Here is a 115343-nt window from a genome sequence, read left to right on the forward strand (position 1 = left end):
GAATCCTCTGACTCTTATCTATATCCCAATATCAAAATAGAGAACCCAACAATATCATGTTCTCTATTGACTAATGGTAGAAAAAAAGGAATCATACCATTAAAGTATGATTCCTCAATTATTTTCATATTTGATGTACTAATTACATCATACCGCCCATTCCGGCAGCTGGGTTACCAGCGGCTGGAGCAGCAGGTGCAGCATTCTTATCAGGTTTGTCAGCAACAACAGCTTCAGTTGTCAACAATAGTGATGCAACACTAGCAGCATTTTGTAGAGCTGAACGTGTTACCTTAGTTGGATCAATGATTCCGGCATCAACCATGTTTTCCCACTTGTCAGTAGCAGCATTGAAACCAATTTCGTTATCTTGATTCTTAATGTGTTCAACGATAACTGAACCTTCGTAACCAGCATTTTCAGCGATTTGACGTAGAGGTTCTTCAAGAGCACGAGCAACGATATTAATACCTGTTTGGACGTCTCCTTCTTCTTTAAGAGCAGTAACCTTGCCAAGTACATTCATCAAAGCAGTACCGCCACCAGCAACGTAGCCTTCTTCAACAGCGGCACGTGTAGCATTTAGGGCATCTTCAATTCTGTATTTACGTTCTTTCAATTCAGTTTCAGTAGCAGCACCAACTTTAACAACAGCAACACCACCAGCAAGTTTTGCTAGACGTTCTTGAAGCTTTTCTTTGTCAAAGTCAGATGTTGATTCACTGATTTGCTTCTTGATTGTTTCAACACGTTCGTTAATAGCATCCTTGTTACCTGAGCCTTCAACGATTGTTGTGTTATCTTTTGTAACAGTAACCTTACCAGCTTGACCTAATTGATCCATTGTTGTGTCTTTTAGTTCAAGTCCAAGGTCAGAAGTAATAACTGTACCACCAGTTAATGTAGCGATATCTTCAAGTTGTGCCTTACGACGGTCACCAAAACCAGGAGCCTTAACAGCAACAACGTTGAATGTACCACGAATCTTGTTCAAAACAAGTGTTGGTAGAGCTTCACCATCAATATCATCAGCAACGATCAATAGTGACTTACCTTGTTGAACGATCTTTTGTAATAATGGCAAGATATCTTGAATATTTGAGATCTTCTTGTCTGTGATCAAAATGTAAGGATTATCAAGATCTGCTTCCATCTTGTCGTTATCTGTAACCATGTATTGTGAAATGTATCCACGATCAAATTGCATACCTTCAACAACATCTAGAGTTGTATCGATACCCTTTGATTCTTCAATTGTGATAACACCGTCGTTACCAACTTTTTCCATGGCATCAGCGATTAATTTACCAGTTTCTTCACTAGCTGATGAAACTGAAGCTACTTGAGCAATATCATTCTTGCCTGAAACTTTATGTGAAATGTTGTGAAGTTCTTCAACAGCTGCGTTTGTAGCCTTTTCGATACCAGTTCTGATACCAACAGGGTTAGCTCCGGCTGTAACGTTCTTCATACCTTCTTTAACGATTGCTTGTGTCAAAACAGTAGCAGTAGTAGTACCATCACCAGCAATGTCATTTGTCTTTGAAGCAACTTCAGAAACAAGTTTTGCACCCATGTTTTCGAAGTGATCTTCTAGTTCAATACTCTTAGCGATTGTAACACCATCATTTGTGATCTCTGGTGAACCATAACTCTTTTCAAGAACAACATTTCTACCCTTAGGACCAATTGTTGTCTTAACTGTATCAGCTAGTTTATTAACACCGTTCATCATCTTTGAACGTGCATCTTCTGAAAATTTAATTTCTTTAGCCATTAATTTTCACACTCCATAATCTAAAATATTTTTCTCTTGTTTATCTTTTTCTATTTTTAATTAGTCAACGATTGCCATGATATCTTTTTCATGAAGGATTAAATATTCATTGTCTTCATACTTAACTGTTGAGCCTGCATACTTGTCAAAAAGAACCTTGTCACCCTTCTTAACGTTCATAGGTAATTTCTTACCATCATCAGCAACTAAACCATCACCGACGGCAACAACTTCAGCTGTTTGTGGCTTTTCTTTAGCGTTGTTTGCCAAAACAATGCCACCGACTGTCTTTTCTTCTTCTTTATCGACTGTTACAATGACTCTATCTCCAAGTGGTTTTAACAATTTAAATACCTCCAATATTATTACTTCTACGTTTTTTTAACTCTTTTAGCACTCAAACATCTCTTGTGCTAATCACAAGTTTTATATTAACATTATATTGTGAAGTTGCAAGTATTTACCTTTAAAAAATTTCGGAGGAAATCATGTCTTACCAAAAAAATCAATTTTTCACACTGTTAACCTACATCTTGCTCTTATCTTTAGGGACAATCTTATCTACACTATCCATCACCGGTTCAGTTTATTTTCTAACTATTACTCTTGGTGCTATGGTCGCAACTGGAGTAATGATCTATTTGGTCAAACAAAGTGGTCCTAATGAATTTGAAGAGAAAACTTCTTTGAATCATGATTTACAGTGGATCATCTTGGGAACAATTGGAGCCATTGCTCTTCAATACGCAATTGGTTTCTTGGATCAGCTTCTATTTCATGTCAGCACTACTTCGCAGAATACTTTAGGATTATTACTTATGGTTAGAGAATATCCATATTACTTTATCTATGTAATGATTGCTGCACCGATCATGGAAGAAATTATTTTTAGACGTGTCTTCTTTGCCAATCTGATCAAGCCTACGAACGTTTATATCGCAGCTATAATATCAGCAGCCTTGTTTGCTATTATGCATCAGGACACCAGATTTTTGGTTTATGTGGCAATGGGACTTTGGTTCTCATTTGTTTACTACAAATCAAAGAATATTTACGTCAGTGCCGGAAGTCATTTAATTATGAATGCCATTGTTTTAACAATATCTTTAGGATAGAAAATACCCATGTAGCAGCCATTATTGGTCACTACATGGGTATTTTTTTGTTACTGGGAATTGAACAATGTTCGATTCCGTTTTGTGTGTTTAAATCGTTTTTATACTACGAGGAGTGCTTATTAGTCTCCACGTTTGTAGCTAGCAACGTACTTCTTTCGTTTATCCTCATCAAATTCATGTTCACTTTTAGCAATAATAACTGTTGCTAGTGAATTACCGACAACGTTAACAGCAGTACGTCCCATATCTACCAGACGGTCAATCCCGGCAATGAAGGTCAAACCTTGCATTGGCACACCGATAGTTGAAACTGTGGCTAGTAGCACAACGAACGATGCTCCGGGTACTCCGGCCATCCCCTTAGATGTTAACATCAATACAACAACAAGGGTAATTTGTTGTCCTAGGGTTAAATGAATATTGTAAGCTTGTGCCAAGAATAAGGCAGCTAATGATTGATAAATAGCAGATCCATCAAGATTAAACGTATATCCAGTTGGAATAACAAAGGAGACAATACCTTTAGATGATCCATAGTTTTGCATTTTTTCCATCATTTTTGGCAAAGCAGCTTCAGAGCTAGCTGTTGTAAAGGCCAAAGTTACTTCGTTTTCAATAATTCTAAACATTTCATAAAATCTAACATGGAACAAATGTCCTACAGCTGCCATCACAACGAAAACAAAGAATGCCATGGTTGCGTAGGCAATTATAATAAATAAAGCTAACGGTTTAAGTGAATTAAAGCCCATTTCACCAACAGTAACACCGATCAAAGCACAGACACCAATTGGTGCTAAACGCATAACCCAGTTAGTTACTTTGAACATAACATTGGCAACGGCATTTAAAGTATCAACAATAATTTTGCCTTGTTTACCAATCGAAGCAGTTCCTAAACCAAATAGAACCGAGAAGAAAATAATTGGTAACATATCGCCCTTACCAAGTGAGGCAAAAATATTAGTTGGGATAATACTCATTAGAATTGACCAAATACCCGAATGTTTGGCTGTCTTAGCAGTTGCTGTATATTGACTAATATCCGAACCTTTTAGACTGTGAATATCAATATATGTACCGGGATGAGTAACATTAGCCACGATAATACCAATAATAATCGCTAATGTAGTCATGATTTCAAAATAAATTAAAGTCTTTAATCCAATTCGACCTAACTTCTTGATATCACCCATATTGGCAATACCAACGGTCAAACAAGATATAACAATTGGTAATACGATCATTTGGATCATGGAAATAAACATGGTACCAATATTCTGCATTACTTGAATAGCAGCCTTATTCTGATAGAATACCTGCCCCAAAACAATACCTAGGATCAAACCAATAATGATTTGCCATCCTAGACTGACTCGAAAAAATCGTTGTCTTTGCAATTTTAAGTCCCCTTTGAATTAACTTATCTCCAATTATAGAAGATTTTTCATCAAATTGGAAAATGATAGCGGTTGCAAATTAAAATATTTTTCATTTTATTAATTAAGACGAACATTTTTAATGTATAACGAAATTGTTGTTCTACTTTTGCTTGGATTTTGAATAAAAAAATACAGAATATACGGATTTATTTTTCCGACATTCTGTATTTTAGAATTATATTTAAGAATTTGATTAGAATTTCTTGTTTAATTTAAAGAGTTTCTCACCAAGATCTTGGCTTATTCTTCTCCAGATTCTGAAGCAATAATATCCAAATCTCCTGACAAGGTCCATTCATTAACTGTTGCTGGAACAATCAAATGAACCCCTTTCTTCAAATCATAATCTTTTCCATCAACAGTGATCTTACCTTCACCATTAAGAACTGAGATCAAAGTATACTTACCAATTTGGTGTTGTAGTTGAACGGGTTCTTTAATTTCCCAATGATAAACTGAGAAGAATGGTGAAACTGGTGGTTGAACGAAGGTTGTAAATTTATTCTTGCCAACTTGTTTTGATTCAATATTTAATTTTGGATCTTTATGAGGAACTGTAATTGTATCTTCTGATTGTTTAATGTGAAGATCACGTTTCTTACCAGTTGTCTTATCAACACGGTCGTAATCATATAAACGATAAGTTGTATCACTACTTTGTTGTGTTTCCAAAGCCATGATTCCCTTATTCAAGGCATGAACTGTACCACTTGGTACGTAATAGAAATCACCAGTCTTAACGGGAACCTTTCTCAAAAGATGTTCCCAGTCGCCAGATTCGATCATCTTATCCAATTCAGCCTTATTTTTAGCATTGTGACCATAGATCAAGTATGAACCTGGTTCAGCGTCAATAATATACCAGCATTCTGTTTTACCTAATTCGTGTTCATGTTCTGCAGCGTAAGCATTATCAGGATGTACTTGAACTGATAGGCTAGCTTCAGCGTCCAAAATTTTTGTTAAAAGTGGGAAGACTTTGCCCTTAGGATTACCGAATAGTTCACTATGGTTCTTCCATAGATCATCAACATATTGTCCAGCAAATTCACCATTTTCAACTTCTGATCTACCATGTGGATGTCCTGAAATGGCCCAACATTCACCAATACTACCCTCAGGAATGTCATAACCAAATTTGGTTTCTAGTTTTCTGCCGCCCCAGATTTTTTCGTGGAAGACTGGCTTTAGAAATAATGGTTCACTCATAAAAATTTTCCCCCAAAAATTAATTATTTTCTTCTGTCATTGACTTATCGCGGTCTAAAAAGAAGATCAAAGTTTGCAATTCATTTGCCAAATCGACATAGTGAACGCGAATACTACTTGGAACATTGATAATAACCGGTGTAAAGTTTAAGATTCCACGTACGCCAGCATCAGCCAACTTGTCAGCTGTTGTCTGTGCAGCATTTGAAGAAACTGTCAAAATGCAGACATCAATCTGTTGTAGATTAAGCTGTTCCTTTAGTTCACTAATATCATAAACCGGAACCCCACTCTTAACTGTCCCAACAATTTCTTTATTAATATCAAAAGCTGCCGCAATTCGAACATTATTTGTTCGAGAAAAGTTATAATTTAGTAAGGCGTTACCTAAATTACCGACACCAACTAAAGCTACATTGGTACGCTTATCTTGATTCAATAGTTTCTTAAAGAATGCTACTAAATCGTTTACATCATAGCCATAACCACGTTTTCCAAGTGCTCCTAAATACGAGAAGTCACGTCTAATTGTAGCACTATCTATTTTGACCCCTTCTGACAATTCACCAGAAGAGATTTTTTTTGTGCCCTCGTCTTTTAGAAACTGGAAGTAGCGATAATAAATTGGTAAACGCTTTATTGTTGCGTTTGGAACTGTTGTTTTTGTCATAATTTACCACCATATGTGTGTCTTTTCACTAACATTCATAGTAAATAAAAATCACCAAAAACGCAATACGTTAATTCCTATAAAGGCATAAATTATTAATTAATGATAAAATTGTGAATAAGATAAAGGAGTTATTAACTTGATTTTATTACAAGCACAAAATATTACGAAAAACTTTGGAACAAAAAAACTTTTTTCCAATGTGAGCTTCGAAGTCCAAGACAATAGCCGTATTGGTTTGGTCGGTCGAAACGGAGTTGGAAAATCAACTCTACTCAAAATCATCTCTGATCAAGAGAGTTATAACGATGGCAATATTGCCCTCAAAAAAGATACTAATATTGGTTATTTGGCTCAGGATTCTGGTCTAAATAGCGACAGTGAAATTTTTTCTGAAATGGAACACGTTTTTGACTATCTTAAAGAACAAGAAAAACGTATGCACTCTTTAGAAGAAAAAATCGCTGATCCTAGTACTGCCGACTATGACAATATTTTGAAACAATATGACCAATTGCAAAATACTTTCCGTCAAGAAAATGGCTACGGCTACCAATCTGAAATTCGTAGTGTCCTCAAGGGATTTGGCTTTGACGAAAATGTTTGGCACAACAAGATCTCTACTCTTTCTGGTGGTGAGAGATCTCGTTTGGCAATGGCAAAAATGCTACTAGAACATCACGATATTCTTTTACTTGATGAACCTACTAACCATTTGGATATCAATACTGTTGAATGGTTGGAAAGTTATCTTAAAGGTTACCGTGGTGCTTTAGTTATTGTTTCCCATGACCAATATTTCCTTGACAAAGTTGTTACTGAAATTGTCGAGATTAATCAACATTCTTCAACACATTACTCTGGCAACTATACTTTCTATCTTCAAGAAAAGAAACGTAATCAAGAAGTAGCTTGGAAACATTATGAAGAACAACAAGCCGAGATCAAGAAGACTGAGGAATACATTCAAAAGAATATTGTTCGAGCTTCCACGACTAAAATGGCTCAAAGTCGTCGTAAAAAATTAGAACACATGGACGTCTTGGACCGACCAGGAAGTGATCAGGATTCAGTCCATTTCTCATTTGATATCGACAAGGAAAGTGGCAACGATGTTTTACTAGTTAAAAATGCAGCCATTGGATACGACGATCAAATTATGTCAGAGCCAATTAACTTAGACGTAAAAAAAGGTGAACGTGTTGGTATTATTGGTCCTAACGGTATTGGTAAATCAACCTTCCTCAAATCTATCTTAGGAAAAATTCCAATGATTAAAGGAACTTCCCAATTTGGTGCCAACGTTCAAGTGGGATACTACGATCAGAACCTAAAGGGACTTGATCCTAAAAAAGACGTTCTTCATGAAATTTGGGATATTTATCCCCGTTTAGATGAACAAATCATCCGTAAAAGATTGGGTGCTTTCTTGTTCAGTGGTGACGATGTTCTTAAACCAGTAGCAGGATTATCTGGTGGCGAAAAGGCTCGGTTAACTTTGACTAAATTGTCTATGGAAAATGACAACTTCTTAGTAATGGATGAGCCTACTAATCACTTGGATATTGATAGTAAAGAAGTTTTAGAAGATGCCTTGAAGAACTTTGCTGGTACAGTTCTCTTCGTTTCCCATGATCGTTACTTATTGAATACCTTAGCCGATCGAATCGTTGATATTGGTAAACACGGCAGTAAAATTTATCTCGGTGATTACGACTATTACGTTGAAAAAACTACTGATAAACCTACTGAAACTGAAGCTGAGCAAAACGTTTCTAATGTCAGTGAGAAGAAAATGCAGTATCAACAATCTAAGGAACAACAGAAACAAGAGCGTAAATTACGCCGTCAAGTTGAAGACTTAGAAGCTCAGATAGCTGAACTAGAAACTAAGAATGCCGCTATTCAAAAAGAAATGGTTAAAGATGAAAACCTTACTTCTTACAGTAAACTAGCTGACCTTCAAAAAGAACTTGATGAAAACAAAGCTCAACAAGACAAAATTGAAGAAGCATGGACTGAAAAATCAATCGAATTAGAAGATTTCAATAATTAGTGGACTTTATAGGTCCACTATTTTTTTATCTCATTACTCAAATTCGGGTACACCTAATACCTACTAGGTTGATTAAAGGATGCCGTCGTCCGTAAAATCTCTGTGGACGTTGGAACGTGGTGGACACAACTTGGAGCCAATGAAGTTCACATTGTCTTCAAGATTGGTCTTGTTCTAAGTGGGTTCCCCACTAAGAACAATTTCACCACTGAACATCCACAGAGATTTCACTCCCGACTAGTTTTTGATTTCTAATTACTAGCAATTAGATTTACAGTATTGGAATTATTCCGTTCCATATAACCAAATAGAGACACCAATATTCTAACCAAAAGGACAATCAATGCCTATTAAAAATTCTAATATTATCTTGAATACTCAATAATACATTGCCCTTACTTTTATTATTGAGAGCCAAAAAAATGATACACGAGTCCGGAGCAACAAAGAAAATGGGCTCAGTAGTGAAATTCTACTTAGTGGTTTACCACTTAGTAGAAGGCCGAGATTTGAAACAATTACGAACTTCAATTGGTTCAAATTCGTGCCCACTACGTTCCAGCCCAGTTTTCTTTGTTGCGGAGGACGGCAAGTTTGTATGAGATTCGTTCTGTTTTTTTGTTTTTATTGCCTAAAAACATTTAATTTGTTAACTTGAATTAAAAGACTTTTAATGAGGGTTCTATGAAAACAAAACAAGATAATTTTTTAGTCAGATTTATCAAAGGGATGGTCATTGCTTTAGGTTTCATTCTCCCCGGAGTTTCTGGTGGCGTTCTAGCTGCCATTTTAGGAATCTATGAACGAATGCTTAGCTTCATGGCTCATATTAGAAAAAATTTCAAACGCGATTTTCTATATTTTCTACCCGTAGGAATCGGTGGAATAGTTGGAATTGGTGTTTTATCAAAACCACTAGAGTATTTGCTAGCAAATTATCAAATGATCGTTCTTTGGGGATTCGCTGGTACAATCATTGGAACTCTCCCCACTCTGCTGTATGAATCAACTTCTCAAACAAAAAGGGATCGCATTGACATAGCTTGGTTCTTGGGAATTTTAATCGGCGGTGGATTATTTCTCTTCTTCATGAGTGAAATTTTTGGAACTATTCCGGCTAACTTCTTCGGTTTCATTATCGCCGGGATCTTAATTGCTTTAGGAGTTTTAGTCCCCGGTCTTAGTCCTTCAAATCTATTGATTATTTTGGGACTTTACACACCAATGCTAAAGGGATTTAAGAATTTCGATCCTATGATTTTTATTCCTATTGCTATCGGTGGAATCATTTCAATGCTGACTTTCTCCAAAGCGATGGAAAAATTAATTCAGTATCATCATTCGCGTGTTTATCACTTTATCTTAGGTATTGTTTTAGCTAGTACCATTTTGATTTTGATACCAAGTCCTTATTCAGCTGAAAGTATCACTTACCAAAATGCTACGATGATTGATTGGTCATTAAGTATTATCTTCTTCCTCATTGGTCTTATTCTTGCCTTCTGGATGAGTAAACTGGAAGATCGTTATAAGTAAAAGAGCAGCATCTCCTAAGAGATACTGCCCTTTTTATTTCTTCAAATATTCATTTTTTATTTTATAAGATGTCGCGATTTGATTATCCTTAATTGGCTGAATGGAATCGGAATATTGGCTTTCAAATGTAGCGTTGTCTCCAGCTTTCAAAGCTTCGATTCCTAAGAGATCTTGGTAATGGAATACTTGCTTCATCGTAAACTTATTACCTGACATTAACCCCAAAATCGGAAAATCTTTAGTCTGTTCAGAAATAAAATGCATTACATTAGAAAAATTAATTTCGGGATTATTCTTAGTATTTATTGCATAATCTGCCACTGCTGGATTTTCAAATTCAAAATCAATCGGATCACTTAAACCACTGTCCCATGATAAATTCCAAATTTGTTTTTCCTGATTAAACTTAATACGATACCACGATTCAAAATTCATTGACGAGAATCCATCTTTGGCGGATTCAAAGACTACTGCTATGTAATTATAAATCTGGGCTCCATTTTCAGAAAATACATTGATAAATGGAATAAAAATATGATTTTCATCAATTACTGTATCAAAATCCAATAGTTTTTCTTTAACGTAATTCTTGATATCCGCAAAAGTCGAATCTCGTTTTTGAACATATTCCGAGGTAGGTATCTCGTAAACGTGGTTTCCGTTATTTAAAGTTTTAGTATAAATATTATCTGTTTGATCATCATACTTTAAAATAACGTATGAAATTTTTGTTTTGCTTTTCATTAATACACCTCACATACTTTGTACCACAAATTCCTCAAATGTATAACAGGTTTTCTAAAAGAATTGCCTTCTAATTGGATTATAATTCTTTGCAACAAAAAATACCGATATTTCTATCGATATTATAGTTTTAATTTTTAAATGAATGAATTGGTGCTGGAATACGACCACCACGATGAATAAATGCGGCAGGACTATTAGTGTTGACTGCCATTACTGGAGCTCTTCCAAACAATCCCCCAAATTCAACCTCATCTCCAACTTTTTTGCCAGTAGCGGGAATGATTCTAACAGCAGTTGTCTTATTGTTGATAACTCCGATAGCAGCCTCATCAGCAATCATACCACTGATAGTTTCAGCCGTAGTGTCACCAGGAATCGCAATCATATCTAATCCAACTGAACAAACAGCTGTCATGGCTTCAAGTTTTTCGATGTTCAAGTTGCCTGCTGTAACTGCTCGAATCATTTCAGCATCTTCTGACACCGGAATAAAAGCTCCTGACAAACCACCAACGTGCTCACATGCCATGACGCCACCTTTTTTAACCGCGTCATTTAGCAAAGCCAAGGCCGCCGTTGTCCCGGGAGCACCGACACTTTCCAACCCAATTTCTTCCAAGATCTCAGCCACAGAATCCCCTTCGTTAGGCGTTGGAGCCAATGAAAGATCAACGATACCAAACGGTACTCCTAGAGCCTTAGAAGCAATATTTCCAACGAATTGACCCATTCTAGTTACTTTGAAGGTCGTCTTCTTGATTGTTTCTGAAACCACATCAATTGGTTGTCCTTTAACTTTTTCTAAAGCATTCTTTACTACTCCTGGACCACTGATTCCTACGTTGATTACACAATCAGCCTCACCAACACCATGAAATGCTCCCGCCATAAAAGGATTGTCCTCAACCGCATTAGCGAAGATAACCAAACTCATACAGTTAACTGGATCGACTTTTGCCAAATCTTTAACGACCGTTCCCATTTTTTGAACTGCATCTAAATTGATACCTGAACGAGTTGAACCAACGTTAACTGAACCACAAACACGACTAGTCTCAGTTAATGCTTGAGGAATAGAATTGATCAGCTTAGTATCTCCAGATTGATAACCCTTCTGTACCAAAGCTGAAAAACCACCAATTAAATCAACACCCAATTCAGCAGCAGCCTTATCCATTGTCCTAGCGTAAGCAACATAATCCTTATCATCAGAAGCCGCTGCCACCAAAGATATCGGTGTTACCGAAATACGCTTGTTAACGATAGGAATACCATATTCTGATTGAATCTGATTTGCTACTTTAACCAAGTCCTTAGCCTTAGTCATTAATTTGTTATAAATCTTTTGACGAGCCTTTTTTCCATCGCTATCAATACAATCTAACAAGGAAATACCCATTGTTATTGTCCGAATATCCAGATTTTCCTCTGAAACCATCTGGATTGTTTCTAAAATTGAATTAGTTTCCATGACAGCCTCCTAAAGTTTTTGAATCGCATCAAAAATTTCTTCACGTTGAATCCGAATATTCAAACCAGTCGTTTTACTCAAATCACTAAGACTATTTTGAACAACTTCAAATTTAGTGGCATCGTCCCATGTCACCATCATCATCATCGTAAAGTTATCATGCATTAAAGTTTGAGAAATATCGATAATATTAACATTTAATTCAGCCAATCTCGTAGAAACCTTAGCTACGATACCAACTTGGTCATGACCTAACACTGTCAGAATTGCTTTCATAGTGAGCCCTCTTCTTTCAAAAGTATTGTGATAATCATATACGATGATTTTTGTTTGGGCAATAGGTTGTTGGTTATATTTGGAGATAAAAATAACCCTAGATTGTTTTATCTAGGGTTAAAAATATTTCATTATTTTAAATGAGTTACACAAACCAATTTCTTGGTTTATTCCGCTCTCTATTCCATATCAAAGTCTAAACTAGGATCAGCATTCAAATCCAACTCAGCAAAGTCACCTTTATCATATTGAATTTGAGCCATTGCACCGATCATAGCGGCATTATCACCACAAAGACGTAATGGAGGGAAAACCAATTCCATATCCAAATTACGTTGCTTGATTTCGGCAGCCAAGCGTGTACGCAATCCCTGGTTAGCAGAAACTCCACCACCAACAATCAATTGCTTAACTGGATGTTGTTTTAAAGCACGGAAAGTCTTGTTACTCAAGATATCCAAAACTGCTCCTTGGAAACTAGCAGCTAAATCATCCTTATTTAATTCTTCATGAACTTGATCAGCATGATGAACAGTATTGATAAAGGCACTCTTCAAACCACTAAAACTGAAGTCTAAGTTGTCTTCTTGAACCATTGCCCTTGGGAAATTAAATGTATCCTTTCCAACAGCGGCCATTTGATCGACTTTTTTACCAGCTGGATAGTTGATACCTAAGACTCGTCCTATCTTGTCATAGGCCTCACCAACAGCATCATCACGTGTATCTCCCAGAGTATGGAAAACTCCTGGAGCAGTAACTAAAACAAGTTCAGTATGCCCTCCAGAAACTAGTAAAGCCATAAATGGATATTGCAATTCAGTCACAAAATTTGCGGAGTAAATGTGTCCTGCCAAATGATTAACTTTGATCAATGGCAAATTGTGAGCAAAAGCAACTGTTTTAGCGGCCATGATACCAATCAACAATGAGCCAACCAAACCGGGACCATAAGTCACAGCAACAGCGTTCAAATCATTATAACTAACTTTAGCTTCATCCAAAGCTAAATTAATACACTTAGTGATTTCTTCAACGTGATGACGACTAGCTACTTCTGGCACTACTCCTCCAAAACGTTGATGGCTTTTTATTTGTGTTGCAATGATATTAGACAAGATTTCCTTACCATTCTTAATAACTGCAACAGACGTTTCATCACAACTACTTTCAAATGACAATATTAATGTATCTTTTTTCAAAATATTCTCCTCACAAGTCAACCATCATTTCTAATGCATCGTGATGATTTCTAAAATAATACTTTTTATGTACTGTTTTAACTTTGAATCCAAAAGCATCGTAAAGAGCTATTGCCGGCTCATTAGCTACGTCTACTTCCAAAGACATTTTTTTATAATCTCGGGCACGACAATAATCAAACGCCTGGTTCAATAAAAGATGACCAATTCCCATACGGTGATAATCCTCATGTACAGCCAAATTAGTTATATGTGATTCCTCTTTGTCACTCAACGAAATACCGATAAAAGCAATCACTTGATCTGTATCAACTAACGATAAATAAAGAGCCTTTTTGTTAGCTATCTCCATTTGAACAACATCAATAGGCCAAGGTACTGGTATCGGATAAATTGTTTCTTGAATCTTCATATACTCAACAGCATCTTTTTGAACAGCTTTTCTTAAAGTAAATTTCTGATCTTCAATCGTTACTAATTTCTCTTCAAAATCAAATTTCGCAGTCCCTTTAGAAAATAACTGCTTAAACTTCTTCAACATAGGAAACATTGCCGTCGTCCTTATGTCCCTTGGCATACCAATCATGTTCTGCTTGTGTTAAACGCAAATACGTTGGTATAAAGTCATCAATATCTGACACGGGCTTATTAGTTTCAGCTAATTGAGCTAACTTAGCTGCATCTGGCAATGAATTTTCACTAGTGATAATTTTGGAATTTGGAAATTGATTTTGAATTAATTCTTGCAACCTAGGTGTGGCATTAATGAATTCCAATTGATCTTCGTTATATTCCTTCAATGATTCAAACAACTTTTCCATTGAAGTATGGTGATCACCAATAATGCTGACAAACTTATCACGTGAATTTTGATAAACTCCCGCAAAGGCATTATCATTTCTAGCATCCATTAAAGGTACTAGAATATGTGCTTTATCGCCATTAGCCGCTAGTAGTTCCAAACTAGAAACTCCAACTAGTTTCTTGGAAAGAGTGTCAGCTAAAACTTTGGCAACTGTAACAGCGATTCTCACGCCAGTATACGAACCAGGACCTTTAGCTACAGCAATCAAATCAATATCATTTATATCCAAATCAGATTGTTCTAACGCCTTTTTTATATCTGGTAGAATCGTTACACTATGGGTTCTTTTTTCGGTCGATTCAAGATGTGCTAAAACCTTGCCGTCGACTACAACAGCAACGGATAGCGGTTTATTCGATGTATCAAACGCTAATATTTTCATACTTATCCCTCATTCTTAATAGAACCTATTCTAACACAGAATTTTAAACAAAAAAAAACCGACCTATCGGCCGATTTTATTAAACTTCGAATTGTCAATCCATTTAAGGACGATATATAAAAGACCAGTTTGGTAAACCAAGCTGAATGCCTCTTTTGTAAGTCTTGGTATTAACAAAGCAACATATGGAACGTTAGTCATCATGTGAATCCACAAAGTGTTCAACCCTGTATTAACTATCACCGTGATCAACAAAACCGTCAAGAAACTTCTCAAGATAGTTACCTTATGGTTGTGCAACATATAACCATAAATAACTCCGGCTATTAAAGCCGAGAAAGTAAATCCTAAGAAGAATCCACCACCTGATGGCATCACTACGTTACTAATAACGTCAGCAATGACATTAGCGATAGCTGCTTTGAAAGGTCCAAAATAATAACCCAATAATCCTATCGCCAGAAAACTAAATCCGACTTTCATGATATTGCTACCAATTGATAGTTTAGATAAAACCATCTGCATGGCGATCAACAATGACATCCAAGTTACTTCTTGAACGCTTATTACTGTACTTTTACTACTGTTCATAATCGACATCTCCTCAAAGGAGCTGCCACCAGATATAGGCAAAGAAACATATATAAAGTGGCGAATGCGGAAACAAGATCGCGAGTAAAGCTCTTTGTCCGATGTTCACATTCCGTTCCATCAGCACTTAACGCCTTGAATCCTACCCCAAATTTTTTAAGTACTCGTCTATAATAGCACTATTTTTTCTTTGTACAAGTAAATTGTCTGCAAATTATTTATCTTCCCAGTCAAATTGAGCGATAACGTTCAGAACGTCACCATTCTTTATCCAATGAATAGATTTATTATTCGTATTATCCAATTTGGCAAATGAAGTCGGTTCACTATGTGTATTTAATTCTTTTTCATATTTAATATCCATACTCTTAATACGATGATTAGCAATATAATCCATTTCTAACGTATCAACCATCCAATCGAAATAATATGAATTATTAACATGTTTATTAACATCAATATTGTAATAACCAATATGTTGTAACTGTTGAAAATCAAAAGTATCGGGAACTTTTAAACGATTAAAACGTTTCAATTTGCTTGTTTCTTCGGCTCCAAATTTGTTTTCCAATCTATCACTAGCACTAACGATCTTACGTGCTTTGATATCAATAAGGACAAAGGCACTTTGAGCTGTAACCATTCGATTACCATTTTCATCGTCGATCCAAAAATCACGATAAAAGAAATACTTATTATAACTAGTTGCTTGTGTTGTTACTTTTAATTTTTGACCCAATCTAGGCATTTGGTCAATATCCATATGATACTGTACAACGACCCAGCCTAAGCCATTGTTTTTTACCATTTCAGTACTATCAGCATCTGCTTGATGCAATTGCTTTTCAGAAGTTAATAACATCATATCCACTAAAGCAGATAAACGAATATCACCAGTGAAATTAACAAAATAGTAAGGTACTTCCATCTCCATGGAATAAGTTTTCTTCTCTGTCACTATTATTCCTCTCCGATTCCGTGATAAAGATTGTAGACTTCTTGTTTTTTAAGTCCATTTTGTGCCGCAACTTCTTTAATTGCCTTGTTAGGTTTTTGACCTTGAGCAATTAATTTATCCACTGTTGCGATTAAATCATCATCTGATTCGACCTGGGTAGTTTCTTCTGGTTTACCAGCAATAATCAAAACATACTCACCTTTAGGGTCGTTTTCTTCATAATACTCAGTTACTTGTTTCAAAGTACCACGCAAAAAGGCTTCATGGATCTTAGTCAACTCACGAGCTAAAGTAATCTGACGATCTTCACCAAAGTTTTCCATTAAATCTTGAATCGTTTTTTTAACTCGATAGGGTGACTCATATACAATAGTCGTTTCAGCACGATCAGCCAGATTATTCAAAGCCTCAGTCCGTTCTTTACCCTTTCTTGGTAAGAAACCATAGAAAGAAAATGGCTGTGGCGCAATACCAGAAGCAATCAAAGCTGTTACTGACGCAGTAGCACCTGGCAATGGAACCACTGGAATATCTTCCTTGATGGCCGCCTTAACTAACTCTTTACCTGGATCACTAATTGAAGGCGCTCCAGCATCACTAACTTGAGCAATCTTCATCCCTGCATTCATTTTTTCTATTAATTCTGGAATACGTTGAGCAGTATTATGTTCATGAAAACTTATTAATTCTGTTGGTATTTCAAAATGATTCAATAAATTCTTAGTATTACGAGTATCTTCAGCCGCAACCAAATCTGCCTCTTTTAAGGTGTTAACAGCTCGAAAAGTCATGTCCTCTAAATTACCAATTGGTGTTGGCACTAAAAAAAGGCAGCCCTTCGAATTATCAACAAAACTCCTTTGTTCTTTCATTCAAATAGCTCCCCTTATCTAATTAATCTTAACTTTTTTCTTTTTACCTTTATCTTTGCCGCCATAAAGGACGTTCGTACAAAAGATACATTCTTCTTTGTCTTTACGACGAGTGCCGTAGAATTGTTGACAAACATGGAATCCTTTGAGATATAATTTTTCCAAATTTAATCTTGAATAAGATAATTCATTTCCTTTGAAATCCTTATCCTCATAACCCATCTTTTCTAAATGCTTGCGAAGATTTTGATTCTCTATCTTCAACTCTTCTTTTTCTTCCAAAGTCTTAGATAGCTCTTCTTTAAGCAAAGAAACTTTTTTACTTATATCATTTAGTTGATTTGTGATTGTCTCAAATTCATCATATAAATCTTTCTCTGCCATGATTTCACCTACTAATCCACAAATTTTAATGACAAATCCTCTAATATAGCTTGGAACGATACATTACTTTTCCACATTTGTTCGGCTGTGAATAAGTCATCAGACATCTTAATAAGCCGTTTGATACTTTTATTTTCCAAGATATCCACAGACGTTAATGTTGATTTTTCTAAATTGTACCTAATTGATAATATATCACTAAAAATTTGATTCAACATGTCGAAAACCAAATGTTGTTGATCTTTATTCTCAATTAAAGGCATGATATCAGTCTGTACGTCGACAAAACAATTTATTTTTTGTTTATTAACTTCTTTCAACCAATTAATAATTGCACTAGTTAAAGATTGGTATTTATCACCAGAAATATTAACCAAATATTTAATATCAGTCAGTTGTAAAGCTTTTTGAGCCTGCTCGGCTTTGAAACCTTCCTTGACTAAACTGGCAATTTCATCCTCATTGCTCTTATTAGATAAATGGAAAATTTGAACTCGGGATTGAATAGTAGGTAAAAGTTGTTTAGCAGAATCGGCCAGTAGAATAATCATCAAATTACCCTCTGGTTCTTCAATAGTTTTCAACAAGTTGTTCGCTGCTTGAACTGTCATTTTCTCTGCTTCATCAATGATCAAAATTCTTCTCTTACCCTGAGTCGCAGCCATATTGGCTTCTTTTTTGAAAAATTTAATATCATCAACACCAATGCTCTGTTTCTCGGTCTTAATTTCTAAAACATCTGGGTTATCCCCCAAAGCAATTGTCTGACACTTTTGACAAGTCTGATCTGGAGCACCATCTTGCAAATTTTCGCAAAATTGACTTTGAGCCAACCAGATTGCCATTTGTTGTCTAATCTTAGATGAAGCATTATCGATCAAATAAGCATGCGACAACATGTTGGAAGAAATAATTTTTTGAAATTCATGAACAATTCTAGGTTGCTCTTTGAGTAAACTTTCCATTTTTAAAATCTCACGAATTTATCAACTGGCAAAATAAAGCAAGTAGCACCGCCAACTTGAACTTCAACAGGATCACTCAAACTTGAAGCGGCCTCTGGTAAAAGAAATGTTGGGGTTACGTATTGGGATCTTGTGTGACAAGTCTTTTTGATAACTTTCAAAGCGTCATCAACCTTTTCTTCTTCAACACCAATTAAGAACGTACAGTTACCTGCTTTCAAAAAACCACCTGTTGATGGCAATTGTGTAGCTCTGAATCCATCCTTGACGAGTTGTGTTTGTAATTGTTGACTATCTTTATCTTGAATAATGGCTACAATAAGTTTCATGATTTATTCTCCTTTGTTAAAAATATTGGGAAAACGATTAGTAATAACTTCCAACGCATCTTGAACTACTTTATCAGGAGTCTGTTCTGCGTTAATTTTTTTAATTCTAGTTGGATTTTGAGCAACTATTTCTTCATATGATTCATAAACACGGTCATGGAAACTAATAGCTTCTTTCTCCAAACGATCCATCGCACCCTCATGATCCTTTTTGATTCGTGACAGACCAATTGACGGTGAAACGTCAAAGTAAATTGTTAAGTCCGGTAAATGACCATCAATAGCAAAATCATTGATCTCGGCTACTTCTTTTGTTCCAATTTGTCGGCCACCGCCCTGATAAGCAATAGAGCTATCAACAAAACGATCACTCAACATAATCTTATTAGCTTCCAAAGTAGGCAAAATAACATCGATCAAATGTTGACGTCTAGCTGCAGCATACAATAAAGCTTCCGTTCTTGGATCCATTTCTTCATCATGAATATCCAAAATGATTTTTCTGATTTTCTCAGAAATGGGACTACCACCGGGTTCTCTGGAAAGAACGATCTCTTGATCAGTCTTTTTTTGCAATAGTGGCATTAGTTTATTAAGAGCCGTAGTTTTACCAGCTCCGTCTGGTCCTTCAAACGATATAAATATTCCTGACATGTATAATCTCTCCTAAATGATTACTACTATTTTACTTGAAATCTCGAAGAAATGAAACTTTACGTCTTGGGTTATTGAAGGATTCCGTCCTCCGCAACAAAGAAAATTGGGCTGGAACGTAGTGGACCGACTTGGAGCCTTTCGGCTTCGCCAACAGTCTTCAAGCTCGGTCTTCTACTAACCTCACTACGTGAGCTAAGTAGAATTTCACTACTGAGCCCATTTTCTTTGTTGCTCCGGACTAGTATATTACTTTGCTAATTAGTTATTTTTTAACTTAGAGATTAAAAATATTCAGAGTCTTCATTATAATTCAATTGAATTATTATACAGAAAAAGCACCCACCTTAGAGTTGATAATCCACACATTCCTGCGTATCAAAAACTCCAGATAGATGCCATTTTTAATTTTATATATCTAATCAAGCCAACAGATACACTAGTTCGGAACAACAAGCTCGATGGGCTCAGTAGTGAAATTGTCCTTAGTGGGTTTCCCAATTAGGACAAGGCCAGTATTTGAGATAATGCGAACTCCATTAGCTCAAATCTGTGCCCACTACGTTCCAGCCCAATCGAGCTTGTTGTGGAGAACGGCATCCTTTAATTACCAGTGCTTTTCAGCACGACTTGGTTGTTTCAAGAAAGTATCTTCATCACCAAAGATAATATTGGTTGTTGCTTTAGCCTTGGCCTTTCGGCGTCTTGCTTCTAAATATAAAAATTGATACTTCAATTGATCTAATTTGAGATGAATTCTTGTTGTATCATCCACATCAACTGAATTATTGATCATTCTCTGAGTATTACCGATTCTTTGTTGAATCTGGTGGATATTGTCTAAGAGGCGATCATCTTCCATTTTTTGGACGGAAACTTTTTTTCTACCAAACATGTTAAATCTCCCTGCGACCTAGAACGGCACTCTTCAACGTCATTTCGTCTGCATATTCAATATCAGATCCAACGGCCAATCCATGCGCTAGTCTAGTTACTTTTATTCCTGCTGGCTTAACTAATTTGGCCAAATATTGAGCAGTTGCTTCTCCTTCAGGAGTTGCGTTTGTGGCAATAATCAACTCTTTTACCTTTTGATTTTCCTTCAAACGATTCAACAACAACTTAATATTCAAATCCTCTGGGCCAACCCCATCAACTGGCGATAAGACCCCCCCTAGCACATGATACAAGCCATTATAGCCATTCATATCATCTAATGACATAATGTCTTTGGCTTGTTCAACCACTAAAATGATTGATTGATCACGACTCTTATCACTACAAATTGGACATATCTCATCAGTTGTTATATTTCCACAAATCTTACAAGTTTTGAGATCTGTCTTTGCAGAAATTAAATTTTCGGCAAACTCTTGCACTTGGTCTTTGTCCATTCCTAGTGTAAAGAAAGCCATTCTTGTAGCGGTCTTACGACCGATACCTGGTAGCATCATATAGCTATCGATCAATTTTGATATTGGTTCTGGATATTTCATTACATCAACCCGTTTGTGTATTTACCTAATTTAGATTGTTTGTCTTTGTCTACTTCTTCAAAAGCATTGTTTAAAGCATCGATCAACATATCTTGCAATGTATCAGGATCATCTGGATCAATGATTTTTTCACTGATTGTCATATCAGCAATCTTCTTTTCACCAGTAACTTTAACTGTGACAAAGTCATCAACTGACTTACCAGTATACTCTTTTTTATTTAATTCTTCTGTTGTTGCTTGAACTTCTTTTTGCATCTTTTGGGCTTGACGCATGATATTGGCCATGTTGCCACCCATTCCACCCATATTTGGCATACCTTTACTCATAATAATTCCTCCTTAGTCTTCTTTAATATCAACTATATCTTCACCAAATAATTTTACTGCTTCATCAACGGTGGGATCAGTTTTTTTAGTTTCTTTATTAGATTTTACCTTGTCTTTGTTATCTGAATCAATATTATTGTCAATATATTCTTTACGAATCTTTGGCCAATCGGCTTTAGGAACAAGAACTATCTGACAATCTTTCTTCATCAAACGACTGACGTTATCAGTCAACTCTCTCAAGAACTCACTATCATCTTGAACTTGTTCGAACCACATTGCATAATCAAAAGCTACCACAATTCCCTCAGGAGAAGCAGCTACTGGTTGTGCAACTCTCATCATAGCACGTTGCGATATTTCTAACATACTCATTAAATCAGGCCAAATGTCTTTAGCATTATTCAAATCACCCTTAGTGGCACTGCCCAAAACCTTGTAAATAGCCGTTTTATTCAAACGTGTATTGTTATTAGCTCGGTGATGCCCTTTAGGTTTAGCAGAAACTTGCTGTACTGGTGTTGCACCATTGGATAAATCTTTAACTTCACTCTGCAAATGAGAGATCTGATCACGTAACTTATCAATCTCAATATTTTCAACCTTATCATCATTACCAGTTGTAGTTTCTTCAGTTGTACTTGGAGTGACTTTAGGTTCACTGATCTTAACTGTTAAAATTTCCATATAAATATCTGTTTGATTGGAGTTCTTAAGATTCTTTTGTGTTGCACTAACTTGATCAACGATATAAAAGAGTCTCGAATTATCAAATTTATCAGCAATATCCAACAATTCTTGAGTCATCACTGAATTATCCATTTGTTTTGATAAATCAGAATTAGAATTATACAAAATCAAATTTCGACAAACTCGAATGATCATTTCTGTAAATCTTAGAGCTGAACGACCACTAGCTAATATCTGATACAAACTGGTCAAGGCCTCGGCAGGTTTATTGTCAGCAATAGCCGTCATATAGGAAACAATTTGTTCATTGCTTAAAGCTCCAGTAACTTCTTGAGCATTTTTCAATGTTAATTCATCATCGCCATATGATAAAGCCTGATCCAAGATACTTAAAGCATCACGCATTCCACCTTCAGCTGAAGCAGCAATGATATTCAAAGCTTCTTCATCATATTGGATATTCTTATCCTTTAAAATAAAGGTCATACGTTCCAAAATATCTTGACGAGATATTCTTCGGAAATTAAAACTTTGAGTTCTGGAAATGATTGTAGCTGGAATCTTTTGTGGTTCAGTTGTCGCCAAAATAAACATAACGTTTGCAGGTGGTTCTTCAAGTGTTTTTAGTAAAGCATTGAAGGCACCTTGAGAAAGCATATGAACTTCATCAATAATATAAACTTTGAACTTGGCTTCTGTTGGTGCATATTTAACTTTGTCTCGAATATCACGGATCTCTTCAACACCATTGTTAGATGCAGCATCAATTTCGATTACATCATTCAAACGATTCTCATTAGCAGCCAAACAAATTTCGCATTCATTACATGGTTCACCATCATGCGGATTAAGACAATTGACTGCCTTGGCTAGAATTTTAGCACAGGATGTTTTACCAGTCCCACGTGGGCCACTGAACAAATAAGCATGACTGGTCATATGACTAGCTACCGCATTGCGTAAAGTCTGGGTAATGACATCCTGGCCGATTACATCAGAAAAAGTTTGGGGACGCCAAACTCGATAAAGTGCTTGATATGCCATTTTTTCTCCTTCAAAAAAACTAATATGTAAATTTTAACACAAAAAAACTCCCAACCTTAATCAGATTGAGAGGTTAATAGACATAACAAAAGGCACATGACACACCTTACTTAGTGCTGCTTCCTTCCGGATCTGACACGATTTGTAAGAGCACCATTGCCTTATGGCCTTACGGCAATAACTATCATACTATAAATTAAATACTTTTGCTACTTTTTGCGGCGAATTTCTCGGAAAAAGTTCCTTAGCAAGTCCGCCGACTCCTCAGCTTTGACATTACTCAAAACACTTGGTTGGTGATTATAACGCGTTTCGGCCAAAAGATTATTAATAGAGCCAACTGATCCAGCTTTAGGGTCACTGGCACCAAAAATAACTTCTTCAATTCGACTATTAATTATCGCACCAGCACACATGGGACATGGTTCTAAAGTTACAAATAAGCTTGTATGTTCTAAACGCCAGCTACCAACTTTGGCACAAGCCGCTTCGATTGCAATAATTTCAGCATGCTTGATAGCATTTTGAGTTTCTTCTCGTTCATTTGAACCTCGAGCAATAACCTCTCCTGTCGTATTGTCCACAATAATACAACCAATAGGAACTTCTCTTCTGGTTTCAGCCTTTTTAGCTTCATCTAAGGCCAGATCCATATATTCATTTATTTTATCTTCTGAAAATATCATTTTAACTAATTAAGTTGGTTACTTTCTTCTCTAAGTATTTTGGAAAAACAGGAGCTTTTAATTTAAGTTGATCCTGTTTCTTTTTCAGTGTTTCTAAAATATCGATTAATTCTTTCACCTGGTCATCCGTCAAGGTCTCAACGAATTCCATAAGTTTTTCATTGCCATGTAAATATTTTTCAACATATGATTCTAATTCTTTTCGATCTTGTCGAATCGCTTTTTTCTTCAAAAGCTTAATCACAGAAGATACCGTAAAAATAGTTCCCGCTGTTAGAGCAGACAAAATTAAACCAATCATGATTTTTTTCTTCATAAGAAAACGCCTCCAAGATGAATATACCATATTCCGAAAATTTTTAAATTAATTTACTTTTCAAAATATAATATCCTTTATCACGAGTAACAACTTCAACATTGCCAAAGGTTTGTTCCATCAATTTTTTAGCTGACGGTGCACCTTGCTTCTTTTGCAATACGATCCATAATTCACCATTAGGTACCAAATAATCTTTAGAATCGGCCAATATTGACGTTACAACCTGCTTACCTGCTCGAACAGGAGGATTAGAAACAATCAAGGCATATTTACCAGTAACGCTCTTATAAGTATCAGACTCAAAAATATCTACGTTTTTAATTTGATTAGCTTGAGCATTCTTCTTTGCCAAATCAAGTGCTCGTAAATTAACATCGACCATTGTTACTTTACGATTAGTTTGATCTTTAGCTAAAGCCAAGCCGATAGGTCCATAGCCACAACCTACATCCAAAATATCTCCGTTAGGAATATTTTGAAAATCAATTGCTCCAATTAACACTCTTGAACCATAATCAACTGTTTGGCGTGAAAAAACTCCACTGTCAGACATAAAATCCAAATTGTGATCACGTAAAGTAAAATTAAAATTTTTAATTTCATGTTCTAAACTAGGATCATTCTCAAAATATTGATTAGCCATAATTTTCACCTTTCTATTTGAGGGTAAAAAAAAATCCTCTTACGAGGATTAATTTTATCATTAAAGTGAATTACTTCAATGTAACTGTTGCACCAACAGCTTCTAGTTTAGCCTTCATGTCATCAGCGTCAGCCTTAGCAACGCCTTCCTTGATAACCTTAGGAGCACCATCAACAAGGTCCTTTGAGTCCTTCAAGCCAAGTCCTGTGATACCACGAACTTCCTTGATAACCTTAACCTTTTCTTGACCTGCTTCTGTAAGTTCAACGTCAAATGAGTCCTTTTCTGCAGCAGCGTCGCCACCAGCAGCACCGGCAGCAGCAACTGGAGCAGCAGCCTTAACGTCAAATTCTTCTTCGATAGCCTTAACAAGGTCGTTTAGTTCAAGAATTGAAGCATCTTTTAAATCATCGATAATCTTTTGTGTATCTAAAGCCATTATTGTATCCTCCAAATATTATGAGTTTTTTTAAATTAATTAAGCTTCTTGTCCGTCTTCTTTATCTGCAACGGCCTTAACAACCATAGCAAAGTCGCGAACTGGAGCTTGTAATACAGATACCAACATTGATAGCAAGCCATCTCTGTCTGGTAATGTAGCTAATTCTTGAATTTCTTCAAGAGATGCAGCTTTACCTTCGATAATTCCACCCTTGATTTCAACGGCTTCAACATCTTTGGCAAATTTAGCGGCTACTTTAGCAGGTCCAACAGGATCTTCTTCTGAATAAGCAATAGCTGTTGGTCCAACGAAGAACTTCTCTAGACCTTCAACACCAGCTTTTTCAGCTGCACGTCTCAAGATTGTATTCTTGATAACTTGCATTGTAGCACCTTGTTCACGTAATTCAGCACGCATTTCTGTTGCTTGTTCAACAGTTAGACCTAAGTAATCAACAACGATTACTGATTTTGCGCCTGTTAGTTGTTTAGCAATTTCATCAACTTGTGCTTGTTTTTGTGCTAATACATCTTGCTTCATTATTACGTTTCACCTCCACAATTTTTTAGTTAATTTTCTACAAATACGGCTTAAAAAAATAAAATCTCTGTGCCCAAAGGACACAGAGATTAAGTGAAATAATCTTCTGGCCTCGGCAGGATATTAAGACTTTCATCACCTGAGTCTACGGTAGAAATCAACTATATTAATCTATCATTATTTTGGTTGTTAGTCAACACTAATTAAGCATTGATTTTAAGACCAGGGCCAAATGTAGATGTCATGTTAACACTAACTACATAATTACCCTTCAATGATGCAGGACGAGCCTTGGCAATTGCGCCAAAGAATGCGTTGAAGTTTTCAACGATCTTGTCTGTATCAAATGAGATCTTACCAATAGGTGCGTGGATAAGACCGTTTGAGTCAACACGGTATGTAACTTGTCCGGCTTTAATATCATTAACAGCCTTTGTTACATCCATAGTAACTGTACCGGTCTTAGGATTAGGCATCAAACCTTTAGGTCCAAGAACTCGACCTAAACGACCTACTTTAGCCATCATTGGTGGTGTTGCAACAGCAACGTCAAAGTCTAGCCAACCGTCTTGAATTTTTTCAACAAGGTCATCTGAACCAACAATATCAGCACCGGCTGCTTCTGCATCCTTAGCTTGTTGTCCTTCAGCGAAGACGATAACCTTTTGAGTCTTACCAGTACCATTAGGTAGAACGATGGCACCACGAATTTGTTGATCAGCTTGTTTAGGATCTACGTCCAAGTTAACAGCAACTTCAACAGTTGCGTCGAATTTAGCGAAGTCAACCTTCTTTAATAATTCAACAGCTTCTTCAGCAGTGTAAGTTTTGTTTTTATCTACTTGTTTTAGTGCTTCTGTATATTTTTTTCCATGCTTAGCCATGCTAAGTTCCTCCTTGCTTTGTGGTCTTTCGGAGAATTAAATTTTCTCCTCCCACTTGTTAAGAATGTTTTCACATTCCTGTAAACTGCTTAAATCTAGTCTTTTACTTTACTTCAAAGCCCATACTTCTTGCAGTACCAGCAACCATACGCATTGCAGATTCAACATTTGCAGCGTTTAGGTCTTTCATCTTGGTTTCAGCAATTTCGCGAACTTGGTCTTCAGTAACAGTGGCAACCTTATTTGTGTTAGGTTCGCCAGAGCCCTTTTCAACGCCAGCAGCTTTCTTCAATAGAACAGCAGCTGGTGGTGTCTTAGTAACGAAATCGAATGAACGGTCTTCATATACTGAGATAACAACAGGGATAATCATACCCTTTTGATCTTGTGTACGTGCATTGAAGTCCTTTGTAAAGGCAACAATGTTAATACCAGCTTGTCCTAAAGCAGGACCAACTGGAGGAGCTGGAGTAGCCTGTCCAGCAGGGATTTGTAATTTTACTACGTTAGCAACTTTTTTAGCCACGGTGCATACCTCCTTGTTCCGTGATGTGGTCATGATGAGAATCAAAATTTTCTCTCCCACATGTATGTCTCAAAAACATACCGTTATATAATAGCACGGCCTACTAAGATTGACAATGCTTATTTTTGTTTTTCAACAGAAGTGAAGTCTACTTCGGCAGATGTCATACGACCAAACATATCAACATCAACTTTAAGTTTTCTATGTTCATCATCAATTTCTGTGATCTTACCTGACATGTCTGAAAAGGCACCATCAGTGATCTTAACTGTTTCACCTACTTCAAAGTCAGAAGGTTTTTGTGAATCCATTCCGAATTGACTAAGAATATTATCAATTTCTTCAGGTAATAATGGTGCAGGTTTACTACCAGAACCGTGACTGCCGACAAAACCGGTAACACCTGGTGTATTACGAACGATAAACCATGATTCATCACTCATAACCATTTCAACTAGAACATATCCAGGGAAAGTTTTTTCCATTTCTTTCTTTTCTTTACCGTTTTTAACTTTTGTTTCTTCTTCTTCAGGAACAACTGCACGGAAAATGTAATCTTCCATACCCATTGATTGGGCACGTGATTCGAGATTTTCCTTAACTTTATTTTCATATCCTGAATAAGTATGTAATACATACCATTGTTTTTCGCCAGCTTCAGCCATAATTTCCTCCAAAAATTCAAAATAAAAAAACTCCGAACCAAGTCGAAGTTTTTTCCATTAGTTACATAATAGCAAATTTCTTACGTACTTACAATCTATTTAGCCATTACAAAATGTTGTAACAACGCTACCAAGCCCCAATCTACTAAGGCAAAGAAGATTGCGTACATTAATGATGTAGCGATAACAGTCCATGTATCACGTCTGTTTTCTTTAAATGTAGGCCAAACAACTAATTTCATTTCTTTATTGACGCTACCAAAAAATTTAAATAGTTTCATTTGTTCCTCCAAGGTTATCTTGTTTCTTTATGTAATGTATGTTTGCCACAGTGCTTACAGAACTTCTTTACTTCAAGACGTTCAGTTCTATTTGGGTTCTCAGTAATTGTATAGTTACGTGAACCGCAAACTTCACAAGCAAGGGCGACTTTTCTTAATCCCATGTCTATCTCCAAAATCTAATCTTAATCTTATTAATTGTAAACTCTGGGAGTTGTTTTGTCCATTGCAATATCATGACAAATCTAATTCCCGAGCTTTTTTGATTTTACGATGACAGCTATAAACTGCTTGACGAATCTGCCTCTCATCAGTTTGGGCCTGCTCACAAGCCTGTCTTAATGAAAGATGACCCATGGCGTATCTCAAAGCCACAATTTCGGTCTTAGTCATCTTCTTAGCTAGATAATTCAAAGTATCAAATAACTCAATTTGATTACGATGACTGGGAATAGTTAAGCGCTTTGTATCAATTTTTTCGAGTGGTTCAGCAATATTATTAAGTTTTCTTTTTTGAGAATTTTCTTTACGAATTATATCAATAACACGATGTTTAAATTTCATTTTAAAAAAGCTACCAAATTTGGAACCAGTTGTTCCATCAAATAAATTACAGGTTTGGTAACAGATCCAAAATGCTTCTTGATACCAGTCGTTACGATCCAAACTTTTAATATAGTAATGGGCACGCATATTGTCGATCATTGGGCGATACTTATTAATTAAACAACTTAGTGCATTGGAATCATGATTACTTCTTACTTGTTCAATCCATATTGCTTCTTCTTCGTTGTACATCGGCAATGTTGTTACAGACAATTATTTTATAATTCTACAATAACATGAATTCCAATCCCATTTTAAGCGAACTCTTGTTTACAAAAAAAACGAATGAAATTTAATCATCCGTTTAATAATTATTAAGCATTACGTGAAGCAAAAGCTTGATATAACAAGATACCAGTTGCAACTGAAGCGTTCAAACTTTGAACATGTCCAACCATCGGAATATTCAATGTTTGATCGGCTTGTTTAAGAACTAATGGTGAGATACCTTTACCTTCATTACCAATAATTAAAGCAACTGCACCCTTAGCATTCCAATTACGATAGTTGTCACCTTCCATAGCTGTACCAAAGACCCAAACGTTACGCTTCTTTAAGTCTTTAATAGTATTAACTAAGTTAGTAACTCGTACAACAGGAACATGTTCAATCGCACCAGTTGAAGTCTTCGCAACAGTTGAAGTCAATCCAGTTGAACGATGCTTTGGAACAATAATTCCATCTACACCGACAGCATCAGCAGTACGCATAATTGAACCTAAATTATGAGGATCTTCAATTTTGTCAAGAATCAAAATAAAAGGATCAGTACCCTTCTTTTCAGCACTCTTAAAGATATCGTCCATTTCTGCGTATTGGTATGGAGCAACATAAGCTGCCATACCTTGGTGATTACCACCATCACTGACATCATCTAATTTATTCTTAGGTACTTCTTGAACGATTAAACGATCACGTTTAGCTAACTTGATAGCCTCAGCAATATGTTCACTTGAAAGTCCCTTTTGAACTAAAACCTTATTTACACGTTGATTAGCTGTTGCTGACTTCAATAATTCAATTACTGAATGTACACCATAAACTAATTCATTTTCCTCTAAATTACTACTATTGTTATGTCTATTCGAATTGTCTGCCATCTGCTTCTCCTGTTTCCACTTCATTGATGCACCATTGTGCTAATTCTTTCACACGTTCTTTGTCGCCAGTAATATCTAAATAACCAAAAACAGCTTCAAATCCAGTGGACATATGATATGTGACAACACTCGTATTCTTTGCTTTTGTTTGCTTTTTCGCATTGCGACCGTTCTTATAAATCCGAATTTCTTTTTCAGATAAAACATCTTTATCAAGCATCAAAGTAATTAAAGATGCCTGAGCCTTCGCTGAAACGTAGTGCTTTGCTTGGTGCTGTAGTTCGTTAACTTTAACGATATTTTTAGAGAGTAAATGTTCACGAATGAATACTTCATAAACTGCATCCCCTAAATAAGCCAAAGTCACGCCATTAAATTTTTTAACATCAGTCATTAATATGCCACCGTGTTCCCTGTGGTGTATCTTCTAGAATTACACCCATGTCTTTTAATTGGTCACGTAATTTATCACTTGTAGCAAAATCTTTGTCTGCACGAGCTTGATCACGTTGATCGACCATTTGTTGAATCTCTTCAGAAAGATCCTTTTGATCATCTAATTTAACACCTAAGATACTTGTCAAATTGACCATAGCTTCTAGAATAACATTTACGTTATTTTTCGCAACTATATCCTGAGCCGCATAATTGTTTGCTAAACTAACCAAGTTAAATATTTCGGTTAAACCATTTTGAACATTAAAATCATCATTCATAGCTTCTTTAAAGGCATCAACGATTGTTGCAACTTGCGTGAACATATCACTATCATCATCGTCTTTTTCAGCATTATCTAATCTGAATTTCAAATTATTGTAAGCTGTTTTGATTTTACTCAAATTATCGGCTGCCTTTTGTAAATTAGATTGTGAGTATTCAAGTGGACGACGATAATGTGTTGAAGATAAGAAGAAACGTAAAACTTGTGGATCTGTTGTCTTAACAAGATCATGAACTGTGACAAAGTTTCCTAGTGACTTACTCATCTTTTCATTGTTCTCGACTGTAACGAAACCATTGTGCATCCAATAGTTAACGAATTTCTTACCTGTTTTAGCTTCGCTTTGGGCAATTTCATTTTCATGATGTGGGAACTCAAGATCTTGACCACCACCATGAATGTCAAAAGTATCACCTAAATATTTAGTCGACATGACTGAACATTCAATATGCCAACCTGGACGACCTTCACCCCATGGAGAATCCCATTTGATCTCATTAGGTTTAGCTTTCTTCCAGAGTGCAAAATCGATTGGATCTTGTTTCTTATCGAATTCATCATCGCCAATATGTTCACTGGCACCTTCAACTAATTGATCGATATTTTGACCAGATAGTTCACCATAATTCTTAAATTTTCTAGCTCGATAAAAGACATCGCCTTGTGATTCGTAAGCGTAACCTTTTTCAATCAAATCAGAGATAAAATCGATGATCTCTTGAATATTGTCAGATGCTCGAGGATTAATTGTGGCCTTTTGAACGTTGATAGCAGCAATATCTTCATAGAATGCTTTAATGTAACGGTCCGCCACTTCGGGTACAGTAATACCTTCTTTGTTGGCCTCTTTGATCATCTTGTCATCGACATCGGTAAAGTTAGAAACAAATTTCACTTTGTATCCAAGAAATTCCAAATAACGTCGAATTGTGTCAAACGCAACGATAGAACGAGCATTACCAATATGAATATAATTGTAGACGGTTGGTCCACAGACATACATATTCACTTCGTTAGGCGTTAATGGTTTAAATTCTTCTTTTTGGCGTGTCAATGTGTTCAATATTTTTAACATTTTATTCCACCCTATAAAAAAAAGAGGTTGAGGCAAACTAAGTTTTCCTTCAACCTCTTTTTGGTTTCTTGTTTATTTGAAACGAGTGAAATGAGAGTAACTCTCCCATACCACTCTCTGATTATTTCATTTCTGAAAGTGTCTTGTCAATATTAGCAAGAGCTTTGTCGCGACCAAACAATTCGATAGTTTCAGCAATAGCTGGACCATGCATTGTTCTTGTAGCGGCAATTCTAGCTGGCATGTAAAGTTTTCTACCCTTAACTCCAGTATCAGCTCTAACTGATTGAATAGCACTCATAATTTGAGTAGCAGTGAAACGGTCAAGTTTTTCTAACTTACCTTTCAAGTCTTCAATAGCAGTCTTAGCATCGTCATCAGCAAGTTCTTTTTGTTCGTCATCTGTTAGATGTTCTGGTTGGTTAAAGAAGACATCTGACAAGTCAACGATTTGTTGTGTGTATGACATTTGTGGCATGTAAAGTTCTGTCAAATGTCTTACCCATTGAATTTCGTCTGTACTTGGGTTAGCTTCGATACGTTTTGCTTCAATTAAGTTAGCAAGTACTAAGTCAGTGATTTCACTGAGATCAGCATTCTTAACATATTGGTTGTTGACCCATTCAAGTTTCTTTTGATCAAACTTAGCAGGTGATTTACTTAAACGATGTTCATCGAAGATCTTGATAAATTGTTTACGTGTAAATAATTCATCTTCACCAACTGGTGACCAACCTAATAGGGCAATAAAGTTAAACATTGCTTCTGGCAAGTAACCTAACTCACGATATTGTTCGATAAATTGGAGAATTGATTCATCACGTTTACTTAATTTCTTACCTGTTTCAGTATTGATGATCAATGTCATATGACCAAACTTAGGTGCTTCCCAGCCTAGTGCTTCATAAATCATCAATTGTTTTGGTGTATTGGCAACATGATCGTCACCACGAAGAACATGACTGATTTCCATCAAATGGTCATCAATAACAACGGCAAAGTTGTATGTAGGCATACCATCACGCTTTTGGATAACCCAATCGCCACCAATAGTATCAGAACCGATTGAAACTTTACCTTTTACGATATCGTCCCATTCATAGTTCTTACCAACTGGTACGTGGAAACGAACAACTGGTTGTAAACCAGCATCTTCAGCTTCCTTGATCTTAGCAGCCTTTTCATCTTCAGACATACCTTCGAATTCGTATTCGTAGTGAGGCATTTGACCATGAGCTTCTTGATCTTCACGCATTTGTTGTAGTTGTTCTTCAGTCAGATATGATTTGTAAGCCAAGCCCTTTTCAAGTAATTCATCAATATATTTTTGATAAATTTCTTTTCTTTCTGATTGACGGTAAGGACCATAATCTCCACCGACATCTGGACCTTCATCCCAATCAACGCCAAGCCATTTAAGGTTTTCTAGTTGACTCTTTGTACCACCTTCAACGTTACGCTTTGTATCAGTATCTTCGATACGGATAACGAAAGTTCCCTTGTGACTACGTGCGAACAAGTAGTTAAAGATAGCTGTTCTAGCGTTCCCAATGTGCAAGTGACCTGTTGGACTTGGTGCATATCTTACACGAATTTTGTTATCTGACTTTTTTGCCATTTCTGTGTTCTCCCCTTTTATTTCTCGAGCCGTTTTTATTTGAATTCCGATTGCCATTGTTGTTACGGTTGCGATTGTTGCCACCGTTCTTACTTTGGTTATTGGTATTCTCCTTGGCACTGCTCTTTTCCTGGATACCATGCATTGAATGCTTAGGCTTTGCAAATATCATTTTACCAGCATCGGTTTGCAACGCACTAGTTACAACGACATCGACATCTTTGTTGATGAAATATTTACCTTCTTCAACAACAACCATCGTACCGTCTTCTAGGTATGCGACACCTTGCTCTCTTTCAGTACCCTCTTTTATAACTTTAACAGTCATCGTTTCTCCTGGCAAAACCATAGGTTTCAAAACTTTGGCTAATTCGTTAATGTTAAGTACTTGAACATTTTGAAATTCACTTACCTTACTTAAATTATAATCATTTGTGATGACAGCACCACCGATTTCTTTAGCTAATTTAAGTAATTTCATATCCACTTCTGGAATATTATCATAATCACGTGTTGTTGTTTCGTAATTTATTGTTTGATCCATCTTAATTTCATTCAAAATGTCCAAACCACGACGACCACGTTCACGTTTTTGATTATCACTAGAATCAGAGATCAATTGTAATTCATGTACAACGAAATCAGGAATCATCAACTTACCTTCCAAAAATCCCGTTTGAGCCAACTGATGAATTCTTCCATCAATAACAACTGAAGTATCTAAAATCTTATATGGATAAAAGTCCTTCTTAGCCGAACGACGTGTTACTTCACCCTCTGAAGCTAAAGCACTACCCTTATCAACCTTATTTTCTGCATTGTTACTACGTTTAGAGATAGAGAAATTACTCCAGTCACTACGACGGCTTGTTCCCATTCTAAATCCGATCCAGCCAAAGACGATCATTAAGATCACTGGAATCACATTTGAAAACATATTGTGCATCAAATAGAACGGAATTGAAATGATATTAGCTAAAACTAAACCACCAATTAGAAAAGCTGAACCGTAAATGATCCAACCAGGGGATCTAGAATTTAAATATTTTTCAATTCTTTGATTCAAATTCAAAATTGGTTTAACAAACAAGAACGACAAGAAATAAAATATAATACATCCAATAAGTCCGTCAAAATAGCCGTTATTGATAAAAGCAACTTCTGCTAAGCCTGATACTTCCCACAAACTAGGTAAGACAGTAATACCAACTGCAATACCTAATAGTGCAAAAATTATATTTACTACAATCTTTCGCATAGAAACCTCCTCATTTAAAAAATCTTGTTCATTGCATCTGATACTGTACTGACACCGATTATTTTAATCTTGTTATTTTTAGACCAGTCACCCAAATTGTTTTTAGGAATAAAAATACGTTTAAATCCTAATTTCTCTGCCTCATTAACTCGTTGATCAATGCGGTTGACTCGACGAACCTCACCCGTCAAACCAACTTCACCGACGAAACAATCAGTCCCAGGAATACCAATATTCTTATAACTGGATGCAATTGACATTGCCAAAGCTAAATCAATCGCTGGCTCATCTAATTTTACTCCTCCAGTTGATTTTAAATAAGCATCTTGGTTTTGAAGCATTAGATTTCCACGTTTTTCCAGAACCGCCATAATAACAGAAACACGATTATGATCTAAACCAGTTGCTGTTCGTTTGGCATTTCCAAAAATAGTTGGAGTAATCAACGATTGAATTTCAACTAAAATTGGTCTGGTACCTTCCATAGAAACCACAACCGCGGAACCATTGGCATCAGCTAAACGTTCCTCTAAGAAGATCTCCGAAGGATTGGCCACTTCTACCAATCCTTTAGTCTGCATCTCAAAAATACCAATCTCGTTAGTTGAGCCAAAACGATTCTTAACCGATCTCAAGATTCGATAGCTATGATGGGTGTCCCCTTCAAAGTATAGAACAGTATCCACCATATGTTCCAAAATCTTTGGACCAGCAATAGCTCCACCTTTGGTAACATGTCCCACAACAAAAACGGTTACATTCTGTTGTTTAGCAATATTCATCAATTCTGCTGTAACTTCTCGAATCTGTGAAATACTACCAACGGCTGATGTTATTTCAGGTTCATCCATTGTTTGAACAGAATCAATGATTAAGTAATCTGGATGCATATCATCAATTGTTTGACGAATGTAACTCATATCAGTTTGTGGATAAAGATATAAATTATCACCTGTTATTCCTAAACGATCAGCTCTCATTTTGATTTGCGAGGCACTTTCCTCACCAGATACATATAAAACTTTGCCGCCATCTTTGGCCAATTGACCGGAAACTTGTGTTAGTAAGGTTGATTTTCCAATTCCAGGATCTCCACCAATTAAAATCAAAGAACCTGGCACGATTCCACCACCAAGTACTCGATTCAACTCACCTAATTCAGTTTTAACTCTTGGTTCTTTTTCAAAAGAAACTTGAGCAAGCTTAACTGGCTTAGACTCTAAATCACTAACACGACGACTGGGCGTTGCACTAGCTTTAACAGATTCTGGATGATCGACTTCTTCAACCATTTGATTCCAAACACCGCAATTAGGACAACGTCCTAAGTACTTTGGTGAAACATAACCACAATTTTGACAGACAAATTTTGTTTTAGCTTTAGCCAATAAAATAATTCCCTTCTTATTATATTCCTGAAGAACCAAATCCTCCATGACGTTTCGTTAATCCACCTTCATCATCATCCGTTGTTAGATAATTGATAAAGATACCTTGTGCTAAGCGTTCGCCCTTTTTAACTTTGTAATCAACTGGGAAGAAATTGATCAATTGAACAAACAATTCTCCCTCATTACTTTCATTATTATAATAATCGGCATCAACTACTCCAATACCATTAGGAATTGCCAAGCCACGTTTTAATGGATTGCTGGAACGACTAGCAATAATCAACACTTCATCATCTTGCATATATGCTTTAACCCCAGTTGGTACTAAGACTGGTTTGATTGACTTCTGAACATCTGCAATTTTATTCTCATCCATTTTTCCTTTGTTAAGAATGAACTTCAAAACGTTCAAAACTCCAAATTTCCAGATTGAAGGCACAACGAAATCCTCGGCACTTTCTATATCGTACCCAGCAGCATTTTTAGTTTGACGAATTGGCAAATTGATTCCTTTACCCTCGTATTTTTTCACAATTTCAAATCCACGTTTTTTTGTCAAATTGAAAACTCCTTCAGCATTAGATAACTAAAATAATAGCATTTTAGACGCCATAAAACTATTCATAGCCCTGACTTTCTTCTTATAATAGAGTAGTATAAAATTAAATTAATCAAGCAGGAGGTAATTTTATGGAAATGAAGCACGAAGATGGTCGTTTCTACTTGGAAGACAATGACAAAATGATTGGTGAAATAACTTATTCCTCTGTTGAAGATGGTGTTATTTCATTAGATCATACTTATGTTGATGACGATTATCGTGGTCAAGGATTAGCTGGTAAACTTTTGAATGCTGCATTGGATTTTGCTGACTTAAAGAGTTTAAAAATTGTTCCCGTTTGTGAATATGCTAAAGCATCTTTCAAAAAGAAACCCGAGATCCGCTTTTTATTAACCGATAATTACCAAAAACTGCTAAAGGGGGAAAATTAGTTGGATCAAAATGAATTAAAGAAAGCTGTTGGTACAAAATCCGTCGACTATATTCAAAGCAATACAGTCGTAGGTCTTGGTACTGGCTCAACAGTTTATTACATGATTGAAGAATTAGGCAAAAGATATCAGGCCGGTGAAATTCAAAATATTGTTGCTGTAACTACTTCATCACGCTCCGAAAAACAAGCTAAATCTCTTGGTATCCCAACCAAAGATCTTAACGACGTTGACCACATTGATTTAACGATTGACGGTGCTGATCAAATTGATAAGAATTATCAAGGTATCAAAGGTGGCGGAGCTGCTCATCTTCTTGAAAAGATGGTCGCAACTAATTCTACTAAGAATATCTGGATCGTCGATCAATCAAAAATGGCTGATACTTTAGGTAGTTTCCCATTACCTTTGGAAGTTATTCCTTTTGGTTGTGAAAAAACCTTTGCTGATTTGAAGAAGGAAAATCTTAAACCAGAATTTCGTTTGGATGATAAAGGCAATCGTATTTTGACACATAACAAAAATTACGTAATCGATCTTAAAATGGGTGAAATTAAGCATCCCCACTTATTGGCTGATTGGTTAGATCATCAAGTTGGAATAGTTGCACATGGACTATTTCTTGATATAGTTAATACTATTATCGTCGGTTATGAGAACGGACCTAAAGTAATCGATAATATCAGATAGAGGAGAATATTGTATGACTAAAGAAATCACATCATCAGAATTAGATAAATTTCAAACTGCATTCGAAAACACACCTGGTTCTTCAGCAATTAAAAATGCTGTTGCTAACAACGGTTTGTACAAATCAAGTGAAACAATTGCTTCCAAAGTAGCTATGGACCCAACTTTCTCAGTTGAACTCGATACTGGTAAAGTTGCTGATCAAAAACAATCTGGACTTTGCTGGGTCTTTGCCGCTTTGAACACTATGAGACACCCTCTTCAAGACAACTTCAAGATCAAAGGCTTTGAATTATCACAAGGCTATATGCTTTTCTGGGACAAACTAGAAAAATCTAACTACTTCTTAGAAAATGTTATCAATACCGCTGCTTTACCTACTGGTGATCGTAAAGTTGACTTCTTGATGGCAACACCTCAACAAGATGGTGGTCAATGGGATATGGTTATGGCACTAGTTCAAAAATATGGTGTCGTTCCAAAGGCTGTAATGCCAGATACATTCAGTCGTACAAATTCTTCTGAATTAAACTCAGTTCTTAATAAGAAATTACGTAAAGATGCTATTATCTTGCGTAACTTAGTTAATGACAACAAATCTGATGAAGATATCGAACGTAAAAAGAACGAAATGCTAAGTGAAATCTACAAGATTTTGGTTTATACAGTCGGTGTTCCACCTACTAAGTTCGATTGGGCATATCGTGATGATGACAAGAACTACCACAAAGAAACTGGCATCACACCACAAGAATTCTTCAAAAAGTATGTTGGTTGGGATTTAGATAGTTATATTTCAACTATTAATGCCCCTACATCTGACAAACCTTACAACCACGTTTATACAGTTGAAATGTTGGGTAACGTTATTGGCGGTCGTCAAGTTCGTCATTTGAATCTTGAAATTAACGACTTCAAAAAACTTGCTATTAAACAACTTCAAGCTGGCGAAACAGTTTGGTTCGGTAGTGACGTTGGTCAAAGTTCTGATCGTAAAATTGGTATTATGGACACAAACATCTATGATCTTGAAGGACTATTAAACACTGATCTCAAAATGACTAAAGCTCAACGTCTTGATTACATCGAAAGTATGATGACTCATGCCATGGTTATTACTGGTGTTGATCTAGATGAAAATGGCAACCCATTGAAGTGGAAAGTCGAAAACTCATGGGGTGAAAAGGTTGGTAACAAAGGTTACTTTGTTATGAGCGACTCATGGTTTGATCAATTCGTTTATCAATTAGTTATCAATAAGAAATACTTACCAGAAGATCTTAAAAAGACCTTCGAAACAGAATCTAAGGAACCTAAGGTACTTGCTCCATGGGACCCAATGGGTGCCTTAGCCTAATTTTTCACTAAATAAAACTCAGCATAATGACCATCAAAATATGGTTTGCGTGCTGAGCTTTTTTTATAACTAGGTAAATACTTTCCGACTGTCTTATAATGAAATTAATATCTAAAAAGGAGTTGTCAATATGAAAAATAACCAATTTGCTATTCGTCCAACAGACTTTAAAGATCAATTAATAGAACTTAAAAATATCGGTTTTCTAGACAAGGATAATGAATCAGAAACAGATACTATCAAGCTTTGGAAAAGTTTCCTAAGTAAGAGTTTTTTAGAATCTAAAACCTCTTCCACCTTTGAAGAAGAATTAAAAACTTATATGGCAACGAAAGATCAGAATCTTAATGAATATTTGGATTCAGCTACCCGCTTATCTGTTGCAGCTTTTTATAATGTTGCTTTGCAACTATTGAAGTTTAATCCAGATGTTGATTTTTCGTTTGAAGAACCTTTAGAAGCAATGAAAAAAATTCAATTAATGATTGCGGATCATAACACCAACTTCTTCACTACCGACGAACTTAAATCTGCTTGGTATTGGCTTTTGGCAACTCACAATAAAACTGGTCAAACTTACCTCGATTCATTAGCAGCTAAAGGATTCTTTGTGCCATTCTATGGAAAAGTAACCAAGCCTTTACTTTTCAACGGCAAAACTCTTCCAGTCTTTGATCCTCATAAACTAATTCGAGAAGTAGTTTATGTCGAATCTCCCCAAGATAGCGATCATGACGGTAAGCGTGACTTGCTAAAGGCAGAGATATTACGTCCTCAAGAAACTGAACAAGGTTTAAAAGTACCAGTTCTTTATACGGCTAGTCCTTATAACCAAGGTACGAACGATGAAACTGGCGAAAAATTGACTCACAATGTCAACGTTTCCTTAAAACACAAAATACCTAATAATTTGCAATATCAAGATATTGAATATAAAACTCCTGAATTCACAATTCCCGCTCCTCGTGAGATCAATGGTCAAACTAAAAAAGCTGAACAAGATTTTGCTAGAGAAAATTCTTATACTTTGAATGATTACTTCTTAGCACGTGGCTTTGCTGTCGTTTATATGGCTGGAATTGGGACTAAAGATTCTGACGGTTTCCGAACTACTGGTGACCCAGAAGAAACTACTTCAACTGTTTCTATTATCAAATGGCTGACTGGTGAATTGCCCGCCTTCACAAATCGAACTGACAACATTGAAATTAAAGCATGGTGGTCCAATAAAAAAATTGCAATGACAGGACGTTCTTACTTAGGTACTCTTGCTACAGCCGCCGCCACAACCGGTGTTTATGGTCTAAAGACAGTTATTAGTGAGGCTGCCATTTCAAGTTGGTACGACTACTACCGTGATGGTGGCTTAGTAATTGCCCCAGATGGCTTTCCCGGTGAAGACGCTGATGTACTAGCAGAGGAAACTTTCAGTCGTCGTTTGCAACCTGGTGATTTTCACAATATCAAGGATAAATGGAATGAACAAATTACTAAGATCCAAAAAGGTGAAGATCGAATCACAGGCGACTATAATACGTTTTGGGATGCTAGAAACTATCACAAAAACTTTTCGAATATAACTGCTGACGTCTTTATGGTCCATGGTTTAAATGATTGGAATGTAAAGCCACGCAATGTTGAAAGATTATGGAACGGGATTAAGCATAACGGCGTTACACAAAAGATCATTCTCCATCAAGGACAACATATTTACATCAATGCCTTCAGATCAATTGACTATAACGATATTATCAATCTCTGGCTAACGCATGAATTATTAGGAATTGACAATCAAGCTAAAGAAATAATTCCTAATGTTATCATTCAGGATAATACTAAAGCAGAAACTTGGAACAGTTATCAAGACTGGTCTAATGCAAAAAATGATAAGATTAACTATCACTTATCAGATGATAAATTACTCACTAAAGACGTTGCTGGGTCCATTCAATCCTTCAGTGATAAACTCGATGAAAAGACTTTTGATTATTACAGTAAGCATAACGCCGATTGGGAAAAAGATTTATTATCTACCGATAAAAAACTAATCAATAATCAACTAACTTATAAAACTGAGCCTCTAAATGAGCCTTTAATTATCGATGGAAAAGTTAAACTTCACTTAACTGTATCTTCAAGTCAAGACTTGGGGCTTTTGAGTTTCCAATTAGTCGACTATAAGAACAGCAAACGTTTAACTGTTTCTCCTACTCTATTATCAAAAAACAGCTTGGCAGAAACTTATGATTGGCGTGAAGATGATCTTCGTGAATTTACTTTGGCTAAAGCTACTCCATTTAAAATGATTACTAAGGGTCACTTAAATTTACAAAATCGTGAAAATAACTATAAAACTAATGAACTAAATCCTAACGTTTTCTATAATATTGATGTAGAATTGCAACCTACTTTTTACAAGCTTCTTAAGGGCCATCAATTAGGTCTAGTCATTTATGCAACTGATTATGGCATGACCGTTCGTGGCAACCAAGATATTAAGTATTCAATTCAAACGAATGATGCCTCATTAATCGTTCCAAGATACACCAAATAATATCAACAGCGGTTAAATACTTTGATATATATTGAAAATCACTAGACGAAAATTAAGTGGTTTCATAGTATCAATTCTAATGTTATAATCGCCGTTGAACTGTTTATTTTTGGAGATTATTTATATGGAAAAGACACAACTAAATTCATTAAAAAATAACCCCCATTCAAAGATGAGTGTTGCGGGATTCCTAATTGCTTTGGGAATCGTTTATGGGGACATTGGTACTTCTCCTCTATACGTTATGCATTCTTTGATGGTTGGGAACGGTGGACTTGAAAAGATGTCCACCAATTTTATTCTAGGCAGTGTATCCTTGATTTTTTGGACACTGACTTTGGTTACGACAATCAAATATGTTTTGATTGCTTTACGTGCCGATAACCGTGGTGAGGGTGGTATCTTTGCCCTCTATACTCTGGTTAGAAAACGTGCTAAATGGCTGATCATTCCAGCTATGATCGGTGGGGCTACCTTCCTAGCTGATGGTATGATGACGCCAGCGGTTACTGTTACCGCTGCGATTGAAGGTCTAAAAGGTATTGCTATCAATAATACGGTTCTGATCAGTACTCAGAATCAAGTTATTATTGTTACTCTAATCATTTTATCTACCCTATTCTTTATTCAAAGATTTGGTACTCAATTGATTGGTCGTGCTTTTGGTCCTATCATGCTGATTTGGTTTGCCTTTCTGGGATTCATTGGAATTTTAAATCTATCTTCTGATTGGACTATTATTCGCGCCTTAAATCCATACTACGCAATCGAATTACTGAGAAGTCCTATTAATATTCGTGGAGTTTTCATTCTTGGTAGTATTTTCCTAGCTACGACTGGTGCTGAAGCATTGTATTCTGATATGGGACATGTTGGTCGTCCTAATATTTACACCAGTTGGCCATTTGTTAAGATCTGTTTATTGCTAAGTTATTTAGGTCAAGCTACTTGGATCTTAGGTGTAAAAGATAATCACACGCTTCAACAAATGGGTTCAGCTATGAATCCTTTCTATCAATCAATTCCTTCTGACTTTAGACTATTTGGGATTTTTCTTTCAGCCATGGCCGCTATCATTGCTTCTCAAGCTTTGATTTCTGGATCATATACTTTGGTATCTGAAGCAACTAAGTTAAGAATCTTCCCAAGATTAAAGACTTATTATCCTACTAACTTTAAAGGTCAATTGTATATTCCTACAGTTAACTCAATTATCTGGGTTGTCTGCTTGTTCATTGTTTTCTATTTCAAAACTTCAGAAAACATGTCTAATGCTTACGGTCTAGAAATTACTATCACTATGTTGATGACAACTATTCTGCTACATCAGTGGTTATTGATGAAACGTGCTAACCGCTTCTTTACAACGATTATTATCAGTTTCTTCTTTATTATTGAAAGTATTTTCTTCGTAACTAATAGTAGTAAATTCATTCATGGTGCTTATATCACAATGTTTATTGCCGCTTTACTTATCGCCGTTATGTTCATCTGGAGATACGGTGAAAGACTTAAAGATGACAACACTTATCGGAGCCACTTTGTTTCACTACTAGCTTTTAAGCATCAATTAAATGATTTGAGAAAAGATCCAAGCTATCCACTTTATACAACTAATTTGGTTTATCTAACAAAGATCCACGATGGTTATCGAATCAAAAAGAATATTCTCTACTCTATTCTTGATAAACGTCCAAAGCGTGCTCAAGTTTACTGGTTCGTTACTGTTAATGTTACCGATGAACCTTACACTGCTGCTTATAGTGTCGAAACATTCGATACTGACTATATGGTCAGCGTACAACTTTACTTAGGATTCAGAGTTGACCAAAAGGTCAACGTTTATCTACGTCAGGTTGTCAATGACATGATGTCAAATGGTGAAATCAAGCCGCAGCCACAGAAATACACTACGATTCCTGATCGTGAAGTTGGTGACTTCTCCTTTGTTATTATTAAAGAGGTACTTTCACCAGATACTAAGATCAGCAGTCTTAAAAAGAGTGTTATTCACATGCGCTTGGTTCTTCAAAAATTCATTTCACCAGCTAACTGGTTTGGACTTTCATACAGTGATGTTGTAGAAGAACGTGTTCCACTTGTTCTTGGAAAAGTTTCACTCAATCGTTTACGTCTTGTTAGAAAAGACCGTTCGGCCTTAAAAGATATTAAAATTGACGGTGAAATTGATGACGATGATGATGAATAATTAGAATATCGTTCAATCTCAGAACAATAAAATACCCGTATGGTTACCATCAAATGGTTGCCACACGGGTATTTTTGTACGATTTATTTATTTTAGCCTTGTAACACTTCAACCGTCTTTTGATGAAGCTTTGAGGTAATAAAATCTACTACCCACTCAACATCTTTTTCAGGTGCACCTGACTTTAACAAGTTCCAAGACAAATCTAAGGCTACATCGTGTCCATCATCAAGACGAAGAATAATGTAGTGTGGTAGCCACTGATCAGATTTTTTACTAACAACGATGGCATACGAAAGAATATTCTCAAACGATACTGAAGCTTGCTTCTTAACTACCGGCATAAAAATGGCTTTGATTCTTTTCGACCAAGTATTGTAATCATAGAAATAAATCTTTCCATCAGTTATTTTCCAGTATCCATAAAGACTTGGCAAAATTCTTGGATAGACGACCATACTTTGTACCAAAAAAGTCAAAATCCCCAGAACAATACCAATAATCAAATTATGATCTAGAAGAATATAGATAAAGGTTCCAATAGCTGCTCCTAAAATTAAACTATTAAGCAATGGTTTCCAATTTAATTTTCTTGCAAAATCCTTTTCCATCTTCATCGCCTACTTTTATAAAAAATTATTTTAATAAAAAATAGCTTTTTTAATAAATTAAAGCAAAAATTTGGCTTAATATTGTACATCTTGTCATGGTTGGGACTCTTAAATTCACTTTCTCAATTTTCTAAATATAATTCACAGTAGTCAATGATATTAAAAGTTCGGTATCATTGATAATTAATTTAATAGAAAGAAAGTGATTATCATGTTTACTTACATTCAAATTATCGACAAAGACTCTGAAGTCTTTAAGGGATATGTGTATTTTAAATTTGATGAAGATAAGCTTTCCATGACGATGAGCAGAGGCATGAAAGCTTTGCATCGTATTACCATTCCAATTTCTAAAATCATCGATCTAACCGTCGAAAACTTTTATGGCGTTGATCGTATCAGTTTCTTTTATGGTGGCAAAAAATACACCTTTATCAATACTGGTTACGGTGAAGCAAAATATTTAAAAGACCACATTCTTAAAATTGCTAAAGTTTAAAAATATATAATTTCTAACATAAAAAAATGGCATCCATTAAGTAATTACGACAATTCTTAATGAATGCTATTTTAATATTGTTAATTTAATCAATGGTTCTTCACTGATTCAATTTATAAAGCCTCTCATAGATTTTCTTTAAAAAACAATTAATTACCTATAATTACTTCAAAAATCTCTGACAATCAATTATTTTCATGTTTATGGCTATTGATTAGGTTTTAAATATTCTTTTATACCAAAAGCAACGCCATCATGATTATTATCTTTAGTAATATGTTTGCCATAATCTTTTACTCCAGGCAAAGCATTATCCATAACAATCGGCGTCCCAACCGTTTCAAACATCGACAGATCATTATATCCATCTCCAAAGGCGGCCATCTCTAGTTTCTCTAAATTCTCTAACTTTTGAATATAACGGATTCCTCGAGACTTTTGTGCCAAGGGACTAGTAATCTCTAAATATTCGGCACTTGATTGGTTAACACTCATATCGCCTTTATTCAACTGTTCCATTCTTTCAACTAACGTTTTCATTTCGTCTTTATCAAAACAAATCAGCATTATTTTATATATCTTAGTTGATTCTTGTTTTAGTAAAGAAACAAAATTAGTCAAATTAGGCGTCTGTCCACCTAGTTCGGCCTCATATTTAACTCCACGATCAATCTTTTCGACATACCATTTATCCAAATCATAAAAACTACAGCTTACTTTTGGAAAAGAATCTTTAACTTCAGCCAATATTTTCTTAACACTGGCATTTTCAATAGCGTCTTCTTTAATAATCTTTAAATCATTCTCTATTTTTTGAAAAATCAAACCACCATTAAAAGCAATCTGAGGTTCAGTCAGTTCCAATTTATCAATAACATCCGTCATCTCCATCGGTGAACGAGCTGAAACCAATGTAAATGGAATGTCACTTTCTTTAATTACATTCACATTAGTTTCACTAATTCTACAATTGCTTTGTAATAAAGTTCCATCCATATCTGAAAAAATATGTTTGATCAAATTTACTTCCTCCTCAATTCAATTAATCATATATTATTTTATGAAACCAGTTCCATAGCAATCAAAGTTTTTTTCTTCATCCCCTTGCTATCAAACCAGTTCGATAGTCTATGGTATAGGTGAATCAAGAAAGGAACGTGAAAATAATGTTTGCTTATGTTCAAATTATCAACCAAAATACAGGAATCAAATATGGATATGTACAGTTCAAGTTTACTAAAGGAATGTTAAAAATTTCAGCACTAAAAGGTTTGACCAAATCAGACGCTATCAGCATTCCTATTACAGAAATATCCACAATTCAAGAAGATAATTATTACGGTTGGAACCGAATCAAATTTAATTATAAAGATATTCAATATATATTTCTATACAGTGGCTATGGTGAATTTGATTATTTAAGAGAAAACATCTCAGAGCCCGTGATAGCATAATAAATTTAGTATGAATTTTAAAATGTGCTTTAAATAAAAAACAACGCTTATTAAAGAGTTCAGATATGATTATGCATATCTTGAGCTTCTTATAAGCGTTGTTTTTAATATTTTTATTAAATTTCTATGCAAATGAGGTTGCAACACTACCAATAACAATCAAGACAATCCCTAAAATAGTAAACGTCAACTCATGACGGCTCTTACGTTCATGAAGAACAAAGATTCCACCAAAGGTACCGATAACTACATTCAATTGTGTCCAGATAAATGCTGATGTATTACCGTTAGCTTTAGCTGAGAAAATATAAGCAAAAGCAGCAATTCCCCAAGCGATACCAGCAATAATATTTTGATATTGTTGTTTTTGTTTGAATGAATCCTTATCTGTAAATAAGGCATAAATGATAGCCCCTAAAAGAATTCCCAACATTTCTGGTAAAAAAATACCAGTTGAACTTTCTGCTTTAACAATTGGAATATTAGGAAATGATGAATAGATCCAAAATCCAACAGTTGTACATAATAAGAAAGCCGCATCTTTAGCTTCCATCTTCTTACCAGAAGAACTATCGGTTACTGAGGTCAACAAGGCACCTACAACGACGATTGCTAACGCAATAATTCCGATAATCTTCGATTGAACTCCAGCCCAGTCGCCAAAGATCAACATTCCAATAATTGAATTACCAACTAATTGAAAAACAGTTGATAAGGGAACTGTACCAGATACACCGATACGTTTGAAAGAAATGAACTGACCGATTTGTCCGATAGTCCATAAAGCACCACACAAGACAGAAAACCAAAAAGCTTGTGCACTAACACTAGGTTGAGTAACCAAATAAGAAATCAAACCAACAATTGTGGCACCGGCACCAATTCCAAACATCTGATTAACTGGTGAACCACCAACTTTTCCGGTAATGATTGGCATGAAACCCCAACCTAGAGCCGGTATTAAAGCAATTAAAATATTCATACGAAACTCCTTCTCGATTTGACCAAATATTAGTAATAATTATTTTTTTAACGTGATACGTTTGATTTGTATAAGGAACTACTTGTTTCTCATTATTCAATCTTTACTACTCATGCTGAAATGAACATTATTACAATAAATTAGTTTAAATAAGTCTTTTTGGCACATAAAACGTCACTAACTTATCTAGACCATTTTAATAGTTTAACGCATTATTTCCAAAAAGAAAGCATTTTCTTTAAATTTTTCAAAAAAAATGAAAGCACATTCAAAGTCCACTTCGACTTCAAAGGTGCTTCCATTTATTTTCAAATATAATTATTTTTCAGTTCGATTGCTATCCACAACTTTTAATTTATCATCAAATTCATAAATCAAAGGTTTTCCATTAGCAACTTCAACCCCATCAATATCCTCATCACTAATACCCTCAATATACTTAATCAAAGCCCTGATAGTACTACCATGCGCCACAATCAATTGATTTTTGCCATCAAGCAATCCTGGAGCCACATGATCAACATAATAAGGAATGATTCGTTGATACGCCTCATATAAACTCTCTGCTACTGGCATGATCCTGGCGTCAAAGTACTTATAAGGTCCAACGTTTGGATCTGGTTTTTCTAACTTAGGCGGTATTGAATAGAAGCTACGGCGCCAATGGTGAACTTGTTCAATACCATACTCTCTTCTAGTGGCATCTTTATTGAGCCCTCTCAAAGCTCCATAATGACGTTCATTCAAGCGCCAAGTTTTTGTGATTGGCACATAATTAAGATTTAAATCATCTTGAATAATATAAGCTGTAATAATTGCTCGTTGCAAAACTGAAGTATGAACGTGGTCAAAATAAAATCCTTGAAGTTTTTTAGCAGCTACGTGTGCTTGGACGATGCCTTCTTGAGTTAAACCAACATTATTCCACCCCGTATATTGATTTAAAGCATTAGCAATACTTTCTCCATGCCTTACCATGACAAGTTTTACCATATTACGACATTCCCAACTTTCATATAAAATTACCTATTAATCTTAGCACAATTCAATTTCTATATTAATCGATCAACGAGTTATCCAACCCTCTCGCACACTCAGCCTGTAAGGTGACGTGCGTAATATCGAATTTATCATTCAATAATTTATCAGCCTTGTCATAAAGTGAATCCAGTTCAACCATATTACAATTTTTCTTCACGTTAATATGAGCATCCAACATAATATGATTTTCATCAATCATCCAAACATGAACATGGTGAACCTTAACAATCTCAGGAATAGTCAATATTTCGGCCTGAACAGCATCTAGATCAATTTTAGGACTGGCCTCCATTAGAATATTGATTGTTTCTGAAACCACGCTGTAAGCTTCCTTAAGCAACCAGATAGCAATCACGATTGTAATCACAGGATCTACCCAAGTCCAATTGAATAGAATCACGAAAATTGAAGCTAGAAAAACCCCTACTGAAGATAACGTATCGGTCAACATATGTAAAAAAGTCGCCTTGATATTTAAATTATGCTTCGATCCAGACATTAGCATTACCATCGATACAAAATTAGCCGCTAATCCAATTAAAGAAACGATCATCATTAATTTACCATTGATTTGTTGAGGCTGAGACAATCGTTTAAATGATTCAAAAACCATCATCAATGTAATTACCACTAATACAATCGAATTAACAAAAGCTGCCAAAATTTCAGCCCTCTTATAACCAAATGTCTTCTTACTATTATTTTTTCTTTTACCAATAACACTAGCAACGTATGAAATCACAATTGAAAGTGAATCCTCTAAATTATGAAAGGCATCGGAGATCAAACCTAAACTACCAGAAACAAACCCTCCGACAAATTCAGTAATTGTAATCACAACATTTAATACGGTTACGTAAAAGAAACGTTTACCTGTCACTTTTTCATGATCCATAATTTGCCTCCTCGTGTCTATCATACCAATCTTTTGCAAAAAAAAAGATGGAACCAACAAGTTCCATCTAAATACTTACCCTTATATATCCTTCTATTTAGTTGTCAATTTAGCGACAACTTTAATGGGATGAGCTACATCAATAATATCAGAGAATCTGTTTGTAACATAATCTCTCATACCGTCACGTGCCTCTTTTTTAGAAACATTGTGACAAATGCGCTTCTTAGCAACTGTTTGGCCTTCTTTGCTAAAGAAATTACAAGTTACTTCATAATCGCCATGATTACCAAAAAACAACATCATTGTGACCCCCTTCTATGCAAAATAACTATCTCATTAACTTCGACCAGATATTTATACCACTTTTTAAAAGACAGTTCAACACTCTTATTTAAAATTTCTTTACAAAAAAAAACTAAGCATTTTTTTGTAAATTAATTCCTACGAAGTAATTATGATATTATAAAAGTATCGAATTATTCACAGGGGAGTAGCGTTATGAAAAGGGAAAATCGCAACATTAGATCTCGTATGACTCGTGAAGCGCTTCGGAGAAAAAGATTACCTTTTTACAAGAAAAGATCATTTATTATTTCCACCATTTTAATTCTAATTATTCTAATTGGTCTATTTATTTTTTGGAGAGCAAATTCTAACAACAATAATGAATCACAACCTTCTCATAAAATTGAAAAGGTTAAACCACAGAAAAAAGCCAAAAAGAAAACCACCAAAAAAGCTAAGAAAAACAAGGCTCAGAAAGTAACTAAAGAAGAACCAGCCAAAAAAGTGGAAAAACAGCCCGAACAAAAACCAGCTGAAAACAAAATTCAAAATGCTGGAAGTTACAGTGATTTAACTTACGATACTGATTGGTATACTTTCAAAATCTCTAACGAAGTTAAACTTATTAAAGATTCAAACGGTGATGCTGCTCTATTAGTCAAATATAATTACACTAATAAAACCAACAGCAATCAAGTGCCTGGACAAGTTCAAAGTAATGCTATCATGCTTAAACAAGATGGTAAGCAATTAAATGCCACTAACGCTACTGGCGACAATCAACAACTAGTTGCATCCGCAAATAATGGTCAGGTCTTACCTGGTAAGAGTTTTGACGGTGCCTTGTTAGTTAAAGTGGACAGTACTACTTCAGAAGTAACCATGTATTTCAAAAACATTCAAACTAACGATTGGTTGGATAGTACACAGCCACTTAAATTAGATTAAAAAGAGGAAGCCTAAGCTTCCTCTTTTTTTATTTCAAAATTTTGCAATTGAACATAGGCAATCACTAAAGCAATCGCTAGGAAAACAATCGTCACGTAAAGTGAAGCCATCGAAAACGTTGTTTGTGCGGCTTGTGCCATCATCTTATTAGAGAACATAGGGAACATATCCCGTAATGCATGTAGTGCTATAACGATACTTAAATTACGAGTTTTTAAATAAATTGTTCCAAAAAGTATACCTAATGCTGCCGCAAAAATTACTTGAGCTGAAACATATCCAATTGGTAATGATTTTAAGTTCATCATATGAATCAATCCAAAAATAATGCTTGAACCAGTTACAGCGCCTAAAGCATTGTTATGTAATAGCTTCAAGAATAATCCTACTAACAATCCCCTAAAAATATACTCCTCCGCTAGTCCTACCAATAAGCAGATCATAATGACTTTTAACTTAACTTGAAAATCAGTCGCTACTAACATCGCCGAATTTAAAAAAGCAATAATAACAATCGCTGGCAAAGTTGTATAAAGTTGCTTACCAATTTTTTTAGAATTAAACCAATAAACTTTTTGAGTAAAATAACCTTTATTTAACAAATATGCCACTATAAAAACAACTAAATCACCTAAAGCCTGCCAAAGACTATTAGCATTTTTCTTGCGAATAATTAGTCCCATCAAAGTCAGAACCGATGGAAACAAAAGACTAGCAATAACTATCTTAGTTAAATTATTTTTTAACAGTTTCATGTTTACTCCCTTTATTCTTTTTCACTTAAATTATATTAAAAATCGTCTTGACATGAAACGCGTTCGATAAAGTATTCTTTAATCGTTGAGATTACACAAGTCCTGCTATTGTTTCTTCCATACAGAACTCACCCTTCAAATTGTACTTCTCACATAGCTTATATAATTAAGCTCTTAAATAAAAAATAACGAATCTTAAAAAAGATTCGTTATTTCATTTTTGAATCAATAAATTCTACAATTTTTTTAATATCATCAGCTGTAGTCGGAATACCAGACGACTTCCAAGCACAATTTAACCTTACTTGACGGTGTCCAGTTCTAATAACTAGACAATTGATTCTTCTGGTTAAAGGAACACCTAGGGATCCACCCAAGGGATATTGAGTATTCATAATTGATTTACCATCAACTATTGAAAAATTTTTGATATCTGCAAAGGGCATTTTTATGACCTTTTCACGTTTTGGTAAAAAAATAGCTAAGACTCTCTTCTCCCAAGTACTGTAATCATAGTAGTAGACTCCCTGATCATCAATTTTCCAGTAACCATAGGACTTCGACAGATACTTAGGATAAATTACTGTGCTCTCACTAACAAAGGCTAATATGCCCAAAATGAGACTAATTAAAGGATACTTTGGAAAAATAGAATAGAAAATAGTTGCTATTACAACTCCAAAAAAAATACTGATCAATAATGGCTCAAAACTGATTTTTCTTTCAAAACTCAATTCATTTTCCATTTTAATCACCTTGATTGTCTATGATCATCATTAAGATAATCCTTGAACCTTATTTTTTCAAAAATTCTGTTCCCAAATCGTCCACTTTGTCATTTTTGGCATAAAAAAATCCAGTACGGTAACCATTAAATAAATGGTTATTATACTGGAATTTTTTATCTAAAAACAAAAAATATTGTTCCCTTATTTCTTAGACTTTTTCTTTTTATTTGGATTTCTTGTAAAAGCCCGTTTAATAACTTGGAAGAACCCAAGTGAACGAACGATATGATCTGGTCTGATATAGACCCTAATAGCACGTAATGCCTTCTTAGGATCTCTTGCTGAAAAGGAAAAAGTACCATTCTTCTTAGTTTCAATAGCAAAACGAGGAATCCATCTGCCACCAAAAACCACTGAAACAATTACCAAACGGACTTCTGTCCAAGGAATCTGGATATAGTTATTAGTATCACGATCATCATAAAATTCAAAGCCTTTATCTCCGATCATGATCTTACCGTAATCTGCCATTCCTAAGTGAGAAGTTGCATTCATGACCAAATCCGACTTCGTATTTATTGATTGAACCATTTAACCTAACCCCTTTATCTATTTAAAAAGTATTATACGTCTGAAAATATCTATTATCAAAAAAGAGGCGGAACTCATTTAATTGAGTCCACCCCATATTTGAAAGTTTCAAATAATTACATAATGTGAAGTACGTGTAGGACAACACCGACAACGAACAAACCAAGAATAACTACGATTGGAGAAACTTTCTTCTTTAATAACCACATGCAGAACAATGTTAGAAGCAAAGCTGCTAATCCAGGGATCAATTGATCCAAGTTATCTTGCAATGTTGTTACCTTGTGAGCTGTCAATGAAAGACCAGCCTTTTGTTGAATCAAGGCTTCCTTGACTCCTTGTGCACCAGCTGGTAGATGTGACCAGTCGATATAAGCACCCTTATCTAGTTTAACTGATGAAACTGTTGGTGTGAACTTAACAACAACCCAACGGTTAATCAATGAACCTAGGATAAACATACCTAGAATTGAAGCACCCTTTGTGATGTCTTGTAGGACACCACCAGAAACGTCTTCTGTAATCTTTGAACCGGCTTTGTAGCCAAGTTCTTGTGTGTACCACATGAAGGCCATACGAATAGCATTCCATGCTACGAAGTAAATGATTGGTCCAAGAATATTACCAGTCATAGCCAATGAAGCAGCCAAAGCACCAATAATAGGCTTAACAGTGAACCAGAACACAGGATCACCAATACCAGCCAAAGGACCCATCATACCAACTTTAACACCTTGAATAGTAACATCATCAATAGGTGCACCATTGGCACGTTCTTCTTCCAAAGCCATAGTAACACCAAGAATAGGTGAAGCTAGGTATGGGTGACAGTTGAAGAATTCCATGTGACGCTTCAAAGCTGCGGCACGGTCTTCTTTTGTCTTGTATAATTTTTTAAGTACTGGAATTAATGAGTAAGTCCAGCCACCATTTTGCATACGTTCGTAATTCCATGAACCTTGAAGGAATGTTGAACGCCACCAAACGGAAATTCTATCTTTTTTAGAAATCTTTACTTGATCTGCCATTTTTATGTGTTCTCCCCTCTTAGTAGTTATCTATAATGTCGCCGACTGGATCACCAGTGTTGGAGTTTCCTCCACCATTGTTTGAACCGCCATTACCACCTGATTTTTCCAATTTCAAGTAGATAAGCGCCATAGAAATACCGATAGCACCAAGACCAATTAGTGTTAATTGTGTGATTGTTGCAAGTACGAAACCAATTGCGAAGAATGGCCATACTTCTCTAGTAGCCATCATATTGATAACCATAGCGTAACCAACGGCAACAACCATACCACCACCGATTGATAATCCATCAGACAACCATGCTGGCATAGCATTAAGCATTTCCTTAACAGGGCCAGCACCAATTGCAAGGATCAATGCAGCAGGGATAGCGATACGAACACCTTGCATACAGATAGCAACATATTGCCAGAATTCAATCTTTCTAAAACTACCTTGTTCAGCAGCTTTATCCATGATATGAACAATACCAGTTGCTAATGTACGACATAGAATTGTTAATAGTAGTCCGGCAACAGCCAAAGGAACAGCGATAGCAATAGCTGAACCAACACCAGCTCTACCTTTACCACCAAGAACAAGAATAATAGCTGAAGCAACGGCTGCCAAAGCAGCATCAGGTGCTACGGCAGCACCGATATTAGCCCAACCCAAGGCGATCATTTGTAATGAACCACCAAGGATAAGACAAGGTAACAATTGACCTGTAACTAAGCCGATTAGAGTACATGCAATAACTGGTTGGTGAAAATGGAATTCATCCAAGATACCTTCCATACCAGCTAAGAATGAAACTAAAACGACTAGAATAATCTGAATAGCGTTTAATTGCATGATTATTAATCCTCCGTTTTATTTCTCATATATATAAAATTAAATTATTTTGCTTTGTTTAGTTCGTCTTGAGCTCTCTTCATAATGTTATCAAGGTTATCTTCTGAGTCTGTAGGAACTTTACGAACATCAAACTTGATGCCTTCTTTTTCCATAGCCTTATAAGTATCGATATCATTTTGATCGAAAGCCAAAACCTTATTTGGTTGAACTTTACCAACTGAGTGAGCCATTGAACCAACATTGATTGTCTTCAATGGAACTCCTCCATCAATAGCTCTCTTAACATCTTGTGGTGTTTCAAAGAGCAACAATGCACGTTCCCCACCAAAGTGTTTATCATCTTTGGCAATCTTGATCATTTGGTCAATTGGAATAACGTGAGCGTGAACACCAACTGGTGCAGCTTGCATGATCAATTGCTTACGCAAATCATCTTTAGCAACGTTATCTGAAACAACAATGATACGTGTAGGACTTGTTGTCTTAGTCCATGCAGTGGCAACTTGACCATGCAATAGACGTGAATCAACACGTGCCAAAACGTATTTCATTGAACCAGGTTGACCACCTGATGGTGCTTGTTTTGGTGCAACAGCAGCCTTAGTTTCCTTTGGTTGTAGTGATTCTGGACGAACCTTAACACCATCTTTTGCTGTTTCAATGATATGAGCAGCAATTTCTTGTGCTGAGTTCATTGATAGACGTGAAGCATATGCTTCAATCAACATAGGTAAGTTTAGACCAGCAACGATAGCCCACTTATCTTTATGTGCCTCGAACAAACCATTTACTTGGTTGAATGGTGTTCCACCCCACAAGTCAACTAGGAACAATACTTGTTCTTGGTCTTCTAGAGAAGAAACAGCTTCTTCCAATTTTGCTTTTAGATCATCAGGACCCATATCTGGTTGCAATGTAACGGCTTGAACATCTTTTTGTTCACCGAAAATCATTGATCCAGACATCTTGATGCCTTTGGCAAAGTCACCATGGCTTGCAATAACAATTCCAACCATGTTTAATCCTCCTTTATTTTTATGTCATTAAAGCGCTTACTTTGACCACCCATTTATGATCGAATTGACAATAAAAATAGAATAATTTCTAAATAAATCGCTTTAATAGAGCTCACCCTTCATGTGAACCCTTACATAATATCATTTTTTCAGAAAAAAAAACAGTACTTTTAACAAAAAGGCGCAAATAAAAACATTTTTAAACTTTACTTATAATTTTTTTAATTCATTTTCCACACTTTTGGTCCTTTATTTTGGCTTATCACATCGGCGTATCCAAAAAATAGGTATTATTTGATCAAAACATATTAGATTGTTTTTGATCGTTATTGTGAGTGTTTGTGAGAATTGAAAGTTTGCTTAATTTTTCATTGTTTTCAAATATATTGTTCCTTTATCCCCTTTATATCAGCATTTTCAATTTAATTAAAAAAGATCGGAAAAATTAAATATACTTTTTTCACATGTTACATCTAAGTAACAGTTTGTTACTTAAGTTTTGAAGCTTTTTATTTTGAAAAATCTAATTAAACAAGTTGACCAATTTACTGAAAGTGGTAGGTACCAATTGTATAGTCCATTTTTAGTAAATATTATTTATTAAATTTTTATTAAGACATTATATTTTTAACCATTTAATTGATTAAATCTGTCTCCCCACTCTGACATTGCCCTAATGACTGGTATTAATGTTGCTCCAAATTCTGTCAAAGTATAGTCAGTTCGCAAAGGTTCCTCTGAATAGATATTCTTTTGAATAAGCTTATCTTTTTCCAATTCGACTAACTGTAAAGCCAACATTCTAGTTGAACAGTCTTTCAAATCACGTTTCAACTGTCCAAAATGGCAAACTTTCTCTTCTATTAGATGATACAAAATCACACTCTTCCATTTACCCGAAATAAATTGCAGTGTACTTTCTACTGGACAGCCAACTTGACAATCATAAACTCGTCTTTGCACAACGAAACTCCTCCCACTAGTAACAAAAATTTCACGATTGTTCCTTTTGGATATTAGACTATCATATCTTTCGAAAGGAAGTAATAATATGAAAGCAATCGGATTTCAGCAACATTTACCCGTTACAGATCCAAAAAGTTTATTTGAATTTGAACTTGAGAAACCTATTCCTAAAGGACATGATCTACTAGTTAAGATTAATGCCGTTTCTGTCAATCCTGTAGATATTGGGGTACGGAAAAGTGGTCACGCAACTCTCAAACAACCAAAAATTATCGGTTGGGACGCTGTCGGAACAGTAATTGAAATTGGTCAAAAAGTTACCCTCTTCAACAAAGGCAATCGAGTCTTTTATGCTGGATCATTCAACCGTTCTGGAAGCAACAGTGAGTACCAATTAGTCGATGAACGAATTGTTGGTATCGCACCAAAAAAAATTATCCGATGCGCAGGCTGCGGCAATGCCATTAACATCTTTAACTGCATGGGAAGCACTTTTTGAACAATTAGAAATTGATCCCGAAGATAAAATAAACAATCACGGCAAAAATATTCTCATTATCAACGGCTCCGGCGGTGTCGGTTCAACCGCAACACAATTAGCTCACTGGGCGGGTTTAAACGTCATCGCCAGTGCCTCTCGTCCTGAAACTATTGCCTGGACAATTGCACATGGAGCCGATAAAACGGTCAATCATCATAAGGACTTAGTCACAGAGGTTCGTCGGCTCGGCTACAAGTATGTTGATTACGTTTTAGAATTAAATGATCTCGATGGACATTGGAATGAAATGGCCGAATTGATCAAACCCAGCGGGCACATTGCCTCAATTACCGAAAATCGTCGTCCCATAAACTTACGTAAATTGACCACCAAACGAGCTACTTTTGCTTGGGAATGGATGTTTTCAAAATCCTACTATCAAACTTCTGATATGATTACCCAACATCAAATTTTAAATCAAATTTCACATCTTTTAGATGAAGGAATCATCAAAAGTACTCTCAATAAAAAGTTATCCCCTATTAATGTGGATAACTTAAAGACAGCTCATCAATTAGTAGAAACTAATCATATGATTGGAAAAGTCGTTGTATCTAATTAAGTCTATAAATATCTAAATTTAATTATGCCAAATGTTAGTTACACCATCTGCGAAACAAAAAAACATCTATTAAGTCCTTCAAAGTACATAAAAAATGTACCTGAATCTTTAATAGATGTTTTTTCTTGTTCTTAATACCTAGAATTTAAGATCAAATAACAAATAAAATCATACATTAGTCCGGTGCAACAAGAAAATTGGCTCAGCCACGAAATTCTACTTAGTGGTGAACCCACTTAGTAGAAGACCAGTATTTGAGATAATTACGTACTTCAATTAGCTCAAATCTGTGCCCGCGGCGTTCCAGCCAAATTTTCTTGTTGCGGAGGACGGCAAGTTTAAATAACACCTTACCTACAATAGTAAGAAAATTTATAACTTCATTTTTATTCAGCCAAAGGTTTCATTTCAATCATCTTACCAGTCAAACCAACTTCAACTCCAATAGCAATCTTATCTTTACGACTAGGATCAACTAATTGGAACTTGTTTTGTTTAACAATACGTTTATTAGAACTCTTAAAGTCAGCTGGCAATTCTTCATTGCTTCCCTTAATCAACATAACAATAATTGAAAAGCCTGAATCATGAACCTTGATCGGAGCATAGTGCAAAGTTGAACTATAAAATTCAACTACTGTACCAGCTGGGACAAAGAATGTTTGACCATCATCTCTAGGACTATATGAACCTTTAGTATCAAGAGTTGAACGTTGACCAAGCACCATGATCACATCTGTCATCATAATATTAGTTTCACTACCCTGGTGATATTCAATAGCAGAAAAGTTAGTTGATTGACCAGTACATTCACCTGCTTCAATTGGTAAGTTGGCATAAATGTCTTTACCCATTTCTTGAATAACTGGAATAGCCTCAAGACCCTTATTCGAAGGTGTATAGAAATTAGCAGGACTTGAAATCTTAACGTTCTTATCCATGTAATCAGTTACTTCACTAATATCGTAGTTCGTATAAACTTTACCGTACTTTTTGAAATCTGGACTATCAATTGAAAGAATCTTATATTCTGGATTTAGTTTTTGGAAATCTTCTAATGAGCTCATGCTTATCCCCCAATGTTTACTTATGTTTATTTCAAACATAATCTAACAGTTGAAAACGTTTTAGTCAAGACTTATTCAATTACTTGTAGCTTTTTTCACAATAGTCTGAGTATAATACATGTACAGACATAAAAGGAGAAAAATACTATGAAAATTATTATCGCAGGTGCGGGTGCCATGGGCAGTCGATTCGGTATCATGCTTCATAAAGGTGGCAATGACGTTACTCTAGTCGATGGTTGGCCAGATCACGTTAATGCTATTAAGAAGAATGGACTAAAAGCCAATTTCAACGGTGAAAACATCACAGTCAATATCCCCGTAATGCTTCAATCAGAGATTAACAGCTCTGAAAAGGCTGACTTAATTATTTTATTCACGAAAGCAATGCAACTAGACAAAATGTTGCAAGATGTTAAGCCTCTTATTTCCAAACAAACTAAGATACTTTGTCTATTAAATGGTATTGGACACGAGGATACTATTGAGAAATACATTCCAATGGAAAATATCTTCATTGGTAATACTATGTGGACTGCTGGTTTGATTGGTCCTGGACAAGTTAAATTATTCGGAAATGGCTCAGTAGAATTGCAAAATCTTGGTCAAGGTCAAGAGAATTCAGCTAAAAAATTGGCAAGTTTTCTTTCTGAATCAGGTCTAAATGCTAAATATTCTGACAATATTCACTATTCCATTTATCGTAAAGCATGCGTTAACGGAACAATGAATTGTCTTTGTTCAATCCTTGAAGTTAACATGACTAATTTTGGTGCTACTAAACCAGCTCACGATATTGTTGTAACAGTTGTAAATGAATTTGCGACAGTTGCTAAGCATGAAGGTGTAGATCTCGACGTCAAAGAAGTTGTTGAACATGTTGAATCATGTTTTAATCCGGATACAATTGGCAAGCACTTCCCTTCAATGTATCAAGACCTCATTACTAATCACCGTCTAACTGAAATTGACTATATCAACGGAGCAATTTCTCGCAAGGGTAAAAAATACAATATCGCTACTCCATACTGTGATTTATTAACTCAATTAATTCACTGTAAAGAAGATATTCTTGGCGCTAACTAATTAAATCACAGGGGAAATTATTATGAATAACAGACTAACGGCCAAAATTTTTCTAAACAAAGTTTTATCAGGAACCGCTACCGGTATTATTATTGGACTGATTCCCAATGCTGTTCTAGCCGCTATCCTTAAACTCTTCGGTACTAATCCATTTGCTATTGCAATTGGACAGATGGCAATTATTTTTCAACTAGGAACGCCATTATTAATAGGGGCTTTAATTGCTCTACAATTTGACTTTAAACCAATGCCTATGATGGTAGTTGGTGGGGCTTCATTCGTTGGTTCTGGTGTTATCAAATTCAACGAAAAAGCTCAAGCATATATTGGCGCAGGAACTGGTGACATCATCAATACCATGTTAACTGCTGCAATTGCTGTTGGTTTGATTCTTCTGATCGGTGATAAATTCGGATCAGTTGCGATTGTTTTAACTCCAATCGTTGTCGGTGTTGGGGCCGGTTTGATTGGTTTTTATCTCTATCCTTTCGTTACTGACATTACCAAAGCCATCGGGGATGGGATCAATTCATTTACTAATTTGCAACCTATCTTAATGTGTATCTTGATCAGTTGTGCTTTTGCCACTCTGATCATCTCACCAATTTCAACCGTAGCTATCGGTATGGCTATTCAACTTAACGGTATTTCTGCTGGTGCTGCTGCCATGGGTGTTGCTGCAACTACACTTGTTCTAGTAGTTAACTCTTGGAAAGTTAACAAACCCGGTGTCACAATTGCCATTGCACTTGGTGCTATGAAAATGATGATGCCCAACCTCTTCCGTAAACCAATTATCCTCGTTCCTTGTTTAATAACAGCTACAATTTCAGCCATTCCAGTTGCTCTATTTAGTATCTCAGGAACCCAAGCATCCGCTGGATTTGGTTTAGTAGGATTAGTTGGACCATTAGCCTCACTTGAAGCTGGTCTCAATGTAGTTCTGCTCTTTATAAGCTGGCTAATCGTGCCTGTTGCTGTAGCATTGATTTTACAGTTCTTATTAGAAAAAGTTCTTCACTTGTATAACCGCAAGGATGTTTTCGAATTCTTGGGTTAAAAGAAATCGTTCGTACTCAGGTTCAGTTATAATTAGTTGTTTTAAAATCTAACTAAAAAGAACAGTATTGTTAAGTATTCAGGTACCTGAATTTCTTAATAAATACTGTTCTTTTTTATTTAAGTAAAATCTCGATGGACTTTCTAAGCGATTTATGAAGGGTGATACATCTACTTAGTTGTCACTTTAACAACTTCTTGATCCAATTGAACATCTCTATCCAAAACATTATATTTCATATAACTAACACTTGGCATATTCGTTACGATAACCATCATGTCAGTCTTTTTATCAGCCTGTTTAATCTTTTCCAAATCAACTTGAGCTAATTGGTCACCATGTTGAACCGCTTGCCCTTGTTCTACTTTGATATCAAAAGGTTCTCCTTTAAGTTGAACTGTATCAATACCCATGTGAACTAAAACTTCTAATCCATTTTCAGTTTTTATTCCTAATGCATGCTTAGTTGGAAAAATAGTTTCAATCGTCCCATCGACTGGGGAAGTAATCTTACCATCGGTTGGAATGACTGCATAACCATCACCTAACATCTTCTGTGCAAATGTTGAATCAGAAACTTCTTCAATATCTTCCAAATATCCATTGGCAACACTGTAAAAGCTATCTGTTTCTCCAGATTTAACATCACTCACAGGTTCAGGTTTATTAGGTTCTTTTTGGGAAACATCTGAAATTGTCGTAATAGCGGCATTTTGTTCATATAATTTTCTCAAATCATCTGCAACAAACTGAACCTCTGTTCCAACGACTACTTGAATATTTACTTTATCCAAGATATTTACACCAGCAACACCAGCACTCATGATCTGAGACTTATTAGTTTTATCTGTATCTTTTAATTGTAATCTCAAACGTGTCGTACAATTATCAATCACACTAATATTGTCATGACCACCGATACCAGCATAAACTTTTTTCGCCATGATCATATATTTATCATCAGTATCAGATGTAGCAACCTCTTCAACTGATTCATCAGATTCAATTGGTTCTCGTCCCGGTGTCAATAAATTAAACTTCTTAATAGCAAAATCGAAGCCAAAATAATAGATAACTGCCATTACCAAGCCTTGTACTAGTAGCATATAAGGTTTATTAGCAATCGGCATATGGAAACTCAAAATATAATCAACTAATCCGGCACTAAAAGTAAAACCAGCTGTCCAATGCATAAAGGCCGCAAAAGCCATTGATAAACCAGTAAAAATAGCGTGAATAACATAAAGTGGCCAAGCTACGAACATAAATGAGAATTCCAATGGTTCTGTTACACCTGTAAAGAATGAAGCAAATGCTCCGGCTAACATCAGTCCAGCGGTAGTTTTTTTACGTTCAGGCAAGGCATTTTTATAAATAGCTAAGGCTCCGGCTGGTAAACCAAACATCATAACCGGGAAATATCCGGCTAAGTACATACCAGTGATTCCTTTAGTACCCTTATTAGCCCAGAAATTACCAATATCATTAATACCTGCGATATTAAACTCAAATACTTGATTTAAGGCCTGATGCAATCCAGTTGGTATCAATAAACGATTAAAGAAACCGAAAAGTCCGGCACCGATCCAACCTAAATTAACGATAAATTTACCAAAGCTAATTAAAGCATCATATAAAACTGGCCAAACGAATAGTAAAATAACAGAAATCAATAACATAACCAACGTAGCTAAAATTGGTACTAGTCGTTTTCCACTAAAGAATGACAATGCCATTGGCAATTTAGTTTCATGAAAACGGTCAAACAGCGCTGCTGCTATCAACCCCGCAATAATACCAATAAATACATTACCAGCAATAGCATTAAAAGCTGGATTAACTTGAGTAACTTTAGTTCCTAATAATAAAGCCACTTGTTTGGGAGCTAATACGTAAGTAGGTACGATATAAGCTACAACCCCAGCCATAGCTGCTGCACCATCTTTTACCTTAGACATCCCAATTGACAAACCAACTGCGAATAGCAAAGCTAGTTGACTTAGAATGGCACTCCCGCCGACTTGTAAGAATTGAGCTAACGCCCACCCCTTAGGAAGCCAGTGTCCGATTCCTTCAAGCAATGCTGCGGCAGGTAAAACCGCTACTGGCAATTGTAAGGATCGACCCATTCTTTGAAGATAGGTTTTCATTTTCCTATTTTCCTCCCTTAATTAAAAAAGTTCTTTAACGAACACAATAATACTGGTACACATTCATAAGTGCAATGATTTTATTTGCATTTCACCGTTTGAAAGTAAGTTAAACGTTTACAACAAGAAATTGGACTAGATTAATTTTGAATTGGTATACTCCACAATGACTAATTTATTAAAAAAAACTAATGGTTATTTTAATATTGACATAATATAAGTGAGCTGATATCTTTATATTACTAATAATTAAGGAGTGACATTTAACTGAAGACGAATCTTATATATTTCTTGCATCGAATTCGCAGCTGAGTTTAAGCACATTACTATAGCATTACGCTTTTTTAACTTTAAAACGAATAAGGAGATGTAATTTGAAAACTAAACCCTACCAAATAGGATTTACAGAATTAAAAGAAACATATAACACAAATGATTTTAAAAACGGACTTTCTACAAAAGAAGCTCAAAAACGTTTGAGTGAAAATGGTCCTAATAAACTGGAAACAAAAAAGACACCAAAATGGAAGATTTTTTTCCGTCAATTTAACAACATGGTGATCTACGTCTTAATTGCAGCCACATTAATAACACTACTGATGGGTCACTACTCAGACTCAATCATTATTTTCTTGGTAGTTATCATTAACGCTATTATTGGATACTATCAAGAATCCAATGCATCTGATGCTTTGGAAAAAATTAAACAGATGTTATCAATTGACGCTACCGTCTATCGCGATGGTCAAAGAAAAGATATTTCAGCCGAAGATTTAGTTGTCGGTGATACTGTCTTTTTAGAAGCTGGTGACAACGTTCCGGCTGATTTGAGAATTATTGATTCCGATAATTTACGTATTCAAGAATCAGCTTTAACCGGTGAATCTAACTCAGTTGCTAAAATAGCCGACACCTTAACTCAGGATGTACCTTTAGCTGAACAAAAGAATATGGCTTTTGCCTCAACTGCTGTTACTAATGGTAGTGGTAGCGGTGTAGTTATTGCTACTGCCAAAGATACCGAAATCGGTAAGATTTCTGACGAAGTTAGCTCCGTAAAACAACGTAAAACTCCTTTGATGCAAATCATTGATAGTTTAGGTACTAACGTTTCATACTTTATCGTAGCCGCTTCAATTGTAATCTTCGTTGTTGGCTTGATTTTCGATACATATTCTCTACCGGTGTTAGCTCTGGCTGTCGTAGCAATGATGGTCGGTGCCATTCCTGAAGGTATGCCCGCTACAACTTCTGTTATTTTGGCCAAAGGTGTTAGTGACATGGCTAAAAAGCAGCATACAATTGTCAAAACTCTGCCAGCTGTTGAAACACTTGGCTCTGTTGATGTTGTTGCTACTGATAAAACTGGTACTTTAACTAAGAATGAAATGACCGTAACTGATATCTTGATTGATGATCAAGAATTGCAAGTAACTGGAACCGGCTATAAACCTGAAGGTAAAATTGTTAAAAATGGTCAACCCGTGGAAATTACACCTAAATTGCAACTTCTTTTAGAAGCAGGTTATCAAGCAAACGATACAACTTTATTACAAGAAAATGGTCAGTGGACTATTAACGGTGAGCCTACTGATGGTGCTTTCTTAACGCTTTATCACAAAGTATTCCCATACAATCAAACGAATAAATATACCGAAATCGATATTTTACCTTTCGATTCCGACTATCGTTATATTGGTAAAATCGTTAAAGATGAAGAAGATAAACGTTTCCTATTTGTAAAGGGCTCACCTGATAAACTTTTAGAAATGGCCCAAAAACAGGATTCTAATTTCAACTATGACTATTGGCTTCAAAAAGTTCAGCAATTTTCATCCGAAGGTAAAAGAGTTATTGCCATAGGTTATGAAGAAGCTCCCCAAACTGCTAACGAAGTAACTCATGAAATGATTGTCGATGGTCTAAACTTCTTAGGTCTAGTTGCCATCATTGATCCACCTCGTGAAGAAGTAATTGAATCACTTCGAGTAATGCGTGCTGCTGGTGTCCAAGTAAAAATGATTACTGGTGACAATGCTATTACTGCTAAATCAATTGGTGAAAAACTAGGTTTAGCCGATGAGATTCATGCTATCACCGGTTCTGAATGGGACCAATTAAGTGATGAAGAAAAAATTATTGCTGCCGATGAAAATCAAGTTTTTGCTCGAACAACTCCTAGCAATAAACTGGAAATCATTGAAGCTTTACAAAAAAATAATAAAGTAACTGCCATGACTGGTGATGGCGTCAACGATGCTCCCGCTTTAAAACGTGCTGATATCGGTGTTGCTATGGGTATCAAAGGTACTGACGTTGCTAAAGATTCGGCTGACATGATTTTAACTGATGATAATTTTGCAACTATGTCTTCAGCTATCAGAGAAGGTCGTCGTATCTTCGACAATATCAAAAAAAGTATCCTTTACCTACTACCCATTTCCTTCTCCGAAGGTTTGATCGTTGCTTATGCAATCTTGATGAAACAAGAGATTCCTTTGCAACCAACACAATTACTTTGGATCAACATGGTTTCCGCCATTACAATTCAATTTGCTTTGATTTTTGAACCGGCTGAAGATGGTATCATGAATCGCAAACCTAGAAAAACTGGTAGTAAATTGATGAATCGACATGACGTTTTCCAAATGACTTACGTTGCTATCTTGATTGCAGCCGTCAGTTTAATTATTGACATCTATCTCAATAATCAAGGTGTCGGTGAAGTAATTTCTAGTACAACTATGGTTAATACTTTGATCATTGGTAAAATTTTCTATCTATTTAATATCAGAACACCAAAACTAGCTTTATCAAAAGAATTATTCTCCAATCCAAAGGCCTTCGTCTTTGTTGGATTAATGATTGTCTTACAACTATTCTTGACTTATGTACCGTTTATGCAAAGTATCTTTTCAACCGGTTCAATTGGATTTGTTGAATGGGGACTTGCCATTGCTGCCGGTGCAATTGTCCTTGTCATTACTGAATTTGATAAGATAATCCGTTTGAAACTCAATAGATAATAAAAAATCTCCATGCAGTGACCATCAAAAATGGTTGCCACATGGGGATTTTTTTATGCAGAGCTTACTATATTTTCAAACTATTTATTTCTCAGAAACTAGCGGATAATCATTGTCTAAAACATATCCAAAGCCTCTAACTGTTCTTATACAATCTTGTGAATGGGATCTTTCAGCTAATTTATCACGCAAATGACTTATATGTATATCGACCGTTCGGCTAGATCCTGTCGAATCGTACCCCCAGACCCCTTCTAACAATTGATCACGACTCATAACTTTCCCTCGGTGTTGAACTAAGTACCAAAACAAGCTAAATTCCTTGGGCGTCAGGCCTAAATCATAACCATTATGAGTTACTCGATAGTGTTTGAAATCAATCACAATATCATTGTACTTGATGGTTTCACTCTTAATTTCTTTTGGTGCCCCTTTTGAAGAACCTTTAGTAATAGAAAATTTATCATAAACCCAAAACAATTGTTTAACTTTTGCAACTAGTTCAGGATATTCAAAAGGTTTAGTTATAAAACTATCAATATTTATATTGTAAAAAAGAGAACGTCGTCTCTTTTCTTTAGCTGGTGCTAAAACAATTATTGGACCAGCTATTTTGTTGCGTAGCGATTTTAGAATCTTTAAAGATTGATTCATGTCAGTTATGGAAAAATCCCAGAGCAGACCTGCGATATGCTCATTTTCGACTACCTTTTCAACTTCTCTGGGATCAGTTACATTGCGGATAAACCAACCTTGATTGTTGAAGTATCCGTTGATTTCGATAAAGAGAGACAGTTTATTACTCAGCAATACTAGCGGTTGCATTTACTCTACTTCCTTCCAGTCATTTAATATTGCAAGGGCTGAAACTATTACAATATTAAAAATCAAGAATCTTTATATAAAATATTCTTGAAGACAACACCAACTACAGCCACATCACATTTTGATTATAACAATGTAAATTGGGGCGGTCATTTACATTGTTAAATTCGTCCATTATGTTTCAATATAGCCAAATACAAGTGTTGTAATATTTTGCCATTTACTGATTTCCCTTGCTTTTTTTCAGTTTACAAAGCAAATGTATATTTTTTTCACAACTTTACAAAACTTTTACATTAAATAAACATTATATATACACAATCCCTTTATCTTTATAGGTGTTCGATAAGTTACTTTATCAATACGAATCTGAATAGGGGATTTAAAAATGAAAAAGAAGAATATTATTTCTTTGGTACTTGGCTTTGCAGCTTTGATGCTTGTTCTTACTGGTTGTGGAAATAACAAAACTAGTGCTTCATCAAAGGGCAATAGCAACAATGAAACTTCAGGAAAAATTACAGCTGTTGGTTCTACTGCCTTACAACCTCTTGTTGAAAAAGCAGCTACTAATTTCCAAAAGAATAACAGCAAAATTAACATCACTGTTCAAGGCGGTGGCTCTGGTACTGGTTTGAGTCAAGTTCAAGATAAATCAGTTACTATTGGTAACTCAGATATCTTTGCCGAACAAAAAGATGGTATCGATTCAAAGAAATTAGTTGATCATAAAGTTGCCGTTGTTGGTATGGCACCTGTTGTTAACAAAGATGCAAATGTTAAAAATTTGACAATGGATCAAGTTAAACAAATCTTTACAGGTAAAATCACTAACTGGAAAGAAGTTGGTGGTAAAGACGAAAAAATTACCGTTGTTAATCGTGCCAAAGGTAGTGGTACTCGTGCAACTTTTGAGGCAGCTGTTTTAAAAGGTGCTGAAGCCATTAAATCTCAAGAACAAGACTCAAATGGTACTGTTCAAAAGATTGTTGAAAGTACACCAGGTGCTGTTAGTTACCTAGCCTTCTCATATATCACAGATAAAGTTCAAGCTATTTCAATTGATAACGTAAAACCTACTGATGATAATGTTGAATCAGACAAATGGAAGATCTGGTCATATGAACATATGTACACTAACGGTAAAACCGATAGCGCTACTGCCAAATTCCTTAACTACATGGACTCTAAAGACGTTCAAGATTCATTGGTTAAAGATATGGGTTACATCAGTATCCACAATATGAAAGTTCAAAAAGATTCTAAAGGAACAGTTAGTTCAAAATAAATAACTAAAAAGAACTTCAACCTTGTCCTATCTTGGTTGAAGTCCTTTTTTAATATGTACAGGAGTGATTCCCTATGGATGATATTCAGAAAAAACTACAAGCGAAATCCAAAGCCACTTTTCAAGACTATTTTGGCAAGGGAATTTGTTATTTATGTATTGGTTTAATCATTTTATTGGTTACTTGTATTCTTTACTTCATTGCCTCTAAAGGATTAGCCACATTCACCAAAGACCATGTTCGAGTAACAGATTTTTTAACTAAAACTAATTGGAATCCTGGTGCTACTGATACTCACGGACATCCAGACATCGGTGCTTTACCAATGATTGTGACCTCTTTCAGTGTCACTTTACTTGCCGCTTTATTAGCAACACCATTTGCATTGGGAGTGGCTATCTTCATGTCTGAATTTTCGAGCAAACATGGTAGTAAAATACTCCAACCAGTTATTGAATTATTAGTTGGAATTCCTTCCGTTGTTTACGGATTTATTGGCTTATCCGTAATTGTTCCTTTCATCAGAGGAATTTTTGGTGGAACTGGTTTTGGTATTCTATCCGGTACTTTGGTTCTTTTCGTCATGATTTTACCAACTATTACTTCATTATCAGTTGATAGTCTAAAATCTGTTCCACTCTACTATCGTCAAGCCTCTTTAGCTCTTGGAGCCACTCGGTGGCAAACAATCTATAAAGTGATCTTACGTGCTGCTGTTCCGGGCATTTTAACAGCAATTATTTTTGGTATGGCACGTGCTTTTGGTGAAGCTTTAGCCGTTCAAATGGTCATTGGTAATGCTGCTTTGATGCCAAAAAATCTAGTTTCACCAGCTTCAACCCTAACTAGTAAACTAACTACCGATATCGGTAATACTGTTATGGGAACTTTACCTAACAACGCGCTTTGGTCACTGGCTTTGATTTTATTATTGATGTCACTGATCCTAAATCTACTTGTTAAATTCATTGGAAAGAAAGGTCGCTTCTAAATGAATGCAAAAAAAATAGACCGCATTGCCAGCGGTGTCATTTACGCCTTAGTAGCAACGGTCGTTATACTGTTAATTGCCATCTTAGGATATATTTTATTCAATGGTGTCCCTGATATTTCTTGGAGTTTCTTAACTTCTGCCGCCCAATCATTCAGTGCTGGTGGCGGAATCAGGGATCAATTATTCAATTCCCTTTATCTTTTAGTTTTAACAATTATTGTTTCTTTACCCATCGGACTGGGAGCCGGTATCTATTTATCGGAATATGCTTCAGACAATTGGTTTACGGATTTGATCAGAACCAGTGTTGAAGTTTTAAGTTCATTACCTTCAGTAGTGGTTGGCTTATTTGGCTACTTACTATTTGTTATTAAATTAAATCTTGGCTTTTCAATTCTTTCTGGTGCCATTGCCTTAACCTTCTTCAATTTACCTTTATTGACTAGAAACATTGAAGAGTCACTGAGAAGTGTACCTAATCTACAAAGAGAAGCTGGTATGTCTTTAGGACTTTCTAACTGGAAAACAACTGTCAAAATCATTCTCCCTGCTGCCCTACCAGGTATTCTAACTGGTCTGATTCTTAGTGCCGGTAGAATCTTTGGTGAAGCTGCCGCACTAATTTACACTGCTGGTCAAAGTGCCCCCACAGTTGATTATGGGAATTGGAATATTTTTTCTGCAACAAGTTTTCTTAACCCCATGCGCCCTGCCGAAACTCTAGCAGTCCATATTTGGAAAGTTAATACTGAAAGTGTCACACCTGACGCTCATTTAATTTCGAGTGCTTCTTCCGCTGTTTTGATCATCGTTATTCTTATTTTTAACCTTGGTGCACGTTACTTAGGTAATAAACTGTACAATAAAATCACTGCAACGAAATGAGGACTTACAATTGAACGAATATAATCTTAATGAATCATATATTACAAATATTAAAGAAAAAAGCGTTCTTTCCACTAAAGACTTGCAAGTTTATTATGGTGATAACCATGCCATTTTTGATGCCAATCTAAGTTTCCCCCGTCACGAAATAACTGCTTTGATTGGTGCATCTGGTTGCGGAAAATCAACTTTCTTACGTTGCTTAAACCGTATGAATGATAAAATTGCCCGTGTTGAAGGAGAAATTTCTTATCGTGACGTTAATATTAATTCATCGAAAATTAATGTTTACGAGGTTAGAAAACATATCGGTATGGTTTTTCAAAGACCAAATCCTTTTGCTAAATCAATCCGTGAGAATATCACTTTTGCATTAAAAAATGCTGGCATCACTAAAAAAAATGATCTAGATGAACGTTTGGAACAGAGTTTAAAAGGTGCTGCACTCTGGGACGAGGTCAAAGATGATCTCAATAAAAGTGCTTTAGCTCTTTCTGGTGGTCAGCAACAAAGACTTTGCATTGCCAGATCAATTGCTATGCGCCCAGATATTTTGCTTTTGGACGAACCTGCCAGTGCATTAGATCCAATTTCTACTTCGAAAATTGAAGAAACTCTAAAAACTCTTAGTAAGGATTACTCAATTATCATCGTAACTCACAATTTACAACAAGCATCCCGTATTAGTGACTACACTGCCTTTCTACACTTAGGACATATCATTGAATACAATTCGACCGTTAATGTTTTTACTAATCCTCATATGCAAGCCACTGAAGACTACGTGTCTGGAAATTTTGGATAAATACATAATATAAAATCCCAGTATGACAACCATTTTGGTCATCATACTGGGATTTTTGTGTAGAATTTAAATTCTGTTTTGTACTGTTCTCAATTATCTTATTAAATAGTTTAAATATGTCTAACGCTAATCATTATCTCCTTGAGATCTCAAAATCTCACCAAGTGAAGGTTGCTCTTTAACATCAATATGATACTTCTTAGCATAAGCATCTACTGCTTCTTGACCATATAGTTTAGGATCTAGAGGCATGAAGGCAGTTGCTACAGGATCATCTTGCTTAATAACAGCATTAACAACGATTGGTTTCTTGTTGCCACTTGCTTGCAACTCTTTGATTTTGTCAAATGTTTCATTAACATCTTTAATAGACTTGACCGTAAAACCAATACCACCAAGACCCTCAGCTACTTTAGCCCAGTCGGCACCTGTTAAATCAACCCCATACAAATGTTGTTTTGATGCAACTTGTTCATAATAAATAAAACCAAGTCTTTCATTTGAAAGTACAACATTAACAACTGGCAAACCATATCTGGCTTCAGTAATTAAATCAGGAGCAACCATTGAAAAACCACCATCACCTGAAAGAGTCCAAGCCTGAGCATCAGGAACACTCAAAGCTCCAGCCAATCCAGCTGGTAAACCAAAGCCCATCGTGGCAAACAATCCAGAAATAGCAAAACGTTGATTATGATTCATTGGCAAACCACGGACACCAAATTCTGACACATTACCAGTATCAACTCCATACGTATCATTAGGTCCAGCCATTTCGGCAATTTTATTTGTAATGGTTTCTGGATTTAATCCGTCACTATCATCTTTAGCCAACTTATCAAGCCATTTGTCCCAATTTGCTTTATTTTCTTGATTTGCTTTCAACCAAAGACCCGCAGGGATCGTTTCCTTGGTATCAATTAAAGCTTGTAAATAACTTTTGGCATCAGCAATAACTGCATAGTCAACGTCAACTGTTTTACCAATATCGTAAGCATTATTATTTACATCAATGATTTTGACATTCTCAGGCCAGAATCTAGCAAATGGAAATTCAGAGCCAATGAATAGAATCAAATCAGTATGTTGCAATGCTTCAAATCCAGACTTGCTGCCTAAACGGCCAAAAGTGCCAATAAAGTTTGAATGATCAGTACTAATAACTCCAGTCGCTGGTACAGTATTCATAACTGGAATATTGAATTGCTCTGAGAATTTGGTCAAAACATCCTTAGCACCCAGTAAACCACGTCCAGCATAAACTAAAGGATGCTTAGCTTCTTTTAACATCTTCAAGGTATTCTTAACGTCTTCTGGATTGATAGTTTGTGAATAAGTATTTTTAACAATCTTAGGCGTCTTAGCAGGCACATAATCAATTTCTTTTGTTGTCAAATCTTCTGGCAAAATGACAACTGCCACACCACTTTGACGATATGCTTCACGAATGGCTTGATTAATAACATAAGGGATCTGTTCAGCCGTTGTAACCGTACGATTATAAACAGCTACATCTGAGAACATAGGTCCTTCATCCATTTCTTGGAAGTAATTTGTATTCATATTTTCTTGTGGAACTTGTCCTACTAAAGCAAGCATTGGAACATGATCCATCTTGGCATCATACAATCCGTTGAATAAATGCGTTGCCCCAGGACCAGCGGATCCAAAAGCAACTCCAATCTTACCAGTAAATTTGGCATCAGCAGAGGCCGCAATTGCACCTACTTCTTCATGACGAACTTGAATATATTTAACTTTATCTTTCTCCAAATAAAGTCCTTCGACAGTATGGTTAATCGACCCACCGGGAACACCATAGATATGATCAACGCCCCAATCTTCTAAAACTTTTACTAAAGCCTGTCCAGCTATCATTTTTGTCATATTTTCACTTTCCTTCCGAAAAATTAAATCAACAATCTATGTAACTATATAAGTTGCTTGCAAACGTTATCATCGAATACTTTGCCGAAAAAATCAAACAATTAATCTTATTCTATTCCAATAAAAAATCCCCATGTGGTAACCATTTTATGATCACTGCATGAGAATCTTTTATTACCGGAAATTAAACAATTCTTTCCACTCTCTTTTTTACTATTAATTATTAAAAAATTGTGATACTACCAAGAAAACTATTCCACCGACTATTACCCCGATACCGATAATCAAATAATTCCATAATCCTAAACCCCCTAATAGAATTAAAATAATTCCGATTATTGGATGATGTAACAAAGCAATTCCCGTTTTAATAAATAACCAAATAATAACAAGAATCGCCACTCCAATAGCAATCAACAAAGGTGCTGAACTACTGGAGCTGGCTGCCATTAATGTAAGCATTTTGAGCCTCCTTTTCGTAGAGTTGATTATATCATTAATGGAAACAAAGCGTATATTATTTCGTATGATTAAATATCTTTAAAAAATATAACTAATTCACTGTAAATGTTATGAAAATAATATTACAATCAAAGCTTAAAGCAAATGATGAGAGATTGTTTCTTATCATTTTTGTCACAAAGGAGTTTTATTTTGATATTTAAACAAAATAATCATAGAAAATCACTCTCCATAATCTATGTAGCTATTTTCTTTTTATTAGAAATAATGATTGTATCTAATAATTCATTTATTTTAGGAATTGATCATTCAATTCAACATACTTTTAGTTCCATCGTCTCGCCTATTAATACTAAAATCTTTTCTGCTATTACTTTTTTAGGTAGTCCTATTATGGACGTCATATATCTATTAATAATCATGTTTCTTTTATATAAGCATGGTAAAAAAGATTCCAGTCTTTGGATTGGCTTCATTTTGATCAGTGGAAATATTATTTCATTTTTAGTTAAAATAACCGTTAGACGTCAACGTCCTCTGGATAAAATCATCCCTGCATCAGGTTACAGTTTTCCCAGTGGTCATACTTTTGGCACAACACTAGTGGTTTTGACACTAATATTTCTTGTTTTACCTTACATAAAAAAACAATCTACACGACAGATTCTTACTATTATTTTAATTATCTGGCTAATTATTGTAGCCATTTCAAGAATTTACCTACGTGGTCATTTCCCAAGTGATGTTATTGGTAGTGCTTTATTAGCAGGCACTTGGTGGGAATGCTGTGAACTATTATATTTAAGATATTATGATTCCATAGCCAATATTCTGAAATTAGAAAATCACAATGATTAGAAATCGAGTATATTGATATACTCAATAATAAAAAAATAGCGTTTATTCAGAGTTGCCGATACACAATCCATAATGTGTACCCTATCTCTAAATAAACGCTATTTTTTATCTATTAATAATCTCTTTAATTGCTACAAGTAATTTAGTAATATCCTCATCATAAACTTCTCCAATATTACCAATTCTAAAAGTTGGTACTTGAGAAATCTTACCAGGATAAATTACGAATCCATCGCTCTTTAACTCTTGATAAAATTCATGGAAGTCAAAATCATCACTAGGATAAATAAAAGATGTAATTATTGGCGATTGATATTTTTCATCAATCAATACTTTAAATCCAAGCTCTTCCATTCCTCCAGCCAAATGTTTTTGGTTATTAACATAACGTTGATGACGAGCTACTACTCCACCTTCTTGAGCCAACTCTTGAAGGGCTTCATAAAAAGCATGTACTACGTGAGTTGGTGAAGTAAAACGCCATTTTCCGTTATTTTGTTCCATTTCAGCATATTGATCGTAAAGATCCAACGATAATGTTCTAGCAGTTCCTTTAGTTGCTTCTAAAACATTCTTTCTAGCAATTACAAATGAAAATCCTGGAACACCTTGGATACACTTGTTAGAGCTGCTGATCAAATAATCAATTTTGTTATCTTTAACATTAATAGGAACCCCACCGAAACTACTCATTGCATCAACAATTGTTACAATACCTCGAGCATTTACTAATGGAATAATATCCTCAATAGGATTAAGAACACCTGTCGTTGTTTCACAATGGATCATGGCAAAATGAGTAATATCTGGATACTTATCTAAATATTCGGTCACCAATTCTAAAGTAATTGGTTCCCTTTCATCCACCACTAAATCCACATGATTAATACCATAAATATCAGCCATTTCACTAATACGTTTACCGTAAGCTCCATTGATAGCAATCATTAACTTATCATTTGCTGAGATTGTTGAACTAATGACAGATTCAACTCCATAAGTTCCACTACCTTGAATTGGAACGGCTGTATATTCATCTGCATTAACTTGAGCAACATCCAATAGTGACTGACGGAATGACTGCGTAATTTTTTTATAATCATCATCCCATGTACAATAGTCAAAATCCATTGCTTGTTTAACTGTTTCACTTGTTGTTAAAGGTCCTGGTGTTAGGAGCAAATATTTTTCTACCATTTTTTATCCATCGATTCATTTAAATATTCAATAATTTGAACTAAATCAAATATACTGTCAATTACAAAATCAGTATCTACTGATTCAAATTCACGTTTCACTGTATTTCTACTAACAAGTTGTTCGTCATTATTTAGTTCATCAAATTCAACTTGTGACAATCCCATCAAACTACTGCCTTCGACTATCCCAACCGTTTTAACACCAGCATTTTGACCCTCTTCGATATCAACCAAAGTATCACCAACTTTGATGATTTTCTTAGGATCGTCAATATTGAATTTCTTCATTATGTATTGAATCATAGCTGGAGATGGACGTCCTAACCCATTGACGTCTTCAGAAGTTACAACCAAATCAGGTGTATAGCCTGACTCAGCGGCTTTATTTTGAACAATTTCCATCATCTCAGCAGTATAACCGGTCGTTGTTGCAACTTTGATTCCGTATTCTTTAAGATAATTAAAAGTCTTCAATACCCCGGATTTTAACTCTGTACATTCTTTTAAATAATGAAGTAATGCCCTTTGGAAATCTTCGTAAATCTTTTTACGATCACTTTCTTTAGGCAATTCAGAATACTTCTGTTCCCATTGTTGTTTAACATTATTAAGCTCTAAGATTTTACCAATGTGATCCCACTTGGCCATACCCATGTCTCGGCGAATATCCTCATCGCTCAATTCAATCCCGGCATCTTTGAATGCTTTTTTAAATGCGATAACTGGTGCCAAACTGCCGTAATCAACAGTTGTTCCAGCCCAATCAAAAATAACTGCTTCAATCATAAAATTCTCTCCCTAACTTAACGGTTTAAATAAAATCTTCTTATCTTAACCGCAATAAACTCAAGTACAAATGTTACTAAAATAACTAGATAAACGATGAAGCCTGTTTCATGAAAATCAAAACTCATTCCACTAGCAACAAATAATTGATACCCAATACCACCAGCTCCGGCGGCTGCACCAACAGCGATTGCATTAGCAAAATTAATTTCCAAACGAATAAATGTCCAGGAAACAAATGAAGCTACGATGGTTGGCCAAATGGCTTGAAAGATAATAACCCAAAACTTTGCACCAGTTACTTTTAAAGATTCAATTGTAGAATTATCAATACCTTCAATACTTTCAGAATAAGCTTTCGTCAGATAAGCGACACTATGAAAACTCAATCCCAATATGGCAGCAGTTGTTCCCAGTCCACAAACGATTGAGAAAATTAGAGCCCAGATAATTGTGGGAATTGCTCTAATAATAGCCATGACTACTCTTATGCCTGCACCTAGATAGGCATTAGTCAAATTCTTAGAAGCTAAAACCGCAAACAAAAATCCGAAAACGGCTCCGATGATTGTTGTCAAAATTGAAAGTAATAAACTACTTCCTAATGCTTGGAGTAACAAAGTCACCCCATCAGTTCCCGCATTAGGCTGTAAGAACATTTGATTCAAAGTCGTTATTAATTCCTTAAAAGCTTGATTAATCTGCACTCCTGCAGTATCTAAATGAGTTAATGTATATCCTGTAATAAGAATTAACCCTATAAACACTGCAATTATCATTGTTCTAGATAAGCTCTTCTCATGCAGTTTGATCTCAGGAGAATCAGGCAATTTTGGTTTTTGAATAATAGTATTAGTTTCTTCGCTATTTATCATAAAATCACCTTCCTAATTTGATTTGAAATAGTTTCTAATCCTATAACAACGATAATAATTGCTAAAACAGTCATTCCTGCGGCATCAAATCTGAAACTCTTATAGTAAATATCAAAAATAAATCCAATACCCGTACCAGTCAAAATACCAACCAAAGTAGCGTCACGTACGTTATTTTCAATCATGTATAAAATCCAACTAAGAATACTTGGTAAGATCTGTGGTAATACAGCCTGAAAAATAACCTGGAAATAGTTTGCTCCAGTGGCTTTTAGAGCCAACATTGTTTCACTGGCTTCATCTTCAATAATTTCCATAAAGGCACGAATCAAATATCCAATAGACATCAATAACAAAGCCAGAAAACCAGTGAAATCACTTTGTTTAAAAGAAAATAGTAGAATCATTGACCATGCAACTAAGGGAATATTTCTAAAGAACGAGGCTACTCCACGTACAAGGGTTTGAACAAAACCATTAATTCCTGTGACCTTTGAACCCAAAAGAGCTACAAAGATAGAAATAATTGCTGCTACTACGGTAGAAGAAATTGCTAATAACACTGTTTGAATAAGTTTTTGCCAAATTCTAGGTAGATACTCCATAGAGTTAGCCGTAGGTCTGAAGTTGACACCTAACCATGCAAATGCCTTAGGTATTGCAAGTAATCCATTCAAATTATCGAATTTTAAAAACCAACTGCCTAATACATAGATACCACCAACGAGTGCGATAATCGTTGTCTGATGCCAACCTTTATGCTTTAAAAATTTTGCAGGAGATTGCATTATTCAAGCTCCTTTGTAATATCTTGATCATAAAGTGTTCTCAAAATGTCTTCTGATAACAAATCAGCATTTTCATCGAAAACTAACTTACCTTTACGGATACCAATAATTTGATCAGCGTATTTCTTTGCCATATTGATTTGATGAAGATTGGCAATACAAATCAAGTTATATTCTTCAGTAAGATCCTTTAGTAATTCCATTACATTTTGAGCTGAAGCTGGATCCAAAGAGGCAATTGGTTCATCACATAAGATCACTTTCGGATGTTGAATCAATGAACGGGCAATCCCAACACGTTGTTTCTGACCACCACTCAATTCAGAACATCTTTGCAAAGCAAAGTTTTCTAATCCTACTTTTTTTAGTAATGACATAGCTTCTTCTTTTTCTTCTTGGGTATATCTCCCAAAAACACCAGCCAAAGTCGATTTATAACCTAAACGACCGTGCAAAACATTTTCTATTACTGTCAAACGTTCTACTAGATTGTAGTTTTGAAAAACCATTCCTATTTGACGACGATATTTACGTAACTGCGTTTTATTAGCAGTTCTGATATCATTACCGTCCAAAAGTATTTGACCACCGTCATCTTTGATAAGCTGATTCAGACTTCTTAAAATAGTTGTCTTACCAGCACCAGAAGGTCCGATGATTGCCACAAATGTACCTGGTTTGATATCAAACGATATATTAGTCAAGGCCGGTTTATCTTTTTCATAACTCTTTTGTAAATCTTTAACCTCTAACATAGGTTACCTCTCTTATTTACCAACAAGTTCGTGAGTAGGTTTATACCAGTCATCATTAACTTTTAGAAGAATTGTCTTATCACTCTTCTTTTGCCACAATGTTGGTGTTTTGCTCTTTCCATCTGAGAATAAATCTTTGTTATTTGTAAATTCTTTAGTTGTGAAAAGCTTTGTAATAGCATCTGTATCTTTTTCACTCAAGGCCTTCTTATTAACAACGAAAGGTCCATTTTGAACAGGTAGAACTGAAATATTAACTAATTCCTTACCCTTAAATTCTGCGAATGGTGCATCAGCATCGTCTCTAACTTTAAATGTTGAACCAACTTTGTCATAACCACCTTCTGAAACCTTTAAGAATGGTGTCAAATCGCCATCATCAAAGGCAGCAACATCAGCGTCACCCTTCAATAAGTTGATTGCTGAACCTGGGTGAGTACTTCCATAAAGAACCTTGCTAAAGAATTTACCACCTTCTGATAGTTCATCTTTGTTCTTTAGTTTGAAATGCTTTTGAATTTCGTCTGTTGGAACGGCAAAACCAGATGTTGAACTAGCTGAAACAAATGAGATTTTTTCGCCTTTGATCTTATCAATGTCGTACTTGCCATCTTTTTTATATTGATCGGCTTTATCCTTTGGAACCATTAGGTATGACCAGTAACTAGCACCCTTAGTTGTACCATCAGGACCTGATTGAAGAAGTAAAGGTTCTACTTTACTATTTTGTGCGTGAGCTTGAATATAACCATCAGCACCCATGAAAGCAAGTTGTGCCTTACCAGATGCAATAGCTTCAATAGCTACGTTGTAATCTGTTGTTGTTTGAATGTTAACTTTCTTACCAGTAGCTTTGTGCAATTGTTCTTGCAAAGCCTTACGTGAAGCGGTAAAATTCTTAGCTGATTCATTTGGATAGAAAACCATTGTGATTTCCTTATTACTATCGCCACCTTGTTTTTCAGAGGCTGAACTCTTTGATGAACAACCTGCTAAAACACCTGTAAGTAGCAAAAATACCCCTAAGATAGCGGTTAATAATCGCCCTTTTTTCATAAATAACTCCCAACTTTCTGTATCATTTTTTTGAACAACATAAGATTAACAAAGCAATGTAAAGTAACAATTAATTTTCTGTAAAATAATCAAATATAGCTTTTACATTATTTATACATTTTTTATACAAATAACTAGACTATAATGGAATTGAAAATACACAGGAGGTAAATTTATGGCTACAAATATTCCTTATATCGAATTAGCAAACGGTGTTATGATTCCCCAAGTGGGACTCGGAGTTTTCAGAATGAACGACGACGAGGTCTTGAACAGTGTCAAATGGGCTATCGAAAATGGTTACAGACATATTGATACTGCTAGTTTCTACGATAATGAAGAAGCTGTCGGTAAAGCTATTAAAGAATCTGGCATCGATCGTAAGTATCTTTTCATCACTACAAAAGTTTGGAACAACGTCCGTGGATACGATGAAACAATTGCACAATTTAATAATTCACTCCAAAAATTAGGTCTTGATTATTTGGATATGTACTTAATACACTGGCCAGCAGCTGGCTTTGAAGAGAATTGGCGGGCCATGGAAGACCTCTATACGGCAGGCAAAATTAGAGCTATCGGCGTTTCTAACTTCAAAGCTCATCATATTGAGCAATTAATGAAAACTGCTAGAATTGCACCAATGGTTGATCAAATTGAAACTCATCCTTATCTACAAGAGAATGATCTTCATGAATATTTACAAGAAAAAAATATTGCTCACGAATCATGGAGTCCACTTGGTGGTGGAATCAATAAGGTCGTTGATAATCCTGTAATTAAAGAGATTGCTGCCAAGTATCAAAAGAGTCCTGCTCAAGTAATTTTACGTTGGCACATCCAACGTGGCGAAATCGTCATTCCTAAATCAACTCACGAAAATCGTATCAAGGAGAATATTGATATCTTTGATTACCACTTCGATTTGACACCTGAAGAAATGGATCAAATTGCTAAATTGGATAGTGATAAACGTGTTGGTGCTGATCCTGACGATCAAGCATTTCTTGAACATTCAACAACTTATACAAATCAAAATAATGAAAAATAATAAAAAAAACTCAGCAACTGGAAAATTCCATTGCTGAGTTTTTTTATGCTGAAATCTTTTTTCGATGATAATCCATCGACTCATGGTAAATTCTATTGATGGTTCTTTCATAGTCTGCATTAGCGACCCCAAATACCACCTTAATATCACTACCTTCTTGAAAAACAAATCTAACTTTTATCAAACTATTGTCCAAGTAGTTCAAAATTTTTCCAGCCATTGCTGGACGTTGACTAAACTGTAATGACACAGCCGCTACTAGAGCAATATTTTGATTAACGTCGACTGAATCTACACCACAATTATTAGTTAGATCAGCTATTAACTGATTCAATTTATTTCCAATCGCTTGTTTTTGGCAAACAAAACTGAATCCATCATTTCCTGAAGGTACGTAGTTACTAACTATATGTAACTTTTGAAAACTTTCTAGAACCTTCTGCAATACTTCTATATGTTTATTTAATTGATATTTTTGAATAGTAATAACAGTGTAATCCTTCCCACCAGCTATTCCTGTAACAATGTGATCACTGTTTTCTTGCAATTTGGCAACTACCAAAGTTCCACCAGATTCAGGGCAATTTGTATTCAAGATAGCTGTTGGTATTTGCTTTTTCCAGACTGGACGAACTGCTTCTTCTTGAAAAACTCCAATTCCCATATAAGACAAGGCCTGCAATTCATCATAAGTTAACTTTTCAATGCGTTTTGAATGACTGATGATTCTTGGATCGGCCATTAAAATACCTGATACGTCAGTCCAATTCTCATACAAATTGGCATCTAATAAATTAGCCAAAATTGCTCCTGAAATATCACTGCCACCACGAGGCATCAAATGAATTGTCCCATTGTTATTGGCTCCATAAAACCCTGGTACAACAACATTAGGATGTTGTAACATTATTTGCTTTAATCTTTTACCGGACTCTACATAATCTAAATCATCATTAAATACCAAGACATCTTTGGCATCAACAAAATAAAATCCTAAATAATCTGCCATTAGTTTTGCAGTTAAATACTCTCCACGTGAAATTAAATAATCATGTGAACAATGCTGTAGTGACTTTTGAATAGTATTTAAGTCACTTCTAATATCAATACTTAGTTTCAAATCAGCTTTTATTTTAAGAATTCGTTTAGCAATTTTTTGAAAAAGTTGCTTTTTATCAGTATCTGCTGCCTGCTCCAAAGCAATCAGCATATCAGTTATCTTAACTGGTTCTTTTTGACTTTTACCAGCCGCACTGACAACTACTACTTTTCGTTCAGCATCATTATAAATAATTTGTTTAACTTTTCTAAATTGTTCAGCATCTGCAACTGAACTCCCACCAAATTTAGCTACTTTCATTAGGCTACCTCCCCTTGACTCGGAAGACTAACCATAAAGGCTGCCGCATCAGATTTCAAAACTTCTTTCATTAAATGATGCATTTCTCCCACAGGAATCTTTTTAACTTCTACGTATGCTCCCTCTTGAGAAAGCTGATAATCCTTAAAAATAGAATCAATCTTTTTATTAGAACGAACCAAATAGTTACCCTTTGTTAATTCTGGACAATAATGCATTTTTTTATCGAAGTTTCGTTTAAGGTGGATTTTACGTTCAGCAATATCTAAAATATCTTGAATCACTGCATTTGCAGTTGGGTACATCCCTGCGCCTTGACCGAAGAAATCTAATTGTCCAATTGTATCTCCATTCAATGAAATTAAATTGTAATTATCAGGAGTATTGGCCTCAAGTGTTCGATCCAAAAAGAGCGTTGGTTCGACGACATAATCAAATTTATCGCCACTTTGATGTGTACGACCAATTAATTTAACTGCCAATCCTCGTCTTTGAAAATACTTAACGTCAGCACAAGTAATATTTCTGATTCCAAATATAGGTAAGCTCTGATGATTTTGAATGTCGATATTATATGCAATATCAGCACTGATACAGAGTTTATTGGCAACATCGTATCCATCAATATCAGCACTAGGATCAGCTTCCGCATATCCTAACTTCTGGGCCTTTTTTAGCACATCGACAAACGATTCACCATTGCGGCTCATCTGATCCAAAATAAAGTTACTTGTTCCGTTAAAAATTCCTGAAATTGAATTTACATTATCAATTCTTAAAGCCTTCTCCAGACCTTGAATCCAAGGAATTCCACCACCGACTGATGCTTCAAAGTAAAACTTTACATTATTCTTTTCAGCAGCTTCGGTAAATTCTTTTAAATAAATAGCAATTACTGCCTTATTGGCTGTAATAACATTTTTGCCATGTTTTAAGGCTGACAAAATATATTCATGAGCCGGTTCAATTCCACCTATTGCCTCAACGACAACCTCTGTTTCCCTATCATTTAGTATTTTATCTATTTCAGATGTCATCTCTGGCAAGATAGGTTCTTTATTTTTCCTAATCAATATGTGACTTACAGAGAGGTTTTGGGTTTGTCCATTCGCCTTCTTAATTATTTTATAGACACCTTTTCCTACTGTTCCAAATCCTAGAATTGCAACTTTCATAGGTTTTACCTCCTGTTTTCAATCTTTTTCGTGTTCATTAATAATAAACACTTGTTTTTAATTTATGAACAGGCTACCATATAGATATTCGAAAAGCAAGGAGTTATGATCATGAATAAAAACTATACAAGCACACGTAACAAGCAAGTCAGCATACCCGCTAAAGAGGCAATCAAACGAGGATTTTCTAATGATGGTGGGCTTTTTGTCTACCCAGAACTGAATCAATTAAAAATCAATTTAGACGAAATAAAGGATGCTAATTACCAGCAAATTGCTAAAGTCGTTTTAATGAAATTATTACCCGACTTTTCCGAAACAGAAATCGCTACAAGTATCCAAAATGCCTATGCTAATAGTTTTGACACCCCTAAAATAACTCCACTTACTTCGGTCAGTGATTTTCATATCTTAGAATTATTCCATGGACCAACTAGTGCTTTTAAGGACATTGGCCTACAAATGCTTCCCCAATTGATGAAATGTGTCTTAGGACCTAAAAACAAAGTCATGATTTTAACTGCTACTAGTGGCGATACTGGCAAAGCAGCCCTTGAAGGTTTTAAAAATCTAAATCATATGGGAATCACTGTTTTTTATCCTCACAATGGTGTCAGTAAAGTTCAACAACTACAGATGGAAACAACTGATGGGAATAATACTGAAATCGCATCAATCCGTGGAAATTTCGATGATGCACAAACTAGTGTCAAAAAAATTTTCAATGATCAAAAATTCAAAGATACTCTTGATCCTAATGTTTCCCTATCTAGTGCCAATTCCATCAACATTGGCCGTCTAATTCCTCAAGTTGTCTATTACTTCAATGCCTATCTGCAACTAGTTAAAAATAAAAATATTTCCTTGGGTGATCCTGTCAATTTCACCGTTCCTACAGGAAACTTTGGAGATGTTTTGGCTGGATATTATGCCAAACAATTAGGTCTTCCCGTTAAAAAATTCATCGTTGCTAGTAACGAAAATAATGTCTTAACAAAATTTTTTAATACTGGTATTTATGACCGAAATATTCCATTTCTACAAACTGATGCTCCTAGTATGGATATTCAAATCTCTAGTAATTTTGAAAGACTTCTTTACTATAAGAGCAATCACGATACTGAGTATGTTAAAAAACTAATGACTGACCTCGAAAAAAATGGCCACTATCAAGTTTCAAAGGAAATCCTTCAAAGCATCCACAACGATTTCTACTGTGGTTTCAGTACGGATAGTGAAATCGAACAATCTATTGTTGATATTTACCAAAAATATCACTATTTAATGGACCCACATACAGCCGTAGGTTACAAAGTTATGCGTGATTACCAAAAGTCGGATTCTGATACTCCAATGATTCTTTTGAGCACTGCCAGTCCCTACAAATTCACTCAGGTTGTTGCCAAAGCTCTCTTTGACAAAGTCCCTACTGACGATCACGAAGCAATGTTAGATTTAAACTACGCTACTCAGGTTCCTATTCCTAAAAACTTAGCTCAAGTTTGGAATTTACCACTTCTCCATCAAAATGTTATTGATCAAAATGAAATGGAATCTTTTATTAAAGAGAAAGTCGAGGCCAATTTTTATGATAAAAATTAAAGTTCCCGCTACTAGTGCCAATATTGGTGTCGGTTTTGATTGTTTAGGATTAGCTGTTAACCTCTATGCAGTTGTTCAATTTGAAGACAGTTCGTCGCCTTTAGAAATAAACGGTTGTCCTAAAAAATATCAAAATAAAAATAATCTTATTTATCAAGCCTTCGTTGCCGCTGCTGATTTCTTACAACAACCTGTCCCTAATCTAAAAATAACTATCGACAGTCAAGTTCCTGTTTCCAGAGGCTTAGGTAGTTCTGCTACTTGTATTGTAGCCGGATTGATGGGCGCAAATAATTGGTTTAAAGCTAACCTTTCTCAAGAACAACTTTTGGATCTAGCAACTCGAATTGAAGGACATCCCGACAATGTTACCCCGGCGATTTATGGTAATATGAGCGCTTCATTTATTGATGACAATGATGACGTTTGCTCGGCCCACTTTAAAATCTCTTCAAAATTACACTTTTTAGCCCTCATTCCTGACTATTCAATCAGTACTGAAAAAGCACGTCAGATTCTCCCAAAAGAAATGTCCTACCAAACAGCTATTTACCAAATTGGACATGCGCTTGTTTTGGCTAAAGCTTTAGAAAATGGCGATTTTCCTCTAATTCAAAAAGCCATCATTGATAAAATGCATGAACCATTTCGAAAGCAATTGATTCCTGACTATGAAGAAGTTCAAAATATCTGCCTTAATGAAAATAGTCTGTGCTACATCAGTGGCAGTGGTTCAACTCTCATGGCTATAACTGATAAAAAAGATCAGGCCCAAGAAATTCTCAAAGCAATCAAAAAAAGCTTCCCTAAATGGGAAGCTCATCATTTACAAGTTGATACTCAAGGTGCTCATGCAATTGTTTGAGTTTGTTTACGATACTCTAATGGAGTCAAATTATACTTTTCTTTAAAAGCTGCATAAAAACTTTTTTCATCAGGAAATCCTGTATCTGCAGCAATCTTAGACAACTTATCATCAGTTTTTTCAATCAATTCGGCTGCATTTTGGATTCTCAGCAAAGTTAGATATTTCTTAGGTGAAATACCCAAGTATTTTTTAAAAAATTTAGAAAAGTATGCATAACTATAATTATATTTCTTAGCCATTTTCGATAGATGAATTTCGGATTGGTATTCACTATGAAAGTCAGCAATAATTTTTGAAATAACTTCAGGAATATCACGATCAATATTTTTATCAACAGTAAAGTTTTTAACTAATATACTGATCAACTCAACTGCCATAGATAATTGATGTAAACGTTCATCTTCGGTAGTATCCTGACTCTGAGAATCTTTAATTTTACTTATCAAACTCGTCAACTCTTGAAAGGCAACCATTTGGTTGTCTTTTTTTGGTCGTTTTATTAGACAAAAACTTCTCTCACGAACAGTCTGAGGTAAACAATGGCGTAACCAATCATAATTGATCAGTAAAGTAACAATCCTTTGGTCTTGGGTAATTGTAGTATCGAATCCGTGAATCAAACGAGAGTTAATAACATAAATATCGCCCTCTTCTAATTCATACTTTTTATCCTCAATAAACATTGTCCCTGGATTTCCCTTAGCAATATAGGTAATTTCAATTGCCTCATGCCAATGTGGAACTACATATTTTTTTCCAATCGGACGATGATAAATACATTTAATTGGATTAACATAATCAAATTTCAATAACTCCATCGGGGTCGACATATTTGTCCTCCTTTATTATCAAGACAAAAAATGGTAGTTCATCAAATATAATCAAAACCTATTGTCACAATTGTAAGCGTATGCACAGATTGCTGTCAATAAGTTATTTTTTATAGCAATCTTAAAAAGAAATACTCTAAGAAGCAAAAAATGGTACTTTTTAAGTCAAGCTTAAAGTGTCCCAATAACAAGGCATTCCCTTTTACTACATAAATCATTGCAATATAAGTTTAAATAAGTTATATTCTAGTAAATACTTAAAGTAGCTTAAAGAAGGATTCGATATGCAAAAAGAACGACTTGACCTTATTTTAAAAACGCTTCAAGAAAAACAGACCCTTTCACTCAAACAAATCATTGAATTAACCCAAACTTCCAGGGATACAGCCCGTCGAGATATCGTTAAATTATCTGAAAGTAACTTAGTTGAACGTGACTATGGTGGCATCAGTTTACCTAATACTTTTAAAAAATTAGATAACTATTTACAACGTAGCGATGATTTCGTCAACATCAAACAAGAATTAGCAAAACGTGCTGCAATCTTTGCCAATCAGGCCACGAACATATACCTAGACGTTTCAACAACTGTCGAATTCATGCCTAAATATCTCACTAGTCAAAATCTTTTTGCGGTCACTAACTCCCTCGACATTGCTGATCAACTCATCCGTCATGCTAAATGTAAAACTCGTATTTTGGGTGGTAATTTAGATTCAGAAAAGCGATGTGTCGTTGGCACTAGACCTTGTTTAGATTTAGAAAATTATACTTTCGATTATGCATTTTTAAGTGGAGTTGGAATTGATAAGGACGGTGTTTATTACGCCTATGAAGATGACATTGACTACAAAACTAAAATCCGTAAACAAGCTAAAAAAATTGTTCTCTTATTAGATAGCAGCAAAGTTAACGTTAAACATAACTTTAAAGTACTCAATCTCAATCAAATAGACTACATTATTACAAATGATCAACTACCACAGAAACTTGAAAATAAATTACTAAAGTCAAAAACACAAATGATTTATATCTAAGGAGATAGATAATTATGAAAAAAACAATTCTGTTTGACGTTGATGGCACTTTAATTGATACTGAAAAAACAATTATTAAATCTTGGCAAAAGACGCTAAAACAAACTTTCAATATTGAACCGGCTGCCGAGGATTTATTTTATATTCTTGGAATTCCTGGCACTAAAGCTGTAGAACGTTATGCTACTAGTCCAGAACAGAGCCAAGAATTAATTGACCTTTGGGAAAAGAATGACCATCAGATGTTCCATTATGCTAAGCTTTTTGATGGCATAGAAAATATGCTTAGAGGACTAAAACAAAATCAAGTTCAATTGGGTATCGTTACTTCACGAACTAATCAAGAATTAAAAATAGTCTTCGACCACTTTCCTATTAAAAAATATTTCGACACGGCTGTTACTGCATCCCAAACTGAACTACACAAACCAAATCCTGAACCAATCTTAAAAGCCATTGACACTTTAAAAATCGATCCTAAAAACACACTCTATATTGGCGATTCAATTTATGATTTTCAATGTGCCCGTAATGCTCAAGTTGAATTTGCCCTAGCCAGTTGGGGAGCTAAAGAAAACTCTGAATTTAACAAAATTGACTATCTCTTAAAGCAACCCAATGATCTAGTCGAATTATTTATTTAAAAATTAAAATAGCCCTCAAAAGAGACGACATGCGAAATATCTAATCTCTTCTGAGGGCTATTTGTGTTTCAATAATAAAATTACTGTACCTTACTGTACCTAATAATACTTTCAATCAAGCTTATGCCTTCAAATATTTAAATACCTGTTGTCCCGCTTGACGACCAAAGATAACTGTTTCAGCAATAGAATTACCACCAATACGATTGTTTCCATGCAAACCACCTACAACTTCTCCAGCAGCATACAAACCGGCAATCGCCTTATCATCTTTATCTAAAACCTGAGTTTGATGATTAATGGCAACTCCTCCCATTGTGTAATGAACAGCTGGAGCCACATGAATAGCATAAAATGGTCCATCACTAATATTTCTTTCCATTCCTGTTGTTCGACCAAAATCAACATCATCTTGTTGTTCTACAGCAACATTCCAATCGTAAACTGTTTGATGCAATATTTGTGGATCTAGATGAATAGTTTCTGCTAATTTTGCAATAGTATCACCAGTTTTAACCAAACCAATATGATCGTAAAACTCAATTGCCTTAACTCGTTTTCTGATATCACGATCAAAAATCAAATAAGCTCCAGTCCCACCTAAATCATCAATGGCCTTAGTTACATTTTTTCTAGTATCTAACTCATTTACAAAACGTTTGGCATTATTATTAACTAGAATAGCTCCCTCTCCACGTACTGCTTCACCAATCAAAAAGGCATGTGGTGTATCTTGTTGAACGGTTGGATGAACTTGAACTTGATCCATATCCACCAGCTTAGCGCCAACCTTTTGAGCCAGTTTCACTCCATCCCCAGTAGCACCTGGTTGATTAGTAGTCCTCAAGTTCAAAAGATCGGATCGATATTTTGCTAGAAGATCCTTCCCTGCTCCAAATCCACCAGTTGCTAAGATGACTGCTTCAGTATTGATTGTTAAATCACGTTCACCAACAGCCTTAACTCCTGATATTTGGCCGTCTTTAACTAACAGATCGGTTACCTTGATCTTATCAAACAAAGGGATTTGATATTTGGCAACATATTTCAATAGTTCGGTAACCAAATATCCACCAATTGGAGCCAAAGAGCTTGGACGATGTGTTCGCATAGTCTTCATTCCACCAGTAATAGTTAAATCGTCTAGCTTAATGCCATGTTGATTTAACCAATCTATTGCTAAAGCACCATGCTCCGTAAAGAATTTTAATAATTCTGGATTATTTTGTTTACCTCCACCGATAAAGGTTTCATTATAAAAATCCTCAAAACTATCAATAATATGATGATCCAATTGTACAAATGTTTCAGCAGCGTTCATTCCTGAAGAAGCCCTAGTTGTATTACCACCGATTTTATCCATTTTTTCAAGAATTACTGGCGACAAACCTAATTCATAAGCTTGAATGGCACTAGTTAATCCTGCACCACCTGAGCCAATAATAATTACATCATAATGATCTTTTAATTGGTCAATTGTTGTTGGTTCAAAGATAAATTTTTCTGCCATATTATTTCTCCTCAATATTAGTCATATCAATTGGAACAACCCACTTGTCAAATTGTTCAGCCGTAACTAAGCCTGATTTCAAAGCAGCTTGGCGTAACGTCGACCCATCTTTTTGAGCTTGTTGAGCAATCTCAGCACTTTGATGGTATCCAATATGGGGTGACAAAGCAGTCACAGTCATTAACGATTGATCCACTAGTTCTTTCATACGATTCTCATTGACTGTTAAACCAGCAATCATTTTATCAGCAAAACCATAGATAGTTCCGGTCAATAAGTCTGCTGATTCTAAAAATGCACTGATTAGTACCGGTTTATAAACATTCATCTCAAAATTTCCCTGGCTGGCTGCTACGTTGACTGTAACGTCATTTCCCATAACTCGTGCTGCTGCCATTGTAATTGCTTCTGCTTGAGTAGGATTTACCTTTCCCGGCATAATTGAAGAACCTGGCTCATTAGCTGGAATATTTAATTCACCATAACCTGATCTTGGACCACTAGCTAAGAAACGTACATCATTAGCAATCTTCATCAAATCACTAGCCAAAGTTTTAATAGCTCCATGGACAACATTCAATCCTGAATGAGCCGCTAAACCATAAAACTTATTCGTTTCAGCAGTAAAGTTATGTTGATAGACTTGGCTCATCTGTTTGGCAATCTTATCAGCAAAATGAGGTGCTGCATTTAAGCCTGTTCCCACAGCAGTCCCACCTATTGCCAACTCTGCCAATGTTTTGTTCAAAACTTTTAGATAATTTAAATCATGTTCTAACATGCTGACCCAGCCACTAACTTCTTGTCCAAAAGTAAGTGGTGTAGCATCCTGCAAATGAGTTCGACCAATTTTAACAATTTGCCAATACTTCACTTGTTTCTTTTGAAGTTCTTCAATCAAATGCTTGGTTGCTTCCTCCAATTTGTCCACAGCAATAGCTGCCGTAATATTCATTGCCGTAGGAAATATATCATTCGAACTTTGACCATGATTGACATCATCATTAGGTAGAATTTCAACTTTAGAATTGATTCGTTTTGCCACATGAGCAACTACTTCATTAACATTCATATTTGTCTGTGTTCCTGAACCAGTTTGATAAACGACCAATGGAAAATCTTTACGTAAATCTTCATCACTCAAACTCAACAATTGATCGATTGCTTGAACGATTAAATCAGCTTTTTTTTCAGTAATGGCCTGAACTTCATTGTTGGCAATCGCCGCAGCCTTTTTGATCTGCAACAATGCCTTAATAATTTCTAAAGGCATCTTGTTACCAGTCGAAAAATTACTTCTACTACGTTCTGTTTGTGCACCCCACATAGCAGTAGCCGGTATCTTGACTGCACCTAATGTATCTTCTTCAATTCGATATTCTGACATATTTTCCTCCAAAACAAAGTTGTTAATTCAATTATAACGAAGTTGAAACTCTGCCCAAAGAAAAACGCGGGATAAAAAATATTTCATTCCACGTTTGAATTTTATTCATAAATCTTTATTTTTTAATCAATCATTTTGCTAGCGCCATCTACTGTTATAACAATTGGTTTTCCCGCTAATAAATGTACTTCGGTATTATTTGGCAAATAGACGATTTCCAAACGTCTAGCTTGATAAGTCAATCTAATCGTTAGTTTGTTCCATTCTTTAGGCAAATGGTTATTGATTGTCAGCTTATCATTTTTAATTATTATGCCACCAAAACCTTCAGTTACGGTCAGCCAACTACCACCAAGATTAGCCAAATGCAAACCATCACAGCTATTACCTTGTAGGTCTGTTAAATCCGTCCGAACCGTATCATTAAAGTACTTATAAGCTTTATTTTGCAAACCAATTCGAGCAGCCAAAGCACTGAAAATTGATCTAGAAAGCGACGAGTCATGCGTAGTTATCTTTTCATAATAATCGTATTCTCTAGCTAACTGTTCTTTCGATAAATCATCGAATAGAAAATCGGCTAATAACGTATCTGCTTGCTTATTGACCTGATAACGATAAATCGTCAAAGGGTGATAATGCAATAACAGCGGATAATTCTCAGATGGAGTTTGTGAGAAAGGCCAAACAGGTTTTTGAAAAGAACTATCATCTTGTTGATTAATAGCCAATTTTTGATCATAAGGCAAATAGATATCCTTAGCAATTTTAGCCAATTCCTTTTTTTCTAGCGTCGTCACACCCAAGCTGTCTGCTTTTCGAGAAAATTCATCAATCAATTTTACTGCAAATTCCAAATTGAATTTGGCCATTCGATTAGTGTAGTAATTGTTATCCACAAGAGCTGTGTATTCATCTGGGCCAGTGACATCAAAGAAACAAAATTTCTTTTTTCCATTGATCAAACTATAACTACCGAAATTTTTCCAGAATCTAGCTGTTTCTAGAACTATTTCTAGTCCATATTTTTCCACAAAATCTTTATCACCTGTAATCGTTAGATAACAATAAATCGCATAGGCAATATCAGCATCTATATGATATTGCGCTGTCCCAGCAGGATAATAAGCACTTGCTTCATGACCATCAATTGTTCGCCAAGCAAACAAAGCTCCCTGATCAACGCCTAAAGTTCTTGCTCTTTTTTTGGATAAATCCAACAGACTATAACGATATTTGATCAAATCACGAGCAATCTTGTTGTTTGTAAAAGCAAAGAATGGAGCCATATACATCTCTGTATCCCAAAAATAATGTCCCTCATAACCAGTACCGGACATACCTTTGGCTGCAATATTAGTTCGACCATCTCGACCAGCTGAAGACATTAGTTGAAATAAGTTGTAGTGCATGGCTTGATTTAGTTCATCATTTCCTGAAATAGTTACTTCGCTCTTGGCCCAAAAATCATTCCAAAATCTTGTTGAATCAGCCAGAATTTGAGTAAAGGTAGGATATTTTCTTAAATTCATTTTCCGATTGATTGGTCCAACTAATCCTAAAAAGTCAAAATCTTGTCTTTGATCAGGCTTCAATACAAAAGTTTTTTCTAACCCACCGTCAGAATAAACCCCTATTTCAACAAATTGATGGCTTTGCTGTGTTGAAACCTTGAGAACTTCACTGCTGTCTAAAACATTTTTCTCATAACTTAACGTAGAAATCTGCCGAGATTTACGAGGATCGTCACTACCTTTATGATTATTTTTTATATTTAAATGTTTTTTGATAGTAACTGTTCCTGTATAGTTAATTGACCGAATTTCATAACGTAATCCAATAATTGAATCAGGGCTTTGCTGAATGGTACTTTTTAAGGTTAACTTCAAACTTTGGCCAGCTGAATTGGATATTTGATAAACAGAAACTAATAGTCCTTTGTGCATGTTGAGATATTGTGTTTCTAGTTGAGACTTATCAAATAAACGATGATGGGCGTCAAAAACTTCTATAGCTCTTAAATCTGGTAAATTCACTATTGTCTGATTATTTTCAGCATAACCATACGCTTTTTCACCATAATTTATTTTAGATATTTCAAAAAAGCCATTCACTAAAGTTCCTGCGGTAATTGATTTAGCGACTGGATCACTCGCACGAACTCCAAAGTGTCCATTAGATATTGAAAAAATAGTTTCCAAATAACTTGGAGTTTGATTCTTTAATTCACTATTAGTTAAGATCTTAGCATTATTATTCATAATTTTTATATCTCCAAATATCTGAACTTACAAATAAAGTATTAATACTAACTCTTCAAAATATTGTTAATAATGTCTTAAATTTCCAATATGTCTCTTCCCCAAAAAAATATCCCCATGTAGTGACCTTTGATGGTCATACATGGGGATTTCTTATTACTCAGGGATTGACCTATGTTCTATCTCGCCCTTAATTGTATTCAATTATTTAACTTTACGTTTACTATCCTTAATCGCTCTTAAAGCACGTTTACGTGTTTTAATATTAGGACTTTTGAGATTTCTATAAGCTGTAGCGGTAGTCATTTTTTCCATAACTTTCTCCTTACCAACTAGCTTTTTTGACACCTGGAATCTGTCCAGCATGTGCTAATTGTCTAAAATTCAAACGTGACATCCCAAATTTACGCATATAAGCATGTGGACGTCCGTCAATTGAATCACGATTCTTAATTCTTACAGGGCTGGAATCACGGGGTAACTTAGATAAAGCAATATAATCACCTTTTGCTTTAAGTTCTTTACGGATTTCAGCGTATCTTGCTACTAATTCTTGTTGCTTTTTGTTTCTAGCAATTTTTGATTTTTTTGCCACAATAATTCTCCTTGAATGATTTATATATACAATTCGTTTAAATGATAATTTTTACTTTTTAGATTCTACTGATTTATTCTCTATCTGTCAATTAATTAGTTTTCAATAATTATTTTTACAATAATTTAAAAAAAATAATTTAAACAGTTGACATTTACTTAGGTACCGAACTATAATTCATCTTGCAATAAAGTTCGGTACCGAAATAAATTAACAATATACGAAATGAGGAATTTGATATGAGTAAAATTACAGATGATTTAATGAAACAACTAAGATTTGTCAGTGAAGCGGCCAATTACTTCATGAGTCAAAAAAAGCAAAAGCTAACTGGGCAACAAAGGGTTCTTGCCATTTTAAAGTTAGAAGACGGTTTAACTCAGAACTACTTAGCTGAAGTTTTGGATCTTCGCCCTAGTTCAACTGCAGAGTTAATGAAAAAAATGGAAACCAATGGCGATATTATTCGTCAAGAAGACGAAAAAGATAAACGCAGTAAGTTGATTTTTTTGACGGAGAACGGTCGTAAAAAAGCCGAAAAGAATGCTTCTCTAAAAAATGAAAGTTACAGCGAGACCTTTCTTGCTGGGCTTAACGATGATGAAAAAAAACAATTTAGCGACTATCTACAAAAAATTTCTGATGGTTGGGACGATGATTTCAAAAAGAATTCCGAAAAATTTATTGATCCAACTGACCGTTACAAAGCAATGCTTAATATGCGTGATCAAATGATGCACATGCGTGATGATATGTCACCTGCTGATATTGAAAAAATGCGCCACGAAATGCGAGAACATATGCGCCACGCACCATTCGATGGTCGTTGCATGCCTGATTTCAACAATCGTGATTATCATGATTTCAGCAAAGATGGACATGGCCACCGACCAGATTTCAGAAATAACTTTTGGTTTGGAAAATAATCATAACTTTTAATTTTGTGAGGATACAATAATGCGTGATGGAGCAATGATGGGACGCGAATTACCAAAAAGAAACGGTACATTCAAATTCAAAGATTTTTTACATTTGATCAATAGCGTCAATCCTAAAAAATCACTATTTATCTTAGGAATGCTACTTAGCTTGGTTACCAGTGGTGCCAGCTTAGTCGTTCCACAATTAACTAAAAGTCTTGTCGATACCTCAGGACTTTCTAAAATCGACAGCAAAATGGTAGTTGTTTTGATTTTAGCATTCTTGATTCAACTCGGTTTTGGAACTATTGGCGGATATATCCTTAGATATGTCGGTGAAAGTTCCGTTAAAACTTTACGAGAAAAGCTTTGGGCACATCTTTTAAAATTACCAGTAGACTACTTCGACAATCATAAATCAGGAGAAAGTAGTTCCCGCCTCGTTAATGATACAAGTGTGATCAAAGATTTGATAACTTCACAGTTCCCTAATTTTATTACCGGAGCTATTCAACTAATTGGATCAATGATCATTCTTTTCTTTATGGACTGGAAAATGGCTTCCTTAATGTTTGGTGTCGTACCAATTATTGTGTTAATACTTCTACCAATTGGACGCATTATGTCAAAACTAGGTCGTAAACTTCAAGCTGCTACAGCCGACTTTAACGCTGATGCTAGCGAAAAGTTATCAGAAGTTCGTTTGATCAAGTCTAGCAATGGTGAAACATTTGAAAAAGTAACTGGTGGTAAATTTATCAATCGTATTTTCAATGTTGGAATTAAAGACGCCAAAATAGAAGCAGTCTTACAACCAATCATGACTACGGTCATGTTAGGAATTTTCGTTGGTATCTTAGGATACGGTGCCGTTAGAATTCAACAAGGAACTCTATCAAGTGGTTCCTTAGTCGCCTTTTTACTATACCTTTTCAATATCATTACCCCCGTAGCCAATTTTGCAACCTTCTTTTCACAGGTTCAAAAAGCTATGGGTTCAACTGAAAGAATTCAAGAAATTCTTAACACCGAACCTGAAATTTCTACTGTTGGTGAAGAAGTTGATGTCGAAGGTAAAACCGTCACTGCTGCTCATTTGAATTTCAGCTATGATGCCGACCATCAAATCTTGCACGATGTTTCCTTTGAAGCTAAGCCTAATACAGTAATTGCCTTTGCAGGTCCTTCCGGTGGTGGTAAATCAACTATCTTTGCCCTATTAGAAAGATTTTATCAACCCGATAGTGGTTCAATTTTAATCGGTAAAAAATCTATCAAAAATATTGACCTAGCAAATTGGAGATCTCAAATTGGTTATGTATCTCAAGACAGTGCTGTTTTTGCTGGTAGTATTCGCGATAATCTCCAATATGGTTTAAACAAACAATTGACTGACGAAGAACTTTGGCATGGTTTAAAATTGGCCTACGCTGATGAATTTGTCAAAACCTTCCCCGAACAATTAGACACCCAAATTGGTGAACGTGGTGTTAAATTATCTGGTGGTCAAAAACAACGAATTGCTATTGCCAGAGCTTTCTTACGTGACCCTAAGATTTTAATGCTCGACGAAGCAACTGCAAGTTTAGATTCTGAATCAGAAGAGAAAGTTCAACGTGCTTTGGATCAACTAATGGTTGGACGCACAACTTTAGTTATCGCACATCGTCTTTCAACAATCGTTGATGCAGATCAAATTTACTTCATTGAAAAAGGAACAGTAACCGGACATGGTACTCATAAAGAGTTAATGAAAAACCATGAATTGTATGCTCAATACGTCAATGAACAAATGGTCAACTAAATACTTAATGTTTTAAAAAGAAAACAGTGTCTATTAGTTTCAGGTATTTTTACCTTGAAAGCTTAATAGGCACTGTTATTTTTTTATTAATTAATTTAGAATCAGAAATCCAATTGGTAACAAAAAAACTGTGAATTCTCCCATGTTTCTTAATAGATAATTTTAGAAAATAGTTGGAACTAAACCACCATCAACTCTGAGTGCCTCTCCAGAGAACGACGATGAATCTGGACTAGCAACAAATGCCGTAAAACGACCGATTTCTTCAGGACGGATCAACCTTTGTATCTGTGAACGTGAACGATGGTTTTTCATAAAATCTTGTTCCCATTCATCCTTTGGTAAATCACTATCTTGATACATATCATCTAGCATTTTCTGAACGCCTTCAGTCAAAGTTGAACCGGGCATAATAGTATTAACCGTCACATGGCTAGCCTTAGTTAACATTGACAAGCTCTTTGCTAAAGATAAATTCATTGATTTAGTCATACTGTATTGGGGCATTTCACCTGAAGGCATAACTGCTTCTTCACTAGCAATAAAAATTATCCGACCAAAATCTTGTTGGAGCATCTTAGGTAGATAAAACTTAGCTAATGAATTGCCGGCTAGAACATTGATTCTAAAGAACTTTTCCCATGTAGCATCATCAATATCAAAATAATCTTTGGGTTGAAAAATCCCCATATTATTTACCAAAATATCCACTTGAGGAATAATATCAAAAAGCTTTTCTCGATCACTCTCTACTGACAAATCAGCAGCAACTCCCTGAACTTTAATATCAGAAAATTTCTTTTGAATTTCAGCAACAACTTGATCAACGTCAGACTGTTTTCTTCCATTAATGATAACGTTGGTACCTTCACGTGCCATTTCGATGGCAATTGCCTTACCTATTCCTTTAGTTGAACCAGTAATCAAAGCTAATTTATTTGTTAAATGAAGATCCATAATTACTCCTCCTTAATTAATTCGTACTCATAATATAAAACGAATTAACCAATTTGGATAGTATGCACTTTTTAGTATTATAGGTACTTTTTTGTTCCTATGATATTAAAAAACAACTTTTTAAATTAACTTACCCCTTTAAATAATTTTCAGCTCTTTTTTCTGTTGTTGAATCAAAAGCCACAAAATAAACCTTACTATCTGGCTTGAAATTCTTCACAGTATCAATTGCTATTGTAACCGCCTCTTCTAATGGATATCCATAAATACCTGTACTGAGAAATGGTATTGCAATTGAATTTATATCTAATTTTTGTGCTATTTCCATCACGGCCCGATAAGCCGCATTTAATAATTCCGCTTCGCCATGTTCACCATCGTTATAACGGGGACCAACTGCGTGAATAACATAGTCTGCGTTCAAATTATATGCTGGTGTATATACAGCCGTACCAGTTGGTGTTCCGCCAAAAGAAAGCATTTCTTGACCTAATTTAGGACCGGCCTTCTTATTCAATGCGCCATCAACACCACCACCAGGTACTAAAGCGCTATTAGCAGCATTAACGATTGCATCAACATGAAATGGTAAATAAGCAATATCACCTTTAATAACGGAAATCTTTTCCATAATGATTACTTCTTTCACTACAAAACATATTTCTCCACGGCTTTCGAAACGCCGTTTTGATTATTACTATCCGTTACTACGTTAGCACATTTTTTAACCTCAACCGGAGCATTTTGCATTGCAACTCCCAAACCAGCTAGCTTCAACATTGGTACATCATTGAAGTTATCACCGATGGTCATCGTATCTTTTAAGTCTAATTCATACGCCTTGGCCAATTCACGCAGAGCTTTTTCTTTAGAAACATTACTATTAGTTATTTCTAGATAATTAGGTTTAGATAAATAAAATGAACTATTGGGAAAAACGGCATCACGTAAATAATTCATAACCTTATCTATTTCAGCAGAATCACTTACTAGAAGAATCTTATGAATAGGTATTTGATGTTTTTCAACTAATTTATCTACATCGGTCACGATTGGATCAATCTCGGTAATTTCTGACTCAATTGTGACCCACTTATCAGTATCCTCAACATACCAATCCGCACCCGTATAAAGATTTATTGAAACTTTAGGATACTTATCGTGAATGATTTTTACTATTTGTTCAACCTCATTATTATCTAATCCATGACTGAATACAGTTGAGTAATTTTCATTCTTTAAATCTTTGATAACTAAAGCACCGTTATAGCAAGCAATCGGATTATCTAAAACATCTAATTTTTGAGCAATTGGCAGCATCCCTTTGGGTGATCTGGCTGATGCTAAAACAAAAGGAATTTCTTTTTGTTTTAACCTTTCAATTGATTCTTTTAAACCACTATCTACAATATTATTATCATTTAATATTGTTCCATCAATATCACTCAAAATTAATTTAACAGTCATTATTATTCACCTCAATATTTAAAAAATGCTTATAAATTAGTATTATATTTTGTATCATAGCATATTTTTAATATTGAATAGGAAACCATCCTTATCCTCTGATAAAAATCCCAGCTATGATAAAATTAATATGATTATTTGGGAATAATATATCAATAAGTGAGGTGATTTTATGAACGGAATTACTCCGTACATAAATGATTTACAAAGGATTTCACTTTATTGGGGAATGGCAACTATCATTCTCTTTGGAATCTTTTTATTCATGTGGTTGAGGGAACCACGACGTCTGATCAATGGTATTACCTTTACCATTTTCTTCATTAGCTTTTTAAGTGAGCTTGCAATATTGATTTTTAGCACTAATAATCTACCTTTTATCGTTATAATGGGTGTTTTATTCTTGTTGATTGTCGGAGTTATTTCAGTAACAATGCTTTTCATGTGGGCTTTATTGCTTTGGAACGCCTTGATTGTTTGGAAACGTGAAAGTCATACGTTATCAAATATGTTAACGTTATTTCTAGCTTTGTTCTTAATAGGTTTATGGATTGTTAATTCATTCATGGCTGGACGAGCAAGATTCTTACCTGATTGGTTCAATACTTTAATATCTAGCTTGCCAGTTATTGGCTTCTATCTAGTTATTTGCTCTTATAACTTCTTAGTCAATGTCTTCTTATACCAGTTTCTACCTCGACGTTATAAAGCCGATTATTTAATTGTCCTAGGAGCGGGTTTAATTAACGGCGATACTGTATCCACACTACTTGGCAATCGAATTGATGCCGCTATAAAGTTTGCTAACAAACAGATTAAAAAGGGACGTCCAGCTCCGAAAATTGTATTCTCTGGTGGCCAAGGTCCTGACGAAAAATTATCTGAAGCCCAAGCCATGGCTGACTATGCAATTGCTCACGGTTGGGATAAGGATTTAGTCATCCTTGAAGATAAGTCACGAAATACCTTGCAGAATATGCAATTTTCAAAAGCAATTATTCAAAATGACTATGGTCAAAATAATGCCTATATTAAATTCTTTAGCAATAATTACCATATTTTTCGTGCTGGTCTTTACGCTAAAATGGCTGGAATTGCCGCTAATGGTATTGGTGCAGCGACTAAATTCTATTTTTTACCCAATGCTTTGATTAGAGAATTTGTTGCCGTCTTCTTGATGAATAAAAAAAGACACCTGATTGTAATTGGTTTAATAATGGTTTTGACACTGTTACTAGTAGCAGTCACAATCTACACAAATATCATGTCACATTAAAAATAGCGTCTGTTATAAGATTCGGGTATTTCATATACCTTGAGAATACTTATTAACAGACGCTATTTTTACTTTTTAATAAACATTTCTAATGATTATTTTGAACGATAAAATAAGCGCCTCTGACATTGCTCTTATTCTGAGATCTTTGATGGACAAATCTAAATCTATTCTCCAATTCCTTAGGAACATCGATACCATCTACTAGCTTGAAACCAATTGAACGCTTGCCATGTTTATCTAAGCTTGCTTGAAGATTAACTTCTAATCCATTGTCATAAAAAATATATGAACAACGCACGTTATTAACAGCAAAGTCACTTACTGCCAATGCCGTATAAGGAAGTTCTAAATCATGCTTCTTCAAAATAGCTTCAATACGATTAATAATTTCAGGATTTTCGTCAGCCGACATGGTTACAAATTCACTTTGATATTTATTCCAAAAATAGCGAGCTTCACTTGCTCTCAACTCTGCCAACTCTTTTGCTACTGGTGAATCTTCTAAGCCAGTTGTTGCAACATTTTCAAAATCTACTTTATAAACCATTGTGCTTCCTTTTCTAATTAAAAAAGTTTTTTAATAAATTTCATTCAACCAATTGATAATATTAACTTTTTCCACTTTAGTCAAGAACATCTAGTTTACTATTAGATTTCAAATTCCTTTCTTATGTAACATATATGAATAAACACAAGGCAAAATAATTACCGTCAAAAGAATAAATAAAGTCAATCCAGCAACTCCTAATAGACCACAAACAATCAAAAGAATGCCGCCAACAATATACATCTTTGATCCAAAACGATGTGTTAAACGCCAATTTCTAGAACTATTCAGAGTCCAAGGTAGACGAATTCCAATTACTTGATTAGGTCCAACTACACCTAGAATAATACCTAGAACAATTAAAAGAATACCTGTAACACAATCTATCAAAACTAATCCAATGCTAGAAATATTAATTTCCAAAGCTGAGGTAATCATCAAGAAGTTCACTAGAATTGAAACAACCGGTAGAATTCCCATAACTGCATAATTGATCCATTCAGGGATATCCGCATTTTTAGGATCATGTCGAATGAAATAAGCAATCAACAATTGTGCCAAGGTTAAAATAATCGGCAACGAGAAAATAGCTAGTGGCTTAGGACACCACCCATCGACTACTAAACGGCCGTTAAAATGAACCGGCATCTGATCGGGCAATCTTTTCCACAACCCCAGTGCAAAAACACTCGGTAACCAAATCACCAAAATAGATAAATTTTCGATCAATTTCTTTCTTCTCATGGGAATCACCCCTAGTTTTCAAGTTATCCATATTATAATCCGGAAAATATATTACTATTAATAATTTGAATTAACTTTTTACCCTAAAAATTTCTCCATAACGACAACCGTATAACCTGGCACTGAAACCTCACGACCATCTTTCACAAATCCATTTTTCAACAGAAAATGTTCACTTTGTGTATTACCTTTGGCATAGGCTACCTCAGCTCTTTTTAAATTAGTTGACTTTATGCTCGATAAAACATCGTTCATGATTCCACTGCCAATCCCTTGACCCTGATACGATTTGTCTACCATAAAGAATCCAATCCATACACTTTGGTCGTCAGGATATTGGGTAATCAAATCCAAAATAGCAATTAATTTATTGTCATCAAAAAATCCAACATAATATTTATCCGCCAAAGTCTTATTAGCTGGAACTACCTTCATATCTTCCAAAATGGAATGTCTAGTGGCCTGTGGTGGACAAAAATTGAAATAGGTTGGGTTACTTTGTACTAAGGCAAAGGCCTTATCAGCATCTACCGGCGTTAATTTTCTAACTTGATATTTTTTTGATAACTTATCCACATCTATCATAATTTATCCTCTTTTTTATTAATCATAACAAAAAAACATCCCTCGAAGTGAGAGATGTTTTTGATCCAAAACTGAAAATAGAAATATTAACGTTTTGAGAATTGTGAAGCCTTACGGGCTTTCTTAAGACCTGGTTTCTTACGTTCCTTCATACGAGGGTCACGTGTTAAGAAGCCGGCTGACTTAAGTGAAGGTCTGAAATCAGGATCTACATCAAGTAGGGCTCTAGCGATACCATGTCTAATTGCTCCAGCTTGTCCTGAGAAGCCACCACCGTTAACGTTAGCAATAACGTCATAGTTGTCTGCTGTTTCAGTAACATCTAGAGGTTGTTTCATATCAGCAATCAAATTGTCAAAAGGAATGTAATCTTTGACATCACGTTTGTTGATAGTAATCTTTCCGTTTCCAGGAACTAAGCGTACACGAGCAACTGAATCCTTGCGACGACCTGTTCCGGCGTATGATACTTGTGCCAAATTCTTTTCCTCCTTAAATTAGTTTGTTGATATCCAACATTTCTGGATTTTGGGCTTGGTGTGAGTGATCTGAACCTGCATAAACATGCAACTTCTTGATTTCTTGACGACCAAGAGTGTTCTTAGGTAACATGCCACGAATTGAGTCTTCAACAAAGCGTTCTGGCTTTGTAGCTCTCTTTTCTCCAGCACTAATGCTCTTCAACCCACCTGGGTGATCTGAATGAGAATAATAAATCTTATTCTTAGCTTTCTTACCTGTTAATCTAACTTTATCTGCATTGATGACAATAACATTGTCACCTGTATCAACGTTAGGTGTGTAAGTTGGTTTGTTCTTACCTCTTAAGATAGAAGCAACAACTGATGAAAGTCTACCTAAGACAACATCTTCACCGTCAATTACATACCATTTACGTTCAACTTCACTTGCTTTTGCTAATGGTGTTGTACGCACTATAAATTCCTCCAGTTTCTACGTCTGTTTGACAACCTAATAAGTTTCCGGGGCTTATCGTGGGGCAAACAATACCAGTTACAATAATACTGTGATTTCTATAGTAAGTCAATATTTATCCACAGAATTATTAATAAAAAACTTCTTTTAAATATAGTCCACTTGCCGGTGCTGTTCCACGAGCTTCTTGTCGATTCTTCACTTCGAACAATCTCAAGAAGTCATGTACATCCCGACGCCCATTACCAATCTCCAACAGAGTAGCAACTAAAATTCTAACCATATTGTATAGGAAGCCATTGCCTGTAAATTCGAAAACTAATTCGTCATTGTTTTTATTATACACACATGTAGCAGAATAGATAGTCCTAACTTTATTTTCGATCACGCCACCGGAAGCCGCAAAGCTCGAAAAATCATGTTCGCCGACAAGATCTTTCAAGGCAATCTGAATCTTTTCCACAGACAGAGCATAAGGATAATGCCCTGTGTAAAACCTTTTAAAAGGATCAGTATAATGTCCACAATCTACTCGATATTGATAAGTTTTCTTTTTAACCCCAAAGCGAGCATGAAAATCGTCATCAACAATCTGTGAATCCTTTGCCAAAACATCTAAAGGCATCAACGAATTGATAGCCCTTAACATATTTTCAGCTAGGATAGTTCCAGGGTAATCAAAGTGGATCACTTGTCCCAGAGCATGAACACCTGCATCGGTCCGACCCGAACCAAATACTGCAACATGCTGCCCTTTAGTCATCTTAGTTAAAGCTTTCTCTACTACACCTTGAACTGTTCGCAAATCATTTTGACGTTGAAAGCCATGGAATTTAGTTCCATCATAGGCAATCGTCAATTTGTATCTTGTCATAAATTAATAACTCCGTAAGAATAATAAAATAATTGTTACTGCGGCCATAAAAATAACCATCAAATTATCACGTTTTGACCAACTGAGAACTCGATACTTACTTCGACCCTCGCCGTCCTTATATCCACGTGATTCCATAGCAATTGCCAAGTCATACGCAATTGAAAAGCTACTTACAAATAATGGAATCAAAATGGGTACAAACGACTTAATACGCTTAATGATTCCACCTTCACCAAAATCAACACCTCTAGCTCTTTGAGCATCCATTATTTTAGTTGTCTCATCAACTAATAGCGGCACGAACCTTAAAGCAATCGACAACATTAAAGCAACTTGTGTCACTGGAAAACGAACTTTCTTCAGTGGTTTAAGAATGCTCTCGATCGAATCGGAAATTTCAATAGGTGTCGTAGTCAACGTCAAGAGTGTTGAAATAAAAATAATTAAAATAAAGCGCATAAAAATGTAACCAGCAATCACCATTCCCTCTTTAGATAGAGTAAAGATTCCCCAGTGCCATATAGGATGACTACTTGGTGTAAATAGTAACTGCAAAACGACCGTAAAAAGTATTAACCAGAAAACTGGCTTCAAACCCTTAATAAAAAAGCCCAGATTGATTTTTGACAAGTAGACGGCGAATAAGACGAATGCCAATAAAAAGGCGTAAGAGGCTACATTATTAGCCAAAAAAACAATACCGACAAAATAAAATGTTAATAAAAATTTACCACGTGGGTCTAAACGATATATTAAGGAATCCCCTGGTAAATATCTTCCTAGAATAATCTTATCCATTTAATCACCATTCAACTGTTGTTTAATTTCAATTCCCAATTCATCAATTGTTATGGGTAGTTTATCAAACTGAAATCCCTTTTTTGATAACTCCTTAGCAAAAGCAGCGCTCTTAGGAAGCGTCAACAAGTCTTCTTTCAGTAAATCTTGATTGTTGAAAACTTCTTTGGGTAAACCCTCGGTAATTAGTTTTCCACGGTGGATAACTGCCATCTCATCTGCATAATCAGCTACATCATCCATATTGTGGGTAATCAAAATAATCGTCTTACCCTCTTCTTGCAATCCTTTAAATAACTCCATTATTTCCTTACGCCCCACCGGATCAAGTCCAGCTGTTGGTTCGTCTAAAATAATGGTCTCTGGGTCACTAGCCAAAACTCCAGCAATTGCCACTCGACGCATTTGTCCACCTGATAAATCAAACGGCGACTGAGTTAAATATGTTTCATCCAGTCCTACCATTTTAATCATCTTATGTGCAGACTCTCTTGCTTCCTCTTCAGAAGCTCCAAAATTCATTGGACCAAACATGATATCTTTTTCCACAGTATCCTCAAACAACTGATTCTCTGGAAATTGAAATACCATTCCAACTTGCTTACGTAAAGGTTTAAGATTCTTATTATTAGTTTCTGAAGTAATAACACGTTCTCCGACTTTAATATTACCTGAAGTCGGTTTAAGCAAAGCATTGATATGACGTACTAATGTCGACTTACCACTACCAGTTTGCCCTACAATTGCTGTAAACAATTTATCCTTAATTGTAAAAGAAACATCATCCAACCCCAAATTGGCTGTTGGACTATTAGGATTATATGAATGTGTCACATGATCGAATGTAATTTCCATAATTGTTGCTTTAGCTCCTCTTCATTCAGATAACCCTCAGGCAATTTTAACTTATCCCCTAGCGTTGATATTAATTTGTTCGTAAATGGCTCCTCAAGCCCAAATTTACGCAAATTAGACCCTAAATCGTAAATCTCAACTGGTTTTCCATCTTGAACGATTTTTCCATCATTTATCACTACGATTCGTTGCGATAATTCTGTCTCCTCGATATCGTGTGTAATAGAAATAATTGTCAAATCTTGCTCCTGCCTTAATTGTTGAACCAAATTCAAGACAGTTCGACGTCCATCTGGGTCCAACATACTAGTAGATTCGTCCATGATAATAATCTGTGGTTTAGTAGCTAAAACTCCAGCAATTGCTACTCGTTGCTTTTGACCACCAGAAAGTGATTGCGGATCTCTTTTCTTAAAGTCAGACATTTTGACTAGCTTCAAAGCCTCATCAACTTCAGTAACCATCTTATCTCGTGGAATCCCCTGGTTTTCTAATCCAAATGCAACATCATCTTCGACAGTTGCACCAACAAATTGATGATCTGGATTCTGAAAAACTATTCCGATTTTGGTTCGTGCTTCCCAGATATTATCCTCATTGATGATTTGACCATCAATCGCAATTGTACCTGATTCAGCTTCGATCAATCCATCGATCAACTTCGTTAAAGTTGATTTACCACTACCATTTTTACCGACGATCGATACCCATTCATTTTTATAGATATCAAGCGACAAATTATTGATAGCGGGGTGCTTAGCATCTGGATAAGTATAATTTAAGTCCTTGATTGAAATTATTTTTTCCAAGAGCAATCTCCCTAAAAAATTATGTTACATATATAATAACAAATTTGGGCAAAAAAAAATCATTCGATAAATTAGTGTCCCTTTTTACAGAGATCTCAGAGATAGACTTGGCTGTAAACAACCATCATCTTAACACTCACTAATTCATCAGAATGACTGATTTTTTAAATATTAATAAACAATTATTATTAAACTAATTCAATAACAACCATTGGTGCAGCATCTCCACGGCGTGGAGTTGTCTTCAAGATACGTGTGTATCCACCATTACGTTCTTTGTAACGAGGTGCAATATCACTGAAAAGTTTTTGAAGAGCTGATTGTACAATAACTGCATCATCATCTTCTGTAATGTTAGCAACTTCGTTTCTAACATAAGCAGCAGCTTGGCGACGAGCATGCAAATCACCGCGTTTACCTAAGGTTATCATTTTTTCTGTTGTACGACTGATTTCTTTAGCACGTGTTTCAGTTGTTACAATATGTTCATTAATGATTAAATCAGTAGTTAAATCGCGTAACATTGCTTTTCTTTGTGAACTGTTACGTCCTAATTTACGGTAGCCCATGTCTATACCTCCTGTTTGAATTTGATATTATTAGTCTTCTTGCTTCAATGACAATCCAAGATCAGCAAGCTTTTCTTTAACCTCAACAAGTGACTTGCGTCCAAGGTTACGAACACGCATCATATCTGCTTCAGATTTTTCAGTAAGCTCTTGCACAGTATTAATACCGGCACGCTTCAAACAATTATATGAACGAACTGACAAGTCAAGTTCTTCAATAGTCATTTCAAGTTTCTTCTCTTTTTGAGTTTCCTCTTTTTCGATCATCATGTCTGCACTCTTAGCTTCTTCAGTAAGATTTACAAAACTATTTAAATGTTCTGTAAGGATCTTAGCTGACAAACTAATAGCTTCGCGTGGTCCAATTGAACCATTTGTCCAGATATCGATTGTTAATTTGTCGAAGTCGTTTCTCTTACCCACACGAGTGTTTTCAACTTGATAGTTAACCTTTTCTACAGGTGTAAAAATTGAGTCAACTGGAAGAACACCAATAGGTGTTTCGTCCGTCTTATTTTGTTCTGCAGGAGTATATCCACGACCATTTTTAATTGTCATTTGCATGTGGAAGTGTCCACCCTCAGCAACAGTACAAATAAATTGTTCTGGATCGAGGATTTCCAAGTCATCATCAGCTTTGATATCGTTAGCTGTAACAGTAGCTGGACCAACAATGTCGATCTCTGCTTTTAAGCTGTCTTCAGCATAAGACTTTAGCTTTAATTTTTTGACGTTAAGCACAATTTGTGTAACATCTTCAATTACGCCATCAACAGCTGAAAATTCATGCAATACACCGTCTATTTGAATATCAGATACCGCTGTACCAGGTAATGATGCTAATAGAACTCTACGTAAAGAATTACCTAAAGTTGTACCATAACCTCTTTCAAGCGGTTCGATAATATATTTACCGTAACTACTACTTTCTTCAACAGAAGTAATAGATGGCTTTTCAAATTCGATCATTCGGTTAGTTCCCCTTTCAAAACGAAATGTGTGTAGCGTAGTTCATATGGGTATACAACCATTCTATACACGACGACGCTTTGGAGGACGAGAACCATTATGAGGAACTGGTGTAACATCACGAATAGCAGTAATTTCCAAACCAGTAGCTTGTAGTGAACGGATTGCAGCTTCACGACCAGATCCTGGACCCTTAACAGCTACTTCGACTGTTTTCATACCATGTTCCATTGATTCTTTAGCAGCTGCTTCTCCAGCCATTTGTGCGGCAAATGGTGTTGATTTACGACTACCCTTGAATCCTAGTGCACCTGCTGATGACCATGAAACGGCATTACCGTTAACATCAGTGATCATAACAAGTGTGTTGTTGAATGTGGAGTGGATATGTGCAACACCAGATTCAATATGCTTCTTAGTACGGCGCTTACGACCTTTACTTTGTGCCATGATTAACCTCCTATCTTAATCTTGTTATTTCTTCTTACCTGCAATGCTGATCTTCTTACCTTTACGAGTTCTAGCATTGTTCTTTGTGTTTTGACCACGAACTGGCAAACCACGACGATGTCTCATGCCACGATATGAACCAATTTCTTGTAGTCTCTTGATATTCATGCTTACTTCACGACGTAAGTCACCTTCGACACGAACCTTATCAACTTCTGCACGAATCTTGTCTTCTTGATCAGGAGTCAAGTCTCTTGTACGGATGTCTTCTGATACGCCAGCGTCTTTAAGTACCTTTTGAGCTGTTGTTTCGCCAATACCAAAAATGTATGTTAGGGCGATAACGATTCTCTTATCACGAGGTAAATCTACACCTGCTATACGAGCCATTAATCAATACACCTCCTATTAATATTATCCTTGTCTTTGTTTGTGCTTTGGATCTGCAGAGCAAATTACCATAACGCGACCGCGTCTCTTAATTACTTTACAGTGTTCGCACATAGGTTTAACGGATGGTCTTACTTTCATATTGTGGAACCTCCATTCCATTAAAAAACTTATTATCTATATCTATATGTAATTCTTCCCTTGGTTAAATCATAAGGGGATAATTCCACGGTAACCTTGTCACCGGGTAAAATTCTAATATAATGCATACGGATTTTACCTGACACATGGGCTAGAATTGTAGCGCCATTTTCAAGCTTTACCTTAAACATTGCATTAGGCAATGTTTCTGAAATTGTACCTTCTACTTCAATGACATCTTCTTTTGCCAAAGATATTAACCTCCATGGGATGAAATTAATCTGCATATACTGGCGAATTATACAATAATTTCCCGTACATGTAAACAACCAAAGCAAAAAGTTTTACAAGCTTTGTAAAACTTTCTTTACTTCGTTATAAACTTCATCTATTTCTTGTTCACCATTGATCTTGTGCAACAAGTTCAACTTGTCGTAAAAATCAATTAATGGTGTATTCATTTCAATATTAACTTTTAATCTATTCTTTACAGTTGCTGGCTTATCGTCCTCACGTTGATAGAAGTCATGGCCGCCACAAACGTCGCATGTTCCTTCAACTTTAGTAGGATTGTAAATTTTATGATAAGTTGCTCCACATTTGGAACAGATATATCTTCCAGATAAACGATCAACTAATGTTTCAGGCTTTACATCAATATAGATGACAGCATCTATTGGTTTGTTTACATTCTTTGCAATTGTCTGTAAAGCGTTAGCCTGTTCAAGAGTTCTCGGAAATCCATCTAACATATATCCGTCTTTTTGAACGTCATCTTCTGATAAACGTTCTTGAACGATACCTTCAGTAACATCGTCTGGAACAAGTTCACCTTTATCGATGAACCCTTTAGCCTTCAAACCAATTTCTGTCTTATTGGCCATGGCTGCTCTAAACATGTCACCAGTTGATATATGAACAACTTTAAAATCTTCAACAATCTTTTCAGCTTGAGTACCTTTACCAGCACCAGGTAATCCCATCAATACAATATTCATTGTCTGTCACATCTCCAATTATCTAATAAATCCAACGTATTCACGCTTCATCAAAAGACCACGTAATTGACGATCCATTTCCAAAGCAACACCAACGATAATCAACAAACTTGTACCACCTAATCCGATGGATTGAGGTAAGTTGAATAAGTTAGCTGCTAGTAATGGAAGTAATGAAACCAAACCTAGGAACGCAGCTCCGACGGTTGATAGTCTCATCAATACACCTGACATGAACTTGATTGTTTCATTACCAGGCCAAACACCAGGGATATAAGCCCCTTGTTTTTGTAGGTTTTCTGCAAGCTTCTCAGGGTTTACTTGAACAAATGCATAGAAGAATGTAAATAATACAATCAACAATGTATAAATAATAGAACCTGTTGTAGTCTGCATACTGAATATTTCTGTTAATACTTGATACCATTGATCTCCACTGTGATTTGCTTGGAACGCCATCAAAATTGTTTGAGGCGTAACAATAAATGAACTAGCGAAGATAACAGGAATAACACCAGCAACGTTAACCTTCAATGGTAGAAAACTTTCACTACCACTACCTGCAGCACGTCTTGTATATTGAATAGGAATTCTTCTATTAGCTTGTTGTACATAAGTAACAAACTGAACAACAATCAAGATGATGATCACAAGACCAACCATAAATCCGATATTCTTAGCAAGATCTGCTGAGCTAGCGTTTGTAATATAGTCACGGTAAATCTGTTGAATTCCATTAGGGAATCTAGCAATAATACCAGCGAAGATAATTACAGAGACCCCATTACCTAAACCTTTATCGGTAATCTGCTCACCAATCCAAGTAAGAAGCATCGTACCACCTGTTAAGATGATACCAATTGTAATGAAAGCTCTCATATTAGGAGATTTAACTAATCCTAAACCACTTAATTGGTTAAAACCGGCAGTAATACCGATTGACTGAACAAAACCTAAAACAATCGTCAAATATCTCGTTACTTGATTTAACTTTCTACGACCAACTTCACCTTGTTTACTCCACTCCACAAATTTAGGAACAATGTCCATTTGTAGAAGTTGAACAACAATTTGGGCCGTGATGAATGGTGAAACACCCATTGAGAAAATAGAGTAGTTTGAAAGACCACCACCGGTTACAGTATCCAATAGCGGAACCAATCCTGTAGAACCAACTTTATCCATTGCCGCAGCATTAACGCCGGGCACTGTGATTTGTGATCCCAAACGGTATATAACAAGTAACATCAAGGTAAAGAGAATCTTTTTACGGATTTCCTTGACCTTTAGAGCATCTCTGATAGTTCTAAGCATTAGATCACCTCTACAGTGCCACCAGCGGCTTCGATTGCTTTAGTAGCTGCGGCTGAACTCTTAGCAACTTTAACAGTTAACTTAGCACTAACCTCACCGTTAGCAAGCAACTTAACACCATTATATTGTTTTTTAATGATTCCTGCTTCTTTTAATGTTTCAACATTAACTTCAGCACCATCATTAAACTTACTTAATTCGCTTAGATTTACAATAGCATATTCCTTGCGGTTGATGTTATTGAATCCACGTTTTGGCATACGACGGAACAAAGGCATTTGTCCACCTTCAAAACCGATACGTGTCTTACCACCTGATCTAGCCAATTGACCTTTTTGACCACGACCAGCAGTTTTACCTGTACCACTTGAAGTACCACGACCTAGACGCTTTCTTGAGTGTCTTGAGCCTGCACTTGGTTTAAGTTCGTTTAGTTCCATTATTGCACCTCCTAATCTTTTATAATTTTATTAATCTTTAACTTCTTCAACACTAACTAAATGAGCGATCTTCAATACAGCACCACGAATGGCAGGATCATCCGGCTTAACAACTGAACTTGAAACTCTTCCAAGACCAAGTTCTTTTACGATCTTACGTTGAGCAGGAAGGCGGTGAGCTGCACTTCTAGTTAGGGTAATTCTAAGTTTAGCCATAATTACACACCTTTCTTCTAGTTAAGCAATTCTTGGGCTGAGATTCCGCGCATTTCAGAAACGCTTTGGGCAGTCTTTAATTGTTTTAGTCCATCGATTGTGGCACGAATTACGTTGATTGGAGTATTTCTTCCAAGTGATTTACTTGTAACATCACCAACACCTGATAATTCGATAACGGCACGAACGGCACCACCAGCGGCAATACCAGAACCTTCTTCAGCAGGTTTCAACATGATCTTACCAGCACCAAATGTACCGATAACTTCATGAGGAATTGTTGAACCAACCATAGGAACACTGATAAGGTTCTTCTTAGCATCTTCAACAGCTTTACGAATGGCTTCAGGAACTTCTTGAGCTTTACCTGTACCGAAACCTACGTGACCATTCTTGTCACCAACGATTACGATAGCAGCAAAACGTAGACGGCGTCCACCTTTAACAACCTTAGTAACACGGTTGATTGAGACAACGCGATCTTCTAATTCTAATTGAGATGGATCGATATATGTCATAAATTTGGTTTCCTCCTTCTAGAATTTTAGCCCATTTTCACGAGCTGCTTCAGCAAGACTTTGAACACGTCCGTGATATAAGTAACCACCACGATCAAAGATTACATTGCTAATTTTTGCTTCTTGAGCTCTTTGTGCAACCAATGCACCAACAGCTTGAGCTTGTTCAACTTTTGAACCGTCTTTAACTTCTTTATCAAGAGTTGAGGCACTTGCTAGCGTTACACCCTTTACGTCATCAATTACTTGAGCGTAAATGTTTTTATTAGAACGGAATACATTTAAGCGTGGGCGCTCAGCAGTACCAGAGATTTTGGCACGGATACGTCTTTGACGTTTTTGACGTGCTTTGTTTTTGTCTGGTTTGTTAATCACAATTTTCACCTCATAGATTTATTTACTACTTACCAGTTTTACCTTCTTTACGACGTACATATTCGCCAACATAACGAATACCTTTACCTTTATAAGGTTCTGGAGAACGTACATCGCGGATCTCAGCAGCGAATTGTCCAACTCGTTGTTTTGAGATACCTAAAACGTTGATTTCAGTATTTGAAGGTGATTCGATCTTGATACCTTCTGGTGCATCCATAACAACTGGATGTGAATAACCAACTGAAAGTGTTAATTTGTCACCCTTAACTTGGGCACGGTAACCAACACCTCGTAGTTCAAGTTTCTTTTCGTAACCTTCTGTAACACCAATAATCATGTTATTAAGATTTGAACGCATTGTTCCGTGAAGAGCTTTATCATTATCATCTTCACGTGTGAACTTAGCTTCCTTATCGTCAAGTGTTAGCTTGATCTTTGAATCAAAATGTCTTGTTAATTCACCCTTAGGGCCTTTAACAGTAATGTTTTCATCTTTTTGAGTAACTGTTACTCCTGCGGGAATTTCAATTACTTTATAACCGATACGACTCAAATTAGTGCACCTCCTTACTTTTTAAGATTATTACCAGATATAAGCGATTACTTCTCCACCAACGTGTTGAGCGCGGGCTTCTTTGTCAGTAATAACACCTTTTGAAGTTGAAAGAATAGCGATACCTAATCCATTAAGAACCTTAGGTACGTTATCTGAATCAACATAACTACGTAGACCTGGTCTTGAAATACGTTTCAAGCCTGAGATGACGCGTTGTTGATCTTTACCATATTTTAAGAAAATACGAAGTACGTTTTGTTTGTTATCTTCGATAACTTCGTAATCCTTGATAAATCCTTCATTTTTAAGAATCTCTGTCATGCTCTTCTTGATGTTTGAAGCGGGAATGTCTAGAGATTCATGTTTAACCATATTTGCATTACGAATACGTGTTAAGTAATCTGCAATAGGATCTGTCATGACCATTGAGTTTGCCTCCTTTTTATATTAAAAATCTTACCAGCTAGCTTTTTTCATACCAGGGATTTGACCTTCATGAGCCAATTGACGAAGGCAAAGTCGGCAAAGCTTGAACTTACGATATACAGAATGTGGACGACCACAGCGTTCGCAACGTGTATAAGCTTGTGAAGAGAACTTTGCGGGTCTATGATTACGTACGATTTGAGATTTCTTAGCCAATGAATTTACCTCCTAATTTATTTTGTAAATGGCATACCGATTTGAGTTAATAGTTCACGTGATTCTTCATCTGTGTTAGCTGTTGTAACAATAACGATGTCCAATCCACGAATCTTGTTAACCTTATCGTAGTCAATTTCTGGGAAAACCAATTGTTCTTTAACACCAAGTGTATAGTTACCACGACCATCAAATGAACGAGTAGATACACCACGGAAGTCACGAACACGTGGTAAAGCAATGTTGATTAGTTTGTCAAGGAAGTCATACATACGATCACCACGTAGTGTAACTTTAGCACCGATTGACATACCTTCACGAAGTCTGAAACCAGCGATTGATTTCTTAGCTTTTGTGATCAAAGGCTTTTGACCAGCAATTAAACCTAATTCTTCAACTGCTTCGTCAAGATTCTTTGAGTTAGCAATAGCATCACCAACACCCATGTTCAAAACGATCTTATCGATCTTAGGTGTTTCCATGATTGATGAGTAGTTAAACTTCTTCATCATTGATGGTGTGATTTCGCCAACGTATTTTTCTTTTAATGCGTTAACCATTTAGTTTTCTCCTTTCTTATTTATCTTCTTTATCAGTTGTTTTACTTACAACTTTAACGTTAGTTGCGCTAATAGGTCTTTCAACGTCAACAATTCCACCTTGGGGTTGAGAATTGCTTGGCTTAGAGTGTTTCTTTACAACGTTAACGCCTTCAACGACAACTTTGTTAGCAGAAGGAATAGCCTTTTTAACTACACCTGTCTTGCCTTTAGCGTCACCAGCAATAACTTTGACATTGTCTCCAGTTTTTACAAACACTATTCAGCACCTCCTGAATTTAATTGATCTTTTTATAGCACTTCTGGTGCTAGAGATACGATCTTCATAAAATCGTTATCACGTAGTTCACGAGCAACGGGTCCGAAGATACGTGTTCCTCTAGGTGTTTTATCAGCATTAATAATAACTGCAGCATTTTCATCAAATCTGATGTAAGAACCATCTGTACGGTGAGCACCTGATACAGTTCTTACGATAACAGCTTTAACAACGTCACCCTTTTTAACAACGCCACCTGGTGTTGCTTGTTTAACAGTAGCAACGATAATATCACCGATATTAGCTGTCTTACGGTTTGAACCACCAAGTACTTTAATAGTTAGAATTTCACGAGCTCCAGAATTATCTGCAACTTTTAGACGACTTTCTTGTTGAATCACGTTTTGGCCCTCCTCTCATCAGTTATAGTCTAGATTGTGACTGCTTTTTCGACGATTTCTAATAAACGGAAGCGCTTTGTCTTTGACAAAGGTCGAGTTTCCATGATACGTACAATATCGCCAACTTTTGCTTCGTTGTTTTCGTCTTGAACGTAATATTTCTTAGAATATCTAACACGTTTTCCATAAACTGGATGTTGTTTTGTAGTTTCAACAACTACAACGATTGTCTTGTCCATTTTGTCTGAAACGACGCGTCCTTGATATACCTTACGACGGTTACGAGTTTCTTGTGTTTCGCTCAACTTGATGTCCCCTTCCTGTTTATTATTTTTCGTTATTCTTTTGGTTTTGAGCTGTTCTTAATCTTGCAATGTTCTTTCTTACAGTCTTTAGACGAGCTGTATTTTCCAATTGGCCTGTG

Annotated in this window: 131 protein-coding genes, 1 other RNA gene, 1 pseudogene, 1 riboswitch and 1 other annotated feature (1 of these 135 running past the window's edge); of the genes and pseudogenes, 28 read left to right on the top strand and 105 right to left on the bottom strand. The window is 35.6% G+C overall.

The annotated features are described in order from the left end of the window. Window positions 1-142: 142 nt before the first annotated feature. Window positions 143-1777: a chaperonin GroEL gene (gene groL, locus LAB100_RS03480; RefSeq protein ID WP_119325900.1), complete on the bottom strand. Its 1635-nt coding sequence runs from the start codon at window positions 1775-1777 to the stop codon at window positions 143-145. 60 nt (window positions 1778-1837) lie between these two features. After that, entirely contained in the window at window positions 1838-2122 is a 285-nt protein-coding gene (groES, locus tag LAB100_RS03485; protein WP_119325899.1) for a co-chaperone GroES, read from the bottom strand. A gap of 143 nt (window positions 2123-2265) precedes the next feature. Here groES and LAB100_RS03490 point away from each other — a divergent pair, with 143 nt between their 5' ends. Then, window positions 2266-2892: a CPBP family intramembrane glutamic endopeptidase gene (locus LAB100_RS03490; protein ID WP_119325898.1), complete on the top strand. Its 627-nt coding sequence runs from the start codon at window positions 2266-2268 to the stop codon at window positions 2890-2892. 122 nt (window positions 2893-3014) lie between these two features. On the opposite strand, the gene LAB100_RS03495 is transcribed toward LAB100_RS03490, so the two are convergent. The 3 genes from LAB100_RS03495 to LAB100_RS03505 all read right to left on the bottom strand — a co-directional run bounded on the left by LAB100_RS03495 (window position 3015) and on the right by LAB100_RS03505 (window position 6216). Beyond that, window positions 3015-4295 carry a cation:dicarboxylate symporter family transporter gene (locus LAB100_RS03495; RefSeq protein WP_119325897.1) on the bottom strand — a complete coding sequence of 427 codons (1281 nt, stop codon included), beginning with the start codon at window positions 4293-4295 and terminating at the stop codon, window positions 3015-3017. A gap of 282 nt (window positions 4296-4577) precedes the next feature. Further along, window positions 4578-5546, bottom strand: a complete 969-nt coding sequence (manA, locus tag LAB100_RS03500) for a mannose-6-phosphate isomerase, class I (protein ID WP_119325896.1) — start codon at window positions 5544-5546, stop codon at window positions 4578-4580. A 19-nt stretch (window positions 5547-5565) separates the two neighbouring features. Continuing rightward, on the bottom strand, window positions 5566-6216 hold the full coding sequence (locus tag LAB100_RS03505; RefSeq protein WP_119325895.1) for a redox-sensing transcriptional repressor Rex: 651 nt from the start codon (window positions 6214-6216) through the stop codon (window positions 5566-5568). A 139-nt stretch (window positions 6217-6355) separates the two neighbouring features. Between LAB100_RS03505 and abc-f the strand changes: the two genes are divergently transcribed. Together abc-f and LAB100_RS03515 are read left to right on the top strand one after the other, a co-directional pair. Next, window positions 6356-8272: a ribosomal protection-like ABC-F family protein gene (gene abc-f, locus LAB100_RS03510; RefSeq protein ID WP_119325894.1), complete on the top strand. Its 1917-nt coding sequence runs from the start codon at window positions 6356-6358 to the stop codon at window positions 8270-8272. A 684-nt stretch (window positions 8273-8956) separates the two neighbouring features. Further along, window positions 8957-9808: a DUF368 domain-containing protein gene (locus LAB100_RS03515; protein ID WP_119325893.1), complete on the top strand. Its 852-nt coding sequence runs from the start codon at window positions 8957-8959 to the stop codon at window positions 9806-9808. A 33-nt stretch (window positions 9809-9841) separates the two neighbouring features. Here the strand turns inward: LAB100_RS03515 and LAB100_RS03520 are convergent, their stop codons facing one another. From LAB100_RS03520 to LAB100_RS03695, 36 genes are all read right to left on the bottom strand, one after another. Beyond that, complete coding sequence (locus LAB100_RS03520) at window positions 9842-10552, bottom strand: hypothetical protein (protein WP_119325892.1); 711 nt, start codon at window positions 10550-10552, stop codon at window positions 9842-9844. A gap of 130 nt (window positions 10553-10682) precedes the next feature. Continuing rightward, entirely contained in the window at window positions 10683-12026 is a 1344-nt protein-coding gene (locus tag LAB100_RS03525) for a PFL family protein (protein ID WP_119325891.1), read from the bottom strand. Window positions 12027-12035: 9 nt separating this feature from the next. Then, window positions 12036-12302, bottom strand: a complete 267-nt coding sequence (locus LAB100_RS03530) for an ACT domain-containing protein (RefSeq protein ID WP_119325890.1) — start codon at window positions 12300-12302, stop codon at window positions 12036-12038. Between the two features lie 179 nt (window positions 12303-12481). Further along, the gene (gene tsaD, locus LAB100_RS03535; RefSeq protein ID WP_119325889.1) at window positions 12482-13504 is read right to left on the bottom strand and encodes a tRNA (adenosine(37)-N6)-threonylcarbamoyltransferase complex transferase subunit TsaD; all 1023 of its coding nucleotides are present in this window, start codon (window positions 13502-13504) and stop codon (window positions 12482-12484) included. 10 nt (window positions 13505-13514) lie between these two features. Then, window positions 13515-14054 (bottom strand): ribosomal protein S18-alanine N-acetyltransferase, encoded by a 540-nt coding sequence (gene rimI, locus LAB100_RS03540; protein ID WP_119325888.1) that lies wholly within the window; start codon window positions 14052-14054, stop codon window positions 13515-13517. Beyond that, window positions 14029-14751: a tRNA (adenosine(37)-N6)-threonylcarbamoyltransferase complex dimerization subunit type 1 TsaB gene (gene tsaB, locus LAB100_RS03545; protein ID WP_119325887.1), complete on the bottom strand. Its 723-nt coding sequence runs from the start codon at window positions 14749-14751 to the stop codon at window positions 14029-14031. The genes rimI and tsaB overlap by 26 nt, the downstream gene beginning before the upstream one ends. 63 nt (window positions 14752-14814) lie before the next feature. Then, on the bottom strand, window positions 14815-15342 hold the full coding sequence (locus LAB100_RS03550; protein WP_119325886.1) for a folate family ECF transporter S component: 528 nt from the start codon (window positions 15340-15342) through the stop codon (window positions 14815-14817). A gap of 56 nt (window positions 15343-15398) precedes the next feature. After that, window positions 15399-15494: riboswitch (THF riboswitch) on the bottom strand. Between the two features lie 62 nt (window positions 15495-15556). Beyond that, window positions 15557-16300, bottom strand: a complete 744-nt coding sequence (locus tag LAB100_RS03555) for an acyl-[acyl-carrier-protein] thioesterase (protein ID WP_119325885.1) — start codon at window positions 16298-16300, stop codon at window positions 15557-15559. Between the two features lie 2 nt (window positions 16301-16302). After that, window positions 16303-17172 carry a 16S rRNA (cytidine(1402)-2'-O)-methyltransferase gene (gene rsmI / locus LAB100_RS03560; RefSeq protein ID WP_119325884.1) on the bottom strand — a complete coding sequence of 290 codons (870 nt, stop codon included), beginning with the start codon at window positions 17170-17172 and terminating at the stop codon, window positions 16303-16305. An 18-nt stretch (window positions 17173-17190) separates the two neighbouring features. Further along, a complete protein-coding gene (locus LAB100_RS03565) occupies window positions 17191-17556 on the bottom strand; it encodes an initiation control protein YabA (protein ID WP_119325883.1) in 366 nt (121 codons plus the stop codon). Between the two features lie 11 nt (window positions 17557-17567). Continuing rightward, entirely contained in the window at window positions 17568-18521 is a 954-nt protein-coding gene (locus tag LAB100_RS03570; RefSeq protein ID WP_119325882.1) for a DNA polymerase III delta subunit-related protein, read from the bottom strand. A 2-nt stretch (window positions 18522-18523) separates the two neighbouring features. Then, entirely contained in the window at window positions 18524-18850 is a 327-nt protein-coding gene (darA, locus tag LAB100_RS03575) for a cyclic di-AMP receptor DarA (RefSeq protein WP_119325881.1), read from the bottom strand. Between the two features lie 3 nt (window positions 18851-18853). Then, on the bottom strand, window positions 18854-19504 hold the full coding sequence (tmk, locus tag LAB100_RS03580) for a dTMP kinase (protein WP_119325880.1): 651 nt from the start codon (window positions 19502-19504) through the stop codon (window positions 18854-18856). 607 nt (window positions 19505-20111) lie between these two features. Then, on the bottom strand, window positions 20112-20399 hold the full coding sequence (locus LAB100_RS03585; RefSeq protein ID WP_119325879.1) for a YaaL family protein: 288 nt from the start codon (window positions 20397-20399) through the stop codon (window positions 20112-20114). A 1-nt stretch (window position 20400) separates the two neighbouring features. Continuing rightward, on the bottom strand, window positions 20401-21000 hold the full coding sequence (gene recR, locus LAB100_RS03590; RefSeq protein WP_119325878.1) for a recombination mediator RecR: 600 nt from the start codon (window positions 20998-21000) through the stop codon (window positions 20401-20403). Continuing rightward, window positions 21000-21308 (bottom strand): YbaB/EbfC family nucleoid-associated protein, encoded by a 309-nt coding sequence (locus LAB100_RS03595; RefSeq protein WP_218019146.1) that lies wholly within the window; start codon window positions 21306-21308, stop codon window positions 21000-21002. Before LAB100_RS03595 ends, recR begins: the two co-directional genes overlap by 1 nt. 33 nt (window positions 21309-21341) lie before the next feature. After that, window positions 21342-23063, bottom strand: a complete 1722-nt coding sequence (gene dnaX / locus LAB100_RS03600) for a DNA polymerase III subunit gamma/tau (RefSeq protein ID WP_119325876.1) — start codon at window positions 23061-23063, stop codon at window positions 21342-21344. Window positions 23064-23135: 72 nt separating this feature from the next. After that, window positions 23136-23236, bottom strand: an RNA gene (ffs, locus tag LAB100_RS03605) — signal recognition particle sRNA small type. 36 nt (window positions 23237-23272) lie between these two features. Next, window positions 23273-23749, bottom strand: a complete 477-nt coding sequence (locus LAB100_RS03610; protein WP_162894165.1) for a nucleoside deaminase — start codon at window positions 23747-23749, stop codon at window positions 23273-23275. A gap of 1 nt (window position 23750) precedes the next feature. Beyond that, a complete protein-coding gene (locus LAB100_RS03615) occupies window positions 23751-24065 on the bottom strand; it encodes a hypothetical protein (RefSeq protein ID WP_119325875.1) in 315 nt (104 codons plus the stop codon). 43 nt (window positions 24066-24108) lie between these two features. Further along, on the bottom strand, window positions 24109-24711 hold the full coding sequence (locus LAB100_RS03620) for a class I SAM-dependent methyltransferase (RefSeq protein WP_119325874.1): 603 nt from the start codon (window positions 24709-24711) through the stop codon (window positions 24109-24111). Between the two features lie 70 nt (window positions 24712-24781). After that, window positions 24782-25150 (bottom strand): 50S ribosomal protein L7/L12, encoded by a 369-nt coding sequence (gene rplL / locus LAB100_RS03625; RefSeq protein WP_057867318.1) that lies wholly within the window; start codon window positions 25148-25150, stop codon window positions 24782-24784. 39 nt (window positions 25151-25189) lie between these two features. Continuing rightward, a complete protein-coding gene (gene rplJ, locus LAB100_RS03630) occupies window positions 25190-25693 on the bottom strand; it encodes a 50S ribosomal protein L10 (RefSeq protein WP_119325873.1) in 504 nt (167 codons plus the stop codon). A gap of 49 nt (window positions 25694-25742) precedes the next feature. Beyond that, window positions 25743-25862, bottom strand: a sequence feature (ribosomal protein L10 leader region). Window positions 25863-25896: 34 nt separating this feature from the next. Further along, window positions 25897-26577: a 50S ribosomal protein L1 gene (rplA, locus tag LAB100_RS03635; protein WP_119325872.1), complete on the bottom strand. Its 681-nt coding sequence runs from the start codon at window positions 26575-26577 to the stop codon at window positions 25897-25899. 103 nt (window positions 26578-26680) lie between these two features. Continuing rightward, window positions 26681-27103 carry a 50S ribosomal protein L11 gene (gene rplK / locus LAB100_RS03640; RefSeq protein ID WP_025085249.1) on the bottom strand — a complete coding sequence of 141 codons (423 nt, stop codon included), beginning with the start codon at window positions 27101-27103 and terminating at the stop codon, window positions 26681-26683. A 119-nt stretch (window positions 27104-27222) separates the two neighbouring features. After that, window positions 27223-27768 (bottom strand): transcription termination/antitermination protein NusG, encoded by a 546-nt coding sequence (gene nusG, locus LAB100_RS03645; RefSeq protein WP_119325871.1) that lies wholly within the window; start codon window positions 27766-27768, stop codon window positions 27223-27225. A gap of 95 nt (window positions 27769-27863) precedes the next feature. Continuing rightward, window positions 27864-28049, bottom strand: coding sequence for a preprotein translocase subunit SecE (gene secE / locus LAB100_RS03650; protein ID WP_119325870.1), 186 nt, complete (start codon window positions 28047-28049; stop codon window positions 27864-27866). 14 nt (window positions 28050-28063) lie between these two features. After that, on the bottom strand, window positions 28064-28213 hold the full coding sequence (gene rpmG / locus LAB100_RS03655) for a 50S ribosomal protein L33 (protein ID WP_057880839.1): 150 nt from the start codon (window positions 28211-28213) through the stop codon (window positions 28064-28066). A 70-nt stretch (window positions 28214-28283) separates the two neighbouring features. Beyond that, complete coding sequence (locus LAB100_RS03660) at window positions 28284-28868, bottom strand: sigma-70 family RNA polymerase sigma factor (RefSeq protein WP_119325869.1); 585 nt, start codon at window positions 28866-28868, stop codon at window positions 28284-28286. 101 nt (window positions 28869-28969) lie between these two features. Then, window positions 28970-29755: a 23S rRNA (guanosine(2251)-2'-O)-methyltransferase RlmB gene (rlmB, locus tag LAB100_RS03665; RefSeq protein WP_119325868.1), complete on the bottom strand. Its 786-nt coding sequence runs from the start codon at window positions 29753-29755 to the stop codon at window positions 28970-28972. Next, on the bottom strand, window positions 29736-30149 hold the full coding sequence (locus LAB100_RS03670; protein ID WP_119325867.1) for a Mini-ribonuclease 3: 414 nt from the start codon (window positions 30147-30149) through the stop codon (window positions 29736-29738). Before LAB100_RS03670 ends, rlmB begins: the two co-directional genes overlap by 20 nt. After that, complete coding sequence (gene cysS / locus LAB100_RS03675; protein ID WP_119325866.1) at window positions 30142-31551, bottom strand: cysteine--tRNA ligase; 1410 nt, start codon at window positions 31549-31551, stop codon at window positions 30142-30144. The genes LAB100_RS03670 and cysS overlap by 8 nt, the downstream gene beginning before the upstream one ends. A 121-nt stretch (window positions 31552-31672) precedes the next feature. Beyond that, window positions 31673-33169, bottom strand: coding sequence for a glutamate--tRNA ligase (gene gltX / locus LAB100_RS03680; RefSeq protein WP_119325865.1), 1497 nt, complete (start codon window positions 33167-33169; stop codon window positions 31673-31675). Further along, window positions 33150-34427 (bottom strand): PIN/TRAM domain-containing protein, encoded by a 1278-nt coding sequence (locus LAB100_RS03685; RefSeq protein ID WP_119325864.1) that lies wholly within the window; start codon window positions 34425-34427, stop codon window positions 33150-33152. Before LAB100_RS03685 ends, gltX begins: the two co-directional genes overlap by 20 nt. Window positions 34428-34441: 14 nt before the next feature. Next, window positions 34442-35815, bottom strand: coding sequence for a DNA repair protein RadA (gene radA / locus LAB100_RS03690; RefSeq protein ID WP_119325919.1), 1374 nt, complete (start codon window positions 35813-35815; stop codon window positions 34442-34444). Between the two features lie 19 nt (window positions 35816-35834). After that, window positions 35835-36377, bottom strand: a complete 543-nt coding sequence (locus tag LAB100_RS03695) for a dCTP deaminase/dUTPase family protein (protein ID WP_119325863.1) — start codon at window positions 36375-36377, stop codon at window positions 35835-35837. Window positions 36378-36508: 131 nt separating this feature from the next. Between LAB100_RS03695 and LAB100_RS03700 the strand changes: the two genes are divergently transcribed. From LAB100_RS03700 to LAB100_RS03720, 5 genes are all read left to right on the top strand, one after another. Next, window positions 36509-36811: a GNAT family N-acetyltransferase gene (locus LAB100_RS03700; protein ID WP_119325862.1), complete on the top strand. Its 303-nt coding sequence runs from the start codon at window positions 36509-36511 to the stop codon at window positions 36809-36811. Continuing rightward, complete coding sequence (gene rpiA / locus LAB100_RS03705) at window positions 36812-37501, top strand: ribose-5-phosphate isomerase RpiA (RefSeq protein ID WP_119325861.1); 690 nt, start codon at window positions 36812-36814, stop codon at window positions 37499-37501. Window positions 37502-37514: 13 nt separating this feature from the next. Then, window positions 37515-38858, top strand: coding sequence for a C1 family peptidase (locus LAB100_RS03710; protein WP_119325860.1), 1344 nt, complete (start codon window positions 37515-37517; stop codon window positions 38856-38858). Window positions 38859-38988: 130 nt separating this feature from the next. Then, window positions 38989-41412 (top strand): Xaa-Pro dipeptidyl-peptidase, encoded by a 2424-nt coding sequence (locus LAB100_RS03715; RefSeq protein WP_119325859.1) that lies wholly within the window; start codon window positions 38989-38991, stop codon window positions 41410-41412. Between the two features lie 124 nt (window positions 41413-41536). Next, complete coding sequence (locus LAB100_RS03720) at window positions 41537-43621, top strand: KUP/HAK/KT family potassium transporter (RefSeq protein WP_119325858.1); 2085 nt, start codon at window positions 41537-41539, stop codon at window positions 43619-43621. A 92-nt stretch (window positions 43622-43713) separates the two neighbouring features. Here LAB100_RS03720 and LAB100_RS03725 read toward each other — a convergent pair whose 3' ends face one another. Beyond that, a complete protein-coding gene (locus LAB100_RS03725; protein WP_119325857.1) occupies window positions 43714-44232 on the bottom strand; it encodes a hypothetical protein in 519 nt (172 codons plus the stop codon). Window positions 44233-44443: 211 nt separating this feature from the next. Here LAB100_RS03725 and LAB100_RS03730 point away from each other — a divergent pair, with 211 nt between their 5' ends. After that, window positions 44444-44731: a hypothetical protein gene (locus tag LAB100_RS03730; protein ID WP_119325856.1), complete on the top strand. Its 288-nt coding sequence runs from the start codon at window positions 44444-44446 to the stop codon at window positions 44729-44731. A 207-nt stretch (window positions 44732-44938) separates the two neighbouring features. Here LAB100_RS03730 and LAB100_RS03735 read toward each other — a convergent pair whose 3' ends face one another. Continuing rightward, window positions 44939-45751: an HAD family hydrolase gene (locus LAB100_RS03735; RefSeq protein ID WP_119325855.1), complete on the bottom strand. Its 813-nt coding sequence runs from the start codon at window positions 45749-45751 to the stop codon at window positions 44939-44941. A 146-nt stretch (window positions 45752-45897) separates the two neighbouring features. Between LAB100_RS03735 and LAB100_RS03740 the strand changes: the two genes are divergently transcribed. After that, entirely contained in the window at window positions 45898-46185 is a 288-nt protein-coding gene (locus LAB100_RS03740; protein ID WP_119325854.1) for a response regulator, read from the top strand. Between the two features lie 124 nt (window positions 46186-46309). Here the strand turns inward: LAB100_RS03740 and LAB100_RS03745 are convergent, their stop codons facing one another. From LAB100_RS03745 to LAB100_RS03760, 4 genes are all read right to left on the bottom strand, one after another. Next, complete coding sequence (locus tag LAB100_RS03745) at window positions 46310-47167, bottom strand: GRP family sugar transporter (protein ID WP_119325853.1); 858 nt, start codon at window positions 47165-47167, stop codon at window positions 46310-46312. Window positions 47168-47485: 318 nt separating this feature from the next. After that, window positions 47486-48160 (bottom strand): 2,3-bisphosphoglycerate-dependent phosphoglycerate mutase, encoded by a 675-nt coding sequence (locus LAB100_RS03750; protein WP_119325852.1) that lies wholly within the window; start codon window positions 48158-48160, stop codon window positions 47486-47488. A gap of 64 nt (window positions 48161-48224) precedes the next feature. Further along, window positions 48225-49103, bottom strand: coding sequence for a cation diffusion facilitator family transporter (locus tag LAB100_RS03755; RefSeq protein WP_119325851.1), 879 nt, complete (start codon window positions 49101-49103; stop codon window positions 48225-48227). A gap of 93 nt (window positions 49104-49196) precedes the next feature. Continuing rightward, entirely contained in the window at window positions 49197-49409 is a 213-nt protein-coding gene (locus LAB100_RS03760) for a hypothetical protein (RefSeq protein WP_245865731.1), read from the bottom strand. Window positions 49410-49604: 195 nt separating this feature from the next. Between LAB100_RS03760 and LAB100_RS03765 the strand changes: the two genes are divergently transcribed. Continuing rightward, on the top strand, window positions 49605-50339 hold the full coding sequence (locus tag LAB100_RS03765) for a DUF5067 domain-containing protein (RefSeq protein WP_119325850.1): 735 nt from the start codon (window positions 49605-49607) through the stop codon (window positions 50337-50339). A gap of 11 nt (window positions 50340-50350) precedes the next feature. Here LAB100_RS03765 and LAB100_RS03770 read toward each other — a convergent pair whose 3' ends face one another. From LAB100_RS03770 to LAB100_RS03800, 7 genes are all read right to left on the bottom strand, one after another. Further along, window positions 50351-51094 carry a CPBP family intramembrane glutamic endopeptidase gene (locus LAB100_RS03770; RefSeq protein ID WP_119325849.1) on the bottom strand — a complete coding sequence of 248 codons (744 nt, stop codon included), beginning with the start codon at window positions 51092-51094 and terminating at the stop codon, window positions 50351-50353. A 209-nt stretch (window positions 51095-51303) separates the two neighbouring features. Beyond that, window positions 51304-51840, bottom strand: coding sequence for a hypothetical protein (locus tag LAB100_RS03775; protein WP_119325848.1), 537 nt, complete (start codon window positions 51838-51840; stop codon window positions 51304-51306). Window positions 51841-52023: 183 nt separating this feature from the next. Beyond that, window positions 52024-52413 (bottom strand): DUF956 family protein, encoded by a 390-nt coding sequence (locus tag LAB100_RS03780; protein ID WP_119325847.1) that lies wholly within the window; start codon window positions 52411-52413, stop codon window positions 52024-52026. A 116-nt stretch (window positions 52414-52529) separates the two neighbouring features. After that, window positions 52530-53441 (bottom strand): PTS system mannose/fructose/sorbose family transporter subunit IID, encoded by a 912-nt coding sequence (locus tag LAB100_RS03785; protein ID WP_119325846.1) that lies wholly within the window; start codon window positions 53439-53441, stop codon window positions 52530-52532. Window positions 53442-53460: 19 nt separating this feature from the next. Then, window positions 53461-54279, bottom strand: a complete 819-nt coding sequence (locus tag LAB100_RS03790) for a PTS mannose/fructose/sorbose transporter subunit IIC (protein ID WP_119325845.1) — start codon at window positions 54277-54279, stop codon at window positions 53461-53463. A gap of 44 nt (window positions 54280-54323) precedes the next feature. After that, on the bottom strand, window positions 54324-55298 hold the full coding sequence (locus LAB100_RS03795; protein WP_119325844.1) for a PTS sugar transporter subunit IIB: 975 nt from the start codon (window positions 55296-55298) through the stop codon (window positions 54324-54326). Between the two features lie 627 nt (window positions 55299-55925). Continuing rightward, window positions 55926-56261, bottom strand: a complete 336-nt coding sequence (locus LAB100_RS03800; protein ID WP_119325843.1) for a winged helix-turn-helix transcriptional regulator — start codon at window positions 56259-56261, stop codon at window positions 55926-55928. Window positions 56262-56349: 88 nt separating this feature from the next. Between LAB100_RS03800 and LAB100_RS03805 the strand changes: the two are divergent. Then, a pseudogene (locus LAB100_RS03805) lies at window positions 56350-57367 on the top strand (zinc-binding alcohol dehydrogenase family protein). Between the two features lie 386 nt (window positions 57368-57753). Here the strand turns inward: LAB100_RS03805 and LAB100_RS03810 are convergent. Then, entirely contained in the window at window positions 57754-58434 is a 681-nt protein-coding gene (locus tag LAB100_RS03810) for a DUF4867 family protein (RefSeq protein ID WP_119325842.1), read from the bottom strand. 147 nt (window positions 58435-58581) lie between these two features. Here LAB100_RS03810 and LAB100_RS03815 point away from each other — a divergent pair, with 147 nt between their 5' ends. Then, window positions 58582-59520, top strand: coding sequence for a 2-dehydropantoate 2-reductase (locus LAB100_RS03815; protein ID WP_119325841.1), 939 nt, complete (start codon window positions 58582-58584; stop codon window positions 59518-59520). A gap of 22 nt (window positions 59521-59542) precedes the next feature. Continuing rightward, window positions 59543-60580: a PTS sugar transporter subunit IIC gene (locus LAB100_RS03820; RefSeq protein WP_119325840.1), complete on the top strand. Its 1038-nt coding sequence runs from the start codon at window positions 59543-59545 to the stop codon at window positions 60578-60580. A gap of 170 nt (window positions 60581-60750) precedes the next feature. Here the strand turns inward: LAB100_RS03820 and nagE are convergent, their stop codons facing one another. Continuing rightward, window positions 60751-62730 (bottom strand): N-acetylglucosamine-specific PTS transporter subunit IIBC, encoded by a 1980-nt coding sequence (nagE, locus tag LAB100_RS03825; protein ID WP_119325839.1) that lies wholly within the window; start codon window positions 62728-62730, stop codon window positions 60751-60753. A gap of 374 nt (window positions 62731-63104) precedes the next feature. Here nagE and LAB100_RS03830 point away from each other — a divergent pair, with 374 nt between their 5' ends. Then, a complete protein-coding gene (locus LAB100_RS03830; protein WP_119325838.1) occupies window positions 63105-65756 on the top strand; it encodes an HAD-IC family P-type ATPase in 2652 nt (883 codons plus the stop codon). 84 nt (window positions 65757-65840) lie between these two features. Here LAB100_RS03830 and LAB100_RS03835 read toward each other — a convergent pair whose 3' ends face one another. After that, a complete protein-coding gene (locus LAB100_RS03835) occupies window positions 65841-66581 on the bottom strand; it encodes a winged helix-turn-helix transcriptional regulator (RefSeq protein WP_119325837.1) in 741 nt (246 codons plus the stop codon). 388 nt (window positions 66582-66969) lie between these two features. On the opposite strand from LAB100_RS03835, the gene LAB100_RS03840 reads away from it, so the two are divergent. The 4 genes from LAB100_RS03840 to pstB all read left to right on the top strand — a co-directional run bounded on the left by LAB100_RS03840 (window position 66970) and on the right by pstB (window position 70554). Beyond that, window positions 66970-67869, top strand: coding sequence for a phosphate ABC transporter substrate-binding protein PstS family protein (locus LAB100_RS03840; RefSeq protein WP_119325836.1), 900 nt, complete (start codon window positions 66970-66972; stop codon window positions 67867-67869). Between the two features lie 74 nt (window positions 67870-67943). Next, the gene (pstC, locus tag LAB100_RS03845; protein WP_119325835.1) at window positions 67944-68861 is read left to right on the top strand and encodes a phosphate ABC transporter permease subunit PstC; all 918 of its coding nucleotides are present in this window, start codon (window positions 67944-67946) and stop codon (window positions 68859-68861) included. Beyond that, complete coding sequence (gene pstA, locus LAB100_RS03850; RefSeq protein WP_119325834.1) at window positions 68862-69749, top strand: phosphate ABC transporter permease PstA; 888 nt, start codon at window positions 68862-68864, stop codon at window positions 69747-69749. It begins immediately after the preceding gene. A gap of 10 nt (window positions 69750-69759) precedes the next feature. Next, entirely contained in the window at window positions 69760-70554 is a 795-nt protein-coding gene (gene pstB / locus LAB100_RS03855; protein WP_119325833.1) for a phosphate ABC transporter ATP-binding protein PstB, read from the top strand. Between the two features lie 126 nt (window positions 70555-70680). Here the strand turns inward: pstB and LAB100_RS03860 are convergent, their stop codons facing one another. Continuing rightward, complete coding sequence (locus tag LAB100_RS03860) at window positions 70681-72441, bottom strand: thiamine pyrophosphate-binding protein (protein ID WP_119325832.1); 1761 nt, start codon at window positions 72439-72441, stop codon at window positions 70681-70683. A 216-nt stretch (window positions 72442-72657) separates the two neighbouring features. Then, a complete protein-coding gene (locus LAB100_RS03865; RefSeq protein WP_119325831.1) occupies window positions 72658-72903 on the bottom strand; it encodes a hypothetical protein in 246 nt (81 codons plus the stop codon). A gap of 192 nt (window positions 72904-73095) precedes the next feature. On the opposite strand from LAB100_RS03865, the gene LAB100_RS03870 reads away from it, so the two are divergent. Continuing rightward, a complete protein-coding gene (locus LAB100_RS03870) occupies window positions 73096-73761 on the top strand; it encodes a phosphatase PAP2 family protein (RefSeq protein ID WP_162894164.1) in 666 nt (221 codons plus the stop codon). Window positions 73762-73866: 105 nt separating this feature from the next. On the opposite strand, the gene phnW is transcribed toward LAB100_RS03870, so the two are convergent. The 6 genes from phnW to LAB100_RS03900 are packed head-to-tail and all read right to left on the bottom strand — an operon-like array spanning window position 73867 to window position 79220. Further along, window positions 73867-74958: a 2-aminoethylphosphonate--pyruvate transaminase gene (phnW, locus tag LAB100_RS03875; protein ID WP_119325829.1), complete on the bottom strand. Its 1092-nt coding sequence runs from the start codon at window positions 74956-74958 to the stop codon at window positions 73867-73869. Next, window positions 74952-75746, bottom strand: a complete 795-nt coding sequence (gene phnX / locus LAB100_RS03880; protein ID WP_119325828.1) for a phosphonoacetaldehyde hydrolase — start codon at window positions 75744-75746, stop codon at window positions 74952-74954. Before phnX ends, phnW begins: the two co-directional genes overlap by 7 nt. A gap of 17 nt (window positions 75747-75763) precedes the next feature. After that, window positions 75764-76621 carry a PhnE/PtxC family ABC transporter permease gene (locus LAB100_RS03885; RefSeq protein ID WP_119325827.1) on the bottom strand — a complete coding sequence of 286 codons (858 nt, stop codon included), beginning with the start codon at window positions 76619-76621 and terminating at the stop codon, window positions 75764-75766. After that, the gene (locus tag LAB100_RS03890) at window positions 76618-77409 is read right to left on the bottom strand and encodes a phosphate/phosphonate ABC transporter permease (protein WP_119325826.1); all 792 of its coding nucleotides are present in this window, start codon (window positions 77407-77409) and stop codon (window positions 76618-76620) included. The genes LAB100_RS03885 and LAB100_RS03890 overlap by 4 nt, the downstream gene beginning before the upstream one ends. Further along, on the bottom strand, window positions 77409-78164 hold the full coding sequence (phnC, locus tag LAB100_RS03895; protein WP_119325825.1) for a phosphonate ABC transporter ATP-binding protein: 756 nt from the start codon (window positions 78162-78164) through the stop codon (window positions 77409-77411). Before phnC ends, LAB100_RS03890 begins: the two co-directional genes overlap by 1 nt. A gap of 12 nt (window positions 78165-78176) precedes the next feature. Further along, a complete protein-coding gene (locus LAB100_RS03900) occupies window positions 78177-79220 on the bottom strand; it encodes a phosphate/phosphite/phosphonate ABC transporter substrate-binding protein (protein WP_119325824.1) in 1044 nt (347 codons plus the stop codon). Between the two features lie 175 nt (window positions 79221-79395). On the opposite strand from LAB100_RS03900, the gene LAB100_RS03905 reads away from it, so the two are divergent. Continuing rightward, window positions 79396-80271, top strand: coding sequence for an aldo/keto reductase (locus LAB100_RS03905; RefSeq protein WP_119325823.1), 876 nt, complete (start codon window positions 79396-79398; stop codon window positions 80269-80271). Window positions 80272-80314: 43 nt separating this feature from the next. Here LAB100_RS03905 and LAB100_RS03910 read toward each other — a convergent pair whose 3' ends face one another. After that, on the bottom strand, window positions 80315-81631 hold the full coding sequence (locus LAB100_RS03910; protein ID WP_119325822.1) for an aspartate kinase: 1317 nt from the start codon (window positions 81629-81631) through the stop codon (window positions 80315-80317). Further along, a complete protein-coding gene (locus tag LAB100_RS03915) occupies window positions 81631-82806 on the bottom strand; it encodes a homoserine dehydrogenase (protein WP_119325821.1) in 1176 nt (391 codons plus the stop codon). The genes LAB100_RS03910 and LAB100_RS03915 overlap by 1 nt, the downstream gene beginning before the upstream one ends. 111 nt (window positions 82807-82917) lie before the next feature. On the opposite strand from LAB100_RS03915, the gene thrC reads away from it, so the two are divergent. Beyond that, window positions 82918-84408: a threonine synthase gene (gene thrC / locus LAB100_RS03920; protein WP_119325820.1), complete on the top strand. Its 1491-nt coding sequence runs from the start codon at window positions 82918-82920 to the stop codon at window positions 84406-84408. Further along, the gene (thrB, locus tag LAB100_RS03925; RefSeq protein ID WP_119325819.1) at window positions 84395-85273 is read left to right on the top strand and encodes a homoserine kinase; all 879 of its coding nucleotides are present in this window, start codon (window positions 84395-84397) and stop codon (window positions 85271-85273) included. Before thrC ends, thrB begins: the two co-directional genes overlap by 14 nt. Here thrB and LAB100_RS03930 read toward each other — a convergent pair. Further along, window positions 85258-86106: an AraC family transcriptional regulator gene (locus LAB100_RS03930; RefSeq protein ID WP_119325818.1), complete on the bottom strand. Its 849-nt coding sequence runs from the start codon at window positions 86104-86106 to the stop codon at window positions 85258-85260. The genes thrB and LAB100_RS03930 overlap by 16 nt on opposite strands. Window positions 86107-86390: 284 nt before the next feature. Here LAB100_RS03930 and LAB100_RS03935 point away from each other — a divergent pair, with 284 nt between their 5' ends. After that, complete coding sequence (locus tag LAB100_RS03935) at window positions 86391-87143, top strand: DeoR/GlpR family DNA-binding transcription regulator (RefSeq protein WP_119325817.1); 753 nt, start codon at window positions 86391-86393, stop codon at window positions 87141-87143. A 14-nt stretch (window positions 87144-87157) separates the two neighbouring features. Next, window positions 87158-87787, top strand: a complete 630-nt coding sequence (locus LAB100_RS03940) for an HAD family hydrolase (protein WP_119325816.1) — start codon at window positions 87158-87160, stop codon at window positions 87785-87787. 121 nt (window positions 87788-87908) lie between these two features. On the opposite strand, the gene LAB100_RS03945 is transcribed toward LAB100_RS03940, so the two are convergent. The 5 genes from LAB100_RS03945 to rpsN all read right to left on the bottom strand — a co-directional run bounded on the left by LAB100_RS03945 (window position 87909) and on the right by rpsN (window position 93540). After that, window positions 87909-89297: a flavocytochrome c gene (locus LAB100_RS03945; RefSeq protein WP_119325815.1), complete on the bottom strand. Its 1389-nt coding sequence runs from the start codon at window positions 89295-89297 to the stop codon at window positions 87909-87911. A 1-nt stretch (window position 89298) separates the two neighbouring features. Then, a complete protein-coding gene (locus LAB100_RS03950; protein ID WP_119325814.1) occupies window positions 89299-90684 on the bottom strand; it encodes a class II fumarate hydratase in 1386 nt (461 codons plus the stop codon). Between the two features lie 122 nt (window positions 90685-90806). Beyond that, window positions 90807-92945 (bottom strand): glycoside hydrolase family 65 protein, encoded by a 2139-nt coding sequence (locus LAB100_RS03955; protein ID WP_119325813.1) that lies wholly within the window; start codon window positions 92943-92945, stop codon window positions 90807-90809. Between the two features lie 204 nt (window positions 92946-93149). Continuing rightward, on the bottom strand, window positions 93150-93260 hold the full coding sequence (locus tag LAB100_RS11525) for a putative metal homeostasis protein (protein WP_162894163.1): 111 nt from the start codon (window positions 93258-93260) through the stop codon (window positions 93150-93152). A gap of 10 nt (window positions 93261-93270) precedes the next feature. Continuing rightward, entirely contained in the window at window positions 93271-93540 is a 270-nt protein-coding gene (rpsN, locus tag LAB100_RS03960; RefSeq protein ID WP_119325812.1) for a 30S ribosomal protein S14, read from the bottom strand. A gap of 239 nt (window positions 93541-93779) precedes the next feature. Here rpsN and LAB100_RS03965 point away from each other — a divergent pair, with 239 nt between their 5' ends. Together LAB100_RS03965 and LAB100_RS03970 are read left to right on the top strand one after the other, a co-directional pair. Beyond that, window positions 93780-94466, top strand: coding sequence for a MarR family winged helix-turn-helix transcriptional regulator (locus tag LAB100_RS03965; RefSeq protein WP_119325811.1), 687 nt, complete (start codon window positions 93780-93782; stop codon window positions 94464-94466). A 31-nt stretch (window positions 94467-94497) separates the two neighbouring features. Further along, window positions 94498-96264: an ABC transporter ATP-binding protein gene (locus LAB100_RS03970; RefSeq protein WP_119325810.1), complete on the top strand. Its 1767-nt coding sequence runs from the start codon at window positions 94498-94500 to the stop codon at window positions 96262-96264. A 162-nt stretch (window positions 96265-96426) separates the two neighbouring features. On the opposite strand, the gene LAB100_RS03975 is transcribed toward LAB100_RS03970, so the two are convergent. From LAB100_RS03975 to LAB100_RS03985, 3 genes are all read right to left on the bottom strand, one after another. After that, window positions 96427-97221: an SDR family NAD(P)-dependent oxidoreductase gene (locus tag LAB100_RS03975; RefSeq protein ID WP_119325809.1), complete on the bottom strand. Its 795-nt coding sequence runs from the start codon at window positions 97219-97221 to the stop codon at window positions 96427-96429. Window positions 97222-97351: 130 nt separating this feature from the next. Further along, window positions 97352-97852: a macro domain-containing protein gene (locus LAB100_RS03980; RefSeq protein WP_119325808.1), complete on the bottom strand. Its 501-nt coding sequence runs from the start codon at window positions 97850-97852 to the stop codon at window positions 97352-97354. Between the two features lie 17 nt (window positions 97853-97869). Continuing rightward, window positions 97870-98694 carry a Cof-type HAD-IIB family hydrolase gene (locus LAB100_RS03985; protein WP_162894172.1) on the bottom strand — a complete coding sequence of 275 codons (825 nt, stop codon included), beginning with the start codon at window positions 98692-98694 and terminating at the stop codon, window positions 97870-97872. A gap of 166 nt (window positions 98695-98860) precedes the next feature. Between LAB100_RS03985 and LAB100_RS03990 the strand changes: the two genes are divergently transcribed. Then, window positions 98861-99964: a YdcF family protein gene (locus LAB100_RS03990; RefSeq protein WP_119325806.1), complete on the top strand. Its 1104-nt coding sequence runs from the start codon at window positions 98861-98863 to the stop codon at window positions 99962-99964. A gap of 88 nt (window positions 99965-100052) precedes the next feature. Here LAB100_RS03990 and LAB100_RS03995 read toward each other — a convergent pair whose 3' ends face one another. The 29 genes from LAB100_RS03995 to rpmC all read right to left on the bottom strand — a co-directional run. Then, window positions 100053-100514, bottom strand: a complete 462-nt coding sequence (locus tag LAB100_RS03995) for a DUF8821 family protein (protein ID WP_119325805.1) — start codon at window positions 100512-100514, stop codon at window positions 100053-100055. 108 nt (window positions 100515-100622) lie between these two features. Then, window positions 100623-101258: an SdpI family protein gene (locus LAB100_RS04000; protein ID WP_119325804.1), complete on the bottom strand. Its 636-nt coding sequence runs from the start codon at window positions 101256-101258 to the stop codon at window positions 100623-100625. Between the two features lie 78 nt (window positions 101259-101336). Then, window positions 101337-101843 carry a GNAT family N-acetyltransferase gene (locus LAB100_RS04005; protein ID WP_119325803.1) on the bottom strand — a complete coding sequence of 169 codons (507 nt, stop codon included), beginning with the start codon at window positions 101841-101843 and terminating at the stop codon, window positions 101337-101339. Window positions 101844-101929: 86 nt separating this feature from the next. Next, the gene (gene rpsI / locus LAB100_RS04010; protein ID WP_057888178.1) at window positions 101930-102322 is read right to left on the bottom strand and encodes a 30S ribosomal protein S9; all 393 of its coding nucleotides are present in this window, start codon (window positions 102320-102322) and stop codon (window positions 101930-101932) included. A gap of 13 nt (window positions 102323-102335) precedes the next feature. Next, the gene (gene rplM / locus LAB100_RS04015) at window positions 102336-102779 is read right to left on the bottom strand and encodes a 50S ribosomal protein L13 (RefSeq protein ID WP_057891226.1); all 444 of its coding nucleotides are present in this window, start codon (window positions 102777-102779) and stop codon (window positions 102336-102338) included. A 130-nt stretch (window positions 102780-102909) separates the two neighbouring features. Continuing rightward, window positions 102910-103653, bottom strand: coding sequence for a tRNA pseudouridine(38-40) synthase TruA (gene truA, locus LAB100_RS04020; RefSeq protein WP_119325802.1), 744 nt, complete (start codon window positions 103651-103653; stop codon window positions 102910-102912). Between the two features lie 3 nt (window positions 103654-103656). Further along, complete coding sequence (locus LAB100_RS04025) at window positions 103657-104454, bottom strand: energy-coupling factor transporter transmembrane component T family protein (protein ID WP_119325801.1); 798 nt, start codon at window positions 104452-104454, stop codon at window positions 103657-103659. Then, on the bottom strand, window positions 104455-105309 hold the full coding sequence (locus LAB100_RS04030) for an energy-coupling factor ABC transporter ATP-binding protein (RefSeq protein ID WP_119325800.1): 855 nt from the start codon (window positions 105307-105309) through the stop codon (window positions 104455-104457). It abuts the gene before it with no gap. Beyond that, a complete protein-coding gene (locus LAB100_RS04035; RefSeq protein ID WP_119325799.1) occupies window positions 105285-106118 on the bottom strand; it encodes an energy-coupling factor ABC transporter ATP-binding protein in 834 nt (277 codons plus the stop codon). The genes LAB100_RS04030 and LAB100_RS04035 overlap by 25 nt, the downstream gene beginning before the upstream one ends. 188 nt (window positions 106119-106306) lie before the next feature. Beyond that, window positions 106307-106687 carry a 50S ribosomal protein L17 gene (gene rplQ / locus LAB100_RS04040; RefSeq protein WP_010018551.1) on the bottom strand — a complete coding sequence of 127 codons (381 nt, stop codon included), beginning with the start codon at window positions 106685-106687 and terminating at the stop codon, window positions 106307-106309. 30 nt (window positions 106688-106717) lie between these two features. Continuing rightward, on the bottom strand, window positions 106718-107656 hold the full coding sequence (locus LAB100_RS04045) for a DNA-directed RNA polymerase subunit alpha (protein ID WP_119325798.1): 939 nt from the start codon (window positions 107654-107656) through the stop codon (window positions 106718-106720). Window positions 107657-107719: 63 nt separating this feature from the next. Next, window positions 107720-108106, bottom strand: coding sequence for a 30S ribosomal protein S11 (gene rpsK / locus LAB100_RS04050; protein WP_025023834.1), 387 nt, complete (start codon window positions 108104-108106; stop codon window positions 107720-107722). 24 nt (window positions 108107-108130) lie between these two features. Next, window positions 108131-108496, bottom strand: coding sequence for a 30S ribosomal protein S13 (rpsM, locus tag LAB100_RS04055; protein WP_119325797.1), 366 nt, complete (start codon window positions 108494-108496; stop codon window positions 108131-108133). Between the two features lie 24 nt (window positions 108497-108520). Next, window positions 108521-108637 carry a 50S ribosomal protein L36 gene (gene rpmJ, locus LAB100_RS04060; RefSeq protein ID WP_010018546.1) on the bottom strand — a complete coding sequence of 39 codons (117 nt, stop codon included), beginning with the start codon at window positions 108635-108637 and terminating at the stop codon, window positions 108521-108523. A gap of 32 nt (window positions 108638-108669) precedes the next feature. Beyond that, the gene (gene infA / locus LAB100_RS04065; protein ID WP_025084427.1) at window positions 108670-108888 is read right to left on the bottom strand and encodes a translation initiation factor IF-1; all 219 of its coding nucleotides are present in this window, start codon (window positions 108886-108888) and stop codon (window positions 108670-108672) included. 93 nt (window positions 108889-108981) lie between these two features. Next, window positions 108982-109635, bottom strand: coding sequence for an adenylate kinase (locus tag LAB100_RS04070; RefSeq protein ID WP_119325796.1), 654 nt, complete (start codon window positions 109633-109635; stop codon window positions 108982-108984). An 18-nt stretch (window positions 109636-109653) separates the two neighbouring features. Then, window positions 109654-110949 (bottom strand): preprotein translocase subunit SecY, encoded by a 1296-nt coding sequence (gene secY / locus LAB100_RS04075; protein ID WP_119325795.1) that lies wholly within the window; start codon window positions 110947-110949, stop codon window positions 109654-109656. Continuing rightward, window positions 110949-111389, bottom strand: coding sequence for a 50S ribosomal protein L15 (gene rplO, locus LAB100_RS04080; RefSeq protein WP_119325794.1), 441 nt, complete (start codon window positions 111387-111389; stop codon window positions 110949-110951). Before rplO ends, secY begins: the two co-directional genes overlap by 1 nt. A gap of 30 nt (window positions 111390-111419) precedes the next feature. Further along, complete coding sequence (rpmD, locus tag LAB100_RS04085) at window positions 111420-111605, bottom strand: 50S ribosomal protein L30 (protein ID WP_057866676.1); 186 nt, start codon at window positions 111603-111605, stop codon at window positions 111420-111422. A 17-nt stretch (window positions 111606-111622) separates the two neighbouring features. After that, entirely contained in the window at window positions 111623-112123 is a 501-nt protein-coding gene (gene rpsE, locus LAB100_RS04090; RefSeq protein ID WP_119325793.1) for a 30S ribosomal protein S5, read from the bottom strand. An 18-nt stretch (window positions 112124-112141) separates the two neighbouring features. Continuing rightward, complete coding sequence (gene rplR / locus LAB100_RS04095; RefSeq protein ID WP_281273973.1) at window positions 112142-112507, bottom strand: 50S ribosomal protein L18; 366 nt, start codon at window positions 112505-112507, stop codon at window positions 112142-112144. Between the two features lie 16 nt (window positions 112508-112523). Continuing rightward, entirely contained in the window at window positions 112524-113054 is a 531-nt protein-coding gene (gene rplF / locus LAB100_RS04100) for a 50S ribosomal protein L6 (RefSeq protein WP_119325791.1), read from the bottom strand. Window positions 113055-113084: 30 nt separating this feature from the next. Then, window positions 113085-113483 (bottom strand): 30S ribosomal protein S8, encoded by a 399-nt coding sequence (gene rpsH, locus LAB100_RS04105; RefSeq protein WP_057866672.1) that lies wholly within the window; start codon window positions 113481-113483, stop codon window positions 113085-113087. 30 nt (window positions 113484-113513) lie between these two features. Then, entirely contained in the window at window positions 113514-113699 is a 186-nt protein-coding gene (locus tag LAB100_RS04110; protein WP_010018530.1) for a type Z 30S ribosomal protein S14, read from the bottom strand. 17 nt (window positions 113700-113716) lie between these two features. Beyond that, window positions 113717-114259: a 50S ribosomal protein L5 gene (rplE, locus tag LAB100_RS04115; RefSeq protein ID WP_119325790.1), complete on the bottom strand. Its 543-nt coding sequence runs from the start codon at window positions 114257-114259 to the stop codon at window positions 113717-113719. A 16-nt stretch (window positions 114260-114275) separates the two neighbouring features. After that, the gene (gene rplX / locus LAB100_RS04120; protein ID WP_119325789.1) at window positions 114276-114518 is read right to left on the bottom strand and encodes a 50S ribosomal protein L24; all 243 of its coding nucleotides are present in this window, start codon (window positions 114516-114518) and stop codon (window positions 114276-114278) included. Between the two features lie 32 nt (window positions 114519-114550). After that, on the bottom strand, window positions 114551-114919 hold the full coding sequence (gene rplN, locus LAB100_RS04125; RefSeq protein WP_025084417.1) for a 50S ribosomal protein L14: 369 nt from the start codon (window positions 114917-114919) through the stop codon (window positions 114551-114553). Between the two features lie 29 nt (window positions 114920-114948). After that, window positions 114949-115224: a 30S ribosomal protein S17 gene (gene rpsQ / locus LAB100_RS04130; RefSeq protein WP_119325788.1), complete on the bottom strand. Its 276-nt coding sequence runs from the start codon at window positions 115222-115224 to the stop codon at window positions 114949-114951. 22 nt (window positions 115225-115246) lie between these two features. Then, a protein-coding gene (gene rpmC / locus LAB100_RS04135) for a 50S ribosomal protein L29 (protein ID WP_119325787.1) crosses the window boundary here: on the bottom strand, window positions 115247-115343 show its 3' end. 98 nt of this gene lie beyond the right edge of the window; the window shows 97 of its 195 coding nt (coding positions 99-195); the start codon falls outside the window, past its right edge — the gene reads right to left on this strand; its stop codon occupies window positions 115247-115249.

Origin of the sequence: Companilactobacillus musae (assembly GCF_003967595.1) — a bacterium.
Lineage (GTDB): Bacteria > Bacillota > Bacilli > Lactobacillales > Lactobacillaceae > Companilactobacillus > Companilactobacillus musae.

What these genes read in the sequence shown, in the direction of transcription:
- rpsH (WP_057866672.1), bottom strand. Translation starts at nt 113,483, where the DNA reads ATGGTCATGACAGATCCTATTGCAGATTACTTAACACGTATTCGTAAT.
- LAB100_RS03975 (WP_119325809.1), bottom strand. Translation starts at nt 97,221, where the DNA reads ATGGATCTTCATTTAACAAATAAATTAGCTTTGATTACTGGTTCAACT.
- truA (WP_119325802.1), bottom strand. Translation starts at nt 103,653, where the DNA reads ATGACAAGATACAAATTGACGATTGCCTATGATGGAACTAAATTCCAT.
- LAB100_RS03795 (WP_119325844.1), bottom strand. Translation starts at nt 55,298, where the DNA reads ATGGTTGGAATTGTTATTGCAAGCCATGGTGACTTTGCCAAAGGCATC.
- LAB100_RS03685 (WP_119325864.1), bottom strand. Translation starts at nt 34,427, where the DNA reads ATGCGAAAGATTGTAGTAAATATAATTTTTGCACTATTAGGTATTGCA.
- LAB100_RS03610 (WP_162894165.1), bottom strand. Translation starts at nt 23,749, where the DNA reads ATGATATTTTCAGAAGATAAAATAAATGAATATATGGATCTGGCCTTA.
- LAB100_RS03785 (WP_119325846.1), bottom strand. Translation starts at nt 53,441, where the DNA reads ATGGCAGATCAAGTAAAGATTTCTAAAAAAGATAGAATTTCCGTTTGG.
- gltX (WP_119325865.1), bottom strand. Translation starts at nt 33,169, where the DNA reads ATGGCAAAAAAGTCAGATAACAAAATTCGTGTAAGATATGCACCAAGT.
- LAB100_RS03740 (WP_119325854.1), top strand. Translation starts at nt 45,898, where the DNA reads ATGTTTGCTTATGTTCAAATTATCAACCAAAATACAGGAATCAAATAT.
- rimI (WP_119325888.1), bottom strand. Translation starts at nt 14,054, where the DNA reads ATGTTTCCTATGTTGAAGAAGTTTAAGCAGTTATTTTCTAAAGGGACT.
- LAB100_RS03935 (WP_119325817.1), top strand. Translation starts at nt 86,391, where the DNA reads ATGCAAAAAGAACGACTTGACCTTATTTTAAAAACGCTTCAAGAAAAA.
- LAB100_RS03710 (WP_119325860.1), top strand. Translation starts at nt 37,515, where the DNA reads ATGACTAAAGAAATCACATCATCAGAATTAGATAAATTTCAAACTGCA.
- LAB100_RS03745 (WP_119325853.1), bottom strand. Translation starts at nt 47,167, where the DNA reads ATGAATATTTTAATTGCTTTAATACCGGCTCTAGGTTGGGGTTTCATG.
- LAB100_RS03865 (WP_119325831.1), bottom strand. Translation starts at nt 72,903, where the DNA reads ATGCTTACATTAATGGCAGCCAGCTCCAGTAGTTCAGCACCTTTGTTG.
- LAB100_RS03995 (WP_119325805.1), bottom strand. Translation starts at nt 100,514, where the DNA reads ATGGTTTATAAAGTAGATTTTGAAAATGTTGCAACAACTGGCTTAGAA.
- LAB100_RS03505 (WP_119325895.1), bottom strand. Translation starts at nt 6,216, where the DNA reads ATGACAAAAACAACAGTTCCAAACGCAACAATAAAGCGTTTACCAATT.
- darA (WP_119325881.1), bottom strand. Translation starts at nt 18,850, where the DNA reads ATGAAACTTATTGTAGCCATTATTCAAGATAAAGATAGTCAACAATTA.
- LAB100_RS04000 (WP_119325804.1), bottom strand. Translation starts at nt 101,258, where the DNA reads ATGAGAAGAAAGAAATTGATCGAAAATTTATCTATTTTGGTGATTTGG.
- LAB100_RS03860 (WP_119325832.1), bottom strand. Translation starts at nt 72,441, where the DNA reads ATGACAAAAATGATAGCTGGACAGGCTTTAGTAAAAGTTTTAGAAGAT.
- LAB100_RS03885 (WP_119325827.1), bottom strand. Translation starts at nt 76,621, where the DNA reads ATGATAAATAGCGAAGAAACTAATACTATTATTCAAAAACCAAAATTG.
- rplE (WP_119325790.1), bottom strand. Translation starts at nt 114,259, where the DNA reads ATGGTTAACGCATTAAAAGAAAAATACGTTGGCGAAATCACACCATCA.
- LAB100_RS03970 (WP_119325810.1), top strand. Translation starts at nt 94,498, where the DNA reads ATGCGTGATGGAGCAATGATGGGACGCGAATTACCAAAAAGAAACGGT.
- LAB100_RS04025 (WP_119325801.1), bottom strand. Translation starts at nt 104,454, where the DNA reads ATGGATAAGATTATTCTAGGAAGATATTTACCAGGGGATTCCTTAATA.
- LAB100_RS03730 (WP_119325856.1), top strand. Translation starts at nt 44,444, where the DNA reads ATGTTTACTTACATTCAAATTATCGACAAAGACTCTGAAGTCTTTAAG.
- LAB100_RS03810 (WP_119325842.1), bottom strand. Translation starts at nt 58,434, where the DNA reads ATGAGCTCATTAGAAGATTTCCAAAAACTAAATCCAGAATATAAGATT.
- LAB100_RS03530 (WP_119325890.1), bottom strand. Translation starts at nt 12,302, where the DNA reads ATGAAAGCAATTCTGACAGTGTTAGGTCATGACCAAGTTGGTATCGTA.
- groL (WP_119325900.1), bottom strand. Translation starts at nt 1,777, where the DNA reads ATGGCTAAAGAAATTAAATTTTCAGAAGATGCACGTTCAAAGATGATG.
- nusG (WP_119325871.1), bottom strand. Translation starts at nt 27,768, where the DNA reads ATGGCTGAAGCTGGCGAAAAACAATGGTATGTATTACATACTTATTCA.
- secE (WP_119325870.1), bottom strand. Translation starts at nt 28,049, where the DNA reads ATGAAACTATTTAAATTTTTTGGTAGCGTCAATAAAGAAATGAAATTA.
- dnaX (WP_119325876.1), bottom strand. Translation starts at nt 23,063, where the DNA reads ATGGCATATCAAGCACTTTATCGAGTTTGGCGTCCCCAAACTTTTTCT.
- LAB100_RS03965 (WP_119325811.1), top strand. Translation starts at nt 93,780, where the DNA reads ATGAGTAAAATTACAGATGATTTAATGAAACAACTAAGATTTGTCAGT.
- nagE (WP_119325839.1), bottom strand. Translation starts at nt 62,730, where the DNA reads ATGAAAACCTATCTTCAAAGAATGGGTCGATCCTTACAATTGCCAGTA.
- LAB100_RS03990 (WP_119325806.1), top strand. Translation starts at nt 98,861, where the DNA reads ATGAACGGAATTACTCCGTACATAAATGATTTACAAAGGATTTCACTT.
- LAB100_RS03790 (WP_119325845.1), bottom strand. Translation starts at nt 54,279, where the DNA reads ATGCAATTAAACGCTATTCAGATTATTCTAGTCGTTTTAGTTTCATTC.
- rpsM (WP_119325797.1), bottom strand. Translation starts at nt 108,496, where the DNA reads ATGGCTCGTATAGCAGGTGTAGATTTACCTCGTGATAAGAGAATCGTT.
- pstC (WP_119325835.1), top strand. Translation starts at nt 67,944, where the DNA reads ATGGATGATATTCAGAAAAAACTACAAGCGAAATCCAAAGCCACTTTT.
- rsmI (WP_119325884.1), bottom strand. Translation starts at nt 17,172, where the DNA reads ATGAAAGAACAAAGGAGTTTTGTTGATAATTCGAAGGGCTGCCTTTTT.
- LAB100_RS03905 (WP_119325823.1), top strand. Translation starts at nt 79,396, where the DNA reads ATGGCTACAAATATTCCTTATATCGAATTAGCAAACGGTGTTATGATT.
- LAB100_RS04030 (WP_119325800.1), bottom strand. Translation starts at nt 105,309, where the DNA reads ATGGAAATTACATTCGATCATGTGACACATTCATATAATCCTAATAGT.
- LAB100_RS03700 (WP_119325862.1), top strand. Translation starts at nt 36,509, where the DNA reads ATGGAAATGAAGCACGAAGATGGTCGTTTCTACTTGGAAGACAATGAC.
- LAB100_RS03565 (WP_119325883.1), bottom strand. Translation starts at nt 17,556, where the DNA reads ATGGCAGAGAAAGATTTATATGATGAATTTGAGACAATCACAAATCAA.
- thrC (WP_119325820.1), top strand. Translation starts at nt 82,918, where the DNA reads ATGAATAAAAACTATACAAGCACACGTAACAAGCAAGTCAGCATACCC.
- tmk (WP_119325880.1), bottom strand. Translation starts at nt 19,504, where the DNA reads ATGTCAGGAATATTTATATCGTTTGAAGGACCAGACGGAGCTGGTAAA.
- LAB100_RS03585 (WP_119325879.1), bottom strand. Translation starts at nt 20,399, where the DNA reads ATGTTTGGTAGAAAAAAAGTTTCCGTCCAAAAAATGGAAGATGATCGC.
- LAB100_RS03520 (WP_119325892.1), bottom strand. Translation starts at nt 10,552, where the DNA reads ATGAAAAGCAAAACAAAAATTTCATACGTTATTTTAAAGTATGATGAT.
- cysS (WP_119325866.1), bottom strand. Translation starts at nt 31,551, where the DNA reads ATGTTAAAAATATTGAACACATTGACACGCCAAAAAGAAGAATTTAAA.
- LAB100_RS03570 (WP_119325882.1), bottom strand. Translation starts at nt 18,521, where the DNA reads ATGGAAAGTTTACTCAAAGAGCAACCTAGAATTGTTCATGAATTTCAA.
- rplQ (WP_010018551.1), bottom strand. Translation starts at nt 106,687, where the DNA reads ATGGGCTACCGTAAATTAGGACGTAACAGTTCACAAAGAAAAGCAATG.
- secY (WP_119325795.1), bottom strand. Translation starts at nt 110,949, where the DNA reads ATGCTTAGAACTATCAGAGATGCTCTAAAGGTCAAGGAAATCCGTAAA.
- thrB (WP_119325819.1), top strand. Translation starts at nt 84,395, where the DNA reads ATGATAAAAATTAAAGTTCCCGCTACTAGTGCCAATATTGGTGTCGGT.
- LAB100_RS03620 (WP_119325874.1), bottom strand. Translation starts at nt 24,711, where the DNA reads ATGGCTAATCAATATTTTGAGAATGATCCTAGTTTAGAACATGAAATT.
- LAB100_RS03910 (WP_119325822.1), bottom strand. Translation starts at nt 81,631, where the DNA reads ATGAAAGTAGCTAAATTTGGTGGGAGTTCAGTTGCAGATGCTGAACAA.
- rplO (WP_119325794.1), bottom strand. Translation starts at nt 111,389, where the DNA reads ATGGAACTAAACGAACTTAAACCAAGTGCAGGCTCAAGACACTCAAGA.
- LAB100_RS03815 (WP_119325841.1), top strand. Translation starts at nt 58,582, where the DNA reads ATGAAAATTATTATCGCAGGTGCGGGTGCCATGGGCAGTCGATTCGGT.
- LAB100_RS03670 (WP_119325867.1), bottom strand. Translation starts at nt 30,149, where the DNA reads ATGACTGATGTTAAAAAATTTAATGGCGTGACTTTGGCTTATTTAGGG.
- LAB100_RS03595 (WP_218019146.1), bottom strand. Translation starts at nt 21,308, where the DNA reads ATGGGTGGAATGGGTGGCAACATGGCCAATATCATGCGTCAAGCCCAA.
- LAB100_RS03840 (WP_119325836.1), top strand. Translation starts at nt 66,970, where the DNA reads ATGAAAAAGAAGAATATTATTTCTTTGGTACTTGGCTTTGCAGCTTTG.
- phnX (WP_119325828.1), bottom strand. Translation starts at nt 75,746, where the DNA reads ATGATTGAAGCAGTTATTTTTGATTGGGCTGGAACAACTGTTGATTAC.
- LAB100_RS03615 (WP_119325875.1), bottom strand. Translation starts at nt 24,065, where the DNA reads ATGAAGAAAAAAATCATGATTGGTTTAATTTTGTCTGCTCTAACAGCG.
- LAB100_RS03775 (WP_119325848.1), bottom strand. Translation starts at nt 51,840, where the DNA reads ATGGAAAATGAATTGAGTTTTGAAAGAAAAATCAGTTTTGAGCCATTA.
- rplA (WP_119325872.1), bottom strand. Translation starts at nt 26,577, where the DNA reads ATGGCTAAGCATGGAAAAAAATATACAGAAGCACTAAAACAAGTAGAT.
- LAB100_RS03915 (WP_119325821.1), bottom strand. Translation starts at nt 82,806, where the DNA reads ATGAAAGTTGCAATTCTAGGATTTGGAACAGTAGGAAAAGGTGTCTAT.
- LAB100_RS11525 (WP_162894163.1), bottom strand. Translation starts at nt 93,260, where the DNA reads ATGGAAAAAATGACTACCGCTACAGCTTATAGAAATCTCAAAAGTCCT.
- LAB100_RS04045 (WP_119325798.1), bottom strand. Translation starts at nt 107,656, where the DNA reads ATGATCGAATTTGAAAAGCCATCTATTACTTCTGTTGAAGAAAGTAGT.
- rpmJ (WP_010018546.1), bottom strand. Translation starts at nt 108,637, where the DNA reads ATGAAAGTAAGACCATCCGTTAAACCTATGTGCGAACACTGTAAAGTA.
- rpmG (WP_057880839.1), bottom strand. Translation starts at nt 28,213, where the DNA reads ATGGGATTAAGAAAAGTCGCCCTTGCTTGTGAAGTTTGCGGTTCACGT.
- LAB100_RS03515 (WP_119325893.1), top strand. Translation starts at nt 8,957, where the DNA reads ATGAAAACAAAACAAGATAATTTTTTAGTCAGATTTATCAAAGGGATG.
- LAB100_RS03900 (WP_119325824.1), bottom strand. Translation starts at nt 79,220, where the DNA reads ATGAAAAAAGGGCGATTATTAACCGCTATCTTAGGGGTATTTTTGCTA.
- rplJ (WP_119325873.1), bottom strand. Translation starts at nt 25,693, where the DNA reads ATGAAGCAAGATGTATTAGCACAAAAACAAGCACAAGTTGATGAAATT.
- LAB100_RS03550 (WP_119325886.1), bottom strand. Translation starts at nt 15,342, where the DNA reads ATGAACAGTAGTAAAAGTACAGTAATAAGCGTTCAAGAAGTAACTTGG.
- LAB100_RS03770 (WP_119325849.1), bottom strand. Translation starts at nt 51,094, where the DNA reads ATGAAACTGTTAAAAAATAATTTAACTAAGATAGTTATTGCTAGTCTT.
- manA (WP_119325896.1), bottom strand. Translation starts at nt 5,546, where the DNA reads ATGAGTGAACCATTATTTCTAAAGCCAGTCTTCCACGAAAAAATCTGG.
- LAB100_RS03945 (WP_119325815.1), bottom strand. Translation starts at nt 89,297, where the DNA reads ATGGCAGAAAAATTTATCTTTGAACCAACAACAATTGACCAATTAAAA.
- LAB100_RS03725 (WP_119325857.1), bottom strand. Translation starts at nt 44,232, where the DNA reads ATGGAAAAGGATTTTGCAAGAAAATTAAATTGGAAACCATTGCTTAAT.
- rpsK (WP_025023834.1), bottom strand. Translation starts at nt 108,106, where the DNA reads ATGGCACAAAGTAAAGGTCGTAAGCGCCGTACTAAGAAGCATATTGAA.
- LAB100_RS03490 (WP_119325898.1), top strand. Translation starts at nt 2,266, where the DNA reads ATGTCTTACCAAAAAAATCAATTTTTCACACTGTTAACCTACATCTTG.
- LAB100_RS04005 (WP_119325803.1), bottom strand. Translation starts at nt 101,843, where the DNA reads ATGATAGATGTGGATAAGTTATCAAAAAAATATCAAGTTAGAAAATTA.
- LAB100_RS03890 (WP_119325826.1), bottom strand. Translation starts at nt 77,409, where the DNA reads ATGCAATCTCCTGCAAAATTTTTAAAGCATAAAGGTTGGCATCAGACA.
- LAB100_RS03720 (WP_119325858.1), top strand. Translation starts at nt 41,537, where the DNA reads ATGGAAAAGACACAACTAAATTCATTAAAAAATAACCCCCATTCAAAG.
- recR (WP_119325878.1), bottom strand. Translation starts at nt 21,000, where the DNA reads ATGAAATATCCAGAACCAATATCAAAATTGATCGATAGCTATATGATG.
- LAB100_RS03835 (WP_119325837.1), bottom strand. Translation starts at nt 66,581, where the DNA reads ATGCAACCGCTAGTATTGCTGAGTAATAAACTGTCTCTCTTTATCGAA.
- LAB100_RS03755 (WP_119325851.1), bottom strand. Translation starts at nt 49,103, where the DNA reads ATGGATCATGAAAAAGTGACAGGTAAACGTTTCTTTTACGTAACCGTA.
- LAB100_RS03950 (WP_119325814.1), bottom strand. Translation starts at nt 90,684, where the DNA reads ATGTCAGAATATCGAATTGAAGAAGATACATTAGGTGCAGTCAAGATA.
- LAB100_RS03930 (WP_119325818.1), bottom strand. Translation starts at nt 86,106, where the DNA reads ATGTCGACCCCGATGGAGTTATTGAAATTTGATTATGTTAATCCAATT.
- LAB100_RS03765 (WP_119325850.1), top strand. Translation starts at nt 49,605, where the DNA reads ATGAAAAGGGAAAATCGCAACATTAGATCTCGTATGACTCGTGAAGCG.
- tsaB (WP_119325887.1), bottom strand. Translation starts at nt 14,751, where the DNA reads ATGAAAATATTAGCGTTTGATACATCGAATAAACCGCTATCCGTTGCT.
- LAB100_RS04070 (WP_119325796.1), bottom strand. Translation starts at nt 109,635, where the DNA reads ATGAATATTGTATTGATGGGATTACCTGGTGCTGGTAAAGGTACTCAA.
- LAB100_RS03525 (WP_119325891.1), bottom strand. Translation starts at nt 12,026, where the DNA reads ATGGAAACTAATTCAATTTTAGAAACAATCCAGATGGTTTCAGAGGAA.
- rlmB (WP_119325868.1), bottom strand. Translation starts at nt 29,755, where the DNA reads ATGGCAGACAATTCGAATAGACATAACAATAGTAGTAATTTAGAGGAA.
- LAB100_RS03715 (WP_119325859.1), top strand. Translation starts at nt 38,989, where the DNA reads ATGAAAAATAACCAATTTGCTATTCGTCCAACAGACTTTAAAGATCAA.
- LAB100_RS03780 (WP_119325847.1), bottom strand. Translation starts at nt 52,413, where the DNA reads ATGGTTCAATCAATAAATACGAAGTCGGATTTGGTCATGAATGCAACT.
- LAB100_RS03955 (WP_119325813.1), bottom strand. Translation starts at nt 92,945, where the DNA reads ATGAATAATAATGCTAAGATCTTAACTAATAGTGAATTAAAGAATCAA.
- LAB100_RS03760 (WP_245865731.1), bottom strand. Translation starts at nt 49,409, where the DNA reads ATGATGTTGTTTTTTGGTAATCATGGCGATTATGAAGTAACTTGTAAT.
- rpmD (WP_057866676.1), bottom strand. Translation starts at nt 111,605, where the DNA reads ATGGCTAAACTTAGAATTACCCTAACTAGAAGTGCAGCTCACCGCCTT.
- rpsE (WP_119325793.1), bottom strand. Translation starts at nt 112,123, where the DNA reads ATGACATATATCGATCCATCTCAATTAGAATTAGAAGATCGCGTTGTC.
- pstA (WP_119325834.1), top strand. Translation starts at nt 68,862, where the DNA reads ATGAATGCAAAAAAAATAGACCGCATTGCCAGCGGTGTCATTTACGCC.
- LAB100_RS03980 (WP_119325808.1), bottom strand. Translation starts at nt 97,852, where the DNA reads ATGGAAAAGATTTCCGTTATTAAAGGTGATATTGCTTATTTACCATTT.
- phnC (WP_119325825.1), bottom strand. Translation starts at nt 78,164, where the DNA reads ATGTTAGAGGTTAAAGATTTACAAAAGAGTTATGAAAAAGATAAACCG.
- LAB100_RS03750 (WP_119325852.1), bottom strand. Translation starts at nt 48,160, where the DNA reads ATGGTAAAACTTGTCATGGTAAGGCATGGAGAAAGTATTGCTAATGCT.
- LAB100_RS03820 (WP_119325840.1), top strand. Translation starts at nt 59,543, where the DNA reads ATGAATAACAGACTAACGGCCAAAATTTTTCTAAACAAAGTTTTATCA.
- LAB100_RS03940 (WP_119325816.1), top strand. Translation starts at nt 87,158, where the DNA reads ATGAAAAAAACAATTCTGTTTGACGTTGATGGCACTTTAATTGATACT.
- phnW (WP_119325829.1), bottom strand. Translation starts at nt 74,958, where the DNA reads ATGGTAGAAAAATATTTGCTCCTAACACCAGGACCTTTAACAACAAGT.
- rplL (WP_057867318.1), bottom strand. Translation starts at nt 25,150, where the DNA reads ATGGCTTTAGATACACAAAAGATTATCGATGATTTAAAAGATGCTTCA.